Origin of the sequence: Mycobacterium shottsii (genome assembly GCF_010728525.1) — a bacterium.
GTDB lineage: Bacteria > Actinomycetota > Actinomycetes > Mycobacteriales > Mycobacteriaceae > Mycobacterium > Mycobacterium marinum.
In genome coordinates this window covers 519041-634383 of record NZ_AP022572.1, presented here as the reverse complement: position 1 = coordinate 634383, position 115343 = coordinate 519041, and the positions used below count along the sequence as shown (strand labels likewise).

The 115343-nt window shown below is 65.7% G+C and carries 99 protein-coding genes and 16 pseudogenes (2 of these 115 running past the window's edge); 73 read left to right on the top strand and 42 right to left on the bottom strand.

Annotation, left to right across the window (positions count from 1 at the left end):
- A protein-coding gene (locus G6N41_RS02990) for an N-acetylmuramoyl-L-alanine amidase (protein ID WP_198966555.1) crosses the window boundary here: on the bottom strand, window positions 1–721 show its 5' portion. 500 nt of this gene lie to the left of the window's left edge; only the first 721 of its 1221 coding nucleotides appear in the window; the start codon lies at window positions 719–721; its stop codon lies off the left edge, out of view.
- Between the two features lie 193 nt (window positions 722–914).
- Here G6N41_RS02990 and G6N41_RS02985 point away from each other — a divergent pair, with 193 nt between their 5' ends.
- The 4 genes from G6N41_RS02985 to G6N41_RS02970 all read left to right on the top strand — a co-directional run bounded on the left by G6N41_RS02985 (window position 915) and on the right by G6N41_RS02970 (window position 2174).
- The gene (locus tag G6N41_RS02985) at window positions 915–1130 is read left to right on the top strand and encodes a hypothetical protein (RefSeq protein WP_198968086.1); all 216 of its coding nucleotides are present in this window, start codon (window positions 915–917) and stop codon (window positions 1128–1130) included.
- Between the two features lie 72 nt (window positions 1131–1202).
- Window positions 1203–1484 carry a hypothetical protein gene (locus tag G6N41_RS02980; protein ID WP_198965176.1) on the top strand — a complete coding sequence of 94 codons (282 nt, stop codon included), beginning with the start codon at window positions 1203–1205 and terminating at the stop codon, window positions 1482–1484.
- A complete protein-coding gene (locus G6N41_RS02975) occupies window positions 1460–1615 on the top strand; it encodes a hypothetical protein (RefSeq protein WP_198965232.1) in 156 nt (51 codons plus the stop codon). The genes G6N41_RS02980 and G6N41_RS02975 overlap by 25 nt, the downstream gene beginning before the upstream one ends.
- 10 nt (window positions 1616–1625) lie before the next feature.
- On the top strand, window positions 1626–2174 hold the full coding sequence (locus G6N41_RS02970) for a hypothetical protein (protein ID WP_231608476.1): 549 nt from the start codon (window positions 1626–1628) through the stop codon (window positions 2172–2174).
- On the opposite strand, the gene sigM is transcribed toward G6N41_RS02970, so the two are convergent.
- The 4 genes from sigM to G6N41_RS02950 form a co-directional block, all read right to left on the bottom strand.
- Window positions 2152–2874, bottom strand: coding sequence for an RNA polymerase sigma factor SigM (gene sigM, locus G6N41_RS02965; protein WP_231608795.1), 723 nt, complete (start codon window positions 2872–2874; stop codon window positions 2152–2154). The genes G6N41_RS02970 and sigM overlap by 23 nt on opposite strands.
- A 62-nt stretch (window positions 2875–2936) precedes the next feature.
- Window positions 2937–6599 carry a murein biosynthesis integral membrane protein MurJ gene (gene murJ / locus G6N41_RS02960; RefSeq protein WP_407663718.1) on the bottom strand — a complete coding sequence of 1221 codons (3663 nt, stop codon included), beginning with the start codon at window positions 6597–6599 and terminating at the stop codon, window positions 2937–2939.
- A complete protein-coding gene (locus tag G6N41_RS02955) occupies window positions 6596–8977 on the bottom strand; it encodes a hypothetical protein (RefSeq protein WP_198966553.1) in 2382 nt (793 codons plus the stop codon). Before G6N41_RS02955 ends, murJ begins: the two co-directional genes overlap by 4 nt.
- On the bottom strand, window positions 8974–9720 hold the full coding sequence (locus tag G6N41_RS02950; RefSeq protein ID WP_198966552.1) for an NUDIX hydrolase: 747 nt from the start codon (window positions 9718–9720) through the stop codon (window positions 8974–8976). The genes G6N41_RS02955 and G6N41_RS02950 overlap by 4 nt, the downstream gene beginning before the upstream one ends.
- Window positions 9721–9885: 165 nt before the next feature.
- On the opposite strand from G6N41_RS02950, the gene G6N41_RS02945 reads away from it, so the two are divergent.
- The 8 genes and pseudogenes from G6N41_RS02945 to G6N41_RS27810 all read left to right on the top strand — a co-directional run.
- Window positions 9886–11331 (top strand): CCA tRNA nucleotidyltransferase, encoded by a 1446-nt coding sequence (locus G6N41_RS02945; RefSeq protein WP_198966551.1) that lies wholly within the window; start codon window positions 9886–9888, stop codon window positions 11329–11331.
- Window positions 11332–11355: 24 nt separating this feature from the next.
- Window positions 11356–11805, top strand: a pseudogene (locus tag G6N41_RS02940) (pullulanase).
- 191 nt (window positions 11806–11996) lie between these two features.
- On the top strand, window positions 11997–12311 hold the full coding sequence (locus G6N41_RS02935) for a DUF2563 family protein (RefSeq protein ID WP_020731163.1): 315 nt from the start codon (window positions 11997–11999) through the stop codon (window positions 12309–12311).
- Window positions 12312–12721: 410 nt separating this feature from the next.
- Window positions 12722–14677 carry a putative alpha/beta hydrolase gene (locus G6N41_RS02930; protein WP_198966550.1) on the top strand — a complete coding sequence of 652 codons (1956 nt, stop codon included), beginning with the start codon at window positions 12722–12724 and terminating at the stop codon, window positions 14675–14677.
- Window positions 14640–15245: a hypothetical protein gene (locus tag G6N41_RS02925; RefSeq protein WP_231608794.1), complete on the top strand. Its 606-nt coding sequence runs from the start codon at window positions 14640–14642 to the stop codon at window positions 15243–15245. Before G6N41_RS02930 ends, G6N41_RS02925 begins: the two co-directional genes overlap by 38 nt.
- A 110-nt stretch (window positions 15246–15355) precedes the next feature.
- Window positions 15356–15667: a WXG100 family type VII secretion target gene (locus G6N41_RS02920; protein ID WP_012396964.1), complete on the top strand. Its 312-nt coding sequence runs from the start codon at window positions 15356–15358 to the stop codon at window positions 15665–15667.
- On the top strand, window positions 15660–15950 hold the full coding sequence (locus G6N41_RS02915) for a WXG100 family type VII secretion target (RefSeq protein WP_012396963.1): 291 nt from the start codon (window positions 15660–15662) through the stop codon (window positions 15948–15950). The genes G6N41_RS02920 and G6N41_RS02915 overlap by 8 nt, the downstream gene beginning before the upstream one ends.
- A 4-nt stretch (window positions 15951–15954) precedes the next feature.
- A pseudogene (locus G6N41_RS27810) lies at window positions 15955–16825 on the top strand (ADP-ribosyltransferse); the annotation flags it as partial.
- A gap of 49 nt (window positions 16826–16874) precedes the next feature.
- Here the strand turns inward: G6N41_RS27810 and G6N41_RS02900 are convergent.
- Window positions 16875–17751, bottom strand: a pseudogene (locus G6N41_RS02900) (IS5 family transposase).
- Between the two features lie 48 nt (window positions 17752–17799).
- Here G6N41_RS02900 and G6N41_RS02895 point away from each other — a divergent pair.
- The 11 genes and pseudogenes from G6N41_RS02895 to G6N41_RS02845 all read left to right on the top strand — a co-directional run.
- Window positions 17800–18192, top strand: a pseudogene (locus G6N41_RS02895) (ESX secretion-associated protein EspG); the annotation flags it as partial.
- A gap of 93 nt (window positions 18193–18285) precedes the next feature.
- Window positions 18286–19311: pseudogene (locus G6N41_RS02890) on the top strand (MinD/ParA family ATP-binding protein).
- Window positions 19308–20837 (top strand): annotated as a pseudogene (eccD, locus tag G6N41_RS02885) (type VII secretion integral membrane protein EccD). The pseudogenes G6N41_RS02890 and eccD overlap by 4 nt, the downstream one beginning before the upstream one ends.
- 149 nt (window positions 20838–20986) lie before the next feature.
- Window positions 20987–22482, top strand: a pseudogene (gene mycP / locus G6N41_RS02880) (type VII secretion-associated serine protease mycosin).
- Window positions 22479–24083 (top strand): type VII secretion protein EccE, encoded by a 1605-nt coding sequence (gene eccE, locus G6N41_RS02875; protein ID WP_198966547.1) that lies wholly within the window; start codon window positions 22479–22481, stop codon window positions 24081–24083. The pseudogene mycP and the gene eccE (G6N41_RS02875) overlap by 4 nt, the downstream one beginning before the upstream one ends.
- 123 nt (window positions 24084–24206) lie before the next feature.
- A complete protein-coding gene (gene eccA / locus G6N41_RS02870; RefSeq protein WP_198967691.1) occupies window positions 24207–26066 on the top strand; it encodes a type VII secretion AAA-ATPase EccA in 1860 nt (619 codons plus the stop codon).
- Between the two features lie 256 nt (window positions 26067–26322).
- The gene (gene mycP1 / locus G6N41_RS02865; RefSeq protein WP_198966546.1) at window positions 26323–27663 is read left to right on the top strand and encodes a type VII secretion system ESX-1 serine protease mycosin MycP1; all 1341 of its coding nucleotides are present in this window, start codon (window positions 26323–26325) and stop codon (window positions 27661–27663) included.
- Entirely contained in the window at window positions 27660–29057 is a 1398-nt protein-coding gene (eccE, locus tag G6N41_RS02860; RefSeq protein ID WP_198966545.1) for a type VII secretion protein EccE, read from the top strand. Before mycP1 ends, eccE (G6N41_RS02860) begins: the two co-directional genes overlap by 4 nt.
- Before the next feature lie 99 nt (window positions 29058–29156).
- A complete protein-coding gene (gene espB / locus G6N41_RS02855; protein WP_198966544.1) occupies window positions 29157–30521 on the top strand; it encodes an EspB family ESX-1 secretion system-associated protein in 1365 nt (454 codons plus the stop codon).
- 45 nt (window positions 30522–30566) lie between these two features.
- Window positions 30567–30905 carry a YbaB/EbfC family nucleoid-associated protein gene (locus tag G6N41_RS02850; RefSeq protein ID WP_038581196.1) on the top strand — a complete coding sequence of 113 codons (339 nt, stop codon included), beginning with the start codon at window positions 30567–30569 and terminating at the stop codon, window positions 30903–30905.
- Window positions 30906–31313: 408 nt separating this feature from the next.
- Window positions 31314–33593, top strand: coding sequence for a secretion protein EspK (locus G6N41_RS02845; RefSeq protein ID WP_198966543.1), 2280 nt, complete (start codon window positions 31314–31316; stop codon window positions 33591–33593).
- 655 nt (window positions 33594–34248) lie between these two features.
- Here the strand turns inward: G6N41_RS02845 and istB are convergent.
- Window positions 34249–35061: an IS21-like element helper ATPase IstB gene (gene istB / locus G6N41_RS02840; protein ID WP_198965366.1), complete on the bottom strand. Its 813-nt coding sequence runs from the start codon at window positions 35059–35061 to the stop codon at window positions 34249–34251.
- Window positions 35058–35318: pseudogene (locus G6N41_RS02835) on the bottom strand (IS21 family transposase); the annotation flags it as partial. The gene istB and the pseudogene G6N41_RS02835, both read right to left, overlap by 4 nt.
- Before the next feature lie 46 nt (window positions 35319–35364).
- On the opposite strand from G6N41_RS02835, the gene G6N41_RS02830 reads away from it, so the two are divergent.
- A complete protein-coding gene (locus G6N41_RS02830; protein WP_407663770.1) occupies window positions 35365–36237 on the top strand; it encodes an IS5 family transposase in 873 nt (290 codons plus the stop codon).
- Window positions 36238–36248: 11 nt separating this feature from the next.
- Here the strand turns inward: G6N41_RS02830 and istA are convergent.
- From istA to G6N41_RS02815, 3 genes and pseudogenes are all read right to left on the bottom strand, one after another.
- A pseudogene (gene istA / locus G6N41_RS02825) lies at window positions 36249–37510 on the bottom strand (IS21 family transposase); the annotation flags it as partial.
- A 447-nt stretch (window positions 37511–37957) separates the two neighbouring features.
- Window positions 37958–39759 (bottom strand): annotated as a pseudogene (locus tag G6N41_RS29420) (PE family protein).
- A 141-nt stretch (window positions 39760–39900) separates the two neighbouring features.
- Entirely contained in the window at window positions 39901–41685 is a 1785-nt protein-coding gene (locus G6N41_RS02815) for a hypothetical protein (RefSeq protein WP_198966542.1), read from the bottom strand.
- 32 nt (window positions 41686–41717) lie between these two features.
- Here G6N41_RS02815 and G6N41_RS02810 point away from each other — a divergent pair, with 32 nt between their 5' ends.
- The gene (locus tag G6N41_RS02810) at window positions 41718–42662 is read left to right on the top strand and encodes an NAD-dependent epimerase/dehydratase family protein (protein ID WP_198966541.1); all 945 of its coding nucleotides are present in this window, start codon (window positions 41718–41720) and stop codon (window positions 42660–42662) included.
- 15 nt (window positions 42663–42677) lie between these two features.
- Here the strand turns inward: G6N41_RS02810 and G6N41_RS02805 are convergent, their stop codons facing one another.
- From G6N41_RS02805 to G6N41_RS02795, 3 genes are read right to left on the bottom strand one after another with little or no spacing between them, the layout of a single operon-like run.
- Window positions 42678–43019 carry a DUF2304 domain-containing protein gene (locus tag G6N41_RS02805; RefSeq protein ID WP_198966540.1) on the bottom strand — a complete coding sequence of 114 codons (342 nt, stop codon included), beginning with the start codon at window positions 43017–43019 and terminating at the stop codon, window positions 42678–42680.
- Entirely contained in the window at window positions 43016–43729 is a 714-nt protein-coding gene (locus G6N41_RS02800) for a glycosyltransferase family 2 protein (protein WP_198966539.1), read from the bottom strand. The genes G6N41_RS02805 and G6N41_RS02800 overlap by 4 nt, the downstream gene beginning before the upstream one ends.
- Window positions 43730–43764: 35 nt before the next feature.
- Window positions 43765–45060: a hypothetical protein gene (locus G6N41_RS02795; protein WP_198966538.1), complete on the bottom strand. Its 1296-nt coding sequence runs from the start codon at window positions 45058–45060 to the stop codon at window positions 43765–43767.
- Between the two features lie 143 nt (window positions 45061–45203).
- Between G6N41_RS02795 and G6N41_RS02790 the strand changes: the two genes are divergently transcribed.
- The gene (locus G6N41_RS02790; RefSeq protein WP_198966537.1) at window positions 45204–46280 is read left to right on the top strand and encodes a DUF475 domain-containing protein; all 1077 of its coding nucleotides are present in this window, start codon (window positions 45204–45206) and stop codon (window positions 46278–46280) included.
- A gap of 8 nt (window positions 46281–46288) precedes the next feature.
- On the opposite strand, the gene G6N41_RS02785 is transcribed toward G6N41_RS02790, so the two are convergent.
- Entirely contained in the window at window positions 46289–46777 is a 489-nt protein-coding gene (locus G6N41_RS02785) for an inorganic diphosphatase (RefSeq protein ID WP_020730880.1), read from the bottom strand.
- A 140-nt stretch (window positions 46778–46917) separates the two neighbouring features.
- Between G6N41_RS02785 and dacB the strand changes: the two genes are divergently transcribed.
- The 4 genes from dacB to hpt are packed head-to-tail and all read left to right on the top strand — an operon-like array spanning window position 46918 to window position 50970.
- On the top strand, window positions 46918–48303 hold the full coding sequence (gene dacB, locus G6N41_RS02780) for a D-alanyl-D-alanine carboxypeptidase/D-alanyl-D-alanine endopeptidase (RefSeq protein ID WP_198966536.1): 1386 nt from the start codon (window positions 46918–46920) through the stop codon (window positions 48301–48303).
- Window positions 48300–49358, top strand: a complete 1059-nt coding sequence (locus tag G6N41_RS02775; protein ID WP_198966535.1) for a zinc-dependent metalloprotease — start codon at window positions 48300–48302, stop codon at window positions 49356–49358. Before dacB ends, G6N41_RS02775 begins: the two co-directional genes overlap by 4 nt.
- The gene (gene tilS, locus G6N41_RS02770; protein WP_198966534.1) at window positions 49337–50308 is read left to right on the top strand and encodes a tRNA lysidine(34) synthetase TilS; all 972 of its coding nucleotides are present in this window, start codon (window positions 49337–49339) and stop codon (window positions 50306–50308) included. The genes G6N41_RS02775 and tilS overlap by 22 nt, the downstream gene beginning before the upstream one ends.
- A gap of 53 nt (window positions 50309–50361) precedes the next feature.
- Window positions 50362–50970, top strand: a complete 609-nt coding sequence (hpt, locus tag G6N41_RS02765) for a hypoxanthine phosphoribosyltransferase (RefSeq protein ID WP_012396643.1) — start codon at window positions 50362–50364, stop codon at window positions 50968–50970.
- 25 nt (window positions 50971–50995) lie between these two features.
- Here hpt and G6N41_RS02760 read toward each other — a convergent pair whose 3' ends face one another.
- Complete coding sequence (locus G6N41_RS02760) at window positions 50996–51742, bottom strand: SIMPL domain-containing protein (RefSeq protein ID WP_198966533.1); 747 nt, start codon at window positions 51740–51742, stop codon at window positions 50996–50998.
- Between the two features lie 822 nt (window positions 51743–52564).
- On the opposite strand from G6N41_RS02760, the gene G6N41_RS02755 reads away from it, so the two are divergent.
- From G6N41_RS02755 to G6N41_RS02730, 6 genes and pseudogenes are all read left to right on the top strand, one after another.
- The gene (locus G6N41_RS02755; protein ID WP_198966532.1) at window positions 52565–52864 is read left to right on the top strand and encodes a PE family protein; all 300 of its coding nucleotides are present in this window, start codon (window positions 52565–52567) and stop codon (window positions 52862–52864) included.
- A 13-nt stretch (window positions 52865–52877) separates the two neighbouring features.
- Window positions 52878–54118 (top strand): annotated as a pseudogene (locus tag G6N41_RS02750) (PPE family protein).
- Window positions 54119–54249: 131 nt separating this feature from the next.
- A complete protein-coding gene (gene esxM, locus G6N41_RS02745) occupies window positions 54250–54546 on the top strand; it encodes a type VII secretion system effector EsxM (protein WP_198966531.1) in 297 nt (98 codons plus the stop codon).
- Window positions 54547–54584: 38 nt separating this feature from the next.
- Entirely contained in the window at window positions 54585–54869 is a 285-nt protein-coding gene (locus G6N41_RS02740; protein ID WP_011740938.1) for a WXG100 family type VII secretion target, read from the top strand.
- A 695-nt stretch (window positions 54870–55564) separates the two neighbouring features.
- Window positions 55565–55864, top strand: a complete 300-nt coding sequence (locus tag G6N41_RS02735) for a PE family protein (protein ID WP_012396638.1) — start codon at window positions 55565–55567, stop codon at window positions 55862–55864.
- A gap of 12 nt (window positions 55865–55876) precedes the next feature.
- Window positions 55877–57133: a PPE family protein gene (locus tag G6N41_RS02730; RefSeq protein WP_198966530.1), complete on the top strand. Its 1257-nt coding sequence runs from the start codon at window positions 55877–55879 to the stop codon at window positions 57131–57133.
- A 10-nt stretch (window positions 57134–57143) separates the two neighbouring features.
- Here G6N41_RS02730 and G6N41_RS02725 read toward each other — a convergent pair whose 3' ends face one another.
- The 4 genes and pseudogenes from G6N41_RS02725 to G6N41_RS02710 all read right to left on the bottom strand — a co-directional run bounded on the left by G6N41_RS02725 (window position 57144) and on the right by G6N41_RS02710 (window position 61284).
- The gene (locus tag G6N41_RS02725; protein WP_407663769.1) at window positions 57144–58019 is read right to left on the bottom strand and encodes an IS5 family transposase; all 876 of its coding nucleotides are present in this window, start codon (window positions 58017–58019) and stop codon (window positions 57144–57146) included.
- Between the two features lie 81 nt (window positions 58020–58100).
- Complete coding sequence (locus G6N41_RS02720; protein WP_198966529.1) at window positions 58101–59114, bottom strand: zinc-binding dehydrogenase; 1014 nt, start codon at window positions 59112–59114, stop codon at window positions 58101–58103.
- A pseudogene (locus G6N41_RS02715) lies at window positions 59114–60307 on the bottom strand (LLM class flavin-dependent oxidoreductase). The gene G6N41_RS02720 and the pseudogene G6N41_RS02715 overlap by 1 nt, the downstream one beginning before the upstream one ends.
- Window positions 60301–61284 carry an alpha/beta fold hydrolase gene (locus G6N41_RS02710; RefSeq protein ID WP_198966528.1) on the bottom strand — a complete coding sequence of 328 codons (984 nt, stop codon included), beginning with the start codon at window positions 61282–61284 and terminating at the stop codon, window positions 60301–60303. Before G6N41_RS02710 ends, G6N41_RS02715 begins: the two are co-directional and overlap by 7 nt.
- A 241-nt stretch (window positions 61285–61525) precedes the next feature.
- Here G6N41_RS02710 and ftsH point away from each other — a divergent pair, with 241 nt between their 5' ends.
- The 22 genes and pseudogenes from ftsH to G6N41_RS02600 all read left to right on the top strand — a co-directional run.
- Window positions 61526–63748, top strand: a complete 2223-nt coding sequence (gene ftsH, locus G6N41_RS02705) for an ATP-dependent zinc metalloprotease FtsH (RefSeq protein ID WP_198966527.1) — start codon at window positions 61526–61528, stop codon at window positions 63746–63748.
- A gap of 16 nt (window positions 63749–63764) precedes the next feature.
- Window positions 63765–64373: a GTP cyclohydrolase I FolE gene (folE, locus tag G6N41_RS02700; protein WP_020730870.1), complete on the top strand. Its 609-nt coding sequence runs from the start codon at window positions 63765–63767 to the stop codon at window positions 64371–64373.
- The gene (gene folP, locus G6N41_RS02695) at window positions 64370–65212 is read left to right on the top strand and encodes a dihydropteroate synthase (protein WP_117406587.1); all 843 of its coding nucleotides are present in this window, start codon (window positions 64370–64372) and stop codon (window positions 65210–65212) included. The genes folE and folP overlap by 4 nt, the downstream gene beginning before the upstream one ends.
- Window positions 65205–65606 (top strand): dihydroneopterin aldolase, encoded by a 402-nt coding sequence (gene folB / locus G6N41_RS02690; RefSeq protein WP_012396630.1) that lies wholly within the window; start codon window positions 65205–65207, stop codon window positions 65604–65606. Before folP ends, folB begins: the two co-directional genes overlap by 8 nt.
- Window positions 65603–66130: a 2-amino-4-hydroxy-6-hydroxymethyldihydropteridine diphosphokinase gene (folK, locus tag G6N41_RS02685; RefSeq protein ID WP_198966526.1), complete on the top strand. Its 528-nt coding sequence runs from the start codon at window positions 65603–65605 to the stop codon at window positions 66128–66130. Before folB ends, folK begins: the two co-directional genes overlap by 4 nt.
- Window positions 66130–66606 carry a DUF3180 domain-containing protein gene (locus G6N41_RS02680; RefSeq protein WP_012396628.1) on the top strand — a complete coding sequence of 159 codons (477 nt, stop codon included), beginning with the start codon at window positions 66130–66132 and terminating at the stop codon, window positions 66604–66606. Before folK ends, G6N41_RS02680 begins: the two co-directional genes overlap by 1 nt.
- 111 nt (window positions 66607–66717) lie before the next feature.
- On the top strand, window positions 66718–68070 hold the full coding sequence (locus tag G6N41_RS02675; protein WP_198966525.1) for a DUF6779 domain-containing protein: 1353 nt from the start codon (window positions 66718–66720) through the stop codon (window positions 68068–68070).
- Window positions 68071–68172: 102 nt separating this feature from the next.
- On the top strand, window positions 68173–69084 hold the full coding sequence (locus G6N41_RS02670; RefSeq protein WP_198967688.1) for a Rossmann-like and DUF2520 domain-containing protein: 912 nt from the start codon (window positions 68173–68175) through the stop codon (window positions 69082–69084).
- A complete protein-coding gene (gene panC, locus G6N41_RS02665; protein ID WP_198966524.1) occupies window positions 69081–70028 on the top strand; it encodes a pantoate--beta-alanine ligase in 948 nt (315 codons plus the stop codon). The genes G6N41_RS02670 and panC overlap by 4 nt, the downstream gene beginning before the upstream one ends.
- Window positions 70028–70459, top strand: coding sequence for an aspartate 1-decarboxylase (panD, locus tag G6N41_RS02660; RefSeq protein WP_036456731.1), 432 nt, complete (start codon window positions 70028–70030; stop codon window positions 70457–70459). The genes panC and panD overlap by 1 nt, the downstream gene beginning before the upstream one ends.
- Window positions 70460–70461: 2 nt before the next feature.
- A complete protein-coding gene (locus tag G6N41_RS02655) occupies window positions 70462–71280 on the top strand; it encodes a type III pantothenate kinase (RefSeq protein ID WP_012396623.1) in 819 nt (272 codons plus the stop codon).
- 121 nt (window positions 71281–71401) lie between these two features.
- Window positions 71402–72898: a lysine--tRNA ligase gene (gene lysS, locus G6N41_RS02650; RefSeq protein ID WP_198966523.1), complete on the top strand. Its 1497-nt coding sequence runs from the start codon at window positions 71402–71404 to the stop codon at window positions 72896–72898.
- Between the two features lie 114 nt (window positions 72899–73012).
- Window positions 73013–73354, top strand: coding sequence for a histone-like nucleoid-structuring protein Lsr2 (lsr2, locus tag G6N41_RS02645; protein ID WP_011741818.1), 342 nt, complete (start codon window positions 73013–73015; stop codon window positions 73352–73354).
- A 377-nt stretch (window positions 73355–73731) separates the two neighbouring features.
- A complete protein-coding gene (gene clpC1 / locus G6N41_RS02640; protein ID WP_198966522.1) occupies window positions 73732–76278 on the top strand; it encodes an ATP-dependent protease ATP-binding subunit ClpC in 2547 nt (848 codons plus the stop codon).
- 202 nt (window positions 76279–76480) lie between these two features.
- Window positions 76481–77663 (top strand): annotated as a pseudogene (locus tag G6N41_RS02635) (PE family protein).
- Window positions 77664–77839: 176 nt separating this feature from the next.
- Window positions 77840–78049, top strand: a complete 210-nt coding sequence (locus tag G6N41_RS02630) for a CbtB domain-containing protein (protein ID WP_020730863.1) — start codon at window positions 77840–77842, stop codon at window positions 78047–78049.
- Window positions 78050–78063: 14 nt separating this feature from the next.
- Window positions 78064–78831: a CbtA family protein gene (locus G6N41_RS02625; RefSeq protein ID WP_198967687.1), complete on the top strand. Its 768-nt coding sequence runs from the start codon at window positions 78064–78066 to the stop codon at window positions 78829–78831.
- 7 nt (window positions 78832–78838) lie between these two features.
- Window positions 78839–79372, top strand: coding sequence for a histidine phosphatase family protein (locus G6N41_RS02620; RefSeq protein ID WP_198966521.1), 534 nt, complete (start codon window positions 78839–78841; stop codon window positions 79370–79372).
- Window positions 79373–79603: 231 nt separating this feature from the next.
- The gene (locus G6N41_RS29875; RefSeq protein ID WP_198966520.1) at window positions 79604–80320 is read left to right on the top strand and encodes a polyprenyl synthetase family protein; all 717 of its coding nucleotides are present in this window, start codon (window positions 79604–79606) and stop codon (window positions 80318–80320) included.
- Window positions 80202–80639 carry a polyprenyl synthetase family protein gene (locus tag G6N41_RS29410; RefSeq protein ID WP_198968085.1) on the top strand — a complete coding sequence of 146 codons (438 nt, stop codon included), beginning with the start codon at window positions 80202–80204 and terminating at the stop codon, window positions 80637–80639. The genes G6N41_RS29875 and G6N41_RS29410 overlap by 119 nt, the downstream gene beginning before the upstream one ends.
- A gap of 64 nt (window positions 80640–80703) precedes the next feature.
- Window positions 80704–82272 (top strand): DHA2 family efflux MFS transporter permease subunit, encoded by a 1569-nt coding sequence (locus G6N41_RS02605; protein WP_198966519.1) that lies wholly within the window; start codon window positions 80704–80706, stop codon window positions 82270–82272.
- Window positions 82260–83024 (top strand): annotated as a pseudogene (locus G6N41_RS02600) (polyprenol monophosphomannose synthase); the annotation flags it as partial. The gene G6N41_RS02605 and the pseudogene G6N41_RS02600, both read left to right, overlap by 13 nt.
- Before the next feature lie 64 nt (window positions 83025–83088).
- On the opposite strand, the gene G6N41_RS02595 reads toward G6N41_RS02600, so the two are convergent.
- On the bottom strand, window positions 83089–84459 hold the full coding sequence (locus tag G6N41_RS02595) for a serine hydrolase (protein ID WP_407663768.1): 1371 nt from the start codon (window positions 84457–84459) through the stop codon (window positions 83089–83091).
- Entirely contained in the window at window positions 84434–84751 is a 318-nt protein-coding gene (gene mhuD / locus G6N41_RS02590) for a mycobilin-forming heme oxygenase MhuD (RefSeq protein WP_198966518.1), read from the bottom strand. The genes G6N41_RS02595 and mhuD overlap by 26 nt, the downstream gene beginning before the upstream one ends.
- A 55-nt stretch (window positions 84752–84806) precedes the next feature.
- Here mhuD and G6N41_RS02585 point away from each other — a divergent pair, with 55 nt between their 5' ends.
- Together G6N41_RS02585 and G6N41_RS02580 are read left to right on the top strand one after the other, a co-directional pair.
- On the top strand, window positions 84807–85571 hold the full coding sequence (locus G6N41_RS02585; RefSeq protein ID WP_198966517.1) for an alpha/beta fold hydrolase: 765 nt from the start codon (window positions 84807–84809) through the stop codon (window positions 85569–85571).
- A gap of 161 nt (window positions 85572–85732) precedes the next feature.
- Window positions 85733–86056, top strand: coding sequence for a helix-turn-helix transcriptional regulator (locus tag G6N41_RS02580; protein WP_036456727.1), 324 nt, complete (start codon window positions 85733–85735; stop codon window positions 86054–86056).
- A 288-nt stretch (window positions 86057–86344) separates the two neighbouring features.
- On the opposite strand, the gene G6N41_RS02575 is transcribed toward G6N41_RS02580, so the two are convergent.
- From G6N41_RS02575 to G6N41_RS02545, 8 genes and pseudogenes are all read right to left on the bottom strand, one after another.
- Window positions 86345–87586, bottom strand: coding sequence for an ISNCY-like element ISMyma11 family transposase (locus tag G6N41_RS02575; RefSeq protein WP_198966516.1), 1242 nt, complete (start codon window positions 87584–87586; stop codon window positions 86345–86347).
- Window positions 87587–87686: 100 nt separating this feature from the next.
- On the bottom strand, window positions 87687–88556 hold the full coding sequence (locus G6N41_RS02570; protein ID WP_198966515.1) for a DUF6671 family protein: 870 nt from the start codon (window positions 88554–88556) through the stop codon (window positions 87687–87689).
- A gap of 74 nt (window positions 88557–88630) precedes the next feature.
- The gene (locus G6N41_RS27790; RefSeq protein ID WP_231608792.1) at window positions 88631–88933 is read right to left on the bottom strand and encodes a hypothetical protein; all 303 of its coding nucleotides are present in this window, start codon (window positions 88931–88933) and stop codon (window positions 88631–88633) included.
- A 47-nt stretch (window positions 88934–88980) separates the two neighbouring features.
- A pseudogene (locus tag G6N41_RS29870) lies at window positions 88981–89244 on the bottom strand (carbonic anhydrase); the annotation flags it as partial.
- Between the two features lie 26 nt (window positions 89245–89270).
- A complete protein-coding gene (locus tag G6N41_RS02560) occupies window positions 89271–89570 on the bottom strand; it encodes a P-II family nitrogen regulator (RefSeq protein ID WP_231608791.1) in 300 nt (99 codons plus the stop codon).
- 14 nt (window positions 89571–89584) lie between these two features.
- Entirely contained in the window at window positions 89585–92182 is a 2598-nt protein-coding gene (locus tag G6N41_RS02555) for a DUF2309 domain-containing protein (RefSeq protein WP_198966513.1), read from the bottom strand.
- 25 nt (window positions 92183–92207) lie between these two features.
- On the bottom strand, window positions 92208–93608 hold the full coding sequence (locus tag G6N41_RS02550; protein WP_198966512.1) for a proton-conducting transporter transmembrane domain-containing protein: 1401 nt from the start codon (window positions 93606–93608) through the stop codon (window positions 92208–92210).
- Between the two features lie 438 nt (window positions 93609–94046).
- Window positions 94047–94958 carry an A/G-specific adenine glycosylase gene (locus G6N41_RS02545; protein ID WP_198966511.1) on the bottom strand — a complete coding sequence of 304 codons (912 nt, stop codon included), beginning with the start codon at window positions 94956–94958 and terminating at the stop codon, window positions 94047–94049.
- Between G6N41_RS02545 and G6N41_RS02540 the strand changes: the two genes are divergently transcribed.
- Both G6N41_RS02540 and G6N41_RS02535 read left to right on the top strand, forming a co-directional pair.
- The gene (locus tag G6N41_RS02540; RefSeq protein ID WP_036456724.1) at window positions 94957–95574 is read left to right on the top strand and encodes a carbonic anhydrase; all 618 of its coding nucleotides are present in this window, start codon (window positions 94957–94959) and stop codon (window positions 95572–95574) included. The two genes, G6N41_RS02545 and G6N41_RS02540, sit on opposite strands and share 2 nt — an antisense overlap.
- A gap of 113 nt (window positions 95575–95687) precedes the next feature.
- Entirely contained in the window at window positions 95688–96485 is a 798-nt protein-coding gene (locus G6N41_RS02535) for a hypothetical protein (RefSeq protein ID WP_198967685.1), read from the top strand.
- 11 nt (window positions 96486–96496) lie between these two features.
- Here the strand turns inward: G6N41_RS02535 and disA are convergent, their stop codons facing one another.
- From disA to G6N41_RS02520, 3 genes are read right to left on the bottom strand one after another with little or no spacing between them, the layout of a single operon-like run.
- Window positions 96497–97573: a DNA integrity scanning diadenylate cyclase DisA gene (disA, locus tag G6N41_RS02530; RefSeq protein ID WP_198966510.1), complete on the bottom strand. Its 1077-nt coding sequence runs from the start codon at window positions 97571–97573 to the stop codon at window positions 96497–96499.
- A gap of 18 nt (window positions 97574–97591) precedes the next feature.
- Window positions 97592–99067, bottom strand: coding sequence for a DNA repair protein RadA (gene radA / locus G6N41_RS02525; RefSeq protein ID WP_015357440.1), 1476 nt, complete (start codon window positions 99065–99067; stop codon window positions 97592–97594).
- A 41-nt stretch (window positions 99068–99108) separates the two neighbouring features.
- Window positions 99109–99666 (bottom strand): hypothetical protein, encoded by a 558-nt coding sequence (locus G6N41_RS02520; protein ID WP_012396605.1) that lies wholly within the window; start codon window positions 99664–99666, stop codon window positions 99109–99111.
- A 442-nt stretch (window positions 99667–100108) separates the two neighbouring features.
- Between G6N41_RS02520 and carD the strand changes: the two genes are divergently transcribed.
- From carD to rlmB, 5 genes are read left to right on the top strand one after another with little or no spacing between them, the layout of a single operon-like run.
- A complete protein-coding gene (gene carD, locus G6N41_RS02515; RefSeq protein WP_003419482.1) occupies window positions 100109–100597 on the top strand; it encodes an RNA polymerase-binding transcription factor CarD in 489 nt (162 codons plus the stop codon).
- A gap of 16 nt (window positions 100598–100613) precedes the next feature.
- Window positions 100614–101297: a 2-C-methyl-D-erythritol 4-phosphate cytidylyltransferase gene (gene ispD, locus G6N41_RS02510; RefSeq protein ID WP_012396604.1), complete on the top strand. Its 684-nt coding sequence runs from the start codon at window positions 100614–100616 to the stop codon at window positions 101295–101297.
- Window positions 101294–101791 carry a 2-C-methyl-D-erythritol 2,4-cyclodiphosphate synthase gene (gene ispF, locus G6N41_RS02505; RefSeq protein WP_198966509.1) on the top strand — a complete coding sequence of 166 codons (498 nt, stop codon included), beginning with the start codon at window positions 101294–101296 and terminating at the stop codon, window positions 101789–101791. Before ispD ends, ispF begins: the two co-directional genes overlap by 4 nt.
- Before the next feature lie 57 nt (window positions 101792–101848).
- On the top strand, window positions 101849–103255 hold the full coding sequence (gene cysS / locus G6N41_RS02500) for a cysteine--tRNA ligase (RefSeq protein WP_198966508.1): 1407 nt from the start codon (window positions 101849–101851) through the stop codon (window positions 103253–103255).
- Entirely contained in the window at window positions 103256–104188 is a 933-nt protein-coding gene (rlmB, locus tag G6N41_RS02495; protein ID WP_198966507.1) for a 23S rRNA (guanosine(2251)-2'-O)-methyltransferase RlmB, read from the top strand.
- 22 nt (window positions 104189–104210) lie between these two features.
- Here rlmB and G6N41_RS02490 read toward each other — a convergent pair whose 3' ends face one another.
- From G6N41_RS02490 to G6N41_RS02455, 8 genes and pseudogenes are all read right to left on the bottom strand, one after another.
- Window positions 104211–105452 carry an SLC13 family permease gene (locus tag G6N41_RS02490; RefSeq protein WP_198966506.1) on the bottom strand — a complete coding sequence of 414 codons (1242 nt, stop codon included), beginning with the start codon at window positions 105450–105452 and terminating at the stop codon, window positions 104211–104213.
- A gap of 22 nt (window positions 105453–105474) precedes the next feature.
- Window positions 105475–106394: pseudogene (locus G6N41_RS02485) on the bottom strand (MBL fold metallo-hydrolase).
- The gene (locus G6N41_RS02480; RefSeq protein ID WP_020730836.1) at window positions 106394–107152 is read right to left on the bottom strand and encodes a LamB/YcsF family protein; all 759 of its coding nucleotides are present in this window, start codon (window positions 107150–107152) and stop codon (window positions 106394–106396) included. Before G6N41_RS02480 ends, G6N41_RS02485 begins: the two are co-directional and overlap by 1 nt.
- 18 nt (window positions 107153–107170) lie before the next feature.
- Window positions 107171–107872, bottom strand: coding sequence for a sensor domain-containing protein (locus tag G6N41_RS02475; protein WP_231608790.1), 702 nt, complete (start codon window positions 107870–107872; stop codon window positions 107171–107173).
- A 62-nt stretch (window positions 107873–107934) separates the two neighbouring features.
- Complete coding sequence (locus G6N41_RS02470; RefSeq protein ID WP_407663767.1) at window positions 107935–108603, bottom strand: sensor domain-containing protein; 669 nt, start codon at window positions 108601–108603, stop codon at window positions 107935–107937.
- 134 nt (window positions 108604–108737) lie between these two features.
- Window positions 108738–109589 carry a metal ABC transporter permease gene (locus G6N41_RS02465; RefSeq protein ID WP_198966503.1) on the bottom strand — a complete coding sequence of 284 codons (852 nt, stop codon included), beginning with the start codon at window positions 109587–109589 and terminating at the stop codon, window positions 108738–108740.
- Entirely contained in the window at window positions 109586–110404 is an 819-nt protein-coding gene (locus G6N41_RS02460) for a metal ABC transporter ATP-binding protein (protein ID WP_198966502.1), read from the bottom strand. Before G6N41_RS02460 ends, G6N41_RS02465 begins: the two co-directional genes overlap by 4 nt.
- An 8-nt stretch (window positions 110405–110412) precedes the next feature.
- On the bottom strand, window positions 110413–111321 hold the full coding sequence (locus G6N41_RS02455; RefSeq protein ID WP_198966501.1) for a metal ABC transporter solute-binding protein, Zn/Mn family: 909 nt from the start codon (window positions 111319–111321) through the stop codon (window positions 110413–110415).
- Between the two features lie 143 nt (window positions 111322–111464).
- Here G6N41_RS02455 and G6N41_RS02450 point away from each other — a divergent pair, with 143 nt between their 5' ends.
- The 5 genes from G6N41_RS02450 (at window position 111465) to G6N41_RS02430 (ending at window position 113931) form a co-directional block, all read left to right on the top strand.
- Window positions 111465–111680: a hypothetical protein gene (locus G6N41_RS02450; RefSeq protein WP_198968084.1), complete on the top strand. Its 216-nt coding sequence runs from the start codon at window positions 111465–111467 to the stop codon at window positions 111678–111680.
- 72 nt (window positions 111681–111752) lie between these two features.
- Window positions 111753–112034 carry a hypothetical protein gene (locus G6N41_RS02445; RefSeq protein WP_198965176.1) on the top strand — a complete coding sequence of 94 codons (282 nt, stop codon included), beginning with the start codon at window positions 111753–111755 and terminating at the stop codon, window positions 112032–112034.
- The gene (locus tag G6N41_RS02440; protein WP_198965232.1) at window positions 112010–112165 is read left to right on the top strand and encodes a hypothetical protein; all 156 of its coding nucleotides are present in this window, start codon (window positions 112010–112012) and stop codon (window positions 112163–112165) included. The genes G6N41_RS02445 and G6N41_RS02440 overlap by 25 nt, the downstream gene beginning before the upstream one ends.
- Before the next feature lie 10 nt (window positions 112166–112175).
- Window positions 112176–112751 (top strand): hypothetical protein, encoded by a 576-nt coding sequence (locus tag G6N41_RS27785; RefSeq protein ID WP_231608534.1) that lies wholly within the window; start codon window positions 112176–112178, stop codon window positions 112749–112751.
- A gap of 100 nt (window positions 112752–112851) precedes the next feature.
- Window positions 112852–113931: a LacI family DNA-binding transcriptional regulator gene (locus G6N41_RS02430; RefSeq protein WP_198966500.1), complete on the top strand. Its 1080-nt coding sequence runs from the start codon at window positions 112852–112854 to the stop codon at window positions 113929–113931.
- A 6-nt stretch (window positions 113932–113937) separates the two neighbouring features.
- Here G6N41_RS02430 and kstR read toward each other — a convergent pair whose 3' ends face one another.
- Window positions 113938–114540, bottom strand: a complete 603-nt coding sequence (gene kstR / locus G6N41_RS02425; RefSeq protein WP_198966499.1) for a cholesterol catabolism transcriptional regulator KstR — start codon at window positions 114538–114540, stop codon at window positions 113938–113940.
- Window positions 114541–114821: 281 nt separating this feature from the next.
- Between kstR and G6N41_RS02420 the strand changes: the two genes are divergently transcribed.
- Window positions 114822–115343, top strand: the 5' end (the start) of a protein-coding gene (locus G6N41_RS02420) for an acyl-CoA dehydrogenase (protein WP_198966498.1). Its footprint extends 1614 nt past the window's final position; only the first 522 of its 2136 coding nucleotides appear in the window; the start codon lies at window positions 114822–114824; its stop codon lies beyond the right edge, outside the window.

Genomic DNA, 115343 nt, shown 5'->3' with positions numbered 1-115343 from the left:
AGAAGGTCTCCATGCCGATTGCCGACATGCCGGCTTCAAGTCGACTTGCCAAGTCCCACAGCACGTCCGCTTCGCTGACCGGTCCGGCTTCACCGTGCGCGATCAGGCCACGGTCGCTACCTCCGCGGCCCGGATCAATGATGATGCGCTTGCCCGACAGCTTGGGACCTGACCGGCGGACCAGTTCCTCTTCCCGAATCGCATGCGGTGAGCCACCGCTGACGCGTGAACTCAGAAAGTACAACGACCGCAACGTCTCTGCACCGCAGATACCGTCGGCGGACATCCCGTACTCGCGCTGGTAGGACATCAGCGCATTGTGGGTTTGGAGCCCGAAATATCCATCGACCAGCCCGGTGTAGAAACCCAGGTCCTGTAGGCGGGCCTGCAGCGTCGCGACGTCATCACCGTAGAGCGGCGCACCGAACTGGTGATAGAGCGTGCGTGCACCGAGGCGATAGGAGGCCTCTCTGAGCGCTCGATAGGTTGCCTCACCGACGATGCCGTCGACAAGCAGTCCCCGATGTTGCTGGAAGGCGCGCACCGCGTGGTCGAGCTCGGGGTCGAACAGCTCGAGCGCGATGTGGCGCCCGGTGCTCAGGTCTTCGTCGGGATTGTCCAGCATGCCCAATGCGGCCAGTGCAGCCCGGATCTCCGCGACGGCGGCGCTGCGGTCACCACAGCGCAACATGCCGCCGTCTTCGCGGCGCGGACTCGGCATACAAGGGCCCTCCGGGACTAGCGGACATCGCTGACAAGTGCACGACAATTAATTGGCATTGTCGCAGATCCTCGCCGATTTCGGGAAACCCCGGCAAGCATCACGAGAAATGCCCGTGAAGCGTCCTCGGTGGATCACGTAAAAATGCCCGCGAAACGGTCGATCCTTGGCAGGCATGGGAAGTGGGCTGTCGATGTCGTCTCGGGCCGAGATCACCGCGAAGTTCGACAGGGGGTATGTGGGGGCGCCGAAGGCGGGCAAGGGGCAGATTCTGGATCAGGTGGTGGCGGTCACCGGCTGGTCGCGTGACAACGCCCGGCGGCGGTTGAGGGCGGCGGCCGCGCCGGCGGGAGCGGGTCGGCAGGTCGCCAAACGGATTTGCCGGCAACGTAATCCGAAGTACTCCTAGGATGCGCTCAAGGTGTTGCAGAAGGTGTGGGCGGCCTCAGGCGGGCAGTGCGGCCGGTACCTGGCCGCTTCCATGGCACTTCAGTTGGATGCTCTAGAACGCCACGGCGAACTGGTGGACGGCCGTGACCGTTACGGCCCGGCGGTGCGTGCCGAGCTGTTGGCGATGAGCAGCGCCACGATCGACCGCTACCTGCGCGGCGCCAAGGCCCGCGACCAGATCTCGGGTGTGTCGACGACGAAACCCTCCCGCTGCTGCGGTCCTCGATCACCATCTGCAAAGCAGGCGATGAGGCCGAAGAATCTCCGGGGTTCTTCGAAGGCGACACCGTGGCGCACTGCGGCCCGACACTGAAAGGTGAGTTCGCCCGCACGGTCAACCTCACCGACATGCACATCGGCTGGGTGTTCACCCGCACGGTGCGCAACAACGCCCACCCCACATCCTGGGCGCCCTCAAAACCGGAATTACTAAAATCCCTATAAGGTAACGGGTTTGGACTTCGACAACGGCACCGAATTCCTCAATAAGGCGGTCATCAAGTGGGCCGCGGACATGGAGATCTTCTTCACCCGCTCACGGCCCTACAAGAAGAACGACCAGGCCACCATCGAGTCCAAAAACAACCACCTCGTGCGTCGCTACGGGTTCTACTACCGCTACGACACCGACGAAGAACGCGCCGTGCTCAACCGGCTGTGGCACCTGGTCAACGACCGGCTCAACTACCTGACCCCCACCATCAAACCCATCAGCTACGGCTGCAGCCGCGACGGTCACCGCCGCCGGCTCTACGACAAGCCCCAGACCCCCCTGGACCGGCTGCTGGCCGCCGGAGTCCTCTCAGCGGCCCAACAAACAGAGCTGCTCACCTACCGCAACAGCCTCAACCCCGCCGCGATCGCCCACCAGATCGCCGACCTGCAAGCCGCCCTGCTCAGACTCGCCAAAGACAAGACCGAACAGCTCTACCTCGCCGCCATACCCGCCGCTCTACCCGCCCTCAAAGCCGGCATCCGCATCAAAAGCAAGACCACCACCTGACCCCGATTTCGCGGGCATTCCTTACCTGATGCATGAACCAGGTTTCGCAGGCATCTTGACTCGATGCATCACGCGGGCAGTCCCCGCCCGGCGGGTATCCGGGCCGGTCGGGCGAGCTCATGTCCACGGCGTTGATGTCGGCATCGAGGTAGCCCAGCAGCCGCGCGAGCCGGGCCCGACCACGGGCACAACGGCTCTTGACGGTGCCTTGGGCCACGCCCAAAAGCAATGCCGTGTCGGCGATCGAATACCCCTGCATATCGACGGCGACCACCGCGGCACGTTGCTCGACGGGAAGGCGCATCAGGGCGCGGCGCACCAGGATCGCTGTCTCGACACGGGTCGTCGCATCGGGCACCGGGTAGACATCTTCGAGTGGCACGGTTGGCCTGGACTTGGCCCGGCGCAGCCGGTCCAGACAGGCATTGACGACGATGCGGTGCAGCCAACTGGTGACCGCCGCGTCCTGGCGAAACGAGCCGGCACAGTTGTGCACCGAGATCATCGCTTCCTGAAGCGCGTCCTCGGCGTCCTCCGGGGTTTGACTGGTGAGCCGCGCCAGGTGGTAGAGCTGCCGATGATGGCGGCGAAACAGCTCCTCGAACGCGAGCTGTTCCCCGGCGACGAAAGCCGCCAACAGCTCGGCATCGGTGCGCTGTCGCGCGGTGTCCCTGCGTTGCCGCTTGCCCCCGAAAGCCACGGGCGGACATTAACCAATGCCCGGGCCGTCGAGCACTTCACCCCGACGCGCGGTGCGCTGCGTTAGGAGGCGGCCCGGATCGTGAGCCCGGAGATGGCGGAGCGGCTCTTGCCGTCCGTGGTGCCCAGCGTTGAAATCCACACCAGCAGGTTGGAGGTGGGGGAGGAGGCATTGACCGCGATGGTGTTCGAACCCGGCTTGAGTGCGGTAGCCGAGGTGAGCACGGTGGTGTCACCCAGCTTCGACGGGTTGGGAGTTGGTGACGAACGAATCTCCACCTTGGTGCCGGTGCTGGGAACGTCGAGGGTGACCGAGCCGACCACGGTGGGCTGCGGAAGTTGCAGCATCAACCCGACACCATTCTTGAAGCCCGGGAACGGAACCGGGTCGTTGTAGGTGTCGGTCTCCCAGGACGTGGTGGAATCGCCATCGATGGCCATGTCGGCTTGGCCCGGGTTATCGGCTTCGCCATCCGGTGAGAAGACGGTGGCCTTGGTGGGTTTGACGACGCTGCCGGCCGGCGCCGAACTGGCGGCCGCAGAGGTGGACGCGGTGGGGGCGTTGAGGCCGAGCTGGTCCCGGTCGAGGCCGCCGCCGACGTTTCCGAACATCTTGTTGAGCACCGAGGCCAACACCAGCAGCGCTACCAGCAGAATCGCGGCGCCCGCGCCGATCCCGATCAGCAGGTTGCGGCGGCGGCGCCCAAAGGTTGCACCCGTGGGTGCGGGGGAGCGGGCGGGGGCGGGCGGCGCGGGTGGTTCGATCGGGCCCAGCACCTCGGTCCGGTCGGCCACCGCGTTCGCCTGCTGTAGTAGGTTCAAAAGTGTTGAGGCGCTGCGTATCCCGCCGTCCTCTTGAACCGACCGGACGGTCACCGCCGAGATCTGGAACGGGATGTCGCGATCGACGGCGGCGGGCTCAACGGGATTGCCGGACGCATCGCGTTCGGCCGGCGCAAACCCACTGTCTGCCCCAGCCTCCGGCAGCGGCCACCGGTTGACCAGCAAGGCATACAGCGCGGCGCCGATGCCTCGGATGTCGTCCTGCGGATTGGCGTCGGGCATGGTCGCCGGGTAGGCGAGCACCACATCACCTTCGATGCTGACCCGGACCCGGCCCGGGTGGTCCAGCGACAGGGCCACGCCGGCCCGATGGGCGGCGTCGGCGGCCGCCGCGAGCGACTGCATGGCCCGGATGGCCCCGACCGGCGAGGGTGCCGTGTCGGCGACTTCCTGCAGCGAGCCGCCGCGAATCCACTCCGACACCACCAGCCCGCCGGAGGCGGTGTGCAGTACGTCAAGCACCCGGGCGACGCCCGGCTTGTCGATCCGGCTCAGTCGCAGGGTGCGGGCCAGAATCTCCTGCAGGACATCTTCGGGCAGGGTGCCATCCGGGTCGACGAAGGTCAGCGCCACCTGTCGATCCAGGGCGGTATCGAGTGCCTGCCAGAACTGCAACGGCGGGATACCGCCGTGGAAGACGAGCAGCCGGTAGCGGCCGTTGGCGATGCGGGCACCCGGGACCAGATTGACATCGTCTTGCGGCGCCGAGGGTTCCGCACTGCGCTCGCGTGGAGCGTCGAACGGAATGGGTCCGCGGGTGTATCCGACGGAATCGCCGTTCGACTGATCCGAGGGGCGTTGACTCGCGCCACGGCCCCGGTCTGGGCCGGCCGGAATGTCGGGTTGAAAATCGTCGGCGACTGGCCGCGGCAGATCGATATCCGACGCGGAACTCGATGAGGCGGTGCTATCCGATGGGCGGTCGGTCACCGACGGTCCTTTCGCTATCCCGGCCCTGATCACCGGGGGTTTGCGCCGGATCGGCTCCTGGACCACATTTTCCCCCGGCAGGGACGACTTCCTTTGCTCAGGGTACGTGACGTCGTGATCGCCAGACGATGGATCCAGCACAGCTACGCTGCGTGGACCCGGTTTGCCAAGGCGCGTTCCGATCCGGTTGCGGACCACGTTGAGAGCCGCCTGTGCCTCGGGCACCTGCCCGGCGAGCAGCACCGCAATCACGATGGGCGCCATGATCACGCCCAGGATGAGTAGCCGCAGCAGCGAACCGATTCCGCCATCGAACACGGTCAACTGGCCTAGCCCGGCAAGCCGATCCACCACATAGGCCAGCAGTCCGGCCAGCAGCGACGCGGCGATGGTCACCAGGATGGTGTGCACCTCACGGGTGCCGACCAGTTGGCCGCCACCGGGGCGCAGCGCACGTCGCAGCAGGTAGTAGCCGACGATCGCGCCGGCCAGGAATCCGAGCCCGTTGGCCAGTCCCAGATAACCGGCGACCATGTCGGGGTCATTGGTGAGGTGCGGCGCCAACACCGAGGCGCCGATCTTGACGCTGGTGATGATGATGATGATCAGGATCGGAGTCCAGGGTTGCTCGCGGGCGTAGAACACCCGCAGTCCCAGCAGCACCAGCGCATAGGGGATCAGCGTGAAGGCCGACAGTGCGATCGCCGCGCCCAGATATCCGGCGTCGACCTTGCCGAAGTTTCCGTAGGCGAACAGCGCGCTTCCCATTGCCGACCCGCCCACGGTCATGAATGCGACCGTGGGGATGAGGGTGATCATCGTCAGACGGGTGGCCAGCGACAGGTCGGCGAGCACGGCTGGGATGTCCTCGGCGGCGGCGTTGCGACTCAGCCGCGGCATCACCACCGTCAGCACGGTTACCCCGATCATGCCGAACGGCAGCATCAGCACCAGCCAGGTGTAGTTGTAGATGGCCGGCCCCGAAGCCGCGGCCCCGCTGGCGATCTGGTTGCCGACAATCAGCCCGAGCTGGCTGACCAGCACATACAGCACCATGGCGGCGGCCATGGCGCCGAACCGCTTGAGCCGGTCATCGATTCCCCACAGCGGCCGCAGGCTGATGTGCTGGCGCCCAATCGCGACCAGCAGCACCGCGGCCTGCGCGAACACGCCTAGCGTGGTGCCGACACCAAGCACGAGCAGCTTGGCATTGCCCATCTTGACCGGATCGACGGCCAGCTCGCCGGGGACTGCCAGGTACACCAACAGGGTCGCGATGGCGACGACGTTGTTGATGACGGGCGCCCAGGCCGGCGGCCCGAACACGTTTCGAGTGTTCAGGATCGCCATGAACACCGACGACAGCCCATAGACCAGCACCTGAGGCAGCAGCAGGTAGGCAAAGGCGGTGGTCAACGGCTCGTTGACCTGTGGGTCGCGGCTCAGCATCAACCGCACCAGCAGTGGCGCGGCCAGCACCGACAGCGAGGTTGCCACGATCAGCAGCGTGGTTGTCAACGTCACGAGCCGGCGCACGAAGGCGGCCCCACCGTCGGGATCGTCCTGCTCGGCGCGAGCCAGGACCGGCACGAAGATCGCGGTGAACGTTGCCTCCAGCACTAGCGCGGCGACCAGGTTCGGCAGCTGATTGGCCACCGAGAAGGAACTCGACAGCGCCGCGCCCAAAATGGCGGCCAGCAGCACAATCCTGGCGAAACCCGTGATCCGGCTGACCAACGTCGCCAAGGCCATGCCCCACGACCGCGATACCAGCGCGGCATCGGAGAGTTCAGCGCGCTTCGGTGGCCCCGCAGCCGCCTGGCCGTAGGTCACCGTGAGCCGCTCGGGAAGCCGTCGAGGGTCCGGCGCTGAAACCGGACCCCGTGGTGCGGGCGGTCGCGCCGGAGGGCTTTCCTGCGGCGCTGGTGGGATTCGCCGCGGAGCCGGTTTCATACTCGGTGCTCTTCATCGACCCGATGGTCGGACGCGGCGTGCCGGGCGGCGGGAGGATCGGGCCGGTCCATGTCGGCACGGTCGGGCTGACCGCGGAAGCGATGCCAAAGCCGCCGTCCCGCCAGCGCCACCAGCACAGCGGCGGCCGTCAGCGTGATCGCGAACAGCACCTTGCCGTAGGCGTTGGAATGCACGGACAACCGCACGGGTTCGCCGAGCGCCATGCCGTCGGGAGTCTTGAGCGTCACGTCGATAGCGACGCGCTGGGTGAAATTCACTTCGATCGGTACCCGAATGGGCAGGTACCCCGGCGGCAGCTCGATCTCACCGAGATCGGTGACCGTCATGCCGGGCGGCGCGTCGACCTCAAGCCTGACTCGGATGGGCACCGCTAAGCCGTTGTGCAGGGCCAGGGGCAGGGGGCTGTGTTCGGTGGCCAGGGTGTAGGAGCCACCCGGATTGACGATGGTGACCGCACCAAAGAAGTCGTTGATCGTGTTGCCGACCACCGCCAGCCGTTGCTGAGCCAAGCCGTTGCGGGTATCGGGCGGTACCGACTGGCTCAAAGCGCGCAGCATGTCCTCGCGAAGTGGTGCGGTGTACTGCGCCCCGGTCAGTCCGGTGCGGTCGTCGGTGGTCATGGCCGACGTCAGTTTCCACAGGCGACCACTCTGATCGGAGATCTGGGCGGTGACGTCATCGTCGAATCGGCCCCGTGCCGAAGGGTAGGGACCGGGCGGCTCCGGCGGCTCGGTGTGCGCCGCCGCCTCGGAGATCAGGGCCGACAGCGGCCGCGGCACCGCCAGGCCGGAGTGAATGGTGGTGGCCAATGCGGTCAGGATCAGCTGTGCGTCATCGCTGTGCAGGTCCCAGGTGGTGGGCGGGACCAGGATCTGGGTGCGTGGTGCCGCCTCCCCCCACAAGCTGCGCCACAACATGGCACCCAGGGCGTCTTGGCGGCGTGCGGTTGGCGAGTCGTGGGCGATGTGTACCGACAGCGAGGAGTCCAGGTAGGTGGGAACGGTCGGGTTACTCCCCGCGGCCGCCAGGGCGGCGCCGACGGCCGGGTCGAACGGGGCGGCGACCACCTCAGCCGACAACCGTCGGGGTGCGGTATCGGCGGTGGCCCAGCCGCCTTCGGCGGCGACGTGCGCGGAGAAGTCGGCGGCCGCGATGGTGACCATTCCGCCGTCGGCGTTGAGGAGGTCGACCGCGCGGCTGGTCAGCGGTCCGTCCGGCAGTACCGCCGCGCCCCGTACCGACTTGACGTCGAGGATCCGATCGACGATGTCGGCGGCGCTGATGACGGCAATGTTGCTCAACCGGGGATCGTTGACGCGCTGCAAGGCGTCCAGGTCGGCCTGGGCGTAAGGCAGTGTCACCACGCATGTCCGCCGGGCTAGCGTACGCAGGCGGTCCAGCCAGATGTTTGCGGCCGCCTGGCCGGTCCCCGGATGTGTCGGGGTGCCGGGCAATTGAGCGGGGCCGTCAGGGGAATCGGATACGACGTAGCCCGCGCTCATCGCGTTGACGGTAACGAGCAGGTCGGGGTCCACGGCCAGACAGATAGAGCGGGTGACGGTGCCCTCCGGGTCGACGTCGCGGCTGGTGGCCAGTTCGGCGGCGGAGAGCAGGGTATCCAGCCTGCCCCCGCTGGCCAGCGAGCTGGCCAGGTCGTCATCGATCAGCCGTACCGGAATGGTCCCGCCGGGAACGCCGGGGGCCAATCGAGGCCGATCGGCCAATGGCCACAGCATGGTGATCCAAACCGGCTTGTCGGTCTCGGGCGTGACGGGAGCGTCGAAGTCGGCGTCACGATCGGGGGGCACCCCGACGACGGGCAGCAGGAAGCGCGCGTTGTCCAGACGGGCCGGCGCACCGTAGTCGGGCGTCCCGTTGACGTTGACCAGCACCGGGAAGATTCCGGGACCATCGATGGACAGCGATGGTTTGGTCAGCGAGCGCAACGGCGCCGACAGGGTGAAGCCGACTTGTTGGCCCCGCCGCAGTTCCGAGGACACCGTGAGGAAGTCCGCGGCCGGCTGGTACTGGTCCGTGCTGCCGTCCAGCGACTTCCGTAGCGCCGACGACGACGTGACCGCGGCGGCGTGTTCTAGCCGGACCATGACATCGCGAACCGGGCGGTCGCCGATGTTGGTCACCATGCCGCTGACCGTGATTACCGGGTCGCTTGTGGTGGTGACCAGGTCTGGGGTCACTTGATCGATTCGGACCTGCACGAACGGCATCGCACCGGGCTCGCCCGCCGATGCGCGGGGCGCGGCGGGCGCAGTGAGCACTACCGCGAACCCGGCAACGATGCCGATCACGGCGGCGAGGCGCCGCATCCCGGACCAAGGGAGTCGCAACGCGGTCACGGCCCCGGTCCGTGACCGTTCTTGCGTCCGGGTGGGGATCCTTCGGCTGCGTGACGAGTGCGTGAGTGATTTTGGGGCCGTCGGCGCGGCGCGCTGGGCGGCAACGGCGGGAGCGCGGTGGGACCGTCGGTCTGCAGCTTGTCGATCAACTCGTCGGCGACTTCGGCCAGCCGCCGTTCATCGGCGTAGGCCAGCCGCGACGGGAGTTCCGGAATCGGCACCCACGCGACCTCGGTGACCTCGAGATCATTGTCGGAGAGTTCTCCGCCCAAGAACCGCATCAAGTAGTGGTGCACGGTCTTGTGCACACGCCGGCCGTCGGTGACGAACCAATAGTCGATGCGACCCAGCGCGGCGAGCACGCCGCCGCTAATGCCGGTTTCCTCGGCGACCTCGCGGATCGCGGTCTGTTCGGCGGTTTCATCCATCTCGATGTGGCCCTTGGGCAGTGACCACAGCATGCGTCCGCGCCGGTCTATCCGGCCGATCAGCGCCGCGACCTGCTCGTCGCGCGGTCCGTCGATACCGTCGATGACCAGGCCACCGGCCGATGTTTCGTGCACGGTCCGCAACCGGTCCGGACGGCCGCGACGGGGGAGGCGGGGTCTGCGGCCCTTGGTGGGCGCCGGGTTCGGGTCGGTGGACTCGGCGTTGTCCGTATGATTCTCGGCTGAGCGTGCAGCGCCACGTCCGCGACGCCGGCCTCGGCGTCGACGTGGTTTGGCTTGTTCGCCCTCCGACACCCAAGCGATATTAGCTGGCGGGAGCGGGTCTTCAGGACGCACTCGCCGTCGCCGGCCGCATCCGCGGCCTCGCGCCCCGATTTCGGTGCCGGATCCGGGGGCGGTGGGCACCCGTTACCGGCCGTCTGGTCGCGCGGTGGAGTCTGGTGACTAGGCTGATCGAACGTGCCTGAAACCGTCCAGGATGCCGACCTGCTGACCGCCGCCGCGGTAGCCCTCAATCGGCACGCCGCCGTGCTTGGTGAACTCGGATCGGCGTTCGCCGATGCGGGTCACGACTTGTATCTGGTCGGTGGTTCGGTTCGGGATGCCCTGCTGGGCCGGTTGAAGTCCCCCGACCTGGACTTCACCACCGACGCCCGCCCGCAACAGATACTGAAGATCGTGCGCCCCTGGGCCGATGCCGTGTGGGACACGGGCATCGAATTCGGGACGATTGGCATCGCCAAGAACGACTACCGCCTGGAGATCACGACCTTCCGGGCCGACAGCTACGACCAGGTTTCACGGCACCCCGAGGTCCGTTTCGGCGAGCGCCTCGAACACGACCTGGTGCGCCGCGATTTCACCGTGAATGCGATGGCCGTGCGGATCACGGCCAGTGGCCCGGGCGAGTTCCTCGATCCGTTGGGCGGTTTGTCGGTGCTGCGCGACAAGGTGCTCGACACGCCGGCCGCCCCTTCGGTGTCCTTCGGTGACGACCCGCTGCGAATGCTGCGAGCCGCGAGGTTCGTCTCCCAGCTCGGCTTCGCCGTGGCACCGCGGGTGCGGGACGCGATCGAAGAAATGGCCCCGCAACTGGCACGCATCAGCGCCGAACGGGTCGCCGCTGAGCTGGACAAGCTACTGCTGGGCGAGAATCCGGTGGCCGGCATCGACCTGATGGTCCACACCGGAATGGGCGAGGTGGTGCTCCCCGAGATCGGTGGCATGCAGATGGCCATCGACGAACACCACCAGCACAAGGACGTCTACCAGCACTCGCTGACCGTGCTGGGCCAAGCGATCGAACTGGAAGACGACGGACCGGACCTGGTGCTGCGGTGGGCGGCGCTGCTGCATGACATCGGCAAGCCGACCACCCGACGCCACGAGGCCAACGGCGGTGTGAGTTTCCACCACCACGAGGTGGTGGGCGCCAAGATGGTGCGCAAACGGATGCGCGCCCTCAAGTACTCCAAGCAGATGGCCGACGACGTCTCGCAGCTGGTGTATCTGCATCTGCGATTCCACGGCTACGGCGATGGGAAGTGGACGGACTCGGCGGTGCGGCGCTATGTCACCGATGCGGGACCGCTGCTGGCGCAACTACACAAGCTGGTGCGCGCCGACTGCACCACGCGCAACAAGCGTCGGGCCGCGCGGCTGCAAGCCAGCTATGACCGGCTCGAGGAGCGGATCACCGAACTGGCCGCCCAGGAGGACCTGGACCGGGTGCGACCCGATCTGGATGGCAACCAGATCATGACGCTGCTCGACATTCCGGCCGGTCCTCAAGTCGGTGAGGCGTGGCGCTATCTCAAAGAGCTGCGGCTCGAGCGTGGACCGTTGACCATCGAGGAAGCCAAGGCCGAACTGCTGTCCTGGTGGCAATCGCGGGGGAACCCCTAGCGGAGGCGTGGCGTCCAAGTAGGAGTGGACTACTGCATCGGTGGCGAGGACGGAACGGCGGCCATCTGGCAGCGCCCGCCCGATCTCGACTTGGACGGTGACGGGCGGCTTGACGCCATCGGGCTGGACCTCGACGGCGACGGCATGCGCGATGACGCATTGGCGGACTTCGACGGTGACGGCATGGCCGACCATGGCATCTTCGACTTCGACAACGACGGCACCCCCGAAGCCGTGTTTACCGACGACGGCTCGGGGACGTAGGCGGTCGGCGCTGAGCGCGGCGGGCAACTGCGTTGGTTCGGTCTCGATGGTGTCGAGCACACCGGTGGACCCTTGGTCGACTTCGACGGGCGCGGGCAAGCCGACGATCAGTTGATAGATGCCGACGGCTACGGGGTTGCCGACCGGGCGCTGTGTCCGGAAGAGGAGGGGATCACCGGATACGTCGATACCGATGGCGACGGCCAATGAGATGTGCGGATCACCGATTCCGACGGTGATGGGACCGCCGATGGTGCCAGCGCATTGTGAGGCCTTGATCAAGGTGAATTGACCACCAAAGGTGGGCGTCACTAGCGTGGCGGCCAGGATGAGAGGGACGGCGACGCATCGGGGACCGCGACAGGGCGTTGCCGGGCGACTTGGACGAGACAAGGCTGGCCATGTTTGTTGACACCGGACTGCTGCACCTGGGGGGAAACGAATCACACCGAGCCGGGGGACACGCCCAAGAAGGCGCCGATCGTCTCGCGCTGGGGCCGCTCATGTCAGGAATGTTCGGCGACTTCGCCGCCGCCGATGCGTTTCACAACTCCGTGCACTCGGCGCATGCGCAACACGTGCGGAACCTGCAGGCCCATCAGGAAGCACTGACGGCGGTCGGCAGCAACGCACACTTGGCCGCCAAGGGATTCACCGCCATGGATGAGCACAACGCCGAAGCGCTGCAAGCGGTCCGGTGGAGTGCGGGTACATAAGTATCCCGAGCATCGCGAACGACCTGCAGATCCGCCGTCCAGGGACAAACCCTTTACGGACTATGGCAATGAATGGCGCAAGGGCCGGGGGCGGGTCGGCCGCCGCTGAAATAGCGAAGGTCCGGTGCGGCCACAAGGTGACTTGACCGGCGATTTCGCGGTAGTAATCTTGCTGCCGGCGCGGGAGGGTTCACGATGTTGATCGACACCGGTTTGCTGGAGAGCGATGGATGCCGCCGGACGCACGGGCATATCCAAAGTAGTGCGCCTCAGTTCGGGTGTCGAGCGCTGATGCCGGGTATCGTCCTCGATTTGCCGTCGCAGCGGGCGCGACTCAGCGCACGTCGCACGCCGCGCGCATCAACCACCTCAAGAGGCTCGAGTCACGCCACGACGCTGTGGACGGTGCGATGCAACTCCGGTACATAAGCATCCCGCTTCTGATTGCCGAGGCCGGCGGTGACCCGTGGGCGATCAATCAGAGTCTGCAGCTTGGTCGCCCGGCCCAGATATCAGACCTAGCAACGGCATTTCACGATGCGGGCAGATCGACCACCGAGGCGGACACGGCCTTCGAGCAAGCACGACGCCGTTTCGAGACGTCCTGGAATCGGGAGAACGGCGCTCACCCGATCAACGATTCGCCCCAGGTCCAGGGGCTGACCACTTCGTTGAGATCGCAGGCTGCCAGGCTGCCGGAAATCGGGCTCCAATTGGACAACATTGCCGGCGGTCTGGCCGGGGCGCAGCGGTCAGCGACTGGCCAGATTGTGGGCCTGGAGGCGCAGCTGCGCGACATCGACAGTGAAATTGGCGAGGTGCTGGCGCTGGAACACGGCGCCCAACTGACAACCGCGGACAGACGGGCCCTCGAGGCGCTTGTTTGCGCACTTGAAGATCAAGCCGTCGGCGACACGCAATCGGCAGTGAGTCAATTGCATTCGATACGAGCGGGATACGCGGGCCTGCTGCACCAAGCCCTGACCAGTCTGAGCGCCGACGGCTTCGATCCGGCGGCTATCCAGGCCTTGGACGCCCCGCAGTCTCCGGCCGAACCCGCTGAGGTGATTGCGATCCCTGCGCCTACCGCGAGTGCCGAGGAGGTCAAGAAGTGGTGGGATTCGTTGAGTCCGCAACAGCGAGGGCGATTCATCGACGAACATCCACCAGAACTGGGCGATCTCAACGGCATCAACGCCATCACTCGTGATTTGGTGAACCAGGCCGTGATGGACGACGACATCACCCGGGTGGAAAGCGTGGCAATGCAACGCGGCGTCTCGGCTGACGACATCGTGAACAACCCGCAGAAGTATGGGCTTTCGGGCTCGGATGTCACGCGCTATCGAAATGCCATCAGGACCCGCGACGGTCTCATCTATGACCGGGAGCACGCGACCGATGACCCGAGGCCCGTCATGCCGTGGGCATACGACCCGTTGGCCTTCAACGGCGAGGGCAAAGCGGCGATCGCCATCGGCAACCCGGACTATGCACGCAATACCGCCGTGATCGTGCCGGGAACCGGCAGCAGCGTGGCGCAGGGCTGGATGTCAGACCACGACGATGCGACCAACCTTTATGATCAGGCCCTCGCCGCAGACCCTGAGCACCACTACACAGCGGTGATCGCCTGGATGGGATATGACGCCCCCAACGGATTTTCCGACGTGAGAGTCACAGAGCCGGGGCTCGCGCGCAGCGGCGGTGCACTGCTGGCCAACGATGTGAACGGGCTTTGGGTCACCCACAACAGCCTGACGCCCCAACATGTCACCGTAATTGGACACTCCTACGGATTGACCACGGTAGCCGATGCGTTTCCCGGCAGCGGCATGCACGCGAACGACGCAATCCTCATAGGATGTCCTGGAACCGATCTCGCGCGCAGTGTAGCCGACTTCCATCTCGACGGAGGACAGGTCTACGTCGGGTCGGCCTCTACGGACCCGGTCAGCTGGATCGGCGAATCCAGCGGTGTACCTGGCGAATTACTCAAAGGCAAACTCAGGGAGTATGGGGTGCCGATTCCGTTGGATGCCGGCTTGGGTCGTGATCCGGCCGGCGACGGCTTTGGATCAGTCCGCTTTCACGCGGAAGTACCTGGCTCAGCAACGATGGACCGACACGACCATTCGCATTACTACGTGATGGGCAGCGAGTCGCTGCGCAGCATTACCGATATCGCCAGCGGCCATCCAGACCGACTTGCGAGCGACGACCTGATTGCCGAGGGGCGGCGGCAGCCGCACGTCGGACCGTTCCGGGTCCCCGGCGTTCCGGCATACATCGATCCAGAAAGCGACCGTCCACGAGACACCGTCCATGATGACCACCACTATCCCGCTTACCAACCGCCGCGCTGATCACCGCGCCCGATCCCGCACTGCACTGCGGCATATCGGGGTGGCGATGGCTGTGCTCGTCTTGGGAGGATGTTCACTGATGAGACCGCACCGTCCCGAGATCGATCAGCCGGCTCATCCGCTGTCGGACCAACAGGCCCGCGATCAAGTCATCGAACCGGCCAAACAGATCGCCAGCTTTGCAGGCCTGCAGGATCCAACCGGACGCTTCGACTTCTCGTCATGCAATGACCAAGGCGATCCGCCATATCGCGGCCTGGTCTCCATGAGTTTCGCGTGGCCCACTGACGACACCGGGGGCTATCCCGCTGCAGCCGAACCGAATACGGTCTTTCAACAGATCGCGACCGACATGGTTGCTCACGGCTGGAGTGATGGCCCTCCGCCTGATTGGCACCCCTTTGGCCGCGTCCTGAACAAGAACGGGGTGGTGGCGGTGCTGACCCAAAGCTCCGCTAGCGGGAAGGGCAGCATCCAGCTCTACGGCGAATGCCTCAATACGACCAACCATCGCCTCGAGGGCACGACGATGGGCTCCCGCATTGACGAGCAGCTCCGCGGAAAGTAACAAGCCATGTGGCATTGAGTTGGACATGGCTGTCCAGGTGCGCTGGGTGGGCCCAGGGCGGGGCGGCCAGGTGAATTGCGGACGCGCCTCCGGGTGGCTAGGTTGCCGACATGGATGCTGACGGCACGCTAAGTGCGAATGCCGCTGCGATGCTTGGCTTCGCGGAATCGCTGCGTGGTGCTGCCGAACATCTTCAAGGCGAACTGGCTGAGCTGGAAGGACAGGTTGGCGACATGTTGGGCGGGTGGCGCGGCGCGTCGGGGAGTGCATTTGCCTCGGCATGGGAATTGTGGCGCCGCGGTGCCGGAGAGGTGCAGTTGGGGCTGTCGATGCTGGCGGAGTCGGTAGGCCAAGCGGGCGCGGGCTATCAGGCCAACGAGGCGGCGTCAGCGCGGGCTCTACGTGAGTTGGGCCATGGCTGATCCCTTCCGGGTGGATCCCGCCTCGCTGTCCGATGCGGTAGCGCGGATGGCGGAGTTTGGTCGTCACGCGGAAGCCATGATTGCTGAAATCGAATCCCTGGTAACCAGATTGCACGTGACATGGACGGGCGAGGGCGCGGCAGCCCATGCCGAGGCGCATCGGCATTGGGCCGGTGGCGAAGCGATGATGCGCGAAGCGCTTGCTCAGTTGCGGTCCGCGGGACACAGCGCGCACACCAACTACACCGCGGTCATGTCAGCGAATCAGAGCATGTGGTCATGAGCTGATGGCGCCGCTGGCCGTGGATCCCGCGGCCCTCGATGGCGCTGGCGCCGCGGTGGTAGCTGCCGGCGAGGGGCGGGAGCCGGTGATCGCATCGTTGTCCGCTGTGCTGGCGGGTTGTGCCGGGATGGCCGGGGACGATCCGGTCGGCGCGGCGGTTGGGCGTGGCTATGACAGGGCAGCGGCCAAGGTCTTCTCGGCCATGGCGGCTACCCGAAATGGGTTGGGCAGCATCGGAGACGGCGTCCGCATGTCGGCCCACAACTATTCGCTGGCTGAGGCGATGTCGGACGTAACGCGGCGGGCGGCCGCGCTCCCCGCCGACGTTGACCAGCTGCATTGTCGCGGCCTCCGCACCGTCGGCGGTCGGGACTGCTGACAGCGCACCGGCGGGTTGGGTATGGGTAGCCCCATACATAGGAAGGATCTGGCCGACGGGCAACTCGAGCAAGTTGCGCACAGCAGCTTCGGAGTGGACAGCGGAGGGCACCAAGTTCGCGCTGGTAGAGACCCAGCTGACGGCGGGTCCACTGGGCGCAATCCGTTCGCAGCAGCTTCCAGAGTCAGGACTCATCGAGCGAGCGTTTCCTGATGCCTACATCAGCACGACCTCCGTTGTGGGGCAATGTCAGACGATCGCCGCTCAACTCGACAGGTATGCGGACCAGATCGACGAGGTGCACGCGGCGATTCTGGACTTGCTGGCCCGCATCTGCGACCCGCTGACCGGGATAAAAGAAGTGTGGGAGGTTCTGACCGGCGAGGACGAAGACGAGATTGAGCGGATCGCCCATGACATCGCCGCAGTGGTAGATCATTTCGCCGCCGATGCAAACGCGCTAAGTGCACAATTCAACGCCGCACTGGTCCAGGCCGAACACCGTGCTTGACACGATGGCCCGACATGCGGCTAGGTCCTGTCTGCTAATTGCGGACGCGGTGGTAGGTGATGATGGCGGCCAGGGTGGCACCGCTGAGGTAGGTCAGGGCGTATTTGTCGTAGCAGGTGGCGACCGCGCGCCAGTGTTTGAGCCGGTTGAAGCTTCGCTCGACGGTGTTGCGGTGCTTGTAGATTCGGCCTGAGAACCCCGGAGGCCGTCCTCTGTTGCGGCCTTTGGCTTTGCGGCGGGTGATCTGGTCGCTGCGCTCGGGGATGGTATGGGCGATCTTGAGCCGGCGCAGCTGTGCCCGCGTCGAGTCATGGGAGTACGCCTTGTCCGCCAGCAGGTGAAACGGGGCGTATGAGTTGCTGCACCGGGCGGCCAGCAATGGCCAAAGCATCGGATTATCACTGGCTTGACCGGCCGACAGTGCCAGGGTGACCGGACTGCACAGCTGGTCGGTCAAGGCGTGGATCTTGGTAGTCAGCCCGCCGCGGGAATGCCCAATGGCGTGGTCATCGGGCTCATGGAGATATTTCTTGTAATTCGACAGATCCCCCCTGTGCGGCGCCCGGGGCGCGCGCTCCGGCTGCGTGTTGGTGGGCGCGCACACTGGTCGAATCGACCGACAACAGTGCGCCCAGGTCGGCGTCCTCGGCGTCGAGGTCAGAGGCGATCGCCGCGAAGATCCGCGCGTAGATGCCATCGACCGACCAGCGTAGATGCCTCTCGGCCACCGATTGCCAGGGACCGAAGTGCTCGGGCAGGTCACGCCACGGAGATCCCGTACGGTAACGCCAGATAATGCCCTCCAGAGTACGTCGATGATCGTTCCACGGCCGGCCACGCCGCCGCCCCGCAGGCAACACCGCCACGATCAGCGACCACAAATCATCAGAAATCGCATGCGTCCGCATCACCCAAACAGCATCAGCCAAAACACCATTCACATTAAGCAGACACGCCCTAGGCCGGTCACGCTGGATTCCGAGGAACTGCTGCAATCGGTACGAGACGCCGCCGGTTTGCGCTCGTTCCTGCTCAGTCAGCGCCTCGACGTCGACCACCTGCAGATTGTCACCATGGCCGCAGACCCCGCGCGCTCGGCGCAGGCCACCATCGTGGCTTTGCAGGCCGGTGTCGGGCCAGAAAGCTTGGCGCGGATCGTCGTCGGGGATTCCACGGTTGCCATCGTCGACACGCCCGCGGGTCGTATCTGCGTGGAGAGCGTGCTGTCGGGGCGGCGGCGCTACCAAGTGCTCGCACCGGGGTCGCGCACCGACATCAGTGGAGCGGTGCAGCGCCTCATCCGTCGCCTACCCGCCGGTGAGGAGTGGTACTCCTACCGGCGTGTGGTGTGAATAACATTGCCATGGAAATAGCAACGACTAACGCGCTTGCAGCGTTAGTCGGCGGGTAAACGAGGAATCACTAATTATGTTAGCATCGCGGTCGTGACAAGCCCTTGGAATGATCCGAATATGTCGGACGAAGGGACGCTCGGACGGAGTGATCCGTCGGTCGGGCGCAACTTTCGCGATTCGGTATCTGACACAATGCGTATTACCGATCTGGCGGCACCCAGGAAAATTCCTCCTGGGTCGGGTTGGCGCAAATTTATTTACAGCGCTTCATTTCATAAAATAAATCCGGGTTAATCGCCGAGTGAGCGGCACTACCGTGACTTGCAAAACCGTATTCGGTGGCACATTCGCCGGCAGTACGTCATCACGATTGTCTCCGGCAAGGGAGGGGTAGGGGCCACCACGATGGCCGCCTGCATCGGCGGCGTGTTCCGTGAGTGCCGCCCCGAGAACGTGATTGCCATCGATGCGTTCCCAGGATTCGGCACACTGGCCGACCGCATCGATGAGTCGCCGCCGGGGGACTACGCGGCGAGCATCAATGACACCGACGTCCAGGGCTACGCGGACATCCGCGAACACCTCGGGCAAAACGCGGTGGGTCTGGATGTGCTGGCCGGTAATCGAACGTCCGACCAGCCCAGACCGCTGGTGCCGGCGATGTTCTCCGGAGTGCTCTCCCGGCTACGGCGGACCCACACCGTGATCATCGTCGACACTTCTGCAGACCTCGAGCACGACGTCAAGAAGTCGGTGCTGCAGAGCACCGACACACTCGTTTTCGTCTCGGGCATCACCGCAGACCGGTCCCGGCCGGTGCTACGGGCGGTGGACTACCTGCGTTCGCAGGGCTATCACGAGTTGGTTTCGCGCAGCACGGTGGTCATCAACCACACCGATGCCATCACAGACAAGGATGCGCTCGCCTACCTGACCGAACGGTTCACCAAGGTGGGGGCAATTGTGGAAGTGATGCCTTTTGATCCGCACTTGGCGAAGGGCGGGATCATCGACACGGTGCACGAATTGAAGAAGAAATCGCGTTTGCGGCTATTTGAAATCACCGCCGGCCTTGCCGACAAATACATTCCGGATGCCGAGCGGACCGCGCCGTGACATCGCCGCATAAGGTCGCCTTCCCGGCGCGTTGTGCGGTCAATATTTCTTACGACAAACACCTGTGCTCCCAGGTATTCCCCGCCGGAATTCCGGTGGAGGGATTCTTTGAGGGAATGGTGGAGCTTTTCGACGCCGACCTGAAACGCAAAGGCTTCGACGGTGTCGCGTTGCCGGCGGGTAGCTACGAACTGCACAAGATCAACGGCGTCCGGCTAGATATCAACAAAAGTCTCGACGAACTGGGTGTCCAAGACGGCGACACATTGGTGCTGGTGCCCCGGGTGGCCGGTGAGTCGTTCGAGCCCCAGTACGAATCGCTGTCGACGGGATTGGCGGCGATGGGCAGGTGGCTCGGCCGAGACGGTGGGGACCGGATGTTTGCGCAGGTGACTCCGCTGACCGCAGCTCACACCGCGATCGCGATCATTGCCATGGCTATCTCGGTGGTAGTGGCCCTCACATTGCGGGCACGGACCTTCTCCGACAGCTTGATCCCCGCCGCGGTGGCCGGTGGGATTGCCGTGTCACTGGTTATTGGGGCGTTGGTGGTCCGGTGGGGATGGCGCGAGCGCCGTGACCTGTTCAGCGGCTTCGCCTGGCTGGCCGTTATGGCGCTCGCGGTCGCCGGCGCGTGTGCGCCACCTGGCGAACGTGGCGCCGCGCATGGGCTTATCGGTGTCGTGGTCGTGATCCTGGGCGCGATCGCGATAGGTGTGGTGACCGAGAAGCGTTGGCAGACCGCCATCGTCACGGCCGTAGTGACCATATGCGGGATTCTCGCCGCTGTTGCTGCGGTACGCATGTTCCGGCCGGCGTCGGTGCAGGTGTTGGCGATTTGCGTTTTGGTCGCACTACTTGTGCTGGTGAGGATGACTCCAACCATCGCGCTGTAGGTGGCGCGGGTGCGACCACCCCATTTTGGATCGATCACGGGCCGCGATCTGTTCGCGCGCCGCGAGGGGATGCCGGTCGACACGGTGTCTCCGGTCGGCGAAGACGAAAGCGAGGACGAAGACAACGAACTGACTGACATCACGGCGCGCGGAGCCGCGATCGCCGCCTCGGCCCGGTTGGTCAACGCGGTGCAGGTAGGGATCTGCATCGGGGTATCGGTCGTACTGCCCGTTGCCGTATGGGGGGTCCTGACACCCGGGCGATCGTGGGCGTGGCTGGCGCTGCTGGTGGCGGGCCTGGTGGTGGGCATCTTCATCACCCAAGGCCGTGGATTCGCGGCCAAGTATCAGGCGGTCGCCTTGGTGTGCGGGGCGTCCGCTGCGGTGTGCGCCGCAATTCTCAAGTACGCCCTGGCCGCCCCGAGGAACCTGCCAGGCGGTTTGGTCTTGCCCGTGGTTGCAGTCGCGGCGTTCGCCGCATTGGGCTTGGCCGCCGCGCTTCTGGTGCCGGCCACTCGGTTCAGGCCGTTGATCCGGTTGACCGTGGAATGACTTGAGGTGCTGGCCATGATCGTGTTGCTGCCCGCGTCGGCAGCGCTAGGGGGGCTCTTCTCTTGGCTACGCCACTAGCCTGGGCCTGCGCACGGACCGCTGCTGTCACCGTCGCCGTCACACTTGTGGCCCTGTCGGCGAATCTTCCCGCCGCATGGGCTATCTCACCTCCATCGGTCGATCCGGCGCTGGTGCCGCCCGACGGTCCGCCGCACTCGGAGCATCCGATGCGCCGCGCCAACAGCTGCTCCACGCCGATCACGGTGAGAAATCCCGACGTGGCGCAACTGGCGCCGGGCTTTAGCCTTCTCAACATCAGCAAGGCGTGGCAGTACAGCACCGGAAAGGTGTGCCCGTGGCGGTCATCGACACCGGCGTTTCGCCCAATCCGCGGCTGCCGGTCGTCCCCGGCGGCGACTACATCATGGGCGAGGACGGTCTGTCAGACTGCGACGCCCATGGCACGGTGGTGAGCTCGATCATTGGCGCTGCGCCACAGGGAATTTTGCCAATGCCGCGGCCCATGCCGGCAACGCCGGCATTCCCCCCGCCAGCGGGGCCACCTGCGGTCAGCGCAGCACCGCCGCCACCGGTGGAGGTCCCGCCCCCGGTCCTCCCGCCGCCACCACCGACCCCGGTGACGATCACCCAGACCGTTCCACCGCCACCGCCGCCGCCCGAAGAGGGCGGCGCGATGATGCCTTCCAGCGGGCCTCCGGATCCACAGACCGAAGACGAACCGGCGGTGCCCCCGCCTCCGCCAGGAGCGCCAGACGGTGTGGTGGGAGTTGCACCGCACGCGACCATCATTTCGATCCGGCAGTCGTCGCGTGCCTTCGAACAGGTCAATCCGCCGCCAGCGGATCCCAACTCGGACGAGAGGGTGAAGGCTGGCACGCTGAGCACGCTGGCCCGCGCGGTGGTGCATGCGGCCAACATGGGGGCGAAGGTTATCAACATTTCGGTGACAGCCTGCCTGCCGGCCGCGGCGCCCGGCGATCAGGGCGCGCTGGGTGCGGCACTGTGGTACGCGGCCACCGTCAAGGATGCGGTGGTAGTGGCGGCGGCTGGCAACGATGGCGAAGCGGGCTGCGACAACAATCCGATGTATGACCCGCTGGACCCGTCAGATCCGCGGGACTGGCATCAGGTCAAGGTGGTCTCCGCACCGTCGTGGTTCTCCGATTGCGTCCTGTCGGTGGGTGCCGTGGATGCCAACGGTGCCGCGCTCGACAAGAGCATGTCGGGCCCGTGGGTCGCTGCGGCGGCTCCGGGAACGCACATCATGGGCCTGTCTCCCCAGGGCGGCGGGCCGGTCAATGCCTACCCGCCGTCTCGGCCGGGTGAGAAGAACATGCCGTTTTGGGGCACCAGCTTCTCGGCGGCATATGTCAGTGGTGTCGCCGCGCTGGTACGGGCGAAGTACCCGCAGCTCAGTGCGCATCAGGTGATCAACCGGATCGTGCAGTCGGCGCACAACCCGCCTTCGGGAGTCGACAACAAAGTCGGCTACGGGCTGGTCGATCCGGTTGCCGCCCTAACGTTCAACATCCCTGCCGGCGACCGCATGTCGCCAGGCGCGCAGAGTCGGGTGATCACCCCCGCGGCCCCGCCCCCACCCCCGGATCACCGGGCCCGCAACATCGCCCTCGGGTTCGTCGGCGTGGTAGCCGCCGGTGTCTTGGTGGTGGCAGTCGCGGCCCGGCTGCGGAGGTCGCGATGAGGCCCACACTGACCGGGTTCAGCCCGGGCAGCAATCGGCGGGTCGTCGGGATATGGGTGGTGTTCCTGCTGGTGTTGGTGTGCTGGCCGGTGGGCGGCTACATCGGCGCGGCGATCGCCGTGGTGGTGGGCATCCTCGCGGTGTTCGTGCCCTGGTGGGGTCAGCCGGCGTGGTCCTTGGCGGTGCTGTGGCGGCGGGGCCGGCGCCCGATCGACTGGGGCGCCCCGATCACGGTGGCCAACAACCGATCCGGGGGCGGCGTACGCGTGCAGGACGGTACCGCGGTGGTGGCGGTGCAACTGGTTGGCCGGGCACACCGGCCCACCCGAGTGACCGGCTCGGTCACCGTCGAAACCGACAACGTCATCGACATCGTCGAACTGGTGCCCATGCTGCACCATGCCCTCGGCCTGCAGCTCGACTCGATCAGCGCCGTGACATTCGGGTCACGGCACAGCACCGTGGGCGACTACCCACGGTTCTACGACTCAGAGATCGGCACCCCGCCCTATGCCGGCCGGCGGGAGACCTGGTTGATCATGCGGCTGCCGGTGATTGACAACACGCAAGCCCTGCAGTGGCGGACGACCGTAGGGACGGCCGCTATCTCGGTCGCCCAACGCGTCGCGGGGCTGCTGCGCTGTCAAGGTCTGCGGGCCAGGGTGGCCACTGCTACGGACTTGGTCGAGCTGGATCGACGATTGGGATCCGACGCGGTGGCTGGGCAGGCGCAGCGGTGGAAGGCCATCCGCGGCGAAGCAGGATGGATGACCACCTACGCCTACCCCGCTGAGGCGATCACGTCACGGGTCCTCGCTCAAGCGTGGACACTGCGCGCCGATGAGATCATCCAGAACGTAACGGTCTATCCGGATGCGACCTGCACCGCGACGATCACCATACGCACGCCGACTCCGGCGCCCACCCCGCCTAGCGTGATCCTGCGAAGGCTCAACGGTGAGCAGGCCGCCGCGGCCGCTGCCAACATGTGCGGTCCGCGCCCCAACCTGCGGGGACTGGGGCGAAGCCCGCTTCCGGCCCAGCTCATGGCCGAGATCGGACCTTCAGGTGTGCTGATCGGCAAGCTGAGCAACGGGGACCGGCTGATGGTCCCGCTCACCGATGCCGGCGAGCCGTCACGCGTATTCGTCGCGGCGGATGACCCGATCGCGAAACGCGTTGTCATCCGCACCGCCGGTGCGGGCGAACGGGTCAGCGTGCACACCCGCGACAACGAACGCTGGGCCAGCGTACGCATGCCGGAGGTCACCGTCGTCAACACGGCACGGCCCGCTCCGCGCACCACCGTTAGCGTCGTTGAGTACGCCGCGCGGCGGAGAAGGGGCGTCGACGACGGTGGCGGGATTGATAGTGCGATTGCGCCGACACCGAGACCGGCCACGGTGATTACCATTGTGCCGGCCGGTACAACGTTGTCCGATAGCAATCGCCATGGCTTTGAGGTGATGATCGAGCAGGTTGGTCGCTCGATGCTGAATGTCAGCGCAGCGGGCCAAGATTGGCTGCTAGAGATGGATTTGTTCCGCGCTGAGAACCGCTATGTCAGCCTCGAACCCGTCACGATGCCGGTCGCGACCTAGCAGATAACGACACAAGTTCGAGGCACGCTGTGATGAGCACAGGTAGTGGATGTGGCTGCAGCTACCCCGGGCGCCGAACGCAAGCTTGCCCGGCGGCCCGCGGTCGGTACGATAGCGGCCAGGGTGCCGAGGATGGGGCACACCATGGGTGATTTACACACTGCGCGTAGGTATTTCGATCGGGCAATGGATACGTTGGCGCGGCACGGACGGGCGGCGGCCCTGCCGGAGTTCGTCACGGCCACCGATGCGGATCCGTCTATGGCCGATGCCTGGCTGGGCCGGATTGCTGCCGGAGACGACAGCCTGGCCACGTTGAAACAGCTCTACGCGAACAGCGAATGGCTGCATCGCGAGACGACGCGGCTGGGCAGGACGTTGTCCGCTGATATTCAGCTGGGACCCTACGTCGGGATCACGGTGACCGACGCGTCACAGGTGGGCCTGGCGCTGTCGTCGGCGCTGGCGATCGCGGGTGAGCATGCCGAAGCCGACACGCTCCTGGACAACCGCGAGTTGCTGGATTCGTGGGCCAACTATCAGTGGCACCAGCTGGCCCGGACCTTTCTGATGTACGCCACGCAGCGGTGGCCCGATGTGTTGTCTACGGCCGCCGAGGAGCTACCGCCCCAGGCAATCGTCATGTCGGCGGTGACAGGGTCGATCTGTGCGTTGGCCGCGCATGCCGCGGCGCATCTGGGACAGGGCAGAGTCGCCATGGACTGGCTGGACCGCGTCGATGTGATCGGTCAAAGCAGGTCATCGGCCCGGTTCGACGCCCGCGTGCTGACCGCTTCGATCGGACCGGCCGACATCCCACTGTTGGTCGCCGACCTGGCCTATGTGCGCGGGATGGTGTATCGCCAGCTGAATGAGGAGGACCAGGCTCAGATCTGGCTGTCGAAGGCCACTATCAACGGGATGCTGACCGAGGCGGCCAAAGAGGCACTGGCCGATCCGAACCTGCGCCTGGTGGTCACCAGCGAAGAAACCATCTCCAGCCGCACCGATCGCTGGGATCCGTCCACCGCAAAGAGCCGCGACGAACTCCATGACGATGACGCCGCGGACCGGCGCGCCGAGTTGCTCGCCGAGGGGCGCGAGCTGCTGGCCAATCAGGTGGGGCTGGCGGTGGTCAAACAGGCGGTGTCGGCGCTCGAGGATCAGCTCGAGGTCCGCGTGATGCGGCTGGAACACGGCCTTCCGGTCGAGGGGCAGACCAACCACATGCTTTTGGTGGGGCCGCCGGGCACGGGTAAGACGACAACGGCCGAGGCGCTGGGCAAGATCTATGCCGGCCTGGGCATCGTGCGGCACCCCGAAGTCCGGGAGGTGCGCCGGTCGGACTTCTGTGGTCACTACATCGGTGAGTCGGGCCCCAAGACAAATGAGCTGATCGAAAAGTCCCTTGGCCGAATTATTTTCATGGACGAGTTTTACTCACTGGTGGAACGTCACCAGGACGGAACACCGGACATGATTGGCATGGAGGCGGTCAACCAGCTCCTGGTCAAGTTGGAGACGCACCGATTCGATTTCTGTTTCATCGGTGCGGGCTATGAGGATCAGGTCGACGAATTCCTCAGCGTGAATCCGGGTTTGGCCGGCCGATTCAATCGCAAGCTGCGCTTTGAGTCCTATTCGCCCACGGAAATCGTCGAGATCGGGCAGCGCTATGCCGCGCCGCGCGCCAGCCTGCTCGATGAGGCGGCGCGCGAGACCTTTTTGGATGCGGCCACCACCATCCGCAACTACACCACCCCGGGTGGGCAACACGGGATCGATGCCATGCAGAACGGGCGGTTCGCGCGCAACGTCATCGAGCGCGCCGAGGGATATCGGGACACTCGAGTGGTCGCCCAGAAGCGAGCGGGGCGAGCGGTGTCCGTCGAGGATCTTCAGATGATCGCCGCTGGTGATGTCGAAGCCGCGGTGCGCAGCGTGTGCGCGGACAACCGTGACATGGCCGCCATCGTTTGGTGACGGGTCGCGCCGGTTGGCGAGGGTAAGCCCGGGCGCGTGGAATGGCATGTGTTCGTGCAGCTTTGAGCGACGCCCGGGCCGGCACGGCACGGTGTGCGGAGCCAGTTGCCGACGCCGCTTGGTCACAGTTCAGGATGGAAAGGCTGGCACCGGGTTGAATAGCGTCGTTTACGCGCCCGTTACGTCTAAAATGCAGGCACGACTGAAACGAGCGTGCCAGAGCTTCACTGCGGCTAGAGAACGGAGTGATTCCGGGGTGCACCGGACCTTGCTGACGATGGTCGCGCTGGCGTTGCTGACCGCACCGCCGGCTTTGGCAATCGATCCTCCCTCGATCGATCCCGGCGCGGTACCGCCGGATGTAACCGGTCCCGACCAACCCACCGAGCAGAGAGTGCTCTGTACCAGCCCCACGACGCTGCCCGATTCCAGCTTTCACGATCCGCCGTGGAGTAACGCCTATATGGGTGTCGGAGGGGCCCACAAGTTTGCGACCGGGGCCGGCGTCACGGTGGCGGTGATCGATACCGGCGTGGATGCCTCACCACGGGTCCCGGCCGAGCCGGGCGGGGACTTCGTCGATCAGGCCGGCGACGGACTGTCGGACTGTGATGCGCACGGCACGCTCACGGCCTCGATTATCGGCGGGCGCCCCGCACCGACTGACGGTTTCGTCGGGGTTGCCCCCGACGTGCGACTGCTTTCGTTGCGCCAGACATCGGAGGCCTTCGAACCGGTTGGCTCCCAACCCAACCCCAATGATCCCAACGCGACGCCGGCGGCCGGGTCCATCCGCAGTCTTGCCCGTGCGGTGGTGCATGCGGCCAACCTCGGGGCGGGAGTGATCAACATCAGCGAGGCGGCGTGCTACAAGGTGAGCAGGCCGATCGACGAAATAAGTCTGGGCGCGGCCATCGACTATGCGGTCAACGCCAAGAACGCCGTGGTCGTGGTCGCCGCGGGTAACACCGGCGGCGACTGCTCGCAGAATCCGATGCCCGACGCGTCGACACCCAATGATCCCCGGGGCTGGAACAAGGTGCAGACCGTGGTCACACCGGCTTGGTATGCGCCCTTGGTGCTGACTGTCGGGGGCATCGGCCAGAACGGGGTACCGAGTTCGTTTTCCATGCACGGACCGTGGGTGGGGGTAGCGGCACCCGCGGAGAACATCATCGCGCTCGGTGATCACGGCGAACCGGTCAACGCCCTGCAAGGTCGAGAAGGACCCGTCCCGATCGCCGGCACCTCGTTTGCGGCGGCTTATGTCTCGGGTCTGGCCGCGCTGGTCCGGCAACGGTTTCCGGAACTGACGCCGGTGCAGGTGATGAACCGGATCACGGCCACCGCGAGACATCCCGGAGGCGGTATCGACAATCTCGTCGGCTCCGGGGTGGTCAATGCCGTCGCGGCGCTGACGTGGGACATCCCGCCGGGCCCGGCGTCGGTGCCCCCCAGCGTCAGACGACTACCGCCCCCACGCATCGAACCCGGCCCGGATCACCGCCCGATCACCATGGTGGCGGTGTCGCTACTGGGGCTGACGCTGGTGCTCGGATTGGGCACGTTGGCCGCCCGGGCGTTGAGGCGCCGATGAGGAACCCCTTCAGTTCAATACGGTTCCGGGTCAACACCGGTCACACACTTGTCGTTGCGGTGCTGGCGCCGCCCTGCATCATGATGTTCCTGCACCTGCGCTACTGGTGGGTGGGCATCGCCCTGGTAGCGCTGGGCGTCATCGAGGCGACGGTGACTTTCGCCGGTCGTCGGGTCACCGGGTGGGTGGCTACCGTGTTCGCCTGGTTGCGTCGGCGTCGGCGACCGCCGGATGTCCCGTCCGAGCCGGTGGTTGGTGCCACCGTGAAGCCGGGGGATCACGTCGCGGTGCGTTGGCGACGCGACCGGTTGATTGCGGTGATCGAACTCAAACCCCGCCCGTTTACCCCGACGGTCATCGTCGACGGCAAGGGCCACACCGACGACGTGCTGGACACCCGGCTGCTCGAGGACCTGCTGTCGGTGCATTGCCCGGACCTGGAAGCAGATGTGGTCTCGGCGGGCTACCGCGTTGGCAACACTGCCTCCGAAGAGGTGGTGAGCCTTTACCAGCGGGTGATCGGCGCCGATCCGGCTCCCGCAAGCCGGCGGACCTGGATCATGCTGCGAGCAGACCCGGAACAAACCCGCAAGTCTGCGCAGCGCCGCGAGGCCGGCCTCGCCGGTTTGGCTCGGTATCTGGTGGCGTCGGCGACTCGCATCGCCGATGGCCTGGCCAGCAACGGCGTCGACGCGGTATGCGGGCGCAGCTTCGACGACTACGACCACGCCACCGACATCGGTTATGTGCGGGAGAAATGGTCGATGATCAAGGGCCACGACAGCTACACCGCCGCCTACACAGCACCCGGCGGCCCGGATTTGTGGTGGTCCGCACGAGCGGACCACACCATTACCAGGGTCCGGATCGCTCCCGGGATGCCGCCGCGGTCCACGGTGTTGCTGACCACAGTGGGAAAGCCCAAGACTCCCCGGGGCTTCTCGCGCCTGTTCGGCGGTCAGCGGCCGGCGTTGGAAGGGCAGACCCTGGTTGCCAATCACCACTGCCAACTGCCAATCGGATCAGCGGGCGTGTTAATCGGCGAGACCGTGAACCGCTGCCCGGTGTACATGCCGTTCGATGACGTGGATGCGACCGTCAACCTGGGGGACGCCCAGACCTTCACCCAGTTCGCGGTGCGTTCGGCGGCTGCCGGGGGTGTCGTCACCGTGGGACCACACTTCGAACAATTCGCCGGGCTTATCGGTGCCCATGTCGGTGCGGAGGCCAAGGTGGTGTGGCCGAACGCGACGACCTATCTGGGCGCACACCCCGGTATCGATCGGGTGATCCTGCGTCACAACTTGGTCGGCACCCCGCGACACCGCAAGTTGCCGATCCGGCGGGTCTCTCCACCTGAGGAAAGTCGCTTCCAGATGGCCCTGCCCAAGTAGGTCGAAGTGGGCTGGAAGAGGGCGGCGAAATTTTTTGGTGCAGCAAGCGGTCGTTTCAGGGACGATAATGGCATGGAGCACTAAGGAGGACGATCCGACATGAGCCAGCCGCAGACCGTCACGGTGGATCAGCAGGAAATCTTGAACAGGGCCAACGAGGTGGAGGCGCCGATGGCGACTCCGCCCACTGATGTGCCCCAGGCACCGTGCGGCCTCACGGCAGCCACCAACGCGGCCGAACAACTGGCGGTCTCCGCCGACAACGTCCGCCTATATCTGCAGGCAGGCGAGCGGGAGCGGCAACGTCTGGCGACGTCGCTGCGTAACGCCGCCGCGGCTTATGGCGAGGTCGAGGACGAGTCCGCAACCGCGCTCGATAACGACGGCAATGGCGAGGTCGAAGCCCAATCTGCGGGCGGCGCCGGCGCCGGCCAGACCGATTCACTGGAGGAAACCCCGAAGGTGGCGGCCGCGGGGGAATCAGACTTCACCGACCTCAAGACCGCGGCGACGAAGCTCGAATCCGGTGACCAGGGCACGTCGTTGGTCAACTTCGCCGACGGGTGGAACAACTTCAACCTGGCCCTGCAACGCGACATCAAGCGGTTCCGGATCTTCGAGAACTGGGAGGGTGACGCCGCTACCGCCTGCGAGGCCTCGATGTACCAGCAGAAGGAGTGGATACTCCACATGGCCAAGCTGAGTGCATCGCTGGCCAAGCAGGCCAATTTCATGGCGCAACTGCAGCTGTGGGCCAGGCGGGGGCACCCCACCCTGGCCGACATCGTCGAACTCGAGAGACTGGCGAAAGACCCGGACTATCAAGAGCAAGCCATCAAGCTCTACGCCGAGTATCAAGAGACCTCGGAGAAGGTGTTGAGCGAATACAACACCAAGGCTGATCGGGAGCCGGTGAATCCGCCGAAGCCTCCGGCGGCGATCAAGATCGACCCGCCGCCACCCGCGCAACCGCAGGGCCTGATCCCGGGCTTCTTGATGCCGCCCGGCGACGGTTCCACCGGGCTGGCCTCGGGAATGACGCCCCCGATGATTCCGCCCACCGGTGGAGCGGGCGGCACACCCGACGTCAACACCGCCGAGCTCACCTCGGCGGGTCGCGAGGCGGCGTCCAACCTGTCCAAGGGCCTCGGTGTCAAACCGATGTCTTTGGGCGGCGGCGGTGGTGGTCTCGGCGGGATGCCGATGGGTGATGCGGCCCTGGCCGGCGGCGAGTCCGTGCGACCGGCCGCGGCAGGGGACGTCGCCGGTGCCGGCCAGGGTGGTGGCGCCGCAGGTCGCGGAATGGCCGGAGGCGGCATGGGAATGCCGATGGGCGGCGCTGGCCAGGGCCAGGGCGGCGCCAAGTCCAAGGGCGCTCAACAAGACGAGGAAGCGCTCTACACCGAGGACCGCGAGTGGACCGAGGCCGTAATCGGTAACCGCCGCCGTCAGGACAACAAGTAGCCGTCAGGACAGTCGTCAGGACAGTAAGGAGTCAAGGTGACCAGCATGGAGATGGACCCCCAAGTCGCGCAGGTGTTGGCGTTGGCGGCACGGTTCCAGTCGGCCTTGGACGGAACGCTGAACCAAATGAATACCGGCAATTTCCGTGGCAAAGACGACACCGAGACGGTCGAGGTGACGATCAATGGGCACCAGTGGCTCACCGCTGTGCGCATCGACGACGGCCTGCTGAAGGAAGTTGGTCCGGAGGTCGTTAGTGCGCGGGTCAACCAGGCGTTGAAGAACGCCCAGGCCGCCGCATCCAAATACAACGACGCGGCGGGAGAAAAGCTGACCGCGGTGTTGTCCTCAATGTCTCAAACAATGAACAACGGGATGGTCTGATCCGTCCCTGCGCCAGGGGTGGAAACAGTCCCCTCGGCGCGCCTGTCAGCGGCTGTTGGTTCGCGCTAGCGGACCATTGACGCCACCGCGGTGGTGCCTCGTGTCGCGGCGTCTGCGTCGTTCTGCGCGCGGCTCAACCCTGCGCGAAATCTCTCCGATACGGCGGTCTGCCGTGCTGTGGTGTTATTTCCGTCGGCCCGTCCCGATCCCCAAATTGGCGCATCTAGCTGGTCTTAACCTCGGTTACGCTGGTTAACCATGGCGTCCGGTACCACTGACCAGCTGACGCGGCCCGCAAGCCAGCGCAACGGCGGTGCGGTGTGCGCGCCGGTCCAACGATCCACTGCGGGTACCTACCTGACAGGTCTGGTCGCTGCGGCCTGGATGCTGCGGGGAGGAGAGTAGGCAATGGGTATTCCGAGGCCGACGGGGGAGTACGCCGGGCGGATGCTTGAGGCGGGTGGGTGGCCCGACGCTGACGAGGACATCCACTACGACCGGGCTCGCGAGTACAACCGGGTCCTGCACCTGTTTACCGATGTGATGGACGCCTGCCGGCACCAGCAGGTCGAGGTCTTCGACGGTGGTTTCTGGTCCGGTGGTGCCGCCAGTGCGGCCAACGGTGCGCTGGGCGGCAATCTCGAGCAAATGAGCACGCTGCAGGACTATCTCGCCACGGTTATTACCTGGCACCAGCATGTGGCTGGGTTGATCGCCGAGGCGAAGGCAAACATTGACAACAACGTGGACGGTGCTCATCGCGAAATACGGGTTCTAGAGGGCAACGCCGACCTTGACCCCGAGGAGCGCAAGGCGGCGATCGCATCCCTGATCCGCTCAGCTCACGAGGCCAACTCGGGTCTGGTGGCCGAAGCCGCTGAGCAGGTTCTGGCATCCAGAAACTGGAAGCCGCCGCACAATGCGCTCAAGGATCTGCTGCACCAGGTGACGCCTCCGGCCCCGGGCATTCCGTCGGTGACCGTGCCGACGCCAGGTCAGCCAGCCCCGAGGCCACCGGGACCGAAGCCGTTCGAACCCACGCCGGTCAACCCGCACAAGCCGGTTACCCCGGGCGGACCGGGCACGCCGGTGAACCCGAAGCCGGGTGCTCCGGTGGTTCCGACACCCGGCGGGCCAACGCACCCGGTTACCCCGGGGACCCCGGGTATCCCGGGTACTCCGATCACCCCAGGTACTCCGATCACCCCGGGCAAGCCGGTGACGCCGGTCACCCCGGGCAAGCCGAAGCCAGGGAAGCCCGACACCCCGGTCTTGCCGGTCGAGCCAACCCCTGCCCCAGCGCCGGCCCCTGCGCCCGCCCCGGCACCTGCCCCAGCGCCGGCACCGCAGCCCGCGCCAGCTCCGGGGCCCGGTCCGCAGCCGGGGCCCACCGACCCGGGCGCGAGTCCGCAGCCCGCGCCATCGCAGCCGGGGTCGCCGTCCACGCCGGGGCAGCCGTCAACCGACCCGGCTCACGTGAAGCCGGCAGCGGCGACGGAGACGTCCACGGCACCGTCAACCCAGCCGTCGGGACCTTCGGGCCCTGCGCACGGCGACGACTCGTCGGGAGGGGCCGCGGCCGCACCTGCCGCCAGCGCGATGCCGGGCGGCGGTCGAGGAGTGTCCGCAGGATCAAGCTCGGGCCTGTCCTCGGCCGGAGCGAGTTCGAGCACAAGCCAGTCAGCGGCCTCGGGTGCCGGCTCGCGTGCCGCCTCGGGGCGCGCACCGGTGGAGTCGGGCGGCCGGGGCCCCAATACGGCCGCGCCGCGCCCGGCGGCGGCTCGCACCGCATCGCCGACCCGTCCGGCTCCGGAGCGACCCAAGCCGGACGAAAAAGAGAAGTCCGAAGCGCCCGATGCCGTTACGCCATCGCCGATGGTTCCGGTCTCGGCGGCGCGGGCCGCGCGCGATGCCATCGCTTCGGCGTCTCGTCGCAATCAAAAGAAGGACCCCTTGCGGTTGGCGCGACGCATCGCGGCCGCGTTGAACGCGCCCGACACCTACAACAAGGGCGACTACGGGTTCTTCTGGATCACCGCGGTGACCCCCGACGGCGACATCGTGGTGGCCAACAGTTATGGGCTGGCCTACATACCCGAGAATGTCGAGCTACCGCACAAGGTCTACATGGCCAGCGCTGACCATGCGATCCCGGCCGATGAGCAGGCCCGGTTCGCCACCTACCCGGTGTTGGCCGTTCAGGGTTGGGCGGCGTTTCACGACTTGAAGCTGCGCGCGGTGATCGGGACGGCCGAACAATTGGCTAACTCGGACGCGGGCGCGGCCAAGATCATCCTGGAAGCCGACGACATTCCGGAGAGCGGCAAGATGACCGGACGTCCGCGGCTCGAGGTGGTAGACCCTTCGGCGGCGGCCCAGCTGGCAGAGACCGAAGATCTGCGGCTGCTGGAGTTGCTGCCGCCGGCGCCGGCCGACGCCAATCCGCCAGACGACGAGCGGCACATGTTCTGGTTCGACCTGATGAAGCCGATGACGAGTAACGCCACCGGACGCGAGGTCGCGCACCTGCGTGCATTCCGCGCCTATGCCGAACATTGCCAGGAGATCGCGCTGCACCAGGCATACAGCGCGGCAGACGCTGAAGCCCAGCGGCCCGCGGTCGCCGACTGGCTGTACTGGCGTTATGTCGCCGGGCTGCTTGCCAACGCTTTGGCGGACGCGTCCTGAATTCGGAGTGATCCGATCCCCCGCCAGGGCCTCGCCGGAGACGACACTGCTGTGCGCGTGCCTGAACAAGGCCGCTGCCAGTGCGTTTTCGAAAGTAAGTTATAGTTGATTCCGAAATTCATACACGATTCTTCCGCGATCAATTTCAGAAGTTACTTCTGATTTATATCAGAAGTTCATTCTGAAATATCCAGGCCTGAATTTTGTGTGATATCCGGCGAATTCGGTGGCGATAATTGCTGGTGCCTTACGGGGCGGTTCGGCGCGGCAGAGCAGATGCGAACACCCGATGTTCGCTCTCGAGTGCGTCGGCGTGCGGACAGGCGTGCAGCCTGCTTAGCAGCGTTTTCGACATGACGATGCGGGACAGCCGTGCTGGGCGGCACAACGATAGCTCGAAAGGAATCTTCGTCTCATGCACCCGGATGAAGCGGCGACCTATAACCGAATCTTTGAAGATTTGCTCGCCCACTTAGAGCCGGACGCAGGATTGTTTGAACCTGACGGATTCGAATCGGACGCATGGGAGACCCAATTTGACGGATTCGAATCGGACGTAGGGGAGATTGAGCGAGAAGCGGAAGCGGGGTGTCAATGGCCAAGTTGAAGTATCCGCTGGTGGCCAGATAGAAGTATCCACCCCGGGCGGTAGTTCCTAGGTTGGTGTGGGTTGCTCCTTCCGGTGCTGGGCGTCCTTCATGCGGTAGGAGTCGCCGTCGGTGATGACGAGGGTGGCGTGGTGTAGCAGGCGGTTGAGGATGCTGACTGCGGTGGTCTGCTCGGGCAGGAACCGGCCCCATTGTTCGAAGGGCCAGTGTGACCCGATGGCCAGGCTGCGGCGTTCGTAGGCGCCGGCGACCAAGCGGAACAGCAGTTGGGTACCGGTGTCATCGAGTGGGGCGAAGCCGAGTTCGTCCAAGATGATCAGGTCGACCCGCAGCAGCGATTCGATGATCTTGCCGACGGTGTTGTCGGCCAGGCCGCGGTAGAGGGTCTCGACGAGATCAGCGGCGGTGAAGTAGCGGACCCTGAGCCCGGCGTGGATCGCCGCGGTCCCCAACCCGATCAGGGTGTGGGATTTGCCGGTGCCGGCCGGGCCGATGATCGCCAGGTTCTGTTGGGCCCGTATCCATTCCAGACTTGACAGGTAGTCGAAAACCTTCGGCGGGATCGACGAGGCGGCCACGTCGAAGGACTCCAACGTTTTCGAGACGGGGAACGCGGCGGCCTTGAGTCGGTTGACGATGTTGGAGGCATCCCGGGCGGCCAGTTCGGTCTCGACGAGCGTGCGCAGCACTTCCTCAGGAGTCCAGCGTTGGGTCTTGGCGGTCAGCAAGACCTCGGGTGCGCTGCGCCGCACCGCGGCCAACTTCAACCGCCGCAGCCCGGCATCCAGATCAGCGGCCAGCGGCGGCAACGACGGCGGCGCCACGGGTTCGACGGCAGTCGTTGGTGATGTCGTGGTCATGAGATCACCTCGTCATCGGCTCCGACGGGTCCGATCTTGTAGGCGTCCAGGGAACGCATCGGGGCGACCGGTAGGTCCAGAATCAGCGCATCCCCGGCAGGGCGGGGTTGTGGGGTTCCGGTGCCCGCGGCCAGGATGGAGCGCACGTCGGCGGCCCGGAACCGGCGAAACGCTACCGCCCGGTGCAGCGCCGCGATCAGCGCGTCGGTGCCGTGGGCGGCCCCCAGGGCGAGCAGGATCTCCAGCTCTGCGGCTAGGGCGTGTCTGCTTAATGTGAATGGTGTTTTGGCTGATGCTGTTTGGGTGATGCGGACGCATGCGATTTCTGATGATTTGTGGTCGCTGATCGTGGCGGTGTTGCCTGCGGGGCGGCGGCGTGGCCGGCCGTGGAACGATCATCGACGTACTCTGGAGGGCATTATCTGGCGTTACCGTACGGGATCTCCGTGGTGTGACCTGCCCGAGCACTTCGGTCCCTGGCAATCGGTGGCCGAGAGGCATCTACGCTGGTCGGTCGATGGCATCTACGCGCGGATCTTCGCGGCGATCGCCTCTGACCTCGACGCCGAGGACGCCGACCTGGGCGCACTGTTGTCGGTCGATTCGACCAGTGTGCGCGCCCACCAACACGCAGCCGGGCGCGCCCCGGGCGCCGCACAGGGGGATCTGTCGAATTACAAGAAATATCTCGATGAGCCCGATGACCACGCCATTGGGCATTCCCGCGGCGGGCTGACTACCAAGATCCACGCCTTGACCGACCAGCTGTGCAGTCCGGTCACCCTGGCACTGTCGGCCGGTCAAGCCGGTGATAATCCGATGCTTTGGCCATTGCTGGCCGCCCGGTGCAGCAACTCATACGCCCCGTTTCGCCTGCTGGCGGACAAGGCGTACTCCTATGACTCGACGCGGGCACAGCTGCGCCGGCTCAAGATCGCCCATACCATCCCCGAGCGCAGCGACCAGATCACCCGCCGCAAAGCCAAAGGCCGCAACGGAGGACGGCCTCCGGGGTTCTCAGGCCGAATTTACAAGCACCGCAACACCGTCGAGCGAAGCTTCAACCGGCTCAAACACTGGCGCGCGGTCGCCACCTGCTACGACGAATACGCCCTGACCTACCTCGGCGGTGTCACCCTGGCCGCCATCATCACCTACCACCGCGTCCGCAATTAGCAGACAGGACCTAGTCGGGTGTTGTCGATCGCCGCGGCGCCGACGAGGAATGCCTCGGCGTCCGCGCCGAGGGCGCAGAACTGCTTCTCCACGCTGGTCTTGGGCCGCGGGCCCCGACTCGGTGCCAGCCTTGGCCCGTCGTAGTGCTCATCGAGGATCGACGCTGAGTCTGGGGCGACCAGTTCGTGTTCGGCCACGATCATCCCGGTAGCCGGTTCGACCAGGCAGACCGCGCCGTGATCGACCACCACTGCCACGGTGGTGCCGATCAGCCGGGTGGGTACCGAGTAGCGGGCCGAGCCGTAGCGCACACAGGAGAGTCGGTCGACCTTGCGCAGCACCGTGGGCGCCCCGATCTGTAAGCGCAACGATGGAAGTGGTTGCAGTACTTGGCGTTCGGAGACCAACCGTTCGTCGGGAATCGCCTGAATCTCCGAGTGCGCCAGGGCATTGACCTCGTCGCACCACGCCGCCGCAGCGGCGTTGGCGGCCCGGATGTCGATCGGCACGCCGTCGACAGCGGACTGGGTCAGCAGCGGCACCGCCAGGTCGCGTTGGGCATAGCCGCACAGGTTCTCCACGATGCCCTTGGATTGTGGGTCGTTGGCGTGACAGAAGTCCGGGGCGAACCCGTAATGGGTGGCCAGTCGGATGTAATCCGGGGTCGGGACGACCACATTGGCGACTACCCGCCTTTGAGGCAGGCCATCCGATCAGCCAGCACCCACGCCGGGACCCCGCCGATCGCCGACAGGGTTTCGGCGATCAACGCCAGCGTGGTCGAGGCCTTCTGGTCGGCGGCGAAACGCACGAATCGCCACCGGGAGAATGCCAGCACCGCGCAGAACAGGAACAATCCCGGTGCCGCTTGGGCCCAGTCGATCACCAGGTACTGCCCTGGTGACCATACCGCTGGACGGCGCCCGCAGTGATTGGCGCTGCGCCACAACGTCTTCGCCTCGGCAACAAGACGCCGGAAGTTGCGATCCGAGCCTTGGTAGCCTGCGGTGCGGGCGATCGGCAGCAGCCGCTTGGCCGAGATCCGGCCTCCAGATTTCTCGACACGTTCGGCGACCAGCTCGGCCACCGAATCGTAGTTGTGCCCTCGTTCGGCCCGCCGTGCCGGCGGTATGCCGGCCTGGTCGGCCTCGAATTTGTCGATGATCTTCTTGACGGTGCGATGCGTGGTGCCGCACGCGTCGGCGGCGGCCCGGTACGACCCGAGCTGTTGATCGGCAGAAATGATGTCCATGCGGTCCTTCACAGACTTCAATGGAACTCCCCGGTGGTGATGGCCATTGGTTGGCGCCTTCACCGTCACCATCGGGGACCACAGTTCCTGATCGACACGACGAACACGGGGTGGATACTTTTATCTGGCCAAAACTGGATACCTCGACTTGGCCACCAGTGGCTACTTTTTCATGGCCACGGACAGTTGTCGTGCTCACTGCCGGCCTGATTGTGCCGGGCACTGGGGCGATTGTTCTCGGGGACACGCGGCGTGCATCCGTGCGTGAGAGAGGGCGGGAGAACTCGGTTCCGGGGCGCGAAAACCCTGCGCTCGCCTGCACGCAGAGGCGCAATCGAACATGCAAGCGATGCTCTGAACTGCGTAAATCTGAAATCCCTGGGATCGAGACAACACCTGATCCCGCTTTAACCATCATGAATAGGTCAGGAGTGCGATTCTCCTAGGCGGCTCGTTTGTTTGTGGTGGTCAGCCGTGCGGGCCGGTCGCGCCCGCTTTGCCGTCTGCGCCCGCGGTGGCCCCGCTGCCGCCGGCACCGAAGCCGCCGGCGGCGCCGCCAGCACCACCCGCGCCCCCAGCGCCAGGGGCCCCCGTCGAGCCGTCGGCGCCGGCGTGGCTGAACAAGATGCCTCCCTGACTGCCGATGCCGCCCACCGAGCCGGTGGCACCGCTCTCGCCGCCCTGGGCGCCGTCACCGCCGTCACCGCCGTCGCCGCCGTTACCGCCGATGCCCCCACGGGAGCTTCCGTCTCCGCCGACGCCGCCCCCGGCGCCCGAGCCCCCCGCACCGCCGGTGCCGCCGGTCCCACCAAAACCGCCGTCGCCGCCGCTACCGCCATTGCCGAACAGCAGGCTCGCCGCCCCGCCGTTGCCGCCGTTACCCCCGCTGCCGCCGTTACCGCCGGTGCCGACAGAGGGGTCAGAGTCTCCGCCGTCGCCCCCATGACCGCCGGTGGCGGAGCTCGCTGCGGTCGCGTCGCCGCCGTTGCCGCCGTTGCCGCCAACGCCGGCGGCGGCGCCGGTGCCCCCGGTCCCGCCAGTCCCGCCGGTCCCGCCGTTGCCGCCGCTGCCGATCAATAGCCCGCCACGGCCACCGTCGCCGCCGGTCCCGCCGCCACCGGCGGTACCCCCGGAGACGTCGGTGGCAAAGCCGCGGCCGCCATCGCCGCCATCGCCGCCGATGCCACTCGCCAAACCGGTGGCCTTGCCGCCATCGCCACCCGCGCCACCCGAGCCGCCGGGGATTCCGCCTTGACTGCCGTCGCCGCCGGCGCCCCCGTGGGCTTGCCCCGTGAAGCTCTCGGCGTCCCCGCCGGCACCGCCGGCCCGCCATTGGCGCCGCCACCGGGATCACCGCCGGCCCCGCCCTTGCCCCCGGTGGCCGACCCCGACGAGGCAGTGGCGCTGCCGCCGGCGCCTCCGGTACCGCCGGTCTCGCCGGTCCCACCGGTATCACCGGTATCGCCGTTTCCGCCGGTCAGGGGGCCATTGCCGCTAACGTTGCCGCCGGCGGCACCGGTTCCGGCTGTCCCGGTGGGGGTGGGGTTGACACCGTCTGCCCCGGCCAGGCCGGTCCCACCCTGGCCCCCGGTGCCGCCATCGCCGAACAGGAACGCGTTGCCACCGTTTCCGCCATGCCCGGGACTACCGCCGTTGACGCCCGCCATGGCGGTCCCGCCTTGGCTGCCGATGCCGCCGTTGCCCCAGAACAGGCAGCCGGTGCCGCCGGTGGCACCGGCCCCACCGACACCTCCGGTGCCGCCGCTACCGAGCAACCCCGCGTTGCCGCCGGCGCCGCCATTTTGGCCGGGCGCACCGGAGCCGCCGGTGCCGCCGTTGCCGATCAAGATGCCGCCGTCGGCGCCGTTGGCCCCGCTGCCGGGTGCGCCGTCGGCGCCGTTGCCGATGATGGGACGGCCCAACAGCGCCTGGGTGGGTGCGTTGACCAGTCCCAGCACGTCGCGTTCGAGGACCTGCAAGGGCGAGACATTGGCGGCTTCGGCACTGGCATAGGACAGTCCAGCGCCGCTCAGCGTTTGGGTGAACCACTGATGAAACTGCCCGGCTTGGACACTGAGTGCCTGATAGGCGCGGGCATGCGAGGAGAACAGGGCGGCCACCGCCGCCGAAACCTCATCCGCGCCGGCGGCCTGCAGCACGGTCGTCGGCACCACCGCCGCGGCATTGGCTGTGTTGAGCGCGGCGTCGATACGTGCCAATTCAGTCGCCGTCGATGCCAGTAGGTCTGACGCCGCCACCACGTATGACACCGCTGTACTCCTAGATATGAAAGGTATGAAAACCGTTGTTGACTTTGCGGGCCAACGCTACCGCCAAATTTCGCTGAAAGTTATTGTCTTGGAGAAAACTTCGAGACAACTAATTCATCCGGAAGGGAATTATCGCGCCGCTTATTCGGGAGCTAGAAAACCCACCGGACCGGAGGCGACACACACCGCCAATGCGGTGGTATTGGCTCGCACGGTGATCACATCGCCGGCGCCTGGCAGCCGGGCGTAGACCCGGTTGAGGCCCGGATGCACCGGAACTTTGCGCTCGGGTCCCTCCGGCAGCGCCAGCGTTATCGACCCGTCGCTGTTGGCAAGATAATTGAGTTCAACGGTCCAGTCGGCGGGTAGCAACGGGCCGTCCAGGACCAGCCGTGCGGGCTGGTCTGGCTGCGCGAAATAGCCGCATTGGGGCATGGGGCCGGGAACAATCGTCCGTATCCAGGTAACTCGCGCATCGACCAAATTTCCAGAGCTGGTAAACATTCTCAGTTTGGTTGTCGCCGTCGCGAAATCGGGGCGGTTCGGCAACAGCGCGAACATATGGCTGGCCAGGTTTTCCGGCCAGGCCACCCGTTGCAGCACCAGTGGATCGACTTCTTGATCCAGTAGCGGGGCATTCGAATTTATCTGGGCGCCAGCCAAGCTCGCTTCCGCATTCTGCAGGTATGACTTGGCCGGGTTGTCGCGCCAGCTGGTCAGAAAGGTCGCCGTCGAGTAGAGGCTGCTGGCCAGGAATAGCATCGCCGCGGCGGTGATCGTGCTGGCCCGGACGCGCGAGGCATTCAACCAATCTGACGGCCGATTCGCCGCGGTCAAGGCGACGGCGGCCAACAGCGCCAACACCACCACCAGATCGGGGAAATAGCGCAGCGTCTGCGCCAATTCCAGGGCGGTGAACCGCGATGAGCGCATCAGGTAGATCGGCACCTGGCAGGCGACGGCGTAGCCGGCCGCGGTCAGCCACACCGCGCCGATGCGTCGTTTACGGATCAGCGACAAGCCGAGTAGCCCGGCCAGCACCAGCCATCCGAGCGCCATCACCGTCGGCGGCGGCGTCGCCCACGGGGACGCCGGGGCCCAGCGATCCCAGCGCCACGGTCCGCCGGCCAGGCCCCCCACGATGCCGTGCGTGATCGATCGACACAGCAGGTCCCAGGTCATTGCCAGATCCCCACTCCAGCGCTTCTGGTCAACCACGGCCAGATAGAGCACCATCCAGCCGGCGGTCAGCGCCAGCGCCGCCGTCCACAACCGGATCCCGGCCTGCCAGGCCGTGCGCAGCGGACGCTTGTCGCCGCCGACATGGCAGACCAGGGCGCTGACCGCGAAGGCGACGAACGGGACCACCGCCGCCTTTTCGAAGAACAGCAGGCCGGCGAAGTAGGCGAGCACCGCGCTCACCGCGTATCGCTGGTTGCCGGTGCGGATCAGCAGGATCGCATCACCGCACACCCAGGCCAGCGCCGCCAGCAGCGGCAGCGAGTTCAGTGCCGCCGCCCACCACGCGAATCCGGGCACCCCCAGCGGGGTGAACAGCGCGAACGTCAGCGGGATGAGCAAGACCCGGCGCCAGCCCAGGATCACGTAGAGCGCTCGCAGCAGCGCTAGCGATGCCAGCAGCTGCAACACCACCAGGCTTATCGCGGGTCCGGTCCAATCCAGCGGCATCAGCCGGATGATGATGCCGGCAACCAGAAATGCGCCGGGCATGACGTGGCCGTCATGGTCGTCGAACAGGTAGGTCGCCGAGAGTAGGTCCTGGGTGCCGGCCCGGCCGACCAGGATCAAATCGTCCCAATAGAAATACCCCCGGAACGCCAGCACGGCGCGAACCCCCAGCTGAATCATGATCAGCGCGATGGCGGCCACCGCGACCTTGGGCACGGGCCTGGTCCGGGTGGGCATGGTTATTTCTTACCGGTCGGTATTGTGGGCCGGTGCGTGCACTGGTCACCGGCGCGGCCGGTTTCATCGGATCGACACTGGTCGACCGTCTCCTGGCAGACGGTCATACGGTGGTCGGACTGGATAATTTCGCAACTGGCCGGGCGACCAATCTCGAGCATCTGGTCGACAACCTTGCGCATGTCTTCGTCGAAGCCGACATCGTGGACGTGGATCTGCAGGCAATTTTCGAGCAGCACCGGCCCGAAGTGATTTTTCATCTGGCGGCGCAAATCGACGTCCGCCATTCGGTGGCCGATCCGCAATTCGACGCCTCGGTCAATGTCATCGGTACCCTGCGGCTGGCCGAAGCGGCCCGGCTCACCGGCGTCCGCAAGGTGGTGCATACCTCCTCGGGCGGATCCATCTATGGCACCCCGCCGCAGTACCCGACCAGCGAGCGGGTGCCCACCGACCCGGCATCGCCGTATGCCGCCGGCAAGGTTGCCGCGGAGATCTACCTCAACACATTTCGGCATCTGTACGGCCTGGAGTGTTCCCACATCGCCCCGGCCAATGTGTACGGCCCGCGCCAAGACCCGCACGGCGAGGCGGGGGTGGTGGCGATCTTCGCGCAGGCGCTGCTGTCGGGTAAGCCCACCAAGGTGTTCGGCGACGGCACCAACACCCGCGACTACGTGTTTGTCGACGACGTCGTCGATGCCTTCGTCAAGGCGGGCGGCGACGTGGGCGGCGGCCAACGGTTCAACATCGGCACCGGCGTGGAAACCTCGGACCGCCAACTGCACTCAGCTGTGGCCGCGGCCGTCGGCGGCCCCGACGACCCGGAGTTTCACCCGCTGCGGCTGGGCGACCTGAAACGGTCCTGCCTCGACATCAGCCGGGCCGAAGAGGTGCTGGGCTGGTGTCCGCAAGTCGAACTGGCAGACGGGGTGCGGCGCACCGTCGACTACTTCCGGCGAACCCACGGCAGCTGATTGTCTGGGCCGGCCTCAGCGTGGCTCCGGTGTCTGAGCTCCTTCGAGCGCTATGGCGCGGGCCAGCCGCGCGTAGCGCAGCTCCAGGTCTTTGAACCGCATGTAGGTGCTCAGCGTGGTGAAGCTGAACGCCATGATCAGCGCGTAGAGCATCAGATCGGTGCCCCGGCGCACTCCGAACCAATGTGCGACCACCGTGGTGTCGTCCGGTCGTAGCACCGCGTAGATACTGGCCAGGACGAATAGGACGTAGCCGACTTTGACCCATGCCCGCGACCGGGCGCTGCGGCGGGAGCGCAGCAGATAGAACAGCAACGCGATGATCGACCCGATCAACAGCACCTGGATACAGTTCATCGTCGCATCCTCCCTCGCAAAAACCCGTCGAAAATGATGTTGACGCCGTTGAGCAGGGGCTGCCCTTTCGACTTCGAGTAGTCGGTGTAGAGCACCTCGACGGCTTCTTCGGCAACGCGCCAATGGTTTTCGGCGATCAGCATGACGAACTCGGTGGCGTGGCTCATCCCGCTCATGGTGATGTTCAGCCCATCGGCCACGGTCTTGTTGAACACCCGCAGGCCGTTGTTGGTATCGGTCAGGCCCAACCGGCGACCGCGCGGACTCAGGCGCGCCGCGGTCTGCAGCACAATTCGCTTCAGCAGGGGCGGGCGGCTCCCGACGGGCCGCCCGAAGCGGGTTCCGATCACCACGTCGACGTCGCCGACCGACAACCGATCCACCATGGCGGCCAGGTCCTTGACGCGGTGCTGACCGTCGGCGTCGAACGTGGCGAAGATCTGGGCTCCCGGCTGCTTACGGGCGTATTCGACCCCGGTCTGGATGGCCGCGCCCTGGCCCAGATTGATCGGATGAGCCACCACGTGAGCCCCGGCCCGCAGGGCGATATCGCCGGTGCCGTCGGTGCTGCCGTCGTCCACGCACACCACATGGCCGAAGGTTGACCGCAGTTGCGCGATCACCTCGCCGATGACGGTGGCTTCGTTGAAGGCGGGAACGACGATCCAGACGTCGGGGTGATGCGTATCAATATCCATTTTCACGGCCATCTAGGCCCACAAATTACACGCTTGGCCAGTGCCCATCATCTGCTCGCGTATCCGGCGCGCGCCAGCGCGAGCAGATGAACACCGATCCCTACCAATGGGCCACACAACAGCGCCACCACCGTGCGGGCTTCCAGCGGTAGCGGCAACAGCAGCAGCAACCCTGATGCCGCTGTCGCGCTCACCCAGCCTAGTGAGTAAGCCCGGTGCAGTGCGGCCGCCACCGCCGCGGCTCCGGTGAGCGTCAACATGGCGATCGCCACGGCGGCCGCGCTCAGCCAGGCCAGCAGGGCGCCGCTGGCCTGATATTGCTGCCCGAAGGCCGAACGCAGTAACCACGGGCCCACCGCTCCCGCGGCCAGCACCCCGATCGCACCGATACCGCCGATGAGTGCGGCCGGCGAGATCAGTGCCCGCAGTCGCTGCGCGCTCTCGTCGACGAAATGGGCGATGAGGTTTCCCTGCATCGCGGTCAGCGGCACCAGCAGCGGCGCACGGGTCAAGGTCACCGCCAAGATGATCACCCCGCCCTGGGGGCCGAGCTCGTTGGAGGTCAGCTTCAGCAGGACCGGAAACCCCATCACCAGAATCGCGCTGGCACCGGCGGCGGTGATCGAATGCGCGGCACCCCGCAGGAACGTTGCCGTGCTGCCCGGCGTCAGCAAGCGTGCCGTCGCGCGCGCGACGGGCGAAGCCAGCAGCAGAATCAGCCAGGAGACCGAGCCCGCCACCGTCGCCCACAGGAAGCCGACCAGACCCCACCCAATGGCAAACGTTGCCGCCGCGACCGCCACTCGGATTATCGCGTCGGTCACCATCAACGATCCGTAGTGCGACCACCGGTTGGTGCCGGCCAGCATGCCCAAAAGCGTGGCATGCAGACAGAATCCGGCCAGTCCCACACTGAGCAGTCCCACCGACAACCAGCGGTCCTCCACGAACACCCGCCCGCTCCACAGCGGCGAGCTGCCCGCGATCACCACGGCCGAGGCCAGCCCGACCATCCCGGCGATTCGCAGGGGATGGGTGCGGCCTCCTTCCGGCACGACGTCCAGGTACCGCGCGGAGCGGACTTCGCGCGTGGCTTCTTGCAGGAGCCCGTTGGCGGCGCCGGAAACCAGGCCGAATGCGCCCCAGAACACCCCGAACACGGAGAAGCCGCTGGGAGCCAAGTCCCGGGCGGCCAGATAGATCACCGTATAACCGCACAGCGCGGTGACCGCGGTGGCGGTGCCGACGCGTGCCACGCTGCCTCGCGCGATCGCCCTCCCAGAGGCGCCCGCCGCTCCCGTTGTTCCCCCTACTTCGGTCACCCTGGCAGCACTAACGGCCAACCGACCTGATGCTGGGCACGTTTGCAGCCACGCTTGCAAATACTAGGCGTGTGGGCCGTGGGTGCTCGCCAGGCCGGTTCGGCGTTGTTTTGGCTTGCCCTGAGGGGCTCTCGGGTATAGATGAAGTGCACTGGAAAGGACCCATGACAACGATCCGCGTGTTCGGGTTGTCGCTGCTGGTGACCGGGGCAGCTTTGGTTGCCGGGTATTGGCACGGCGGAGTGACCGCGCTGTTCCTGCTGGTGGTGCTGGCGATCCTGGAGATATCGCTGTCGTTCGACAACGCCATCATCAACGCCACGATCCTCAAGCAGATGAGCCAGTTCTGGCAGCAGATGTTCCTGACCATCGGGATCGTGATTGCCGTCTTCGGAATGCGGTTGGTGTTCCCGCTGACCATCGTCTGGGTTACCGCGGGTCTTGATCCGGTCCACGCGATGAGGTTGGCGCTGAACCCGCCGCCTGGCGGCGCGCTGGACTTCCCGGACGGCTCACCCAGCTACGAGAAACTGATCAGCGCGGCCCACCCGCAGATCGCGGCGTTCGGCGGGATGTTCTTGTTGACGCTGTTTCTGGATTTCGTGTTCAACGACCGTGAGATCAAGTGGCTGAAGTGGATTGAGGCGCCGTTCGCCCGGATCGGGCGGCTGGGTCAGGTCCACGTGATGGTGGCGTGCGTGACGCTGATCTTCGCTGGTCCCGGGTTGACGGATTCCAGCGACGACCTGGGCACCGTAATGGTCGCCGGGCTGCTGGGTCTGGTGACCTACCTCGTGGTCAACGGATTGAGCCGGGCGTTGCAGCCGCCTCAGGTCGGTGCCGGACCTGGCGAACTCGTCGCCCGGGGGGCGGTGGGCAAGGCCGGGTTCATGCTCTTCATGTACCTCGAGGTGCTCGACGCCTCGTTCTCCTTCGACGGGGTCACCGGGGCATTCGCGATCACGAGCGACCCGATCGTCATCGCGTTAGGGCTGGGCTTGGTGGGCGCCATGTTCGTTCGGTCGATCACGATCTATCTGGTCCGACAGGACGCTCTGGACCGCTACTTCTACCTCGAACACGGCGCGCACTGGGCGATCGGTGCGCTCGCGGTGATCATGCTGATGTCCATCGACCACCACCTGCAGATCCCCGAGTGGATCACGGCATCGATCGGCGTGGTGTTTATCGGGGCGGCGTTCACCAACAGCGTGGTGCGCAACCGGCGAGCCGGCGGCTGAGCCGGAAATCAGTGGCCGTCGGTCTTGAACCGCTCCACCGACCGCATCACCTCGGCCTCGGCCTCTTCGCGGCCCACCCAGTCGGCCGCCTTGACGAACTTGCCCGGTTCGAGGTCTTTGTAGTGGACAAAGAAGTGCTTGATGGCTTCCAGCTCGAACGCCGGAACGTTGTCGATGTCCTGGATGTGGTCCCAACGATGGTCGCCGGCCGGGACGCACAGCACCTTGTCGTCGCCACCCTTTTCGTCGACCATCCGGAACATTCCGACCGGCCGAGCCTCCACCAGCACACCCGGGAACAGCGGCTCCGGCAGCAGTACCAGGGCGTCCAGCGGGTCGCCATCCTCGCCGAGGGTGTCCTCGATGAAGCCGTAGTCGGTGGGGTAGGCCATCGGGGTGTACAGGTAGCGGTCCAGTTTGACCCTGCCGGTCTCGTGATCGACCTCGTACTTGTTGCGCTGGCCCTTGGGAATCTCGATAGTCACGTCGAATTGCATCGCGTGGCCCCTTTGACTTAGTGAGGCCAGAAGAGGCCTGGGATTAGGTCAAATGCGTCCGGTGACACCCTAGTGCAGCGGTCCTGTGGGCCTGCTGGGTGGCCGGTTGGGCACAATGGGACCGGAAAGACAGGAGAGTTATGGGTCCCAAACGTTGGCGGAAATCCACCCAGGTGTTCCTTGGGGTGGCCGTGCTGGCGTTTGTCGCCGCCGTCGTTGCCGCCGCAGCGTTCTTCACCGTCGGTGGCCGCGCGGCCAGTGCGCGGTTGGTGGTGCCGCCGCCGCGTCCACCGACGGTCAAGCCCGCGGTCACCGCCGTGGCCGACACCGGTGTGGTGCCCAACTCGGGCGCGATGGCCGCCGCGCTGGCGCAGGCCGCGGCCGATCCGAACTTGGGCAAGCTGGGCGGTCGGGTCAGCGATGCGCTGACCGGGCAGGTGCTTTGGCAGCAACTCGACGACGTACCCCTGGTGCCGGCATCGACAAACAAGGTCCTGACCGCCACCACGGCGCTGCTCACCTTGGACCGTCAGGCCCGGATCAGCACCCGCGTGGTGGCCGGTAGCCCCAGCGGCCAGGGGCCGGTGGTGTTGGTTGGAGCCGGGGATCCGACGCTGTCGGCGGCACCGCCCGGCGTCGAAACCTGGTACCGGGGCGCGGCGCGCATCAGCGACTTGGTCGATCAGATCCGCCGCAGTGGCATGACGCCGACATCGGTGCAAGTCGACATCTCCGCCTTTACCGGGCCGACGATGGCCCCGGGCTGGGATCCGGCCGACGTCGGCAACGGTGACATCGCCCCGATCGAGGCGGCGATGATCGATGCCGGTCGCGTCCAGCCGACCACGGTCAACTCCCGACGGTCGCTGACCCCGGCGTTGGACGCCGGACGCGAACTGGCCAGGGCCCTTGGTCTGGATCCAGCAACGGTCAGCATCGCCTCGGCTCCCGCTGGGGCGCGCCAGCTGGCCGTGGTGCAGTCGGCGCCGTTGATCGAACGGCTCTCCCAGATGATGAACGCCTCGGACAACGTGATGGCCGAGTGCATCGCCCGCGAGGTCGCGGCCGCCATCAACCGTCCGCGCAGCTTCAGCGGCGCGGTCGATGCGGTGACCACCCGGCTGAATACCGCCCACATCAACACCACCGGCGCGGGGCTGGTGGATTCCAGTGGGCTTTCGGTTGACGACCGGCTGACAGCCCGGACGCTCGACGACGCGATACAGGCCGCGACGGGGCCGGATCAGCCCGCGTTGCGCCCGCTACTGGATCTGCTGCCGATCGCCGGCGGTAGCGGCACTCTCGGGGAACGCTTCCTGGACCGGGCCACCAACCTGGGCCCGGCGGGCTGGTTGCGGGCCAAGACCGGCTCGCTGACCGCCATCAACTCCTTGGTCGGTGTGGTCACCGATAGCAGCGGACGCGTGCTCACGTTTGCGTTCATCTCCAACGATGCCGGGCCGAACGGACGCAACGCGATGGACGCGTTGGCCACCACGCTGTGGTCTTGCGGGTGCACAACATGACCGCGGCCTCGGATGTGACCCTGGGCAACACCGTCGACTGGCAGTTTGCGGCCACGGTGGGGGAGCGGCTGGCCCGCCCCGGTCCGCCGTCCAGTGACTACACCCGACGCCAGGCGGTCGACGAATTGATGCGCGCGGCCGAGCAAGCGGAGCCGCCGGTGCGCGACGTCACCGGTTTGATCACCACCGGTGATGTGCCCGCGGCCCGCGTTGTGGACCGGCCGGAGTGGATACGGGCCGCCGCGGAGTCGATGCGGGCCATGACCAACGGGGCCGAGAAGCCGCGCGGACTGCTCACCGGGCGTATCACCGGTGCGCAGACGGGTGCGGTGCTGGCGTTCGTGGCCTCGGGAATTCTCGGTCAGTACGATCCGTTCGCCGCCGCGGACGCGGCCGGCATGGGCGGTCTGCTGCTGGTGTATCCCAACGTCATCGCCGTTGAGCGACAACTGCGGGTCGACCCATCCGATTTCCGGCTGTGGGTCTGCCTGCACGAGGTCGCCCACCGGGTCCAGTTCACCGCCAACCCGTGGTTGGCCGGCTACATGCAGCAGGCGCTCGGTCTGCTCACCACCGAACCCGCCGACGACATCGGACAGGTGGTGAGCCGGCTGGCGAACTTCGTGCGCAACCGCAACGATCCTGGCGACGATTCGGGCAATGTGACGGGGATTCTCGGTGTGGTGCGTGCCGTGCAGTCCGAGCCGCAGCGTCAGGCGCTGGATCAGCTGCTGGCGCTGGGCATGCTGTTGGAGGGCCATGCCGAACACGTGATGGATGCGGTGGGGCCGATGGTGGTGCCCTCGGTTGCCGTCATCCGTCGTCGCTTCGACGAGCGCCGGCAACGCAAGCAGCCGCCACTGCAGCGGTTGTTGCGCGCGTTGTTGGGCTTCGACGCCAAACTCAACCAGTACACGCGCGGCAAAGCGTTTGTCGACGACGTGGTGGCCCGGGTCGGGATGAAGCGGTTCAACACCATCTGGACGAGTCCGCAGACGCTGCCCCTGCCGGCTGAGCTGGAGAATCCGCGGCGATGGATCGACAGGGTGCTGTAGCGCAACTGCGCAGGGCCGTCGAGAAGTTCGCGTCGACCCATCTCGACGCCACCGACCGATGGAGTATCGGGCTGTCCGGCGGTCCGGATTCGCTGGCGCTCACCGCCGTGGCGGCGCGGCTGCGGCCCACCACCGCGCTGATCGTCGACCACGGCCTGCAGCCGGATTCGGCCGCGGTCAGCGAAACCGCCCGGGCCCAGGCCGTCTCGTTGGGTTGCGTGGCCGCACGGGTGCTCCGGGTCCAGGTGGGCAATCCGGCCGGGGCCGGGGGTGGGCTGGAGGCGGCGGCGCGCACCGCCCGCTACGGCGCGCTGGACGCCCACCGCGATGGCCCGGTGCTGCTGGCCCACACCCTCGACGATCAGGCCGAGACGGTGTTGCTGGGGCTCGGCCGCGGTTCGGGCGCTCGCTCGATCGCCGGCATGCGTCCGCACGATCCACCATGGTGTCGGCCCTTGCTGGGGGTGCGTCGCGGGGTGACCCATGATGCGTGCCGGGAGCTGGGCCTGACCGCATGGCAGGACCCGCACAACAGCGACCGGCGCTTCACCCGGACGCGGTTACGTGCCGAAGTGCTGCCGCTGTTGGAGGAAGTGCTGGGTGGGGGTGTGGCTGCGGCGTTGGCGCGCACCGCGACCGCGCTGCGCGCGGACACCGAGCTGCTCGACGCCATCGCCGCCGAGGCGCTGCCCACCGCCGTCGTCGATTCCGGCCTGGACACCAGCGTGCTGGCTACGCTGCCCGAGCCAGTGCGTCGGCGAGTGATCCGCAGTTGGCTGCTGGCCGGCGGGGCGATCGGGCTGACCGACAAGCAGATCAGGGGCGTGGACGCGCTGGTCACCGCCTGGCGAGGCCAGGGCGGGGTGGCGGTCGGATCGAATTTGAAGGCGCGGCGTCTGGTCGCCGGACGAGGTGGCGGCCTGCTGACTCTGCGGTCCGAGCCAATCTGAGTCGGTGAAGATGGGGACTGGCGTTGGTTGTTCGGGCGCGGACATGGCACGCTGTGCACGTGGCCCAGAGCTCCTCGGCGATCACCCCCGGACATGCAGGCGAGTTGTACCCAGGTGATATCAAATCCGTGCTGCTCACTGAGGAGCAGATTCAGCGTCGAATAGACGAGCTCGCGGCCCAGATCGGCAACGACTATCGCGAGCTGGCCGACACCAGCGATCAGGACCTGCTGTTGATCACGGTGCTCAAGGGCGCCGTGCTGTTCGTCACAGATCTCGCCCGTGCGATTCCGTTGCCTACGCAATTTGAGTTCATGGCGGTCAGTTCCTACGGGTCCTCGACGTCGTCGTCGGGAGTGGTGCGGATTCTCAAGGACCTGGACCGCGACATCGCCGGTCGCGACGTGCTGATCGTCGAGGATGTCGTCGACTCCGGACTGACGCTGTCCTGGCTGTTGCGCAACCTCAAGAGCCGGCAACCCAAGTCGTTGCGGGTGTGCACCTTGCTACGCAAGCCCGAGGCGGTGGGGGCCAACGTCGACATCACCTACGTGGGCTTCGACATTTCGAATGACTTCGTGGTGGGTTACGGCTTGGACTACGACGAGCGCTATCGCGACCTGTCCTACATCGGCACCCTCGATCCCAGGGTCTACCAGTAGCGAGCGCGCTCTGCCGACCGGAAACTCAGGTCAGCTCCCACACCGCGGTCACCGAGAAGCTCACCGTCTGCTGGCCTGGTTCCAGCGGCACCATCGAGGTGCGTGGCGCCGGCGTGTTCATCTCGCCGGGCGAGGGCCTGGTGCCGACTCCTTCGGATATGGAAAGCACTGTGCCCAGCCGCAGCCCGGACAACTGGGCGTATTGCTGCGCGCGGCTCTTGGCGTCCTCGAATGCCCGGGCGCGCGCGTCCTTGACCAGTTGCGAGTCGTCCTCGATCGAGTAGCTCACCGAACTGATCCGGGTGGCGTCGCCGCCGGTGTTGACGATGAGTTCCAGTAGGCGTGATGCGGCATCGGGTGGACGGATCTTGACTTCGATCGCATTATCGGCGCGATAGCTGCTGATCGCCGCCGCTGCGCCGGGCTCTGGGCTGGTGTACTGGGGCTGTAGCGACACCTCGGTGGTGCGAATGTCCTTACGGTCCACCCCGGCGTTCGCCAGGGCGTCGATGACCGCCTGCTGCCGAGCGTTGGCCTGGCTCATCGCGCCGGTGACGTCCTGAGAAGTGAACTCAATGCCGACCTGCGCGGTCAGGGTGTCCGGGATGCCCTGCACCTGCCCGGACCCGAACACGGTCGCCTGACGTGGATTTGCGCCGGGCGCCGCCGCAGTGTGGGAGTCGCACCCGCTCAGGCAGCCGGTGGCCGCACCGGCCACGGCCAAGGCAATCAATCTGCGGGCGAATCCCGGTGTGCTCCATTGGATTGGCATGCCTGGCACCCTAGTCGCCGCGCGGAGTCGACCGGCGGGTGCGCCGTTGTCGGCTCCCAGATGTTCTCAATTCACTTCTTGTTCATCTTTGATTCCTGGGAAAGCGCCGGCCCCCGTGACCGGACATTGGCCCCCGAAAGACTGTCAGCAAATGTCATATTGGCGACCTTTACGTTGAAAAATTCCAATCCAACCCAAGTTTGGCTCAACAATTCTGCGCCCCTATAGCAGACCCAGTTTTTGTGCTTTGCAAGAGTCGGCTAGGCCGACGTCGAGCCGTGGGCCCCGGTTGGGCCACCACCCCCGCCCGGGTACTTGCCGCCGCGGCGCGACCGGGGCCGTGGTCCTGGTACTGGTGATAGCGCCGGGTCGCGGCCCGGCGCTGCGGCCAGAATCCGCCGCTGAACAGGTTGATTAGCGGCAATTTGTTGATTAGTAGGGGGCTGTCCACGGCGGCCGCGGGCGGGGTCTAGCGGGGATACAAACCGTCGGAGGCGGGTGGCGGGGGCCTTCGGCGCGGCCCCGTCGCTCGCCCGGAATGCACGACAGAAGGCGCCTGTCTTCGATATGGGCAAAATTCATGTCGAACTCAAATCATATTTGATTCAAATATGTTTCATACAAAAGAAGATATTTACCTGCGCGGTTGGCACAGCAAATGAATTGTTACCGACTCAGCAGTGAACAGGCTGTGTGAAGCCTGTGGTTTTCCTACGTATCTGCCCTAACGTGTCCTGCGATCTGCTTCAGCAATGGGGGACGGACAGTCATCGGTCACCGAAAGCTGTTGCTGCAATTAAGAATTGAGGGAGAGGGAAACTCATGTCGATCATGCTTGCGCAGACAGATGTGCTGGCAGCGACTGCGGCGGAATTGCAGTCCATCAACGTGGCGGTGCAGGCCTGGAACGTCGCGGCCGCGGTACCGACCACCGGCGTGGTGCCCGCCGCCGCCGATCTGGTGTCGCTGCTGACCGCGTCGCAGTTTGCCGCGCACGCCCAGCTGTATCAGCAGATTGGAGCCCAGGCGGTGGCGGTCCAGGAGCAGCTGGCCACCACGCTGGGCATCAGTGCGGGTTCGTACGCGGCCACCGAGGCCGCCAACGCGGCCACCATCGGCTAGGAGACACCGGGTCATGTTGGATTTTGCGCAATTGCCCCCGGAGGTCAACTCCGCGCTGATGTATTCCGGGCCCGGCTCCGGGCCGATGCTGACCGCCGCCGCTGCCTGGGACGTGTTGGCCGCCGAGCTGCAAGCAACCGCGTCCACCTACGACGCTTTGGTGACCGAACTGACCGACGGGCCCTGGCAGGGGCCGTCCGCGGCGAACATGGTCGCGGCCGCCATGCCCCAGGTGGAGTGGTTGAGAAACACAGCCGCACTTGCCGAGCAGGCCGGTAGTCAAGCCGTGGCCGCGGCCGGAGCCTACGAGGCGGCCTTTGTCGCGACGGTCCCGCCGCCGGTGATCGCGGCCAACCGGGCGTTGTTGATGGCCCTGATGGCGACGAACTTCCTCGGACAGAACACGGGCGCTATCGCGGCCACCGAGGCGCAGTACGGCGAAATGTGGGCGCAGGACGCGGCGGCAATGTACGGCTATGCGGGCTCGTCGGCGGCGGCCGCGCAGTTGGCGCCGTTCGACCCGGCGGCGCAGACCGTCAGCGCGGCGGGCCTGGCCAATCAGGCCGTCGCGGTCGGTCAGGCATTGAACGGGGCGGTGGACTCACAGGCACTGGCGGAGATTCCCAAGGCGCTCTCGCAGCTGGCCGGAATATCCAACGAACCCCCTTGGCTCACCGACCTCACTGGCGCGATCGGCTTGACCGGCCACGCCTGGAACTCCAACGGTGACGGAATCATCGTGGGCGGCGCCCTGGGCGACATCGTCCAGGGAGTGACCGGCTCCGCCGAAGTGGATGCCGGCGTATTCATGGACACCTTCAGCAAATGGGTGAGTCCGGCCCGGTTGGCGGTAACTCAGTTCAAGGACTATGTGGGCCTGGCCCATGACCTGCCCAAGTTCGCTCAAGAAGGCGCCAAAGCGGCGGCCGAGGCCGCCAAGGAATTGCCGGCGGTACTGCCGTCGCTTCCGGGCGTCGGTCTGGGCGGGATTACCGGAGCCGTCGGTAACGCGGCGTCGGTCACTGGGCTTTCGGTGCCACCTCGTGGATGAACTCCGTCGGTGCCGCGGCGAACCCGGCCATCGTGACGGTCAACAGCCTCGGGGCCGCCGCGGCCGAGCCGGCGCAGGCGGCGGTGGGTGGAGTGCCACTGATGCCCGCCAGTGGTGTCGGGCGCGGAATGGCGGCGCACTTCGCCGCACCGCGCTATGGCTTCAAGCCGACGATGGTCGTGCACCCGCCCGTCGGAGGGTGACGAAGAACACATACGATCAACGCGGGGTGATCGGACTGCTGTACAGCGGGATCTTCGAGGGAAGGGGCGAGGCTCGCGATTCACCTTGATCTAGCAACGGATTTGACAACTCGTACACGAGAGGCATTCGCATGACCACACGTTTTATGACCGACCCGCACGCGATGCGCGACATGGCGGGCCGTTTCGAAATGCACGCTCAGACCGTCGAGGACGAGGCCCGCCGGATGTGGGCGTCCTCGCAGAACATCGCCGGCGCGGGCTGGAGCGGTATGGCTTCGGCAACCTCGCTGGACACCATGGGCCAGATGAACACCGCTTTCCGCAACATCGTCAACATGCTGCACGGGGTGCGTGACGGGCTGGTTCGCGACGCGAACAACTACGAGCAGCAAGATCAGGCCTCCCAGCAGATCCTCAGCAGCTAGTACCGGCCCGACAGCTTCGATTCAGGAGGACAAAACCAATGACCATCAATTACCAGTTCGGCGATGTCGACGCCCACGGCGCGCTCATCCGCGCCCAGGCCGCCTCCTTGGAGGCCGAGCACCAGGCCATCGTTCGCGATGTGCTGGCCGCCGGTGACTTCTGGGGCGGCGCCGGTTCGGTGGCTTGCCAGGAGTTCATCACCCAGTTGGGTCGCAACTTCCAGGTGATCTACGAGCAGGCCAACTCGCACGGCCAGAAGGTTCAGGCCGCCGGCAACAACATGGCGCAGACCGACAGCGCCGTCGGCTCCAGCTGGGCCTGAGTCCGCGGCAGGTACGCAGCGGCCCTAATCGGGCCGCGTGATGGCTTACCCGCCTCCCGGGGGTGATACCCGGGAGGCGGGTAAGTCCGTTTATGGGGCAGTTGACCTGGGTGTTGATGTCGACGCGCGTTCGGGTGACCGCCGTGCACTTACCTATTTCCGCATTTGCGGTGCCGAAACCATGGCGGCCCCCTAAATCATTGATCTCCGGTTGGTCGGGGCCAATATGTCCTACGGCAACAAAAATACTTTCCCTATTGATCAGCATCGTACACAATCTGGACAAGCGGGGCGGATTTCGTCGGAGAGCCCTCCGCTGTCAACCGGGGGGTTGCTCCGAGGAGGCGCTGGCTGCAGGTGGCAAAAGGCCAGGTGGGGTCGAATCCGGTTGGCTAATATCGCTGTTCGGCGACGACACGCGCCGCGGCGAAAATTCCCCTCATGCCGCGTTTTGCGCCCCTTGGGGACTTGAATTCATCGAATGCGAAGCGTTTGGGCATTGTGAAATAGGGCTCAGATGTGTCGCTGAATTTGAATCGTTGTTAAACCGATTCTGAACAAGATGTTTACGCCTGGTGTTGGTCATCTCTCGTGGTTTTTCTGGTCCCTTGAGTCCCTTAGCCTGATTGCCGATCAGCGTCAGCGCCGTTCGTCGCTGGACGTTATTGGCTCAATTGGTTCTTGAAAGGAGAGCGATGTCGCACGTGACTGCTCAGCCGGAGATTGTGGCTGGAGTCGCATTGGAGCTGCAGGCCATCAACTCGGCGGCGCGCGCCGGGGACGAGGTCGCGGTAGCTCCGACGACAGGAGTGGTCCCCCCGGCGGCAGACCTGGTGTCGATGTTGACGGCAGCCCAGTTCGCCGCCCATGCAAGGGTGTATCAGGCGATCAGCGCTCAGGCCGCGGCGGTACAGGATCAGCTGGTGACCGTGCTGGGTATCTCCGCTGGTTCGTATGCGGCAACCGAGGCCGCCAACACCGTCGCGGTCAGCTAGGCGAGGCCGCACATGCTGGATTTCGCGCTCCTACCGCCAGAAGTCAACTCCACGTTGATGTATTCCGGACCCGGTTCAGGATCGATGTTGGCCGCCGCGGCGGCTTGGCAGGCGCTGGGCGCCGAGTTGCAGTGCACTGCGAACTCTTATCGTTCACTGCTGTCCGGGCTGGTTTCCGGACCATGGTCGGGGCCCGCCGCCGCGGCCATGTCGGCTGCTGCCGCGCCGCATCTGGCCTGGCTGAGCGCAACCGCCGCGCAGGCTGAACAGGTCGGGAGGCAAGCGGCGGCGGCGGCGAGTGCCTACGAGGCGGCGTTTGCCGGGATAGTGCCGCCCGCGGTGGTAGCCGCCAATCGGGCGATGTTGGCGACGCTGGTGGCGACCAACCTCTTCGGTCAGAACACCCCGGCCATCGCGGTAGTGGAAGCCGAGTACGCCGAAATGTGGGCTCAGGACGCGAATGCGATGTACCAATATGCGGCGACGGCCGCGGCGGCGGCCGACCTGACCTCGTTCGTTCCGCCTCGGCCCGCTACCACCGCGAACGGACCGGCCGCTCAGGCCGCCGCAGTCGGCCGGGCCACCGGCGATCTCCTCGCGGGGGATGCGCAGTCGTTGCAGCAATTGGTGGAACAGCTGCCCAACGCGCTGCGGGGACTCTCGGAGGCGGCGTTGGTGCCCTCGCCGGAACAGATCTTGCGTACGCTCGGCCTGATCGGCTGGAAGTGGACGCCCAACGGCGACGGGATCGTGTTAAGCGGCGCACTCGGCGCACTGGTAGCGGGTCTCACCGGGTCGTCGACGCTGGATGCCAGCACGCTATCGAACACCTATATCAGGCTGGTTTCGCCCTTCCGGCTCACCACCACGGCGTTGAAAGACATCGACGGTTTGTCCCACAGTCTCTTCCCGGCTGCCGCGCACGCGGGCCAGGAAGCCGCCAAGGCGGTCGAGGCCCTGCCACAAGCGCTGCCGAAACTGCCGTTGTCGGGAGTGTCGAGTGGTCTCGGGGGGATTGGCAGGGCCGCCCAGATCGGGGGCCTGTCGGTACCCAACGCTTGGGCGAGTTCGATGCCCGGGTTGGGCCGCGTTGCAACCGTTCCGCTCAGCTCCGTTGCCGCTGCCGCCGCGGCCGCCGACCCCAGCCAACATGTCTTTGGCGGTTTGCCGGCTCATGGCACACCCGCGCGCGGCTTCGCCGCCTCGGCGGCCCCTCCCCGATATGGGTTTCATCCCAGGGTGATGACGCGCCCGCCGGCCGCCGGCTAGATCCTGTCTGCTAATTGCGGACGCGGTGGTAGGTGATGATGGCGGCCAGGGTGACACCGCTGAGGTAGGTCAGGGCGTATTTGTCGTAGCAGGTGGCGACCGCGCGCCAGTGTTTGAGCCGGTTGAAGCTTCGCTCGACGGTGTTGCGGTGCTTGTAGATTCGGCCTGAGAACCCCGGAGGCCGTCCTCTGTTGCGGCCTTTGGCTTTGCGGCGGGTGATCTGGTCGCTGCGCTCGGGGATGGTATGGGCGATCTTGAGCCGGCGCAGCTGTGCCCGCGTCGAGTCATAGGAGTACGCCTTGTCCGCCAGCAGGTGAAACGGGGCGTATGAGTTGCTGCGCCGGGCGGCCAGCAGTGGCCAAAGCATCGGATTATCACCGGCTTGACCGGCCGACAGTGCCAGGGTGACCGGACTGCACAGCTGGTCGGTCAAGGCGTGGATCTTGGTAGTCAGCCCGCCGCGGGAACGCCCAATGGCGTGGTCATCGGGCTCATGGAGATATTTCTTGTAATTCGACAGATCCCCCCTGTGCGGCGCCCGGGGGCGCGCTCCGGCTGCGTGTTGGTGGGCGCGCACACTGGTCGAATCGACCGACAACAGTGCGCCCAGGTCGGCGTCCTCGGCGTCGAGGTCAGAGGCGATCGCCGCGAAGATCCGCGCGTAGATGCCATCGACCGACCAGCGTAGATGCCTCTCGGCCACCGATTGCCAGGGACCGAAGTGCTCGGGCAGGTCACACCACGGAGATCCCGTACGGTAACGCCAGATAATGCCCTCCAGAGTATGTCGATGATCGTTCCACGGCCGGCCACGCCGCCGCCCCGCAGGCAACACCGCCACGATCAGCGACCACAAATCATCAGAAATCGCATGCGTCCGCATCACCCAAACAGCATCAGCCAAAACACCATTCACATTAAGCAGACACGCCCTAGGCCAACGCGCCGCGACGTCGGGGTAACCGGGCTAGGGGGTGACGAGAACCTTGCAGTGGCGTTCGGGGTCGGCGAGGTCGTCAAAGGCGGCGCCGACCCCGGCCAGTTCCACCTCGCCGGTGATGAGCGGGCTGACGTCTATGAGTCCCTCGGCAAGTGCCCGCAGTGAAGTGGCGAACTCTTCGGGGTCATAGGCGAGCACAAACTGCACGTTGATCTCTTTGGTGATCGCGAAGAACGGATGCACGGTGTCGGGCTGCATGCATACCCCGGCGACGATCAACCGGGTGCCCGGACGTGCCCGCAGAATTACCTCGTCGATCATCCCCGGGACTCCCACCGCTTCAAACACCACGGTGGCCTTGACGTGCTCGAACGGTGACGAGACGGCCGGGTCGACCGTCTGGTGAGCTCCCATGATGCTGGCCAGCTCGCGCCGCTTCTGCGAAAAGTCGAATGCCACAATCGTTTCGACACCGCGCATCCGCAGGGCCGCGATGATCGCGATGCCGATGGGCCCGCAACCGAGCACCAGGGCGGTGTCGCCAACGGCGACGCCGGCCTTGTTCACCGCATGTAATCCCACCGCCATGGGTTCGGTCAGGGCGGCATCCCTGAAGTCCAGCCCGTTGGGGACGGGCAGCAGCAGCGGCGCCGAGAGCAACATCCGCTCGGCGTACCCGCCGATGGTGTCGTTGCTGGAGAAGATGGGCTCGACTCCCTTGGCGGACAGCAACACCGGGATGGACGTGACGAGCGTCCCCGCGGGGTAGGTGTCGGTGTCGGGTCCGGCCTCGATCACCTCGGCGCAGAACTCGTGGCCCATGAAGACATCACGGCTCAAGTCGGTGTTCGTGTAGCCGTCGCCGTGTGAGAGTCGCGAACTCATTGCCAACACTTCTGGCCCATGCGCGGCGAAATGTAGGTCCGATCCACAGATTCCGCATGCTCGCACTCCGACCAGCACCTGGCCCGGCCCGGGGGTGGGTTCGGCCACATCGTCGCGATAGGTCATGTGTCCATTGCGCAGCACGGACGCCCGCATCAGGTCTGACCTTCTCCGTGCTCGGTCACGTGTTCGGTAATTGCCGCTACCACGGCTTGACCGGCGCGGCCGATCAAGTCCTCACGCTTGTCCCTGGCCTATTCGTGCGAGGCGCGCGGCGCCTTGAGTTGTCCCTTGAAATACGGAATCACCTTGCGGGCAAACAGATCATAGGAATGGAAGGTCGCTTGCGGTGATGCCCAGTCATGCCCGAGTAGCAGCAGAGTCCCGAAGCCGCCCGAGCGATTGAGCAGATCTTCGATGTATGCGATCGCGTCCTCGGGGGTTCCGATGCAGCAATTTCCCTTGGCCGCATAGTCTTCGACGAACTCGCGAGTGCCTTCGGCGCCGTCCATCGCGTTGGACAGCGGAACGAACCCGGCCGCGCCGAAGTACTTCGAGAAATCCGGCAGCCCGTAGATGCAGTCTTGGATCGCCTGGTCGCGGGTATCCGACAGGTGCATGATGGACAGCACGCGCCAGTCGCGGCGGTTGGGCTCCGCCCGGCCGACCTTGGCGGCCTGCTCGCACACCACCTGCCAGGTGTTCTCGAGCGCCGCATAGCCGCCGGGCACCGACATCGACAGCGACAGCAGCGACGTACCCAGGCTGCCGGCCAGCCGCGGACCCGACGGCGAGATCATGGCTGCCGTCGAGATCTCGGGATAGGGCCAGGTGTACGGGCGGATGTGCAACTGCGCGTCGCGCAGGGTGAACCAATCGGAGTGGCGGTCGATGCGTTCACCCGGTGCGGCGCGCAGCAGAGCCAGGATCGCTTCCAGGGATTCCTGCATCATCCGGCGCTGGTCGATCGGATCGATGCCCATCATGTAGGCGTCCGATGGCAGCGCCCCCGGGCCCGTGCCGAACATGACCCGGCCCCGGGTGAGGTGATCGAGCAGCACCCATCGGTCGGCCACCATGAGCGGGTGGTGATACGGCAGCGACACCACCCCGGTGCCCAGCCGGATGTGCTTGGTCCGTTCGGCGGCGGCCGCAATGAACACTTCCGGGCAGGCGATCAGCTCGTAGCCGCCGGAATGGTGTTCACCAAACCAGGCCTCGTCGTAGCCGAGCCGGTCCAGGGCGACAACGCGCTCCATGTCGTATTCCAGAGCCACCGTCGGCGATTGGCCAGTCGGGTGAAACGGTGTGATGAAGACTCCGAATTTCAGCGGCGCATCGGTCACCATTGCACTCCTTTGAGGAAGTCGAGAAGTGTGGCGTTGACCTCGTCCGGCCGTTCCTGCTGCAGCCAGTGCCCGGCGCCCTCAACCATCACTTCGCGGTATGGACCGGTGATCACTTCCGATGCCCGATCGCTACGGGCGAAAGACAACACCGGATCCTTTGTGCCGGCCATGAACAACGACGGAACCGTGATGGTGGCGCCCTCGAGATCGGCGGTGGTTTTCCAGTTGCGGTCGAAATTGCGGTACCAGTTGAGCCCGCCGGTGAATCCGGTGCGGGTGAACTCGCTGATGTAATGATCCAGCTCGTCGCGACTGATCCAGCTGGGCGGCGCGTCGGGCTCCGTCAGTCGGTCGATGAAGCCCTCGGGGCCGGGGGCGACCATCCGCAGGGCCGCGCCCGGATCGGTCGGGGATCGTTGGCCGCCGATCATCCGGCGCATCGTGCGAGCCGGGTCACCATTGAGTTCGGCGTCGGCCACCCCGGGCTGCTGGAAATAGAGGATGTACTGGAAATAGAGGATGTAGAAGAAGTGCTCGCCGAAGCGCTGGCGGAATGCCTGGATTGGCGGCACCTGGGCGCGGGGCAGCACCGGAACCCTGAGGCCGGCGACCGCGGCGACGCGGTCGGGGTGCAGCAAGGGCGCATTCCACACGACGACAGCACCCCAGTCATGGCCCACCCAGGCGGCACGCTCGGCGCCGACGTCGTCGAGCAGGCCTAACAGGTCTGCGGTCAGCTGGTGGATGTCGTAGTCCTCGATCGCTTCGGGGCGAGAGGAACCCCCGTAGCCGCGTTGATCGGGGGCCAGCATGTGGTAGCCGGCCTCGGCAAGCACCGGGATCTGGTGCCGCCAGGAATAGGCCAGTTCGGGGAAGCCGTGGGCCAATATCACCACCGGCGCACCCCGCTCGCCGGCCTCGGTCACGCGCAACCGCACGCCGTTGGTGTCGACTAACCGCTCGGTTGATGTAGCCACCATTTCACCAAAGCACAACGCCACATCGGTGAGAAGGGCTTGTTGTTCAGGTTGGCCGCCGCCCGGCCGCGGTCCGCTTTGCCCGATCGTGCCCGCTGCGCAACCGCCGGTGTGAGCCATGCCTTTCGCCGGATTGCCGTGCTACTGCAACCATCCGGAACTACCGGTCGTTGGTCTAGCGGTAGCCTTGACATTTCCAGCTGCGTATTTGGAAGGACCAGGCCGGCACGGCCGAAGATTGATGAACCGAAAAAACGTGATCCGCACCGTGACGGCGGTCGCCTTGGTGGTGGTGCTCGGCTGGTCGTTCTTCTACTTCAGTGACGACACCCGCGGTTACAAGCCGGTCGACACCTCGGTGGCGATGTCGCAGATCAACGCCGACAACGTCAAGAGCGCGCAAATCGATGACCGTGAGCAGCAGCTGCGGCTGGTCTTGAAGAAGAGCAGCAGCGACACCGACGGTTCCGACAAGGTCATCACCAAGTACCCCACCGGTTACGCGGTCGACCTATTCAATGCCTTGACCGCCAAGAACGCCAAGGTCGCCACGGTGGTCAACCAGGGCAGCATCCTGGGCGAGCTGTTGGTTTACGTGCTGCCGCTGCTGCTGCTGGTAGGCCTTTTCGTGATGTTCTCCCGCATGCAGGGCGGCGCCCGGATGGGCTTCGGCTTCGGGAAATCGCGTGCCAAGCAACTGTCCAAGGACATGCCCAAGACCACATTCGCCGACGTCGCCGGCGTCGATGAAGCGGTCGAGGAGCTCTACGAGATCAAGGATTTCCTGCAGAATCCGTCCCGCTACCAGGCGCTGGGCGCCAAGATCCCCAAGGGCGTGTTGCTCTACGGCCCGCCGGGAACCGGTAAGACGTTGCTGGCTCGCGCCGTGGCGGGCGAGGCCGGGGTGCCGTTTTTCACCATTTCCGGATCCGACTTCGTCGAGATGTTCGTCGGGGTGGGTGCATCCCGGGTGCGGGACCTGTTTGAGCAGGCCAAACAGAACAGCCCATGCATCATCTTCGTTGACGAGATCGACGCGGTCGGCCGCCAACGCGGCGCCGGCCTCGGTGGCGGCCACGACGAGCGGGAACAGACCCTCAACCAGCTGCTGGTCGAAATGGACGGGTTCGGCGATCGCGCCGGCGTGATCCTGATTGCGGCCACCAACCGGCCCGACATTCTGGACCCGGCGCTGCTGCGTCCCGGTCGCTTTGACCGCCAGATCCCGGTCACCAATCCTGACCTCGCCGGACGCCGGGCGGTCCTTCGGGTGCATTCCAAGGGAAAGCCGATCGCTGACGGCGCTGACCTGGACGGGTTGGCAAAACGGACTGTCGGCATGACCGGGGCCGATCTGGCCAACGTCATCAACGAGGCGGCGCTGCTCACCGCCCGTGAGAACGGCACCGTCATTACCGGTCCCGCCTTGGAGGAGGCGGTAGACCGGGTCATCGGCGGCCCACGCCGCAAAGGGCGGATCATCAGCGAGCACGAGAAGAAGATCACCGCCTATCACGAGGGCGGTCATACCCTGGCGGCCTGGGCGATGCCCGACATCGATCCCGTTTACAAGGTCACCATCCTGGCCCGGGGACGAACCGGTGGTCATGCGGTAGCGGTGCCCGAGGAGGACAAGGGGCTGCGGACCCGTTCGGAGATGATCGCGCAGCTGGTCTTCGCGATGGGCGGGCGCGCCGCCGAGGAATTGGTGTTCCGGGAGCCGACCACGGGTGCGGTGTCCGATATCGAGCAGGCGACCAAGGTCGCTCGGGCGATGGTCACCGAGTACGGCATGAGCGCGCGGCTGGGCGCGGTCAAGTACGGCACCGAGCACGGTGACCCGTTCTTGGGCCGCTCCATGGGCACCCAGTCGGACTACTCGCACGAAGTCGCCCGCGAAATCGACGAAGAGGTGCGCAAGCTCATCGAGGCGGCCCACACCGAAGCCTGGGAGATTCTCACCGAATATCGCGACGTGCTCGACACCCTGGCCGGTCAGCTGCTGGAAAAGGAAACACTGCACCGGCCGGAGCTGGAGTCGATCTTCTCCGACGTCGAAAAGCGGCCCCGACTCACCATGTTCGACGATTTCGGCGGCCGGATTCCGTCGGACAAGCCGCCGATCAAGACACCGGGCGAACTGGCCATCGAGCGCGGTGAACCCTGGCCGCAGCCGATGCCGGAGCCGGCGTTCAAGCAAGCCATCGCGCAGGCTACCCAGGCGGCGCAGTCGGCCAGCGAAGGGACCGGCCGCGGCCCTAACGGCTCTCGAGGCGCCGACGCGCACCCCGGCAGCCATCCCGACTACGGCGCCCCGGCGGGCTGGCGCGCTCCCGGGTGGCCCCCGCCGTCGGAGCGGCCACAACCATCGGGCTATTCCCACGATCAGCCATCGGACACCGACGAGTCGTCCGAGCAGCAGGACAGGGACGTAAGCCGGTCCAACCCCCCGGCCCACGGCTGACGAACGGAGAGTTGCAATGACGCAGCTGGATTCCCGAACCGAGGCAACGACCACCCGGGCGTTCGACCAGCCGCGTGCCGAGGCCGCCGTCCGCGAGTTGTTGCTTGCGATCGGCGAGGACCCGGACCGGGGCGGTTTGCGCGACACCCCGGCCCGCGTGGCCCGCGCCTATCGCGAGATCTTCGCGGGGCTTTACACCGACCCCGACGCGGTACTGAACACCATGTTCGACGAAGACCACGACGAGCTGGTGCTGATCAAACAGATTCCCTTGTACTCGACGTGCGAGCACCACCTGGTCTCGTTCCACGGGGTGGCCCATGTCGGCTATATCCCGGGCCGGGATGGCCGGGTGACCGGGCTGTCCAAGATTGCCCGGCTGGTGGACCTCTACGCCAAGCGTCCTCAGGTGCAAGAGCGGCTCACCAGCCAGATCGCCGACGCCCTGGTCAAAAGGCTCGGGCCGCGCGGGGTGATCGTGGTGGTCGAAGCCGAGCACCTGTGCATGGCGATGCGCGGGGTCCGCAAACCCGGTGCGGTCACCACGACCTCGGCGGTGCGTGGGCAGTTCAAGACCGATGCCGCTTCTCGGGCCGAGGCGCTGGACCTCATCCTGCGTAAGTGAGTTCGCGGCCTGTGCAGGTTATGGGCGTATTGAATGTCACGAACGACTCGTTCTCCGACGGTGGGCGCTACTGCGACGAGGCCAAGGCCATCGAGCACGGTCTGGCGCTGGCGACCGAAGGTGCGGACATCATCGACGTCGGGGGGGAGTCGACTCGGCCGGGCGCCGCGCGGGTTGACCCGGCCGTCGAGGCGTCCCGCGTCTTGCCCGTCATCAAAGAACTGGCCGCGCGCGGTATCAAGGTCAGCATCGACACCACCCGCGCGGCCGTAGCGTGCGAGGCGCTGCACAACGGCGCGCAGATCGTCAACGATGTGTCCGGAGGGCGGGCCGATCCGGCAATGGCCCCGCTGGTCGCCGAAGCCGGTGTGCCGTGGGTGCTGATGCACTGGCGGCCGGTGTCCGACGACAACCCCCATCAGGTGCCGAACTACCGCGATGTGGTGGCCGAGGTGCGCGCCGAGCTGCTCGCCGCCGTGGATGATGCGATAGCCGCGGGCGTTGATCCATCGAATCTGATGATCGATCCCGGCCTCGGCTTCGCCAAGGCCGGACAGCATAATTGGACGCTGCTGCACGCCCTGCCGGAGTTGGTCGCCACCGGGATCCCGGTGCTGGTGGGAGCGTCTCGAAAGCGCTTCCTCGGGTCGTTGCTGGCCGGCCCGGATGGTGCGGTACGGCCGCCGGACGGGCGGGAAACGGCGACCGCGGTGATTTCCGCATTGGCGGCGCTGCACGGTGCATGGGGTGTGCGGGTGCATGATGTGCGGGCATCCGTCGACGCCCTCAAGGTCGTCGACGCGTGGCAGCGGGCGGAAAGGACTGGGCACGATGGCTGACCGAATCGAGTTGCGGGGCTTGATTGTTCATGGCCGCCATGGGGTCTATGACCATGAGCGGGTAGCCGGGCAACGGTTCGTCGTCGACATCACCATGTGGATCGACTTGGCCGACGCCGCCCGCAGCGACGATCTGGCCGACACCTATGACTATGCCCAATTGGCGCAGCGCGCGGCCGAGATCGTCGGCGGGCCGCCGCGCAACCTGATCGAGACGGTCGGTGCCGAGATCGCCGACGAGGTGATGAACGACGAACGGGTACATGCCGTCGAGGTGGTCCTGCACAAGCCGCAGGCCGCCATCGCGCAACCGCTGGCTGACGTGGCGGTGGTGACCCGGCGGTCGCGGCGCGGGGGGCGTGGTTCGGTGATCCCCGCGGACCGAGCGGTATGAGTTCGGTAGTGCTGTCGGTCGGTTCCAACCTGGGCGACCGCCTGGCGAACCTGCGTTCGGTGGTCGACGGACTCGGCGACACGTTGGTCGGGGCGTCGCGTGTCTATGAGACCGATCCGTGGGGTGGGGTGGCCCAGGAGCCGTTCCTCAACGTGGTGCTGATCGCAGACGATCCCGCTCGCGACGGCCATGCTTGGTTGCACCAAGCTCAGGAGTTCGAGCGGGCGGCCGGCCGGCAGCGTCTGCAGCGGTGGGGGCCGCGCACGCTCGACGTGGATCTGGTCGCCTGCTACCAGGCAGGCCCGGCCGGCCCTACCGAAGTGCGCTGCAACGACAGCATCCTGACGCTGCCACACCCATTGGCGCATCAGCGGGCCTTCGTCATGGTCCCTTGGCTCGACGTTGACCCCGCGGCCGAACTGACCGGACCGGAGGGCCCGCGCCCGGTCGCCGCGCTGCTGGCTGGGCTGCCACCGGCCGATCGGGCAAGTGTGCGGTTGACCTCGCTGACCGTGGCAGCCTGATGGGACCGACCCGTAGGCGCGACCTGGCCGCCGCCGCGATCGGGGCGGCGGTCGCCGGCTATCCGATGGTGCTGGTGTTGTTCCGGTCGTTTCCCCCGCTCACGGTGTGGACCGGGCTGTCACTGCTGGGGGTTGCGATCGCCGAGGCGCTGTGGGCCCGCTTCGTAAGAGCCAAGATCAACGATGGCGAGATAGGGGATGGATCCGGACAGCTGCATCCTCTGGCTGTGGCTCGCAGCCTGATGGTCGCCAAGGCATCGGCCTGGGTGGGTGCGCTGGTGCTGGGCTGGTGGATTGCGGTCTTGGTGTATCTGTTGCCGCGGCGGTCCTGGCTGCGGGTGGCGGCCGAAGATATGACCGGCGCCCTGGTGGCGGCCGCAAGCGCGCTGGCGTTGATCGTTGCCGCTTTGTGGCTGCAACATTGCTGCAAGTCGCCGCAGGAGCCGCCCGAGCGGGGCGAGGGCGCGGAAGGCTGACCACTCCCGCGGCCCGGCCCGCCGGCGTTGCTGGCTGCGGCACGGACTTTGCCGGAGAATCGCCGGACCGGCGCGACACGTGGATGCAGGTCGCGCGGGTACAGTCAGGCCATGACCGTTCTGTCCCGCGGCGCCCGGGTCCGGCGCGGCGGCCGCAGGCCGGGTTGGGTGCTATTGACGACGTTGCTGGTTCTGGCAATTGGAGCTAGTTCGGCACTGGTTTTCACCAATCGGGTGGAACTGCTCAAGCTCGCCGTGGTCCTCGCGCTGTGGGCCGCGGTCGCTGGTGCGTTTGTGTCGGTGCTCTATCGTCGCCAGGCCGAAGCGGATCAGGCGCGGGCGCGCGACATGAAGCTCGTCTACGATCTGCAGCTGGATCGCGAGATCTCGGCCCGCCGCGAATACGAGCTGGCGGTGGAGTCGCAGTTGCGTCGCGAGCTCGCCGCCGAGTTGCGGGGCGCGGCCGCCGACGAGGTGGCAGCGTTGCGCGCCGAATTAGCTTCGCTGCGAACCAGTCTGGGAATCTTGTTCGATGCGGACCTAGAACAGCGCCCGGCGCTGGAGACGGTGGACAGGGAGTCGCGCACCGCCCGCGCTGTTGCCGATCGGCTCCAAAACGGCGAGAGTCCAGCCACCGACTGGCTGCCCAGTGACCGGATTGCCATGGCCCGTCGAGACGAAAATCTCAACCGCGCCGAGGAGGCGATCATCGATGTGCCGGAGGTAGGCGTGCCGCCGCTGGACGAGCGTGACGTGCAGCCGGGTGGGGGACCGTTTCTGCAGCCCCCGCCGCCCGCGCCTCCGGGCCCCGGACACCCCGCCGAGTGGGTCTGGCCGCCCCAGGAGGCTGCGCCGGTTCAGCCTGACCTGCACTACGAGCCGCATCGTCGACCGCCGCCCGCGCCACCAGTACCCAATGCCGAACCCTCGCCTTGGCGACCGGTTGCCGCGGACGGACAGTGGTTGCCCCCCGGCGCTCCGGGCAGCCACTGGGTGGCCGAGGAGGCGGTTGGCGCCGAAACGCAGGACCGGTCTTCGGGTCGACGTCGCCGTGCCCGGCACTACGGTTCCGACGAGGACCAAGGTGACATCGGTGAGTTCGACCGGGAATACGGCGGCAGACGGTCGCGATCTCGTCATTCCACCGACTACCGCGACTATGGGGTGGGCCGCCTGGGAGCGGGGCCGCCTCCAGGCCCCGGACCAGCCCAACCGCCACCAATGGCACCCGCTGCACCGCCGTGGCCGGGCCCCCAGCCCGCCGAGCCCGCGGCGCCCCGGTTGGCCCCGCCGCCCGCACCCGACCTTGCCTCCCGTCATCGCCGCCCGGAAGAAGAACGCGGCGATGTGGCGGGCTCGCATGACTCTGACTCGCAAAGCGGTGGTCAGTCCGTCGCTGACCTGATGGCACGGTTGCAGGTGCAGCCTTCCGGCGGCGGCCGGCGCCGGCGCCGTGACGGCTGAAATGGGCGTCGACCAACAAATCGACTACAGTCTTAGTGACCGTCCGGTACCCGGTCATCCACGGGACTGGAACGAACGAAGAAACCTGTGAGGTCGTCTGCGATGGTGCAGCTCGGCGGTTTGCGCCCGGCCAGGCTCAAGGTGGGGATCATCTCGGCCGGCCGGGTAGGCACCGCCCTGGGGTTCGCGCTAGAGCGCGCCGATCATGTCGTGGTGGCATGCAGCGCCATTTCGCACGCGTCGCTGCAGCGGGCGCAGCGCCGGTTGCCCGATACCCCGGTGCTGCCGCCGCCGGATGTCGCCGCATCGGCCGAGTTGCTGGTGCTGGCCGTCACCGACAGTGAACTGGCGGGTCTGATATCGGGTCTGGCCGCCACGTCGGCGGTGCGGCCGGGCACCATCGTGGCGCACACATCCGGCGCCAACGGGATTGGCATCTTGGAGCCCCTGACTGCGCAGGGTTGCATACCGCTGGCCATTCATCCGGCGATGACCTTCACCGGCTCCGACGAAGACATCAATCGGCTGCCCGATACCTGCTTCGGAATCACCGCGGCTGACGACGTCGGGTATGCGATCGCCCAATCGCTGGTGCTGGAGATGGGCGGCGAACCGTTCTGCGTGGGCGAGGAAAGCCGCGTACTCTACCACGCGGCCCTCGCACATGCGAGTAACCACCTCGTCACCGTGCTCGCCGATGCCCTCGAGGCCTTGCGCACCGCCTTGCGTGGACAAGAACTGCTCGGCCAGCAATGCGTCGACAACCAGCCCGGCGGTATCGCGGAACGCATCGTCGGACCGCTAGCCCGAGCGGCCCTGGAAAACACGCTGCAGCGGGGTCAGGCCGCGCTGACCGGGCCGATCGCGCGCGGTGACGCCGCCGCGGTCGCCGGCCACCTGGCCGCGCTCACCGAAGCGGACCCGCAACTGGCGCAGGCGTATCGGGTGAACGCCCTGCGCACCGCCATGCGGGCGCATGTACCGGGGGATGTGGTGGAGGTCTTGACGCCATGAGAGCGAATGCCGGCCGGGCGCCCGTCTTCAAGCCGGGCGAACTCAACATCTACTCGGCGCCGCGTGACGTCGGCGAGGTCAGCCGGGCGCTGCGCCACACCGGCCGCCGGGTGATGTTGGTCCCCACGATGGGGGCCCTGCACGAGGGCCATCTGGCGCTGGTGCGGGCGGCCAAACGCACGCCCGGTGCGGTGGTCGTGGTGTCGATTTTCGTCAACCAGCTGCAGTTCGGTGCCGGCGAGGATCTGGACGCCTACCCACAAACCCTCGATCAGGATCTGGCGAAACTGCGGGCCGAAGGTGTGGAAATCGCGTTCACCCCGACCGCGGCGACCATGTACCCCAACTGTCTACGCACCACCGTGCAACCCGGCCCACTGGCCGCCGAACTCGAAGGCGGTTCGCGACCAACCCATTTCGCCGGGGTGCTGACCGTGGTGCTCAAGCTGCTACAGATCGTGGCTCCCGACCGGGCGTTCTTCGGTGAGAAGGATTACCAGCAGCTGGTGCTCATCCGGCAGATGGTTGCCGACCTCAACGTCAACGTGCAGGTGATCGGCGTGCCGATCGTGCGTGAACACGACGGACTGGCGATGTCGTCGCGCAATCGCTATCTGGACCCGGCGCAACGGGAAGCGGCCATCGCGCTCTCGGCGGCGCTGACGGCCGGGGCACATGCGGCGACCGCCGGTGTCCAGGCTGCGCTGGATGCGGCGCGCGGTGTGCTCGAGGCCGTCCCCGGGATCGTGGTCGACTATGTGGAACTGCGCGACGGCGAGCTCGGCCCGGTTTCCCCCAGCGGATCTGGCCGGTTGCTGGTCGCCGTCCGGTTCGGCACCACCCGGCTGCTCGACAACGTGGCAATTGAGATCGAAAGTATCGCCGGCACCGACGGGCAGCCTGTCGGGCCGGACGGGCGTGTCCAATCACCTTGGAGGAATTGATGTTACGGACAATGTTGAAGTCGAAGATTCACCGCGCCACCGTCACGCAGGCCGACCTGCACTACGTCGGGTCGGTGACCATCGATGCCGACCTGATGGACGCCGCGGATCTGCTCGAAGGTGAACAGGTGACCATCGTCGACATCGATAACGGTGCTCGCTTGGTCACGTATGCGATCACCGGCGAACGCGGTAGTGGCGTAATCGGGATCAACGGTGCCGCGGCGCATCTCGTACACCCCGGCGATCTGGTGATCCTGATCGCCTACGGGACCATGCAGGATGCCGAGGCACGCGGCTACCAGCCGCGGATCGTGTTCGTCGACGCTGACAACAAGCAGATCGACGTGGGCCACGACCCGGCTTTTGTGCCCGCATTCGACATTCCCGGGGCGGAGGAGCTGTTGAATCCGCGGATCGGTGCGCGGTAACCGTGCTGCTGGCGATCGACGTCCGCAACACCCACACCGTTGTCGGTCTGCTGTCGGGGGCCAAACAGCACGCAAAGGTCGTGCAGCAATGGCGGATACGGACCGAATCCGAAGTCACCGCCGATGAATTGGCACTGACGATCGACGGGTTGATCGGCGAGGATTCCGAGCGGCTCACCGGTGCGACCGGGTTGTCCACGGTCCCGTCGGTGTTGCATGAGGTGCGGATCATGCTGGAGCAGTATTGGCCGTCGGTCCCGCACGTGCTGATCGAACCTGGGGTACGCACCGGTATTCCGCTGCTGGTCGACAACCCCAAAGAAGTGGGTGCCGACCGGATCGTCAACTGCCTGGCGGCATATCAGCAGTTCGCAAAGGCGGCCATTGTCGTCGATTTCGGATCATCGATATGCGTGGACGTGGTGTCGGCCAAAGGCGAATTCCTGGGAGGGGCGATCGCACCCGGCGTTCAGGTTTCTTCGGATGCCGCCGCGGCCCGTTCGGCGGCACTTCGGCGCGTCGAGTTGGCCCGGCCGCGCTCGGTGGTGGGTAAGAACACGGTGGAATGCATGCAGGCTGGTGCGGTATTCGGTTTTGCCGGGCTGGTTGACGGCCTGGTGGCGCGGATTCGTGAGGACGTTAAGGGTTTTTCAGCCGACGACGATGTCGCGGTGGTGGCGACCGGGCACACCGCGCCGCTGCTGCTGCCCGAACTGCACAGCGTCGAACACTTCGACGAGCACCTGACCCTCCATGGATTACGGCTGGTCTTCGAGCGCAATCGGGAGGCTCAGCGCGGTCGGCTGAAGCCGGCGCGCTAGCCGCCACCCGGCGACCATGCGTCCCGGTCGATTCCGGTCGGGAGCAATCTTTAGGGCGGGTTTCGCGCGCCCGGTGCCCGCGCGATGAGTGCTCAGGCGAGTTCATTTAAGCTGGCACGTCGTGAGCTCCGCCGAGTCAGACATTCCCGAGCAGTTCCGAATCCGTCGGGACAAGCGTGCTCGGTTATTGGCAGAGGGGTATGACCCCTATCCGGTAGCCATCGAACGCACTCACACGTTGGCCGAGATTCGTGCCACCTATGCCGACCTACCGACAGATTCGGCGACCGAGGACATCGTCGGTGTCGCGGGTCGAGTGGTGTTCGCGCGTAACACCGGGAAACTGTGTTTTGCGACACTGCAGGACGGCGACGGCACCCAGCTGCAGGCGATGATCAGCCTCGACAAGGTGGGCGGCGAATCGCTGGACAGGTGGAAGGCCGACGTCGACATCGGTGACGTCGTCTACGTGCACGGCACCGTGATCAGCTCCCGTCGGGGCGAACTATCGGTGCTCGCCGATTCCTGGCGGATGGCTGCCAAGGCCTTGCGGCCGCTGCCGGTCGCACACAAGGAGATGAGCGAGGAGTCGCGGGTTCGTCAGCGCTACGTCGATTTGATCGTGCGTCCGCAGGCGCGGGAGGTCGCGCGACAGCGGATTGCGGTAATCCGTGCGGTGCGTAATGCGCTGGAGCGGCGCGGGTTTCTCGAAGTCGAAACGCCAATGTTGCAGACCTTGGCCGGCGGCGCTGCGGCGCGGCCGTTCGTCACCCATTCCAATGCCCTCGACATCGATCTTTACCTGCGTATCGCGCCGGAACTGTTCCTCAAGCGTTGCATCGTGGGCGGTTTCGACAGGGTCTTTGAACTAAATCGGGTGTTCCGAAACGAAGGGTCTGATTCCACCCATTCCCCGGAATTCTCCATGCTGGAGACCTATCAGACCTATGGAACCTATGACGATTCGGCCCTGATCACCAGAGAGCTTATTCAAGAAGTTGCTGACGAGGCGATCGGAACCAGGCAACTCCCGATGCCTGACGGCAGCGTGTACGACATCGACGGAGAATGGGCGACTATCGAGATGTATTCCTCCTTGTCGGAGGCACTGGGGGAACAGATCACGCCAGAGACGACGGTTGCTCGCTTACGTGACATCGCAAGCGGACTTGACGTAGAGATTGATAACAGTGTTTTTGGTCACGGCAAACTTGTCGAGGAACTCTGGGAACATGCTGTCGGCAACAAGTTGACGGCGCCCACATTTGTCAAGGATTTCCCAGTCGAGACAACGCCATTGACTCGTCAGCACCGCAGTATCCCCGGAGTAACCGAGAAGTGGGATCTCTACGTGCGCGGAGTGGAACTGGCTACCGGGTACTCGGAATTAAACGATCCCGTCGTCCAGCGGGACAGATTCTCTGATCAGGCGCGTGCGGCGGCCGCTGGTGACGACGAGGCGATGCAACTTGACGAAGATTTTCTGACGGCTCTGGAGTACGGGATGCCCCCGTGTACTGGAACTGGAATGGGCATCGATCGGTTGTTGATGTGTTTGACCGGACTGTCAATTAGGGAGACAGTTTTGTTCCCGATTGTTCGCCCTCACTCCAACTGAACTGCCGGTGGTTGTGTCTGGATTGAGAATTTTGCTTACTTATGGCACATTGGTGCGCGGGGAGACTATCCATCCTGTATTGCGACGCATAGGAAGAAACGCGAGGGTAAGCCAATGGCTAAGAAAGTTACCGTCACCTTGGTCGACGATTTCGACGGTGCCGGTGCTGCTGACGAAACGGTTGAATTCGGGCTTGACGGAGTGACCTACGAGATTGACCTTTCTTCCAAGAATGCCGCGAAACTGCGCGGTGATCTGAAGCAATGGGTTGCGGCGGGTCGGCGCGTCGGTGGCCGGCGACGTGGGCGTTCGGGATCCGGACGTGGCCGCGGCGCTATCGACCGCGAGCAAAGCGCGGCCATCCGGGAATGGGCACGCCGTAATGGGCACAATGTGTCGACCCGTGGCCGTATCCCGGCCGACGTCATCGACGCATTCCACGCTGCCGGTTCATAGCGATCTCGATCTATTACCGTCGCCCAGGCTTAGCCTGGGCGACGGTGCTATGTCATTTTCGCTCGTGGCGAAACCGATCTTCGGCCGACACGGGAAACACTTCGGCGGTTTTCCTCGTTAACGTGTTGCGGTTCTGTTGTAGCAGGAAGAAAACGAGGCCGGCGCGGCTTCTCGGGCGCCGGGTCTGGGTCACGGGTGTATCTGATTCGGGTGATTCGGGCCCCACACCGGAGTTGCAGCCGGGAACCGCACGGCACTGCAAGGTTGTTATGAAGCCTGGCAGGCCGACCATTACAGTGGACTGCAGGTACGCGGGGCCGAGCTGGACTGGTTCAGGACCGACCAAAGTACCGATGAGGGAGAGCAGGTAACCGCCGATGTTCGAACGTTTTACCGACCGTGCCCGCCGGGTCGTTGTCCTGGCGCAAGAAGAGGCCCGGATGCTGAACCACAACTACATCGGCACCGAGCACATTCTGCTGGGGCTAATCCATGAAGGCGAAGGCGTTGCGGCCAAGTCGCTGGAGTCGCTCGGGATCTCGCTGGAAGGTGTGCGCAGCCAGGTCGAAGAGATCATCGGCCAGGGCCAGCAGGCACCGTCCGGGCACATCCCGTTCACTCCGCGCGCCAAGAAAGTGCTCGAACTCAGCCTGCGCGAGGCGCTGCAGCTCGGCCACAACTACATCGGTACCGAGCACATCCTGCTCGGCCTGATTCGCGAGGGCGAGGGTGTGGCCGCCCAGGTGCTGGTCAAGCTGGGCGCCGAACTGACCCGGGTGCGCCAGCAGGTGATCCAGCTGCTGAGCGGCTACCAGGGCAAGGAGGCCGCCGAGGCAGGCACTGGCGGCCGGGGAGGGGAGTCCGGCTCTCCCTCCACGTCGCTGGTTCTCGACCAGTTCGGCCGCAACCTGACCGCGGCTGCCATGGAAGGCAAACTGGACCCGGTCATCGGCCGCGAGAAGGAAATCGAGCGGGTCATGCAGGTGCTCTCCCGGCGCACCAAGAACAACCCGGTGCTCATCGGCGAGCCCGGCGTGGGCAAGACCGCTGTGGTCGAGGGCTTGGCGCAGGCCATCGTGCACGGCGAGGTGCCCGAGACGCTGAAGGACAAGCAGCTCTACACGCTGGACCTCGGCTCGCTGGTCGCGGGTTCGCGCTACCGCGGTGACTTCGAGGAACGCCTGAAGAAGGTGCTCAAGGAGATCAATACCCGCGGCGACATCATCCTGTTCATCGACGAGCTGCACACGCTGGTCGGGGCGGGTGCCGCCGAGGGCGCGATCGATGCCGCAAGCATCCTCAAGCCCAAGCTGGCTCGCGGCGAGCTGCAGACGATCGGTGCCACCACCCTCGACGAGTACCGCAAGTACATCGAGAAGGACGCCGCGCTGGAGCGCCGTTTCCAGCCGGTGCAGGTGGGTGAGCCGACGGTCGAGCACACGATCGAGATTCTCAAGGGTCTGCGGGACCGCTACGAGGCGCACCACCGTGTGTCGATCACCGATTCCGCGATGGTGGCCGCCGCGACGCTGGCCGACCGCTACATCAACGACCGGTTCCTGCCGGACAAGGCGATCGACCTGATCGATGAGGCGGGCGCCCGGATGCGGATCCGCCGCATGACCGCGCCGCCAGACCTGCGCGAGTTCGACGAGAAGATCGCCGACGCGCGCCGGGAGAAGGAATCGGCGATCGATGCCCAGGACTTCGAGAAGGCGGCGAGCCTGCGCGACCGGGAGAAGCAACTGGTGGCGCAGCGTGCCGAGCGTGAAAAGCAATGGCGTTCGGGCGATCTTGACGCGGTCGCCGAAGTCGATGACGAACAGATCGCCGAAGTGCTGGGCAACTGGACTGGCATCCCGGTGTTCAAGCTCACCGAGGCGGAGACCACCCGCCTGCTGCGGATGGAAGACGAGCTGCACAAGCGGATCATCGGCCAGGAAGACGCGGTCAAGGCGGTCTCCAAGGCGATCCGCCGCACCCGCGCGGGGCTGAAGGACCCGAAGCGCCCGTCGGGCTCGTTCATCTTCGCAGGCCCGTCCGGTGTCGGTAAGACCGAGCTATCCAAGGCGCTGGCCAACTTCTTGTTCGGTGACGACGACGCGCTCATCCAGATCGACATGGGCGAGTTCCACGACCGGTTCACCGCGTCCCGGCTCTTCGGTGCTCCGCCCGGATATGTCGGCTACGAAGAGGGCGGCCAGCTCACCGAGAAGGTGCGGCGCAAGCCGTTCAGCGTGGTGCTCTTCGATGAGATCGAGAAGGCACACCAGGAGATCTACAACAGTCTGTTGCAGGTCCTCGAGGACGGCCGGCTCACCGACGGTCAGGGCCGCACGGTCGACTTCAAGAACACCGTGCTGATCTTCACGTCGAATCTGGGGACATCCGATATTTCCAAGCCCGTCGGCCTCGGGTTCAGCCAGACTGGCGGCGAGAACGACTACGAGCGGATGAAGCAGAAGGTCAACGACGAACTCAAGAAGCACTTCCGGCCGGAGTTCCTCAACCGCATCGACGACATCATCGTCTTCCACCAGCTGACTCGCGACGAGATCATCCGGATGGTCGACCTGATGATCGGCCGCGTCGCCAACCAGCTCAAGAGCAAGGACATGGCGCTCGAGCTGACCGACAAGGCAAAGTCGCTGCTGGCCAAGCGCGGTTTCGACCCGGTCTTGGGTGCTCGTCCGCTGCGGCGAACCATTCAGCGTGAGATCGAGGACCAGCTCTCGGAGAAGATCCTCTTCGAGGAGGTCGGTCCGGGACAGGTCGTCACCGTCGACGTCGACTACTGGGACGGCGAGGGCGCCGGTGAGGACGCGAAATTTACGTTCACCGGTACCCGCAAGCCGCCGAGTGAGCCGGACCTGGCAAAGGCCGGAGCACACAGCGCCGGGGGACCTGGGCCCACCGAGCAGTAACCGAACACTCTGAAAACATATGACGGGCTTGCCTCTGGCAGGCCCGTCAAATGTTAAGCGGACGTTGCGAGCTGCTTCCGATTTCCTGAAAGTTCGTTGAAGCTCCGCCTATCGCGGCGGGACATGGCGATACGTTTCTCTTGATCTATCCGGCAGTGATCAGGCCGATGCTGGGTTGCGTCAAGTGCCGAGGAGGCGAGCCATGCCGCTAGTTTTTGCCACACCGGAGATCATCGCGGCCGCAGCAACGGACTTGGCGCAGATTGGGTCGGCGATCAGCGGGGCCAACACCGCGGCGGCGTCTCCGACCACCGAAGTGCTTGCCGCCGGTGCAGATGAGGTCTCGACGGTAGTTGCGTCCCTGTTCTCCCGCTACGCCCAGGCTTATCAGGTGCTGGGCGCCGACATGGCGGCCATTCATGACCAGTTCGTGGAGGCCTTGAACGCCGGCGCAAATTGGTATGCCGGTGTGGAGTCGGCCAACACTTCGACACTACAAACCGTGCAGCAGGACGTGTTGGGGTTGATCAACGCACCCACGCAGGCCCTGCTGGGGCGAGGGCTGATCGGCAACGGTGCCGCGGGAACCGCATCGCACCCCGATGGGTATGACGGGGGGTTCTTGTACGGCAGCGGCGGTAGCGGCTACAACAGCGCCACCTCCGGAGTGGACGGCGGTGCCGGCGGGCCGCGGGCCTGATCGGCAATGGCGGTGCCGGAGGGGCGGGCGGAGCCGCGGCGGCCGGCGGGTCCGGCGGTCAAGGCGGCTGGCTGTACGGCAACGGCGGCGTTGGCGGGGCCGGCGTGGCCGGTGTCAACCCCACGACCATGCCGGCCGGCAACGGAACCCCAGGTCTCACCGGACGTGACACCGGCGGTTCCGGCGGTCCCGGCGCCGACGGCACCGAGTACGGGCAGACCGGCGGCACCGGCGGTACCGGCGGCTACGGCCGTGTGGAGGGGGCGACGGCGGCGTAGGCGGGGTCGGTGGGCAGGGCGCTCCAGGCGGCGTCGGGGGTAGCGGCGGCGGCGGTGGCACCGGTGCGGTCGGGGGTACCGGCGGCGCCGGCGGTGCCGGCGGAGACTCGGAATTTGCCGGCGGCAATGGCAATACCGGTGGCGACGGCGGCACTGGCGGGACCGGCGGAGCCGGCGGCGATGGCGGCAACGGTGGTGCGGGCGGCGCGGGAGGTCTGTTAGGGCACTCGGGTAACCCCGGGCTTGGCGGCGAGGGCGGTACCGGTGGCGGTGGTGGCGACGGCGGTCATTGGGGCGACGGTGGGGGCCCCGGAAGTGGATCGCGCAGGGGCATGTCTGGATCCCATGGCAGTTACGGACAACCCGGGGGTTCGGGCGCGGACGGGGCGCACGGCCAGCCGGGCTGATTTTGTCGATCGACCCCTGGGAGCTACCGGTTTACACTGGCCGGTGTTGTTTCATTGTTGTTGATGGGCGACGGAATCTGGTGAAATTCCAGAACGGTCGCGCCACTGTCTAGTCAGACCCGGCGCCCGTCATCGGCTACCCAAGTGGGGCGCGAGATCCCCAGAAGGAGTTGACCGTGGCGAACTCTCAGGCCGCCCAGGCCGGTTCGGTTGACCTATCGGCGGCAAGCGCAGCGCTGTGGCTGGCCGGCACGGCTGTCCTGGCGCTGTTGGCGATCTATTTCGTCGGCATCGATCAAGGGGCGGTATCGCTGGTGGGCGGCGATACCCACGTTCATGAGTTCTTCCACGACGCCAGGCATTTGCTCGGCTTCCCGTGCCACTGAGCCGGGCGGCTAACGTGGAGCGGCGCCTGATCGCACGAGGTCTGCTGGCGGGCGCGGTGGGTGCCGTGTTGGCGTTCGTGTTCGCCCGGCTGTTCGCCGAACCCATCATCGGCCAGGCTGTCGGATTCGAAGACGCCCGCACCGAAGCTGCGCACGCTCACGGGGTGCACGAGCACGGTGCGGAATTGTTCAGCCGCGGCGTGCAGGCCAACGCTGGATTGGGTTTCGGAGTCCTGATTTTCGGCCTCGCGGTGGGAGCCCTTTTCGCCGTTGTGTTTTGTCTGGTGTACGGACGCGTGGGAAACCCGTCGGCAAGCCCCGCACCGCGGGTGCTTTCGATTCGGCTAGCGGCGCTGGCCTTCACCGTGGTGTATCTGGTCCCGTTCGTGAAGTATCCGCCCAACCCGCCGGCCGTCGGTCAAGCGGACACCATCGGTGCACGCACCCTGTGGTACCTGGTCATGGTGGTGGCGTCGGTGACGTTGGCAATCGTGGCCGTCTATTTGGTGCGGTGGCTCTCGATGCAGATGGACATGTTCAATGCCGGGTTGCTTGCGGCCGGTGCGTACCTGATTGCGGTCACGGTGGTCATGGCGATCCTGCCGACCGTTGCCGAGATACCCCAGGGCTTTCCCGCCGATGTCCTCTACGAGTTCAGGTTGGTCTCGCTGGGAACCCAACTGGTGTTGTGGGCATCCATCGGACTGGTCTTCTCGGCGCTCGTAGGGCGAGGGCTGGACGAGCGGGCCGATAGCGGACGGGTGCAAAGCGCCGCGGCGTGACTGTTCGATGACCGATGTCACGCGGTTGATCCTGGTGTCGCACGGGATGACCGACGCGATGGCCGTCGGCCGCTTTCCCGACGACGAGCCGCTCAACCACACTGGTCGCCGATGGGCGGCGCCATTGGAGAGTAACCGCGACTCGCGACAATACGCCGGGCCCGAGCGGCGTTGCTGTCAAAGCGCGCAGCTGCTGGGACTGCAAGCGGTCACCGAGCCGCTGCTGGCCGATCTGGATTGCGGGCATTGGCGCGGGTCGAGGCTGGCCGACATTGCGCCCGCCGACCTTACGACGTGGCTGAGTGACCCCGGGCAAGCGCCGCACGGCGGTGAGTCGATTCTCGAGTTGATTGATCGGGTCGCCGGATGGTTGGAGTCATTACAAGGCAATACGGTCGCGGTGACCCACCCCGCCATAATTAGGGCGGCAATTCTAGTCTCCCTCGACGGCTGCCCGAAGTCGTTCTGGCGCATCGATGTTGCACCGTCAAGTCGGATAGCGCTCCATTACCGCGATCGGTGCTGGACACTGCGCCTATAGCGGTTTGGAAAGTCCCCGACTTACCCGCCCTGCGCAATTGGCCACTCCAACAGTCGGTTCGGGGCTGGGGCTGCGATTGCGCGGCCGGATTTCGTGCGTCGCGACCATCCACGGATGGTTGGAAAGCGCGGGTGAATGGACCGCGGTAGTTTATCGACACTGTTGTAAATTCTAGGTTTGTTACAGGGCCGATTGGGCCCCTTCTGAGACCAATCCAGGAGGGCGGTGGCGATGTCGCAAATGGCGCGTCCGGTTCGGGCTTCGACAACTCCCGCGCGGATTACGTTATTACTGAGCGATATTCGACTGCTTATTGAACCGAAGCAGCGAGCTGTGATCGATAATCTCTCGCCCGCGCTGCGGCTTTGCGCAGGGTTTCATATCGGCTGGTGGGAACCCGATGGGCGCGACAGTTCGGTGCGCCATGGCAAGGCTGTTCGGCCGGCCCTGTCGATTACCTGCGCGCGCGCAGCTGGCGGGGCAATGGATGCCGCGATTGCAGCTGCGGTAGTGGTCGAGTTGGTGCACGATTGTTCTTTGTTGCACGACGACATCATGGATGGTGACGTAACCCGGCGGCATCGCCCGGCGGCGTGGGTGGTCTACGGCGTACCGATGGCGATACTCACCGGTGACGCGCTGCTGGTGCTGGCGTTGGACTTGGTCCACGAGGGGGCCTCGGGCTCGGCGTTGCGCAAAGCGGCACTGGAATTGTGCGCCGGCCAATCCGCCGACCTCGCCTTCGAGCAACGCACCAAAGTCTGGTTGCCCGAGTGGTCTTCAAATGGCACAACAGAATACGGGCGCTCTGTTCGGCGTGGCGTGTCAATTGGGTGCGCTCGCGGCCGGCGCCGACAGTCTTGTTGCCGACCAGTACGCGCAGTTCGGTCGCCACTTGGGACTCTCTTTTCAGCTGGTCGACGACATTCTCGGAATCTGGGGCAATGAATCGGTTACCGGCAAACCCGTGTTCTCCGATCTGCAGTCGAGAAAAAAGTCGTTGCCGGTGGTAGCCGCGCTGTCCTCTGGCACGGCGGCGGGCGCCAAGCTGGAAACCCTGCTTGGCGGCAGTGACGCCCTCAGCGATCATGAGTTGGCGTTCGCCGCTGACTTGATTGAGGATGCGGGCGGCCGGGCTTGGGCGGAGGGGGAGGCGCTGCGGCATCGGGGCCTGGCTCTTGACGCTCTGGCTGCCGCCGAACCGGAGCCGACCGCGGCGGAGGATTTGCTGGCCCTGGCTGAGCTGATGACCGTGCGGGCGGCGTGATGCCCCGAGCGTGCGGCCGGTTTGCGAGGGTGCCCCGGACGCAGTGTCCGGGATTCGGGTATCCATGAACCGCGGCAATGTTCGTCCGAAGTTGGTGCTGGGTGTCATCGTTCTAGGCAGTTTCATCGCATCTATCGATTTGACCATCGTCAATGTCGCGCTGCCCACGTTGTCTCGTGCGTTGCGGGCTAGCAACGCCGAGTTGCAGTGGATCGTCGATTCGTATGCGATTGCTGCGGCCGGATTGCTTTTGGCGGCAGGCAATCTAGGCGATCGTTATGGCAGGCGCGGCTGGCTCACGATCGGCCTTGTCATTGTCGGCGCCTCGTCTGCGGTGGCCGCCAGCGCCGGCTCGGCGCAAGCAGTCATCGGGGCGCGCGTGGTGATGGGGGTCGGTGCCGCGATCATCTTTCCGACATCGCTGGCGTTGGTCACAAATGTTTTCGTTGATTCGACGCACCGCGCCAGAGCAATTGGAGTCTGGTCGGCGGTCACTGGCATCGCGGTGGTTGTTGGGCCGATTCTGGGAGGATGGCTGATAGAGCACTTCTCGGTGGGCTCGATCTTTTGGGTCAATGTACCGATCGCGGTTGTCGCCATAGTCAGCGTAAATATGTTTGTACCAACCTCGCGCAACCCCGATCGCCCACCGCTTGACCTGCCGGGGCTGCTTGTATCGACCATCGGCGTCACCGTCTTGACCTACACGCTCATCGAGGCGCCCAACATCGGCTGGGCCAGTGCGAGAACCGCTGCGGGCTTTGCGCTCGCGGTCGTCTTGCTCGCGGTGTTCCTCTGGGTGGAACGAAGAACGTGGCACCCAATTCTTGATCTGTCGATCTTCGCGAACCGCCGGTTCTCCGGAGGAACCGCGGCGGTCACAACCGCCTATCTGGTGATGTGCGGCTTCATCTTCGTTGCCACGCAGTACCTCCAATTTGTGGCTGGCTACCGCGCGTTCGACACGGGGGTGCGGCTGGTGCCGCTTGCGTTCTCCTATGCGGGCCTCAGTGTCATCGCTCCGCGCATTGTCGAACGGGTGGGTACCACCGCAGTGGTCACCAGTGGCCTTGTGATGGTGGCGGTTTCCGTGGCCTGCGCGGGTGGCTTCGACGCCGGCACGCCGTATTGGCTGATCGCGGCGGTGATGACCGCGCTCGGCAGCGGACTGGGCCTCACCATGGCCCCGGCCAGTGAGGCGATCATGGGTTCATTGAGCCCGACCGCCGCCGGTGTCGGATCGGCGGTGACCGGGGTGTCCCGCCAACTCGGGGCATGCCTGGGAGTGGCCATCGTGGGCAGCGTCTTCGCATCGGTCTACCTGAGGTCGATGAGCGATAATGCGGCGTTGCATGGCCTCGATCCGGCGGCGCGTGCCGCGATGCGGCAGTCGATGGCGGCAGCCAAGCAGGTGCTCGACCAGCTCCCCGTCGGGGAGGCGCCAGCCATCCGGCATGCCGTCGAATCGGCATTCCTGGAAAGCTTTGGCGTCGGTTGTCTGGCATGCGGGGTATTCGCCGCGGTCGGCGCGGTCGTGGTCGCATTCCTGTTACCCGCGCGCGGTGAGGCCCGCGACGACGCTGCGGTGTCGGTGGCGGCCTCGGCCAGCGGGCCAGCTGAAGGAGTCAAATGACCCACGAGCGAGACCCGCATGAGAATTCGGGCGATGGTCCCAGCCGGCGGGTCCTGGTGATAATCCCGACGTACAACGAGCGGGAGAACCTGCCCCTGATCCACCGGCGCGTCAAGGATGCCTGCCCAGACGTGCATGTTCTTGTCGTTGATGACGAAAGTCCGGATGGCACTGGCCAACTCGCTGACGAGCTGGCCGCCGCCGACCCCGGCTGCACATACGTGTTGCACCGCAACGTCAAGGACGGTCTGGCCGCGGCCTACCTGCAGGGTTTCGTCTGGGGTATGTAGCGCAATTACTCGGTGCTAGTCGAGATGGACGCCGATGGTAGCCACGCTCCCGAACAGCTGCACCGACTGTTGGAGGCTGTTGCGGCGGGCGCCGATCTGGCCATCGGGTCCCGCTATGTGCGCGGCGGGACGGTACGCAACTGGCCACGGCGACGGCGCGTGTTGTCCAAGGCGGCCAATACGTACTCGCGGTTGATACTGGGCGTCGGTGTCTATGACATCACCGGTGGCTATCGGGCCTATCGCCGCGAGGTGCTCGAGGCACTCGACCTCGACACTCTCGAATCCAGGGGCTATTGCTTCCAAGTTGAAATGACTTGGCGCAGCCTCAATGCCGGCTTCGCAGTGGTCGAGGTGCCGATTACCTTCACCGAGCGGGAGGTCGGTGCCCCAAAGATGAGCGGATCCAACATCGGCGAGGGAATAGTCCAGGTCGCCCGATGGGGCGTCAAAGACCGACTGCGGGGTCTGCGAACCGCCCGAATTTCGCTTGCCGGCCAACGGTTCGCAGCCGCGGTATGGACCGCTATTCGGGAGCGACCAGCGCGAAGACCTGCTTGGCGACCTGCAGCATCCATCCGGTCACATTCGGTCCATGGTCACGCGGCCAGTTCAGCTGGAAGCTCACCACCCACGTTTGCCCGGTCTTGTCCTCCGCATACCAGCTGAAGGTCAAGTCTCCCGGCAGACCACCGGCTTTCGCGCCGATGTAGGGCCAGTAGTTGCGGTCTAGCGCAATGCCCGCGACGGCGGACAGGATCTTTCGCACCGGTGCGGCGGGACCGACCGCATCGGCCTGCAGTGCCAGGTGGACCCGGCAGATGTCATCGGCGCTGCCATACCATTCGGCACCGTAGTTTGAGGCCGGGGTGTGGGCACGAGTCGGATCGGGGCGGTACGGAGTCGAATCGGCCTGTTCGAGTAATGCCGCTCGCTGTTGCGCAGACGCCTGCTTCCATTGCTCCCGCAGATCGGGTTGACCCCAACCCACCGAGAACAGCTCATACATGGTGGGGAAAGGAGTCATGCTGGCCGGATCGTGATGGCCGGCGGTGGCCAGCGCCTGCTCGATGGCATGCTTGCCCAGCCGCCCGATCAGCAAGTCGGTGGCCATGTTGTCGCTATTGGCGATCATTTTCTCGGCCGCCCGGCGTACCGAAACATGGTCGCCGGGAGATAATTCCAGGCCAGAGGAGCCGACGGCCTTGCTCTTGGCGGTAACGGTCAGCTGGTCGTCCCAGGATGCGGTGCCGCTCTTGATCGCATCCGCCAGGGCATGCAGCACGTACAACTTGAAAATCGATGCCAGGGGTAGAGGTTGGTTGGTGTTGGTGCCCGCGACTCGAGTGCACTGCCCCTTTTCGACCTTGGACACCTGGTAGGAGTATCGGGCGCCGGTCTTGCTCAATACGGCATCGACGTCACGCCAGGCGGTGATCGTCGGTGGGGGAAGCGTTTCGAGTTCGAACCGGTCCACCCAGCCGCCGTCATCGGTGTGCAGGCGGATGTCCTGTCGCGCGCCGTAGGAGGAGGTCAGGTGCAGCGTTGCCACGCTGGCGCTGATGTCCACACTGTCGAGGGCGAACGGCCGGTCCCACCAGAGTCCCTCCATAGTGGCTTTGACCGAGTCGACCTTGCTGGGCGCGGCCAGCGTGGCCACTCCGGCCGGGCCGATCGGCCAGTCCGAATTGAGCATGTCCATGGTCTGCTGGGCGCGCAGACCCGGTGGAGTCACGGTGTCGATCCGGCGTTGCGGGTTGGCCGCGTTGGCCGATGGGGTGGGCGAGGACGAGCACCCAGGTGTCAGCGTCAGCACCAGCGCCGCGGCGGCGGTGAGCACCGTCACGCTGCGCAGCCGGTTGCGGCCCCGGTTAGTCAGCCGGCGTGTTCCCTGCAACGTCGAGCACAACCTCGAATTCCAATAGCGAGGCGCCGGTTGACACGGGATTGGCCCGTTCGCCGGCATGAGCTTCTTTGGCGGGCCCGTTCGCCCAAGCCTGGAACGCTTCATCAGACTCCCAGTGTGTCACCACGAAGTAGCGGTCTTCACCCTTGACTGGACGCAGCAATTGAAAGCCGAGAAAGCCCGGAGAGTTATCCACCGCGTGCGCGCGGTCGGCGAAGCGCTTTTCCAGTTCGGGGCCAGCGCCGGCCGGCACCGAGATTGCATTGATCTTCACCACTGGCATTCGGCTAGATTACCGCGCCTGGCTCGAGCGTCGGCACGCCGCGCAAGATAGGTCCATGCCCACCGATCTGTTGACCTATCACGGCGGAGAGGGCGAGCCGTTGGTCCTGGTGCACGGGCTGATGGGCCGGGGCGCCACGTGGTCGCGTCAGCTGCCGTGGCTGACTCGCCTCGGTGCCGTGTACACCTACGACGCGCCCTGGCACCGCGGCCGCGACGTCGACGATCCGTATCCGATCAGCACCGAACGTTTCGTGGCCGACCTGGGTGAGGCGGTGGTCGAGCTGGGCGGGCCGGCCAGGCTGGTCGGACATTCGATGGGTGCCCTGCATTCGTGGTGTTTGGCCGCCGAACGTCCCGGGCTGGTGTCGGCGTTGGTGGTCGAGGACATGGCGCCGGATTTCGTCGGCCGCACCATCGGCCCGTGGGAGCCGTGGTTGCACGCACTTCCCGTTGAATTCGATTCGGCCGATCAGGTATTCGCGGAATTCGGGCCGCTTGCCGGGCAGTACTTTCTGGAAGCCTTCGACCGCACGGCCACCGGATGGCGCCTGCATGGGCACACCTCGCGGTGGATCCAGATCGCCGCTGAATGGGGTACGCGCGACTACTGGGCACAATGGCGGGCGGTGCGGCAGCCGGCGCTTCTGATCGAGGCCGGAAACTCCGTAACGCCGCCGGGCCAGATGCTTGCGATGTCTCGTGTGTCCAGCTGTACGGCATATGTGCACGTCGCGGGAGCGGGGCATTTGGTTCACGACGAAGCTCCCCATGTTTACCGACGAGCAGTCGAATCGTTTCTCTGCGGCGCACGACCATGAGCATGCCCGCCCCGATCCGAAGTCTTCTGACGCTGGCGTGAGCACACCCGATGGTGGCGCCCCGCCTTGCGTTGGTGCCTACGCAACGGGGGCGGCTCCGTGCGTCGTCGAACCGATTCGCGAAGTGATTTACGCGAAATCGGGTAGCGTATCCTACCTGGGTGAGCGTCGCGGGAAAGCGGAGTAGGGCAGCGCAGCCCCCCGTCGAAGCTGCTGATCGCACGTGGACTTTCCTGACGAATCATGCCCACGTCTTGTTGTGCTTATCGACTGGCGAACCGCTGACCACACGTGAGTTGGCAGTGCTCATCGGCATCACCGAGCGCTCTGTGCAAGCCATATTGACCGATCTGACCGACGAGAATTACCTCATCAAGTCGAAGGTGGGTCGTAGAAATGTGTACGAGCTGAACCCGGAAGGCAGGTTGCGCCATCCGCTGGAAGCCAGCCATACGGTGGGGGAACTTGTCGAAGCTCTATCGTGACCGCGGGATAGCGTGCGGGTATTGATTAGCTATTGACTAGCTACTTCGACCTGAAAAATTGAGCGTTGCGGTGATGGCTTGATCTGGGGACCCGGGATTGTGGCCGTAGGTTGCATCTGGGTCGGCCCGGGTGTTGGTTCATGCTGTGCGGGCGCCGATCTTGACGAGGTTGTGGGTGCAGACTCCGTGTCCGCACCAGGTTCGGGCGCCGGTGATGCCGGTGAGTTCGGTGCGGTTCCAGCCGTAGCTGCGTTTGATGTGGTTGATACGTCCTTCGGATCCGGTCTGCTATTTGATTTTTTCGCGGAACGTTCGCCGGTGCTCGAACTCGCGGCGCGTGGCGCTGGGTTTACTCTTGCGGGGGATGGCCACGGCACGTACGCCGAGTTCGTGTAGGTCGCGTTCCACCGATGCCTCGCCGTAGCCGCGGTTGGCGGTGACCGCGCCAGGCGTGCGCCCGGTGTGGGCGGTGATCCGTGCAATTGCCGGGGCCAGTTGGGGGGCGTCTGCGGGGTTTCCTACCTCGACGTTGTGGTCGAGGATGACCCCGTCGATATTGTCTACGATCTGGGCCTTGTAACCGAACTCCACGGGCCTGCCGAGGCGTCCTTTGCGGATTGGGCGGGCATCGACATCATGGAAGCTCACCAGCCGACTCGCCGACTCGGGCATTATCCCGGCCAGGCGGCTAAGGGTTTGGGCCACAACACGTTCGGCGCGTTCCACAAGGGTGTTCAGATGGTTGATCGCCCGGTGCAGCCGGCCTTTGCGCTGCCCGGTCGCAGTGCGCAGTGCACGTCGCGCGTTGCGGATCACCGCGGTGGCTTCGCGGATGCCCGATTCGGTGATCGCGGCCAGTTCGCCGCTGATCCGGCGTACCGCGGACTGGGCCGCATCGCGCTGCTGTTCGCCACGCAGTTTGAGCTTGGCGGCAATAGAGCGGGCCCGCCGCGCGGCCGAGCGCCGCCGGTCCCGGGTCCGGGTGCGAGCCGTCCCGCCCGCGGCCTTGATGCGTTTGACGGTGCGTGCCATCGAACCGATCGCCTTTGCCAGCAGGCCCGAATCAGTCGGGTAGGCCACCGCGGCGGCAATGACGGTGGTGTCGGCGCGGACCTTATCGGTCCGCAGCAGCTTGGCGCTGGCCGCCTTGGCCAACAGCGTCTCGGTGAGCCCGGCGACCGCGTCCTCGCCACACCGTGTGGTGATCTTCATCAACGTGGTCGGGTGCGGCACCCGGGTACCGAACGGAATCCGGCAAAACCGCTGCCAGGAGATCGAATCGGACACCTCCCGACACAAAGACTCAAAGCCCAGTCGGTAGCGGAACTTGAGAAACATTAGCCGCAAGTAGGTTTCCATCGGGATCGATGGCCGACCGATCCGGGCGTCGAAATACCTCGCGAAGGGCGCGAAGAAAACCGGATCATCCAACAGCTCATCTACCCGAGCAAGTTCCGCGGGCAACACCAACAGCTCGGCCGGCAGGATCGCATCCCACAACGTCGGCTGATCATTTACAGTACGAAACACAATGTCCTCGAATCCTTCTCACCAAGGGTTCGAGGACATTGTCCCAGTTCAAAGGCCATCAAGGCGCGCAACCACGCCCGACTTTTTCAGGTCGAAGTAGCTAGGGATTGCACTGCGGACAGTGGCGCGGGTCCGCAAGGGCTTGGTTGCGCTCAACCCTGGCGTAATGCTCGCATGCCGGACACGCCAGGATATCGGCGGAGACAACGCGCGTGGGCCACCCGCATGCTCGACAGGCCAGCCCTTCGCGCACCGCAACCTTCCCGTACCCGGGACACGAGCAATGAGGGCAGTACGTGGCGAGCCGGTTCGTGAGCCGAGCCGCCAGTACTGAAAGCACATCGCGTCGGCTGGGGTTGTGGTGGGCCCGCAGGTCCGGTTCCACCCAAACCGAGTGATGGTCACCAGCGGCTATCGCTGCCCCGACAACTTGGATAAGTGTGTCGGCATCGGTAATCCCTTTGCCGAACACTTGCACCTGATCGCCAACCCCGGTCTTCACGATCGCACCTTGCTGGGGGAAGCCGAAACGGTGTGCTGCGCGGACGGCGTCATCAGCGGTGTCCACTGCGGTGGGCGGACCAGGGGCGCCCGGGACATTGACACCCTCGACGACTCGGATGTCTCGGGTGTCATCAACAAACACCAGAATTTCTTCGTGCATGGCCGCCAAGCCACACCAGGTGTGGTAGCTGGCTTCGCTGGCCAAACCGTAGGGCACATCGGCCGATCCCATCGCGATTCGGGCTTTGGTGGTGGCGGCGGCTAGCGGTGTCTTGGCCCTGGTCACTTCTCCGGCAAAGGTGCCGAATTGGTCGGTGTCGATTCCTGCTGGCGCGACGACGCGTGCTCGGAGCGTCGTAGCGAAAGCGGATGCCACCTGATGCTCTTTCCCGTGCATGGTGCCCATGGCAATCAACGCTCCGGCGTAGCTGTCGATTGTCCGGTCAGGAAGATCTTTCCTGGTCATTTCCACGTCAATTCCACTGTCCGGGCTGGCCGCCGACCTGGATGGGCTCCTGCCAGGCCGGCGGCCCGCCTTACCTATACGCATTCCAGCAGCGGTGTTCCACTTTCCCCGACGTCGCCGAATGTCGCACAGACGCGAAGCCGGCCATCGTTGCTATCGCTGACCAGGCAGATGATCGCGCATTCTCCTGCGTCGACTGCCTTGGCCACCACGGGCGACTTGTGCAGCAGCGAGGAACCTGTGTGTACTACATGAGCTTCGGCCAGCTCGTCGACCGCGCTGATCGCCGCGTCTTGTCGGGCCAGTGACGACATCGCCTGCTCGACGACGGCTCGAGACGCTCCCTCGGGGATGCTGACGTTATTCCAGGACTCCAAGCGGTCTTCATCGCGGTGCAGTGTTCGTGGCCGAGCACGACGATCAGTGGAATGTGCAGCGTGCCGACGGCGTATTCGACGGTGGCCAAGACGCCGCTGTCGATCACGTGCCCCCAGTTGCTGGCGTCAACGAGTGATCCCCACGCTTGACCAAACACCGCCTCGCTTGCCGTATCCGCGTCGGCGCAGCGGAACACCACCGCAGAGGGTGACTGCTTTTTTGCGGGGTGCTTCCCAGTCGTCCGCAAGGTGCTGCGGAAGAATCGATTACCGGTCTGAAGCTGATTCCAGACGGTGGACGGGTTGGACATGGCAACTTCCTTTCTATGGTGGTGGACTAGCTGAAGTACTCGGGCCGGCTGACGTAGGTGTCGGTGACAAACATGACCCCCGGCGAGCCGTCGAGCAGGCGCCGCAATCCGGCGATCAGCGCCTCGGTCTTTGCATCCGGGACGACAGTGATGAGCATCTCGAGAGATGCCTGTTGATTGAAGAGCAGCCGGCCCTGGTGATAGCCGTGATGGCCAAGTCCAGAGACGCCCGACACGCTGGTGAAACCTGTTGCCCCACAGCTGTTGAACTGATCTCGTACTGCAGGTGCATGTTCCCCGGTGACAACGACTTCGATCTTGGTCATCTTGGTCAATCCGTTTACTGGCATGGCATTACCTCCTGGTCGGTTGCGTTGTTGTGGTCGGTTGGTCCGTTGGTGTCCCAACGGCGCCAGTCGCCGCGGGTCCAGCGGCGCCAGCTCTGGCCGGGATGTTCCCTCGCGGCCAAGCACACCCAGTCATTTCCGAAGAGATGCTGAAGGATTGGGTTGCGCTCGACTACCATGTCGATGCGCTTTAGCGGTGCCTGGACCACAGTCAGCAGCCGCATGGGTTCATGGCCGAACGCCTGGCCATCGGTCAGGGACTGTCGTGGTAACCCCAATTGGAGGTCGCCGCCGTGCCCAGCGAGCACACCCACGCCGCCGACGACATTGTGGATGGTCTTGGTGCCGGCCCCGAACATTTCCGGCGCCACGGTGGAGAAATAGTACTGGCAGTTGATCCATTGAGCTACCACCATGGGCGCGGTGAGGATGGTTTCCAGAGCGCTACCGTCTGCGTCGACCTCAGCTTCGTAGGAGTGCAGGAAGGCCCGCCGCTGCAGGTTCATGCCACGGGTGACCGCTCGGGGAGCCACGATGAACGCCGCGTTGCCGGCCAGTCCCCATTCCGGGAAGACCTGAGCCCAATCGAGGGAGCGTTTGGCCACGTGGCGGGCAGCCTGTGCCGGGCGGGGCTTAGCGGGCCCGCCGGGCAGTCCAAAGCAGCGCTCGGTGGCCAGTTTGGTACCGGCCATGCCTAGATCTGTAATCAGCCTTTGTATGTCGGCGTGATATCCAGCCGGAATCAGGTGCTGGTCCAAGATGTCGATTCGGTCGGTCGCGGTGTCGTGCTGAGCTGCGATGAACCGGGTGTCATCCGGAATCTCGATGCCCAGGTTGCGCAATTCAGCGCGGACGTCGGCGTCGTTGAGGATTGCCGCAGCGGTGCGCGCGTTGGGCCCTCCGGCCTGACCACCGCACGCCCCACAATCCAGTGCCGCCTGATAAGGGTTGTTTTCGGTGATACTGCCGTGTCCGCAGAGCACCACTAGCCGGGCGAAGTGGTTGGTGAGGCCCATGGTGGTCAGCGCCACCTGCGCGTAAAGGCTGCGCTGGGCCAGGTCGACGGTGTCGTTGATCGACAGCACGGTAGGAGCCGGCGGTGACAACCGGTCGCGTAGGCGCCGTCGTAGTGTGCCGCTGCCCGACGGGCTCAGGGTTTTCGCCGCCGCCCACGGACCGGCCGCCCAGCCCGCGGCTTCAGCCAAGGCGAACGGGGCGATTGGCGCCTTCTTGGCGACATGAAATGCCGACTCGGCGCTAGCCATCAGCTCGCTACCGGCGCGTCGGCGTCGCGCCGCCACCCCGGCAGCTGGTGCCGGGCTTTCACTGACATCATGCTGAGGCCGAATCAGTACCGGGCACAGGTCGTTTGGAGTGCCGCCGAGCAGTCCGGTGAATCGGATGGCGACGGCGAAGAAGCCGGCGAAGCCAAGCGTCTCGTATTGGCCCAAGGATTCGAAGTGGCGCCGCAAGCCCTCGGATCGGGTGTCGATGCAGCAGACGAGTTGGGCAGCCGGGCGCTGGTCACTGTAGTGCGGTTTGGCCTTGGCTATTGAACTCAGTAGCGCGTCGCGGTAGTGCGCTTCGTAGGCTTGTTGCCAAATCATCTGATGCGAGGTAACGGGTAACGCTGACAAAATTCGCGCGGCAGCACCCAGATCGTTGTCGCTGATGTCGCCGATTCCCGCACTGCGAGCCAGCGCTGCAGCCCGCTCGCGCGCCGAAGGGATGCGCGGCCGGATGCTCGTCACCGACGCGCGAGGTGCGCTTGCATTGTTATGGGCCAACATGATTGCTTCATAGGTCAGCCGCATCGCAAGGTAGTCCAGTATCCCTACGCCGGTTGCATGCTCGGCGGACCAGGGTACGTGGGCTGCCCAACCGGGAAGGCGCGTCAGATGGGCCTGCAAGTAGGTCACGCGGCCTTCGTCGGCCACCCCCAGCTGGGTCAGTGCTTGCAGTGCGGCATCGTCCGCCCGCCGCGGAGCCTCTCGCAGCGCCGCTCGCACCCTGCGGCTTAGCTTGTGGTCGCCCGCGGCCAGGGTGCGCCAAGCGTGATAGAAGCCCTCGCCATGGCCGGGCATCGGCCAGCCGGCTGCCGGGGATCCGAAGTATGCCATGCACCATTTGGCGGCCTGGGCGTCGATCTCCTCGGCTACCTGTGGTGCCGCCTGCTCGCTGCGGGTCATATTGCGCCGCAAAGGCTTTGGTGCGTAGCTGCCATTGAGCAAGTCGGCCCGCAACAACTCGGCCGGTGTCAATGTGCGTTTCCCCAGCTCGACGGGGTGCCCGTCGAGCAAGGCCGGGTAGCGCAGGCGCAGCGTGGTTTCGAGGTCGGCGTCGGTAATGCGTCCGAGGCGGTAGAGGTTCCGGTAGGCCGCTTCATCCAGAACACCTGCGCTGCCATAGAGGTCGCAGGCCCGCCGGACCGCCTGGTCGAACGGCATTGACTCCAATCCCGCCAGCGGGTTTACCGCGATAAAGGTCTTGAGCGGGTAATGCGTAGGTATCACCCGGGTGGCCAGGTTGACATCGCTGCGCAATTGCGCGCGGCGGGTGTCGATTGAGACGTGTTCAGCCAGAGTGGTCACTGCAACGCTCCTGTCAGTTGGCGAGTCATGGGATGGTTGCTCGACATGGACCGCGGTCGGGTCGATGAAACATGTCCAGCAACAAGTGCTTTGGCGTAGATGGTGCGTTGTACGCGGCCGGCCCAGCCGCTGGACGGAGCCTGCGTAGCAGCGTCAGCAGACCCAGGACGACGGCCACTGCCACGATGCCCGGAGAAGATGCGGGCGGTACGGTGGCCGGCGGCAAGTCGGGGCCCATGAATCCGGTTACGGCTTTGACTAGCGCCACATATCCGATGGCGGCTATCAGCAGTGCCATGGCTCCGGTGAGGGCGGCCCGTGCTCGTGGGCTGGTGGTCAACCAGCCGGTAAGCGCCGCCGCAGCCGTCGCCCAGGTGAAGACCAGCAGCACGTGTGCGGAGCCGTGCTCGCCAGGCGACGATGGCAGGATGCTGCTGGCCACATACAGTGCGGCGGCAGGTAGCAGCATGGCCGTGAGTTGGATCGCTGCCCAGCGGCGGGTGCTCAGCATCGGGGCGGGCGGCCTGTCGGCTTTCTGGCGGCGCTTGGCTATGACCGATCCTGACGACAGGAACAGGGTGGCCTTGTAGAAACCGTGGCCCACCAGGTGGAAGACCGCGGCGGCCGACAGACCTAGCCCATAGGTCATGATCATGAAGCCCATCTGCGCCATCGTGGAATAGACCAGCGAGCCCTTGATGTCGGATTTGGTGAGCATTACTACTCCGCCGTACAGCACGCCCAGCGTGCCGGCGGTAAAAGCCAGCCCCATGGCGAGGGCTGACCCGGTCACGATCGGACTCAACCGCACCAGCAACACTCCGCCGGCGTTAACCACACCCGCGTGCAGCAGTGCCGACACGGGCGTCGGTGCGGCCAAGGTAGCGGGCAGCCAGCGGTGAAAGGGAATCTGGGCTGATCGTGATAGCGCCGCTATGACAATCAGGCCCGTTGCGGCCAGCAGGGTTGGTGATGAGCCTTCGAACGGCCCGGGACTCAGGTCGAACAGGTTGATGTTGCCCCATCGGACCGTGAGCAATCCAACCGCTAACCATAGGGCCAGGTCGCCCAACAGGAACGCTGTTGCCGTGCGCACCACACCATCGCGGGCAGCCGGTAGGTTCCAGTAGGTGGCCTGCAGCAGGCACAGCGCGGCGCCGGCCACGGTCCAGCACACGGCCAGTCCGATGAGAGTTCCGGAGATAATCAGGCCGGCAGAGGCAGTGGTGAGCAAGCCGGTGCCAGTAGTGAACCAGCCAGATCGGCTGTCGCAGGCCAGATATCGCAGCGCGAAGACTTGCGCGACAGTGCTCACGCCGTAGGCGAGCACCAGCAGAATCGTGACCAACCTGTTGGCCCCGACTTGGGCTATCAGCGTGCCTTGGGGCGATAGCAGGGATGCCGAGATGGATCCGTGCACAGTCACGTGGACTGCGATCAAAACGGCGCAAAGCAGGCCCGCGCCGGCGGCTGCCGCACCGAATCGACCGACGAGGCGAGCAGGAAGCGGGGTGGAGAAGAGTGCGGAGAGCGATGCGATGAGGGGCAGCGCTATGACGCCAATGAGTAAGGCGCTCACCGGGCATCACCACCGGTTGCAGGTATCAAGGATGTGCTATGCATGTGAAACAAATTACGCGAGATAAACTACGTGCGGCAAGACTCGTGAAATATTTTTCGTCTAAATGGGACGGCCGGGAGGGGAAAGTGATGGGAAGGCGTTGCGTGGTTTCAGCGAAAATAGCTGTACTGCAGTAGATCTCGTAACTGTGCGCGCGAAGCAATTCGGGCGCACAGTCGCTGCTGGGCGTGTTGAAATGTCGGGCTCGCGGCATCCCCGACATCGCTCGTCACATCGCCGCGGTTACTCTTCCCCCGTCAAGGCGAATCGGCCGTCGGTGGTTTGAACAACCAATCCGTCGGCAAGCAGGGACTTCAGCGCGCGTGCACGCTGCGTGCAATCCCTCTGCCAGGCCACGTCCAGCTCGGCAATGGTGACTGGAGCGGTATTGGCGCGCAATACCTCCAGCAAGCGGCCGCGGGCTTGGCGGTCAGTTCCTGCATAGGCCTGCGCCCGACGTGGCGGTCCGTTGTCGGGTGGGTAGCCGGCTTGTTGCCATGTGCATCGGGTCAGCGGGCACAGGCTGCACCGCGGTGCACGCGCCGTGCATACGGTCGCGCCAAGCTCCATGAGGGCCACCGAGAACATCGGCGCCGTTTCATCACTGGGCATGAGAGCGAGTACATCGGCATGGTCGCGGGTGGCCGACGGTGAACCCGCTTCGGCGCGGCCATGGACGGCCCGGGCCACCACCCGCCGGACATTGGTGTCCACCACCGGAACCCGCTGCCGGTACGCGAAGCAGGCCACCGCGCGTGCGCTATAGCTCCCGACGCCGGGCAGGGTCAGCAGTGTATCGACGTCGTCGGGAACCACGTCGTCGTGGTCACCGGCGATGACCATGGCGCATTCATGCAAGCGTTTGGCCCGCCGTGGATAACCCAACTTGCCCCAGGCACGCAGCACATCGGCGGCCGTCGCCGTCGCCGTCGCCGATGCGGTGGGCCAGCGCCGCACCCAGTCCGGCCAGATCGGCAGCACCCGTGATACCGGGGTTTGCTGCAGCATGAACTCGCTGACCAGGATCTGCCACGGGCTCACGTCGGGCGCCCGCCAGGGCAGGTCGCGGCAACAACGCTCATACCAGGCAACAAGATTAGTGGCCGGTATGTGTTCGGGGCAGGTCATCGAAGGTTGCGGCACAATGGCTGGCATGCCCAACACCAATCCGATAACCGCCTGGAAAGCACTCAGTGAGGGTAACGAGCGATTCGTCGCCGGCAAGCCTCTGCACCCCAGTCAAAGCGTCGATCACCGCGCCAGCCTGGCCGCCGGGCAGAAGCCGACGGCGGTCATCTTCGGGTGCGCGGACAGCCGCGTGGCCGCCGAGATCATCTTCGATCAGGGCCTGGGCGACATGTTCGTGGTCCGCACCGCCGGTCACGTCATCGACTCGGCCGTGCTGGGCTCCATCGAGTACGCGGTTACGGTGCTCAACGTGCCGCTCATCGTCGTGCTCGGTCACGACAGCTGTGGTGCGGTGAATGCCGCGTTGGCCGCGCTTGACAGCGGCACTCTGCCTGACGGATATGTGCGAGATGTGGTGGAAAGGGTTGCGCCATCCATCCTGCTGGGAAGGCGTGATGGGCTGTCGCGGCCCGACGAGTTCGAGCAGCGCCACATACACGAGACGGTCGCCCAACTCCTGTCGCGCTCTACGGCCATTTCCAGTCGAGTCGCGGCGGGCACGCTGGCCATCGTGGGGGCCACCTACCAGCTTTCCGACGGACAGGCTGTGCTGCGCGACCATGTCGGTGATATCGGCGTGTAACGGCGGTTAAGGCACGCCTTGGAGGACCACTAACACGGCCGTTCCCCAGCTAACCCGGCGACACGCCGGGTCGGGTCAAACGAGTCGGCGTGACCTGGGCCTACGGTGTGAATGTGCTGGATCTGGAACCGCGTGGCCCGCTACCCACCGAGATCTACTGGCGGCGCAGGGGACTGGCCCTGGGCATCGCGGTCGTAGTGATCGGGGTGGCGGTCGCCGCTGTGATCGCCTTCGTCGGGAGTAATGCAGGTGCTAAGCCTGCCAATGCCGATAAACCGGCGGGTGCGCAAGACCATCCGGGGTCAAGTGCGCCGCAAGCGCCGGAACCGGCCGGGCAGACCGAAGGTAACGCGTCGGGCGCGCCGCCGCAGGGGCAGAATCCGGAGACCCCCACCCCCACCGCCGCGGTACAACCGCCGCCGGTGCTCAAGGAGGGCGACGACTGCCCGGATTCCACGTTGGCCGTCAAGGGCCTGACGAACGCGCCCCAGTACTACATCGGTGACCAGCCGAAGTTCACCATGGTCGTCACCAATATCGGGCTCGTGGCCTGCAAGAGCGACGTGGGCGCCGCGGTGCTCGCGGCCTACGTGTACTCACTGGACAACAAGCGATTGTGGTCCAACCTGGACTGCGCGCCATCCAATGAGACCTTGGTCAAGACATTTGCCCCCGGCGAGCAGGTGACTACCGCGGTGACGTGGACCGGGATGGGCTCGGCGCCCAAGTGCCCACTGCCGAGGCCCGCGATTGGGCCCGGAACCTACAACCTGGTCGTCCAGCTGGGTAACCTGCGGTCGCAGCCGGTTCCATTCATCTTGAATCCTGCGCCGCAGCCTCCCGGTCCGTTACCGTCTCCCGGCCCGGCTTTGGCGCCACCGCCCGAGGCGCCACCCGCCCAGGGCGGGTAGGCGGGCGCACGTCACTGGTCGGCGATCGTCGACTCGGCCAGCTGCGATAGTCCCTCTCGGACGTGAGGGGCCCACGTCGCGCCGATGCCTTCCACCGATTGCAGGTCGCTGGCGCTGGCCGCGAGCAAGCCCTGCAGGCTGCCAAAGGCCCGGACCAGCAGGTCGGTATGGCTGAACTGCAGTCGCGGGATGCCCGACATGGCGCGGTAGCCGCGCGGGCTCAGCGCCGAGTCCTGCGCCTCGGTCGTGGACGGATATCCGAAGATCTTCGCCAGCGCGTTGAAATCGAGTAGCTCGGTGTCGGTGATGGCATCCAGCTCGTCGAGGGTCGCGGTGATCTGTGCGGTGGCCAGCGGTTCGTGGTTGGCGTAGTAGTCCCGGACAATCAACTCCCGGGCGGTTTCGTTGTCGCCGAGCAACTCCTCGAGCTGCAGCCGCAGTTGTCGCCCATCGGTGCCGAGTTCGACCACGTCGTTGTCGATCTCGATGCCGATTCGCCGCACCAACTCGAGTCGCTGCACCACCGTCATCACGTCGCGCAGCGTCACGAAGTCCTCGATCTCCGCGCGGGATAGCTGCCGGCTGACCTCGTCGAGCCTGGTCTTGTACCGCTCCAGGGTCGCGATGGCCTGATTGGCGTGCGACAGGATGGTGGCCGAATCGCTCAGCACGTGTCGCTCACCGCCGACGTAGACGGTCACGATGTTCATCGAGTGGCTCACCGAAATCACCGGATAGCCGGTCTGGATGGCGGCCCGTTCCGCCGAACGGTGGCGGGTGCCCGATTCGTCGGTGGGTATCGACGGGTCCGGAACTAGCTGCAAGTTGGCCCGGATGAACCGGCTGCCATCGGTGGACAGCACCACGGTGCCGTCCATTTTGCACAGTTCCCGTAACCGGGTGGGCGCATAGCGCACATCGAGGGGGAACCCGCCGTCGCAGATGGCCTCGACGTTCTCATCGTGGCCCAGCACGATCAGGGCTCCGGTGCGGCCGCGCAGAATGCGCTCTAGGCCGTCCCGTAGCCCCGTGCCGGGCGCCAGCCGGGCAACAGCCTCACGAAGTGTCGGACGATTCACAGCGTGCATTCTGCTATGCGTCCGCCGCTAGTGGGAGGTGTCTAGCCGATGCACCTTCGCCGAAGGGGCGCTGCGGTGGTCGGCGATGTCGATCATGTGCTCGAGTGCGGCCACGATTGTGGGCGCGCAGAGCGTGCGCAGGCCCGCCGGCACCGCCTCGCAGCCGGGCGGGACCAGTGCGATGTTGAATCCCTGCCGGGCGGCCTCGGCCAGGCGCCGGTCCATCCCGTTGACCCGCCGCAGGTCGCCCGCCAGGCCGACCTCGCCGATCATCACCGCGGTGGTGGGTAGCGGCAGGTTCGCATACGCCGAGGCCAGTGCGATCGCGACGGCCAGATCCGATGAGGGATCGGTCAACCGCATCCCGCCGACGGTGGACAGATACATGTCGTTGACGGCCAGTGACAGCCGCGCGTGTTTTTCCAGGACGGCGCTGATCATGGCGGCCCGGGCATGGTCGATCCCGCTGACAGCGCGTCTGGGTGCCCCGCCGTTCGGCGTCGCCAGCAACGCCTGGACTTCCCCGATAAGGGGGCGTTTTCCATCCAGGGTCACCGTGATCGCGGTGCCGGGAACCGGTGTGGGGCGTTGATCCAGGAACAGGTTGGACGGATCGGCTACGCCCTCGATCCCGTTATCGTGCAGCAGGAAGCAACCCACCTCGTCGGCCGCGCCGAACCGATTCTTGACGCCACGGACCATTCGCAACCCGCCGTTGCGGTCGCCTTCGAAGTGCAGCACGACGTCGACCAGGTGTTCTAGCGAGCGGGGGCCGGCGATGGCTCCATCCTTGGTGACGTGCCCGACGAGAATCAGCGCGAAGCCATTGGACTTGGCCGCCGCGGTGAGCGCGGCGGTGACGGCGCGCACCTGTGTCACCCCGCCGGTAACGCCGTCGACCTCGCTGGTGGACATCGTCTGTACCGAGTCGACGATCACCAATGCCGACCCAACCGTGTCGATGTGGTCCAAGACCGCGTGCAGGTCGGATTCGGCGGCCAGATAGATCTCCGCGCTGTTGTCGATCGCTGAGACCTCGGAGATATCGGGGGCCGCCGGGCCGCCGCAGCCGATCCGGTCGGCGCGCAGCCGGATCTGCCCCGCGGACTCTTCGCCGGAGATGTACAAGACGCGTTGCCCCGACTGCGCCCAGCGGTGGGCCACTTCGAGCAGCAGCGTCGACTTGCCGACACCGGGCTCGCCGGCCAGCAGCGTCACCGAACCCGGCACCACACCGCCGCCGAGCACCCGGTCGAGTTCGTCGATGCCGGTAGGGCGGTGCCGGCTGAGATTGGGCTGGACGGAACTTATCGGAACGGCCTGCGACGTCGGTACCGCCGGACCGTGCGCCCGGCGACCCAGGCGACTGCCTCCGCCGACTGCGCTGAGAACGGACACTTCTTCGACGGTGCCCCAGCTGCTGCACTCCGGGCATCGCCCCACCCACTTGGCGGTGAGATACCGGCAGTCCGCGCAGCGGTATTGCAAACGTGCGTTGGCCACGCGGTGACCGTATCGGCTGGGTCTGACAGCCGGCCGGACGCTTAGTGCTTGTCTGGCTCGGCGGCTTCCACGTGCGGCTCGGCCAACGGCGCGGAAATGGGCACCATCACGGAGCCCTGCCCGGCCTTCTCGAAGTTGAAGGTGAAGTTGTACATCAGACCGTTGGTGATCGGCTTGGCCAACGCGACGGTGGCCTTGGCCGATTCATTCGAGTCCAGCGGACCCGGTGCGACGAGCTGGCCGTCCGGAGTGCCGATGAACAACATGCCGCCCGCCGGTAGTTGAGCGTCGCCGGTCATCGTGACCTTGCCGATGTCGCTGGTGATGCTGACGAGCCGATCCGACAAATCCGGTGACTGGTTCACTGCCACCAGCACCAAGTCCACATTGTGGCCGGGACGCAGGAAATCACTGGTCCGTTGGAGGGCCTGGATGCGGATGTCGCGCAGCGCGACGTTATTGATGGTGAGCCTGTTGCCGTTGACCGCCGACTCCTGCGACGCGGTTTGCGAGATCTGACCCGCTCCACAACCACTGAGCAGGGTGGCAGTCAGAGCGACCAGGCCGACCGATACGAGGCGGATTTTGAACAGGTTCACTCGAAGCCTCCCGCTGGGTTCGGAGCATCGTCGATCACATGACGGCGTGCTGACACCGATTCGACTATGCACAGTAGTAGGTAGCCGCTGCGGACGGTAGCGCAGGCGGCCTCGGCGCCGTCGTGGCGTCGCGATGGTTGGCGCCAGACCCGCCTGATCGGCGCCCCGATCAGGGCCGCCGGGGTGGTGAGCCTCGGCTTGGTCCAGCCGTAGTGAGACGGGATGTCTTCCCGGTTGTCGGGTTTGGGTGGGCGGTCGCATGTTCGCTGGCTGTGGGCGTGTCGGGGGTCGTCGAAGCGGCCGCGAACAGGGCTGGACGATGCACGTCTTGCACCTCCTGTCAACCCCCAATGTTGAGCCGCGATGCCCCTGACCTGCACCGTTGGACCGCAGTCGTTAGGGGGGCGTGTTAGCATGGAGTGACGAAAGGGGCCTAAATCAGATGATCTTCAAGGTCGGTGACACCGTTGTCTACCCACACCACGGTGCTGCGTTAGTCGAGGCGATCGAAACCCGAACTATCAAAGGGGAACAAAAAGAGTATCTCGTGTTGAAGGTGGCGCAGGGCGACCTGACGGTTCGAGTGCCCGCTGAGAACGCTGAGTACGTCGGAGTTCGCGATGTCGTCGGTCAGGAAGGTCTCGACAAAGTCTTCCAGGTTCTGCGCGCCCCGCACACCGAAGAGCCGACCAACTGGTCCCGTCGTTACAAGGCCAACCTGGAGAAACTCGCTTCGGGCGATGTAAACAAGGTGGCCGAGGTTGTCCGCGATCTGTGGCGTCGCGACCAGGAGCGCGGCCTGTCGGCCGGCGAGAAGCGCATGCTGGCAAAAGCCCGCCAGATTCTGGTCGGCGAACTGGCTCTCGCCGAAAGCACCGATGACGCTAAAGCGGAAACAATCCTCGACGAGGTTTTGGCCGCCGCTTCCTGATATCCCGAGTCGTTAGGTGGCCGGGGGAACCCAGGGCGTCGCCGCGATTGTTCCGGCCGCAGGGTCGGGTCAGCGGCTCGCGGCTGGCGTGCCTAAGGCGTTCTATCAACTCGAAGGCCAAACTCTGGTTGAGCGAGCCGTCAGGGGCTTGCTCGAATCCGGGGTGGTGGACACCGTCGTGGTGGCGGTACCCCCAGATCGCACCGACGAGGCAAAGCTGATCCTGGGCCGCGAGGCCACCATTGTGGCCGGCGGCGCCGATCGCACCGAAAGTGTGAGCCGGGCCTTGTCCGCCTTGTCTGCCGGCGTCTCGCCGGAATTCGTACTTGTCCATGACGCTGCGCGGGCGCTGACGCCGCCGGCACTGGTCGTGCGGTTGGTCGACATGTTGCGGGCTGGCCATGCCGCGGTCGTACCGGTGCTGCCGCTCACTGACACAATCAAGGCTGTGGATGCCAATGGGGTGGTTCTGGGTACGCCGGAACGCGCGGGGCTGAGGGCGGTGCAGACCCCGCAGGGGTTCTCCACCGAACTGCTGCTGCGCGCCTACCGACACGCGGGCGTCGCCGCCTTCACCGATGACGCATCGCTGGTTGAGCATGTCGGTGGGCAGGTGCACGTGGTTGCCGGCGACCCGCTGGCGTTCAAGATCACCAACCGTCTCGATCTGTTGCTGGCCCACGCGGTTGTGCGCGGGTGAACGGCCTACCCCGAGTGGGCCTGGGTGTTGACGTTCACCCGATCGAGCCCGGAAGACCATGCTGGCTGGTGGGGCTGCTGTTCCCGAGCGCCGACGGCTGCGCCGGGCATTCCGACGGGGACGTCGCCGCGCATGCGCTGTGTGATGCCGTGTTGTCGGCGGCCGGGCTGGGCGACATCGGTGACGTGTTCGGCGTCGGTGATCCACGCTGGGAAGGGGTCAGCGGCGCCACCATGCTGCGTCATGTGGTCGAGCTGATCACGCAGCACGGCTATCGGGTCGGCAACGCCTCCGTGCAGGTGGTCGGCAAGCGGCCGAAGATCGGCTGGCGACGTTACGAGGCCCAGGCGGTGTTGTCCCGATCGCTCAACGCCCCGGTGTCGGTATCGGCCACCACCACTGACGGACTTGGCCTGACCGGACGCGGCGAAGGTTTGGCCGCGATCGCGACGGCATTGGTGGTTTCCCTGCGTGATCCGCTGGGATCCCAGTAGGGCTCAGCGCGACGCTTGCCGCCATCGCATATCGCGCAGGCAGTAAGCTGGCACGCCGTGACCGAACGTGCCGGCTTGCGGCTACATGACACGGCGGCAGGTGCCGTGCGTGATTTCGTTCCGCTGCGCGAGGGCCACGTCTCCATCTACCTCTGCGGAGCGACGGTGCAGGGTCTTCCCCACATCGGGCACGTCCGCAGCGGGGTTGCCTTCGACATCCTGCGGCGCTGGCTGATGGCACGGGGTTTTGACGTCGCCTTCATCCGCAATGTGACCGACATCGACGACAAGATCCTCAACAAGGCCGCCGCTGCCGAGCGCCCGTGGTGGGAATGGGCCGCCACCTACGAGCGTGCGTTTACCGCGGCCTACGACGCGCTGGACGTCCTTCCGCCGTCAGCGGAGCCCAGGGCCACCGGCCACGTGACTCAGATGGTTGAGCTGATCGAGCGGTTGATCGAACGGGGCCACGCCTATGCCGGTGGTGGCGACGTCTATTTCGATGTCCTGAGCTATCCCGATTACGGCCAGCTGTCCGGGCACAAGGTCGACGACGTCCATCAGGGCGAGGGGGTGGCGACCGGTAAGCATGACCAGCGCGATTTCACCCTGTGGAAGGGTGCGAAACCGGGCGAGCCGTCCTGGCCGACGCCATGGGGCCGCGGGCGCCCGGGCTGGCACCTGGAATGCTCCGCCATGGCTCGCACCTACCTCGGCACACAGTTCGACATCCATTGCGGTGGGATGGATTTGATCTTTCCCCATCACGAGAATGAGATTGCGCAGAGCCGGGCCGCCGGCGCCGGGTTCGCCCGCTATTGGTTGCACAACGGGTGGGTGACCATGGCCGGGGAAAAGATGAGCAAGTCGCTGGGCAACGTGTTGGCGATTCCGACCATGCTGCAGCGGGTCCGCCCGGCCGAATTGCGCTACTACCTGGGTAGCGCCCACTATCGGTCGATGCTCGAGTTCTCCGATATCGCCCTGCAGGACGCGGTGAACGCCTACGTCGGGGTTGAGGAGTTCCTGCACCGGGTGCGCAGCCGGGCCGGTGCCGTCGTTGTGGGTGACTGGACGCCGCGATTCGCCGCAGCGCTCGACGACGATCTTTCGGTCCCGATCGCGCTGGCCGAAATTCACCACACCCGCGCCGAAGGCAACCGCGCACTCGACGCCGGTGACCACGATGCAGCGCTGCAAAGCGCCAGCTCAATTCGCGCGATGATGGGCATCCTGGGCTGCGACCCGCTCGACGAACGCTGGGAATCTCGGGACGAGACGTCGGCCGCCCTGGCGGCCGTCGACGTGCTGGTCCAGGCCGAGTTGGAGAACCGCCAGAAGGCGCGCGAAGAGCGTAACTGGGCGCTGGCCGATGAGATTCGCAACCGCCTCAAGAACGCCGGTATCGAGGTCACCGATACCGCCGACGGACCGCGGTGGCTGTTGGGTGGTGACGGTAAGTAGATGGCTGGTAATTCTCAGCGCCGGGGAGCGATACGCAAGTCGGGCACCAAGAAAGGCACCAGCGTCGGATCCGGCGGCCAGCGCCGTCGTCGTCTGGAAGGGCGCGGTCCCACGCCGCCGGCACACATGCGGCCCAACCATCCCGCCGCGAAGCGGGCCAAAGCGCAGCAGCGCCGGCCGGCCCGAGGCCGCACTGACGAAACCGAAACCGTGCTCGGCCGCAACCCGGTGCTGGAATGCCTGCGTGCCGGCGTGCCGTCGACGGCGCTCTACGTTGCGCTTGGTGTCGAAGCGGACGAGCGACTGACCGAGTCCGTCTCTCGAGCCGCCGACTCCGGAATTCCGATCCTCGAAGTGCCCCGGACCGATTTGGACCGGATGACCGCCAACCATCTGCATCAGGGCATCGCGCTGCAGGTGCCGCCGTACAACTACGCCCATCCCGATGATCTGCTGGCTGCCGCATTGGATACGCCGCCAGCGCTTCTGGTCGCGTTGGACAACATCTCCGACCCGCGCAACCTCGGCGCCATCGTGCGTTCGGTGGCGGCCTTCGGTGGCCACGGTGTGCTAATCCCACAACGTCGTTCGGCTTCGGTGACGGCGGTAGCGTGGCGCACCAGCGCCGGGGCGGCTGCCCGGATGCCGGTCGCGCGGGCCACCAATCTCACCCGAGCCCTGAAGGATTGGGCCGACCGCGGCGTGCGGGTGGTGGGCCTGGATGCCGGCGGCGACACCGCCATCGACGACCTGGACGGCAGCGACCCGATCGTGGTGGTCGTCGGTTCGGAAGGCAAGGGGCTGTCCCGGCTGGTGCGGCAGACCTGCGATGAGGTGGTATCGGTGCCGATGGCCGGCCCGACCGAATCGCTGAACGCCTCCGTGGCCGCCGGTGTGGTGCTCGCCGAAATCGCCCGTCAGCGCAGAACCTGACGCCGGCCGCGCACCAGCTCGATCACAGGCCCAGCAGTCGCACGCTGACCCACAACCCGATTACCGCGGCTACCAGCGCAACCGGGACTGTGCACAACCCGAGTCGGGTGTACTCGCTGACCCCGGCCTCGACGTTGTGCTGGCGCAGTACCCGCCGCCACAGCAGATTCGAGAGCGAACCTACATAGGTCAGGTTAGGTCCGATGTTGACCCCGATCAGCACGGCCAGTACGGCCGCCGGACCGTTGCCCGCCACCAACGGCATCAATACCAGCGTCGCGGGCAGGTTGTTGACCACGTTGGCCAGCAGCGCGGCCACCGTGGCGATCACCAGGAGCGCCGTCAGCCCCGATCCCGATGGCACCACCGCGGACATCTTGTCAGCGATTCCGCTGAGCATGACGGCCTGAACGACCACCCCCAGCGCCAGCACGAACACCAGGAACGACACATTGGCCGAGCGGGCAATCTCGATTACCGAGGTGTGGCGATGGCGCAGGCTGCGCACCGCCAATACGGAGGCACCGGCCAGGGCCGCCCATGCGGGCGCCACGCCCAGCGACTCGGCGGTGGCGAACCCGACCAGCGTCAGCCCCACGACCACCAAAACAAACACCGGCGGCCGCGGGGGTGGCCCCACATGCTCACGATTGCGCTCTGCGACCAGATCCCGTGCGAAGAACCAGCGGAAGATCACGTACACCGCAGCTATCGCCAACAGCCACGGCAACGTCATCACCAGGGTGAATTTGGTGAACGAGATGTCGGCCCCACGGTAGGCGAGCAGGTTGGTCAGGTTTGACACCGGCAGCAACAGCGAGGCCGCATTGGCCAAGTGGGCCGTGGCGTAGGCATATGGCCGAACGGGTGTTCGCAATCTGCGCACGGTGGCCAGGACCACCGGCGTCAACAGCACCACGGTGGCATCCAGACTCAGCGCCGCGGTGATCAGCGCGGCTACCACGAAAACCTGGCCTAGCAGCCCGTGTGAACTGCGGCTGGACCGCGCCATCGCGGCACCCGCGGCTTCGAACAGGCCTTCGTCGTCGCAGAGTTTGGCCAGCACCAGCACCGCGCCGAGGAAGGCGACCACTCCGGCCAACCCGGAAACCTGTGCCGCCGCCTGCTGCGGCGAGATGGCGCCCATCGCGATCAAGATGCCGGCCGCCGGAACCGCGGCCACCGCCTCGGGCCACCCGCGCGGACGTGCTATCGCAAACGCGAGGACTACCGCTAGCAGTAGCAGCGCAACCGTTAGTGTCAAGTTTCAGCAGCTCTTTACGTCTTTACACCCAGGGATACTCGCGTTGCCACACGGTCGGCATCTGCAACGGGATGCCGTCTTGTGCGGCCAACTCATCGAGAATACGGATGGACATATCCAGGTCGTCGGCCGCATAAGGAAAGGCCCGCATCGGCTTTGACAGCGGGCGGAAGACGTCGTCCCAGTGGACAAGGACCACGCGGCGTGCCCCGACCGCGCGCACCACCTCGTTCCAATAGTCGATCAGGTATGACCGCCGTTGCAGCCCCAGCTGGCCGACGCCGAGGTAGACGACCTCGGCGCGGTAGCCGTCCAGCGCGCCGGCGACGAATCCGGCGCTGCCCTGGATCAGCAGCCGCCGCCCCGACGGTCGGTGGTGGATGTGTGTCGACCAGGCTTCACCGCAGCGGTAGGCCGACGCCTTTACCGGTGGGACCACCGGCTCGCTGATCACCCCGGGAAATCGGTCCGGGGGCAGTGGTGTGACTCGATCAGGGTGACGTCGAAGGCGCCCAACTCCATCGACTGGCCGGGGACAGCCACCAGCAGGCGATCCTCGGCCAGCCCGTAGCCGCGCCCGATATTGGCCGCCGATTCGCCACCGACCAACAGCGCGCCGGTACGGTCGGCCACCAGTGCGGAGTCCATCGCGTGGTCGATATGGGTGTGCACCGGTATGACGGCCGCCAGTTCCGACGCCTTGGCTTGGGCTAGGCAGCCGTCGACGCGCGCCGCCGATGGCGCCAGCTTGCCGGCAGCGACCTGCGCCAGGCTCGGCCGGGAGAAGTATCCGTCGGTCATCAGCGCCGATGAGCCGTCGTCGAGTAGCACCGTCGACACACCGATCCACATCGCCGAGAGCACAGCATCGGGCTTGGCAGCGGGAACGCCAAACCGATGCGAATAGCGCTTGAGGTCGGGCCGCCCGAATCGAAGACGCATCAGCAAAACGCCCTTATCTCGTTGCCGGCCGCCGTCAGCCGGTCCCGCACCGCCGTCGCGATCTGCACCGCGCCGGGCGAATCCCCGTGCACACAAATCGATTCCATGGTGATCGGGACTTGCCTGCCGTCGACCGCGGTGACCTTGCCCGAGGCCACCATGGACACCGCCCGCTGCGCGATCGCCGCGGCATCGGCCAGCACCGCACCGGGCTCGCGACGCGAGACCAGTTGTCCGTCGGACCGGTAGGCGCGATCGGCGAACGCCTCGGCGACCGTGCGTAGCCCAAGGTCGGTCGCTTGTTGGAAAAACACCGAGCCCGTCATCCCCAGCACCGGCAGCGTGGCGTCCACCATCCGTACCGCCTCGGCGACGGCGGCCGCCTGGTCCCGGTGGGTCACGATGGTGTTGTACAGGGCGCCATGGGGTTTGACGTAGGACACCGTGGATCCACAAGACTGGGCTATGGCCTGCAATGCGCCGATCTGGTACACGACTTCGGCGACCAGATCTTCCGGGTCCACATCGATGAAACGCCTGCCGAAGCCAGCAAGATCGCGATAGCCCACCTGGGCTCCGATCCGCACCCCCCGCTCGGCGGCCGCCCGGCACACGCGAAGCAGGCCGGCAGGTTCTCCGGCGTGAAAGCCGCAGGCCACGTTGGCGCTGGTGACTATTCCAAGCATGGCGTCGTCGTCGCCCAACTGCCAAATGCCGAAGCCTTCGCCCAAGTCGGCGTTGAGGTCGATATAGGGCACGTGCCTAGCTTATGGGGACTATTGGGGTATCCGGGAGATCACCTGGTCGATGAAGTTTTCCAGCGCCGAGGTCGTGTTTTTGCTCATCAGGCAGACCCGCGCCTCGGCGAGCACACTGTCCTGCAACGCCATCGCGTGCGAGCACCTCCATCGGGTGTCTTCCTGTTGGCGCAGCAACACCTCGATGCGCGAGCCGCTGGCGATCACAGGTCCGGTGTTGAAGTAGCTGTGGTTGCCGTTGGAAGAGTGAAAGCCGTATCGCCGATTCGCGCAGCCCTGCCAGTCCTGGCCCGCGCGCTGTAGCAATGCGGCGGCATCGGCGGCGACGGGAAACGATGTGAGTAGCTGTGTGACGTCGGCCTGTACGACATTGGGGCTGGTCATCTGGTTGCCGCGCATCGCGACCCAGCCGCTGTTGGCGTAGACGGACGTGTCGCCGATCGACGCCAGCCCCAGGCAGGTGGGATCGTCGACGACCTTGGACCCGTCGGCTGTGCCGGTAATCGCGCCGACCAGCGACATGTTGGTTCCACCGACTAGCGCCACCACTTGTTGCTGAGTCAGCAGTGCCCCCTCCAGTGCGGCCGCCGCCACAATGCGTGGCGCTGCTCTGGTGGTTGTGGTGGGGGCATGGCCCAGGTTGGCGGCCGGCAAGGCGGTGCCCGCCACGGTGGTGCTACAGCCGGCCAGCGCTAGAGCGGCCGTCGCTGCCAGCGCCATCGCGCCCCGCGCCAGCCTCAGGTGGGGAACCCAGCCGGTTACCTGCATGGCCCGCTGCGGGCCTACTGTTTGGCGGCTTTGGCCGCGATCTGTTGCGCAACATCGGCCGCCACCGAACCCGATTGGCTGTAGGCGCACGTCACCACATCGATGGCGACGTTGTTGCGCACGGTCAGAGCCCGTTGGCAGGTCCATCCGTCGCCGGCTTCCTGGACCTGGGAGGTGCTCAGCATGCCGTTGTCATTGACGACGTCGGAGACCGTCCAGATGGTGTCGGGTTGGTCCGTGCTGACGTCGGTGAAACGGCGATTCGAGCAGTTGCCCCAACTGCGTACCGAGGAGTTGTAGAAAGCGCTGGCATCGTGGGCGCTGGGAAAGGCCACAACGGCCTGAATGGCGTAGTGCTTGCGTCGCTTGGAATCATCGACGCTGTCGTCCATCCGCTGGCCTCGCATCGCGGTCCAACCGGTGCCGGCGTACACCTCGTCCTGGGCGGGGCCATCGACTGCCAAGCAGTTCTTGTCCGAGATGTTCTTGCGCCAGTCCCACATCGCCTTGGCGTTGAACCAGACTTTCATCGAGGTCGCGCCCAGTGCGCTGTCGATCTGGCTGACGTCGAGCAGGAGATCGTCCAGCGCTGAAACGGCGATCGGAGTCTGGTTCAACGGCCCCGACATATCCGCGGCCACTGCATTGCCATCGACGATGTTGGCGCAACCGGTGACGAGCATGCCCGCACCTCCCACCAGCGCCGCTAGCGCGGCGACTCGCTGGCGCACTATTTCCTCCCCTCACGACCCCCAACGACGGCCGCAAGTCGGTGCACCCGGCTTGACGACCGTGTGCGACCAGGATAAACGCTGCCTCAGCGGTGGCGCCCCAGCAGTCGACAAATCAGATAGATCAGGAAGGAGATGGTGGCCACAAACACCGACACCGGTACCCCGGGGGCCAGGGACAACACGATGCCACCCACGGCCGCCACCTCCGCGAAAACCACCGAGGTCAGGATCGCCGCGGCCGGTGCGGTGACCACTCGCGCGGCCGCGGCGGCCGGGGTGATCAGCAAGGACATCACCAGTAGGGCTCCGACGATCTGGACCGCCTGAGCCGCCACCACGCCGACTAGGGCGGCAAAAACGATGCTCAGGGTGCGCACCGGCACGCCGCGGGCCGCGGCGACGTCGGGGTCGACGGTGGCGAACAGCAGCGGCCGGTAACAGATCGCCAGCGCCGCGACGACAAGAACGCAGATCAGCGCCAGCATGGTCAGGCCGGAATAGCCGACGCCGACGATCTGGCCGGTCAGTAGCGCGAAGCTGGTTCCGGTCCGTCCCGGGTAGAGGTGGATGAACAGGACTGCCAAGCCCATCCCGAACGCCAGCACGACGCCGATCACCGAATCACGCTCGCGGGCACGCTGGCCCAGAATGCCGAACAGTGCCGCCGCCAACGCGCTGCCCACCAGCGCGCCCACGCCCACCGGCAACCCGGACAGCAGCGCGAACGCCGCTCCGGTCAGCGACAACTCGCTCGAGCCGTGAACGCCGAACGACATCTGGCGCATCACGACGAACGGCCCGATCAACCCGGCTACCAGCCCGAGCAACGCGGCGGCTATCAGTGCCTGCTGGACGAAGTCGTGTCTGAGTAGGTGGGCGGTGATGTCGAACGCGAACAGATGGTCCAGCATGTCGACGAGCCGGTCGTTGGTCATCGGAGCCCGTCCTGGGCGTCGACTACCAAATAGCGGGTGTGGGGGCCCTTGACGACTTTGATCACCTCGATATCGGCGCGGTACAGCGTCGAGAGGGTCTGGCTGGTCATCACCTGCTCGACGGTGCCGATCAGGAATCGTCCGTCGACCAGATAGAGCACCCGGTCCACGTACGGCAAGATCGGGTTGACCTCGTGGGTGACCACCATGACCGCGGTTGCGGCCTCCCGGCGACGGCGATCGAGTAGGGCGGCGACCAGGTTGGCGTTGGCCGGGTCGAGGGCCAGTAGCGGTTCATCGCACAGCAGCAACGACGGGTCGCTTGCCAGTGCCTGGGCGACGCGTATCCGCTGCAGCTCGCCCCCCGACATCAGCCCCACCCGGACGTCGGCAAGCCGCTCACCGTCGACCTGCTGCAGCGCCCGCTGCACGGCTTCGCGGCGACGGGCCCGCTCGCCCGAGCGCAACGCAACCGCACCCCACCGGCATCCGTCGACACCCAGACCGACCAGGTCGCGCCCGCGCAGCATCACCTCCCGGTCGATCGGATGGTGCTGTGGGACATAGCCGATATGACCGCGGCGCGTTCGACCGGTGTCGAGGCTGGCGCCGTCCACCAGCGCCACACCTGCGTTCAACGCGACTTCGCCGAGCAACACCTTGAGCAACGAGGTCTTGCCGGTGCCGTTGGGCCCGAGCACGGCGATGAATTCGCCGCGTGACACCGACAGATCGAGGTCCTCCCACAGGACCCGATCGCCGAATGCCAGCCGCGCACCGCGCAGCGCAATTGCCGGTTGGTTCAACTGGTTCAAAGACGTGCCTAGCGGCCGGACCGCAACGCCGCCGCCAGCTGGTCGACGGTGTTGCGCTGCCAGGTCAGGTAGTCGGTGTCGATCGGCATGGTCTCGGACACTTCGGCCACGGGCACCCCGGCCCGGTGCGCGGCGGCCTGCAGACCGGCGGTCGTGGCGGTGGCGGTCTGCGGGTTGACCAATAACGCCGCGACCTCCCGGCGGTCGATCAGGGTCAGCACCGAGGCGAGGTCGGCGGGTGCCGGATCGCTGTCGTTCTCATTGGCCTGAGCGAATGCGGCCGGGGTGCGATTGACCAGTCCGGAGGCCGCTAGCAGGTAGTGCACCACGGGTTCAGTCGCGATGACCCCTACGGCCGGGTGCTCGGCACCGATGGCACGTTCGGAATCGACGATGGCGTCCGCGTTGCGGCCGAACTCGACCGCGTTGGTCCGGTATTCGGCGGCATGGGCCGGGTCGATGATCGCCAGCCGTTCGGCGATCGTGGCGGCGACGGACTTGGCGACGTGCAGGTTGTAGAATACGTGCTCGTCGGGTGGGCGTGCCGCATCGGTTCCCAGCAGGGAGTAGGCGTCGATTGCGTTGATGGCCGGATGGTTGGCCAGCACGTTGTCCACCCACGGGTCGTAGCCGCCGCCGTTGTAGATCAGCAGACTGGAGTCGGCGATCATGGCGGCGTCGACCGGACTGGCCTGATACGAGTGCGGGTCCGAAGCCGCGTCCGTGAGGATTGAATTCACCGCGAGATGTCCTCCGGCGACGGCGCGCGCCACGCTGCCCCAGACATCGGTTGATGCCACCACCGCGGCCGCGCCGGGGTGCGCGTCGTGGTCGGTTCCGCACGCCGCAACACCGGTTGCGCCGAGCACGGATAGCAGGATGGCCGAGAACCCGTGTGCCACCCTGACCCGCAACATACCTCTAATAGTAATGACAACCGTTTCCATTAGAAACTCGACGGCAAGCATCACGAGAAATGCCCGTGAAGCGTCCTCGGTGGATCACGTAAAAATGCCCGCGAAACGGTCGATCCTTGGCAGGCATGGGAAGTGGGCTGTCGATGTCGTCTCGGGCCGAGATCACCGCGAAGTTCGCCAGGGGGTATGTGGGGGCGCCGAAGGCGGGCAAGGGGCAGATTCTGGATCAGGTGGTGGCGGTCACCGGCTGGTCGCGTGACAACGCCCGGCGGCGGTTGAGGGCGGCGGCCGCGCCGGCGGGAGCGGGTCGGCAGGTCGCCAAACGGATTTGCCGGCAACGCAATCCGAAGTACTCCTAGGATGCGCTCAAGGTGTTGCAGAAGGTGTGGGCGGCCTCAGGCGGGCAGTGCGGCCGGTACCTGGCCGCTTCCATGGCACTTCAGTTGGATGCTCTAGAACGCCACGGCGAACTGGTGGACGGCCGTGACCGTTACGGCCCGGCGGTGCGTGCCGAGCTGTTGGCGATGAGCAGCGCCACGATCGACCGCTACCTGCGCGGCGCCAAGGCCCGCGACCAGATCTCGGGTGTGTCGACGACGAAACCCTCCCGCTGCTGCGGTCCTCGATCACCATCTGCAAAGCAGGCGATGAGGCCGAAGAATCTCCGGGGTTCTTCGAAGGCGACACCGTGGCGCACTGCGGCCCGACACTGAAAGGTGAGTTCGCCCGCACGGTCAACCTCACCGACATGCACATCGGCTGGGTGTTCACCCGCACGGTGCGCAACAACGCCCACCCCACATCCTGGGCGCCCTCAAAACCGGAATTACTAAAATCCCTATAAGGTAACGGGTTTGGACTTCGACAACGGCACCGAATTCCTCAATAAGGCGGTCATCAAGTGGGCCGCGGACATGGAGATCTTCTTCACCCGCTCACGACCCTACAAGAAGAACGACCAGGCCACCATCGAGTCCAAAAACAACCACCTCGTGCGTCGCTACGGGTTCTACTACCGCTACGACACCGACGAAGAACGCGCCGTGCTCAACCGGCTGTGGCACCTGGTCAACGACCGGCTCAACTACCTGACCCCCACCATCAAACCCATCAGCTACGGCTGCAGCCGCGACGGTCACCGCCGCCGGCTCTACGACAAGCCCCAGACCCCTGGACCGGCTGCTGGCCGCCGGAGTCCTCTCAGCGGCCCAACAAACAGAGCTGCTCACCTACCGCAACAGCCTCAACCCCGCCGCGATCGCCCACCAGATCGCCGACCTGCAAGCCGCCCTGCTCAGACTCGCCAAAGACAAGACCGAACAGCTCTACCTCGCCGCCATACCCGCCGCTCTACCCGCCCTCAAAGCCGGCATCCGCATCAAAAGCAAGACCACCACCTGACCCCGATTTCGCGGGCATTCCTTACGTGATGCATGAACCAGGTTTCGCAGGCATCTTGACTCGATGCATCACGCTCGACTGGTTGCGTCGCGTGGCCGTGCGGCCGGGGGCGTTGTAGCCTCACCGAACGTGAGTCCCACTCCGCGGCGGCGTGCGACTCTGGCGTCGTTGGCAGCCGAACTCAAGGTGTCGCGCAGCACCATCTCGAATGCCTTCAACCGGCCGGACCAGCTCTCCGCCGAACTGCGTGAACGGGTGCTGGCCACGGCCAAGCGGATGGGCTATCCGGGGCCTGATCCGGTGGCCCGCTCGTTGCGGACTCGAAAAGCGGGCGCCGTCGGTTTGGTGATGGCCGAGCCGCTGACCTACTTCTTCAGCGACCCCGCGGCACGCGACTTCGTAACCGGTGTGGCGCAATCCTGCGAGGAGCTGGGGCAGGGGCTGTTGTTGGTGGCCGTCGGTGCCAGCTGGAGCCTCGAGGATGGCACCGCGGCAGTGCTCAATGCCGGGGTGGACGGCTTCGTCGTGTACTCGGTTCGCGACGACGATCCCTACCTGCAGGTGGTTCTGCAGCGCCGGCTACCGGTGGTGGTGGTCGACCAGCCCAAGGAGCTGGCCGGGGTGTCCCGGGTGGGCATCGACGACCGGGCGGCGATGCGCAAGATCGCCGATTACGTGCTGGGCTTGGGGCATCGTCAGATCGGGCTGTTGACCATGCGCCTGGGCCGGGACCGGCGCGAAGATCTGGTCGATGCCGAGCGGCTCAAGTCGCCGACTTTCGATGTGCAGCGTGAGCGCATCACGGGCGTGTGGGAGGCGATGACCGCCGCCGGTGTCGATCCGGAATCGCTGACCGTTGTGGAAAGCTACGAGCACCTGCCGACCTCGGGTGGTGACGCGGCCAAGGTGGCGCTGGAAGCCAACCCGCGGATCACAGCCTTGATTTGCACGGCGGACATCTTGGCCTTATCGGCTATGGATTACCTGCGCGGGCACGGCATTTATGTTCCGGGGCAGATGACCGTGACCGGGTTCGACGGCGTGCCCGAAGCGATCAGCCGGGGATTGACGACGGTGTCGCAGCAGAGCCTGCAAAAGGGCCGCCGCGCCGGGGAGCTGCTGCAGAACCCGCCGCGATCCGGTCTGCCGGTCGTCGAGCTGCTCGATACCGAGCTGATCCGGGGCCGCACCGCGGGCCCACCGGCTTGACCGGTGTTAGGCGGTCGCCTGCTGATCGCCGATCAGCAGCCGTACCGCCAAATCCAGCCGCTTGCTGACGTCGGTCGCCGAGGCGCGCCGGGTCAGCCACGCGAGCAGATTCGAGAGCCACACGTCGGAAATCACCCGGGCGATGTGGTACTGGTCCTCGGTGGGCTCGCCGTCGGCCATCGCCCGGGCAAACATGCTGTCGATGAGCTTTTCCACCTGGTCGACCTCGGTGGCCGCAGATGCGTCGGCGAACACGTAGGCGCGTGTCATCGCCTCGGTGAGCAGCGGATTGCGCTGCATCGCCCGGTTGAGTTTTCCGACCATGAAGTTGAGCCGCTGAAACGGCGTGCCGCCGGTCATCGCCGACCGGTCCGTCTTGGCGTCGATGCGGCTGAACTCGCGGCCCAGCGCCGACACCAGCAGATGAACCTTCGACGGGAAGTACCGGTACAGCGTGCCGACCGCGACGTCGGCCCGGTCGGCCACGGCACGCATCTGCACGGCCTCGTAGCCGCCCTTCGAGGCGATGGCCATGGTGGCGTCCAGGATGCGCTTGCGGCGCTCCCGCTGTGCCTCCGAGCCCAGCTCTGATTCAGCCAGTACTGCCACCTTCACGACCTCACGAGGTTGTGCGTCGGCAGTACGGCCAGTGTTGGTGTTCGCTGGCGACATCTGGCGGGCAACTCCTCTCCCGGGCGGATCGCTGCAAAAAGATACGCATATTGTGCGTAAATTTCTCACCTCCGCGTAGCCGGGACAACGACGTGTACTGGCCTAATGGCCACCAACTTGACGTTGGTCGTCTGCACTATTAGAACACGTTCTAGTAAGTATGAACGGTTCTCGGACATGTTCGAGCAATGTGAAATTGATGACGCGGAGGACTGCAGGTGGTAGCGATTGTCTCCGACCAACAGTTGGCGGCGCGCGAGTTGGTGCGCGACTGGGCCCGAACTGCGGCCGCGGGGGAGATTCCGACCGCCGCGAGCCGTGAAATTGAGCGGGGAAACGCCGACGCTTGGCGCCCGGTGTTCACCGGCCTGGCCGAACTGGGTCTGTTCGGCGTTGCGGTTCCTGAGGACCACGGCGGTGCCGGCGGCACCATCGAGGACCTGTGCGCCATGATCGAGGAAGCGGCCAAGGCGCTGGTGCCGGGGCCGGTGGCCGGCACCGCCGTGGCCACCGCGGTGCTGGCCGAGGCCGGCGCCGAACCCCAGTTGCTGGCCGCACTGGCGTTGGGCGACCGGTTCGCCGGGCTGGCGCTCGAGGGTGAGCTGCAGTTCGACCAGAACACCTCCCTCGCCTCGGGTAGCGCCCCGCTGGTACTGGGCGCTATCGCCGGCGGCGTGGTGCTGCTGCCGGCCGGGGCGAGTTGGCTGCTCGTCGACACCACCGCCGAGGGTGTGGCGGTG

Bases quoted from the DNA above. Each gene is read 5' to 3' on its own strand.
- G6N41_RS02985 (WP_198968086.1), top strand. From the start codon at position 915: ATGTCGTCTCGGGCCGAGATCACCGCGAAGTTCGACAGGGGGTATGTG.
- G6N41_RS02620 (WP_198966521.1), top strand. From the start codon at position 78,839: ATGACCGATGTCACGCGGTTGATCCTGGTGTCGCACGGGATGACCGAC.
- lsr2 (WP_011741818.1), top strand. From the start codon at position 73,013: ATGGCTAAGAAAGTTACCGTCACCTTGGTCGACGATTTCGACGGTGCC.
- G6N41_RS02935 (WP_020731163.1), top strand. From the start codon at position 11,997: ATGTTTGTTGACACCGGACTGCTGCACCTGGGGGGAAACGAATCACAC.
- G6N41_RS02800 (WP_198966539.1), bottom strand. From the start codon at position 43,729: ATGGCCGTGAAAATGGATATTGATACGCATCACCCCGACGTCTGGATC.
- esxM (WP_198966531.1), top strand. From the start codon at position 54,250: ATGACCACACGTTTTATGACCGACCCGCACGCGATGCGCGACATGGCG.
- G6N41_RS02845 (WP_198966543.1), top strand. From the start codon at position 31,314: ATGGGTATTCCGAGGCCGACGGGGGAGTACGCCGGGCGGATGCTTGAG.
- G6N41_RS02775 (WP_198966535.1), top strand. From the start codon at position 48,300: ATGACCGCGGCCTCGGATGTGACCCTGGGCAACACCGTCGACTGGCAG.
- G6N41_RS02925 (WP_231608794.1), top strand. From the start codon at position 14,640: ATGACCACCACTATCCCGCTTACCAACCGCCGCGCTGATCACCGCGCC.
- folK (WP_198966526.1), top strand. From the start codon at position 65,603: ATGAGTTCGGTAGTGCTGTCGGTCGGTTCCAACCTGGGCGACCGCCTG.
- panC (WP_198966524.1), top strand. From the start codon at position 69,081: ATGAGAGCGAATGCCGGCCGGGCGCCCGTCTTCAAGCCGGGCGAACTC.
- G6N41_RS02980 (WP_198965176.1), top strand. From the start codon at position 1,203: ATGGCACTTCAGTTGGATGCTCTAGAACGCCACGGCGAACTGGTGGAC.
- G6N41_RS02455 (WP_198966501.1), bottom strand. From the start codon at position 111,321: ATGTTGCGGGTCAGGGTGGCACACGGGTTCTCGGCCATCCTGCTATCC.
- G6N41_RS02740 (WP_011740938.1), top strand. From the start codon at position 54,585: ATGACCATCAATTACCAGTTCGGCGATGTCGACGCCCACGGCGCGCTC.
- G6N41_RS02560 (WP_231608791.1), bottom strand. From the start codon at position 89,570: ATGACCAAGATCGAAGTCGTTGTCACCGGGGAACATGCACCTGCAGTA.
- G6N41_RS02920 (WP_012396964.1), top strand. From the start codon at position 15,356: ATGGATGCTGACGGCACGCTAAGTGCGAATGCCGCTGCGATGCTTGGC.
- G6N41_RS02815 (WP_198966542.1), bottom strand. From the start codon at position 41,685: ATGCCCACCCGGACCAGGCCCGTGCCCAAGGTCGCGGTGGCCGCCATC.
- panD (WP_036456731.1), top strand. From the start codon at position 70,028: ATGTTACGGACAATGTTGAAGTCGAAGATTCACCGCGCCACCGTCACG.
- dacB (WP_198966536.1), top strand. From the start codon at position 46,918: ATGGGTCCCAAACGTTGGCGGAAATCCACCCAGGTGTTCCTTGGGGTG.
- G6N41_RS02570 (WP_198966515.1), bottom strand. From the start codon at position 88,556: ATGACCAGGAAAGATCTTCCTGACCGGACAATCGACAGCTACGCCGGA.
- ftsH (WP_198966527.1), top strand. From the start codon at position 61,526: ATGAACCGAAAAAACGTGATCCGCACCGTGACGGCGGTCGCCTTGGTG.
- eccE (WP_198966545.1), top strand. From the start codon at position 27,660: ATGAGGAACCCCTTCAGTTCAATACGGTTCCGGGTCAACACCGGTCAC.
- G6N41_RS02540 (WP_036456724.1), top strand. From the start codon at position 94,957: ATGCCCAACACCAATCCGATAACCGCCTGGAAAGCACTCAGTGAGGGT.
- carD (WP_003419482.1), top strand. From the start codon at position 100,109: ATGATCTTCAAGGTCGGTGACACCGTTGTCTACCCACACCACGGTGCT.
- G6N41_RS02585 (WP_198966517.1), top strand. From the start codon at position 84,807: ATGCCCACCGATCTGTTGACCTATCACGGCGGAGAGGGCGAGCCGTTG.
- G6N41_RS02450 (WP_198968084.1), top strand. From the start codon at position 111,465: ATGTCGTCTCGGGCCGAGATCACCGCGAAGTTCGCCAGGGGGTATGTG.
- istB (WP_198965366.1), bottom strand. From the start codon at position 35,061: ATGACCACGACATCACCAACGACTGCCGTCGAACCCGTGGCGCCGCCG.
- G6N41_RS02760 (WP_198966533.1), bottom strand. From the start codon at position 51,742: ATGCCAATCCAATGGAGCACACCGGGATTCGCCCGCAGATTGATTGCC.
- G6N41_RS02805 (WP_198966540.1), bottom strand. From the start codon at position 43,019: ATGAACTGTATCCAGGTGCTGTTGATCGGGTCGATCATCGCGTTGCTG.
- murJ (WP_407663718.1), bottom strand. From the start codon at position 6,599: ATGAAACCGGCTCCGCGGCGAATCCCACCAGCGCCGCAGGAAAGCCCT.
- rlmB (WP_198966507.1), top strand. From the start codon at position 103,256: ATGGCTGGTAATTCTCAGCGCCGGGGAGCGATACGCAAGTCGGGCACC.
- clpC1 (WP_198966522.1), top strand. From the start codon at position 73,732: ATGTTCGAACGTTTTACCGACCGTGCCCGCCGGGTCGTTGTCCTGGCG.
- G6N41_RS02735 (WP_012396638.1), top strand. From the start codon at position 55,565: ATGTCGCACGTGACTGCTCAGCCGGAGATTGTGGCTGGAGTCGCATTG.
- folB (WP_012396630.1), top strand. From the start codon at position 65,205: ATGGCTGACCGAATCGAGTTGCGGGGCTTGATTGTTCATGGCCGCCAT.
- G6N41_RS02850 (WP_038581196.1), top strand. From the start codon at position 30,567: ATGGAGATGGACCCCCAAGTCGCGCAGGTGTTGGCGTTGGCGGCACGG.
- G6N41_RS02670 (WP_198967688.1), top strand. From the start codon at position 68,173: ATGGTGCAGCTCGGCGGTTTGCGCCCGGCCAGGCTCAAGGTGGGGATC.
- G6N41_RS02605 (WP_198966519.1), top strand. From the start codon at position 80,704: ATGAACCGCGGCAATGTTCGTCCGAAGTTGGTGCTGGGTGTCATCGTT.
- G6N41_RS02785 (WP_020730880.1), bottom strand. From the start codon at position 46,777: ATGCAATTCGACGTGACTATCGAGATTCCCAAGGGCCAGCGCAACAAG.
- disA (WP_198966510.1), bottom strand. From the start codon at position 97,573: ATGCACGCTGTGAATCGTCCGACACTTCGTGAGGCTGTTGCCCGGCTG.
- G6N41_RS02730 (WP_198966530.1), top strand. From the start codon at position 55,877: ATGCTGGATTTCGCGCTCCTACCGCCAGAAGTCAACTCCACGTTGATG.
- mhuD (WP_198966518.1), bottom strand. From the start codon at position 84,751: ATGCCAGTGGTGAAGATCAATGCAATCTCGGTGCCGGCCGGCGCTGGC.
- tilS (WP_198966534.1), top strand. From the start codon at position 49,337: ATGGATCGACAGGGTGCTGTAGCGCAACTGCGCAGGGCCGTCGAGAAG.
- G6N41_RS29875 (WP_198966520.1), top strand. From the start codon at position 79,604: ATGTCGCAAATGGCGCGTCCGGTTCGGGCTTCGACAACTCCCGCGCGG.
- eccE (WP_198966547.1), top strand. From the start codon at position 22,479: ATGAGGCCCACACTGACCGGGTTCAGCCCGGGCAGCAATCGGCGGGTC.
- G6N41_RS02475 (WP_231608790.1), bottom strand. From the start codon at position 107,872: ATGGCGCTGGCAGCGACGGCCGCTCTAGCGCTGGCCGGCTGTAGCACC.
- G6N41_RS02790 (WP_198966537.1), top strand. From the start codon at position 45,204: ATGACAACGATCCGCGTGTTCGGGTTGTCGCTGCTGGTGACCGGGGCA.
- G6N41_RS02675 (WP_198966525.1), top strand. From the start codon at position 66,718: ATGACCGTTCTGTCCCGCGGCGCCCGGGTCCGGCGCGGCGGCCGCAGG.
- G6N41_RS02470 (WP_407663767.1), bottom strand. From the start codon at position 108,603: ATGCTCGTCACCGGTTGCGCCAACATCGTCGATGGCAATGCAGTGGCC.
- G6N41_RS02680 (WP_012396628.1), top strand. From the start codon at position 66,130: ATGGGACCGACCCGTAGGCGCGACCTGGCCGCCGCCGCGATCGGGGCG.
- G6N41_RS02755 (WP_198966532.1), top strand. From the start codon at position 52,565: ATGTCGATCATGCTTGCGCAGACAGATGTGCTGGCAGCGACTGCGGCG.
- G6N41_RS02930 (WP_198966550.1), top strand. From the start codon at position 12,722: ATGCAACTCCGGTACATAAGCATCCCGCTTCTGATTGCCGAGGCCGGC.
- folE (WP_020730870.1), top strand. From the start codon at position 63,765: ATGACGCAGCTGGATTCCCGAACCGAGGCAACGACCACCCGGGCGTTC.
- G6N41_RS02545 (WP_198966511.1), bottom strand. From the start codon at position 94,958: ATGCCAGCCATTGTGCCGCAACCTTCGATGACCTGCCCCGAACACATA.
- G6N41_RS02915 (WP_012396963.1), top strand. From the start codon at position 15,660: ATGGCTGATCCCTTCCGGGTGGATCCCGCCTCGCTGTCCGATGCGGTA.
- G6N41_RS02445 (WP_198965176.1), top strand. From the start codon at position 111,753: ATGGCACTTCAGTTGGATGCTCTAGAACGCCACGGCGAACTGGTGGAC.
- G6N41_RS02720 (WP_198966529.1), bottom strand. From the start codon at position 59,114: ATGCGGGCGTCCGTGCTGCGCAATGGACACATGACCTATCGCGACGAT.
- espB (WP_198966544.1), top strand. From the start codon at position 29,157: ATGAGCCAGCCGCAGACCGTCACGGTGGATCAGCAGGAAATCTTGAAC.
- G6N41_RS02465 (WP_198966503.1), bottom strand. From the start codon at position 109,589: ATGACCAACGACCGGCTCGTCGACATGCTGGACCATCTGTTCGCGTTC.